At 68.9% G+C, this 109,673-nt stretch carries 119 protein-coding genes and 1 pseudogene (2 of these 120 running past the window's edge); 60 read left to right on the forward strand and 60 right to left on the reverse strand.

What is annotated here, in order from left to right; translation table 11 throughout:
- The 6 genes in view from OHA25_RS36095 to OHA25_RS36120 are tightly spaced (at most 39 nt apart) and all read left to right on the forward strand, a layout consistent with a single transcriptional unit that may run on beyond the window.
- Positions 1-1,320, forward strand: partial view of an NtaA/DmoA family FMN-dependent monooxygenase gene (locus OHA25_RS36095; protein WP_327581389.1) — the 3' portion only. The gene continues 15 nt to the left of window position 1, outside the view; the window shows 1,320 of its 1,335 coding nt (coding positions 16-1,335); its start codon lies off the left edge, out of view; the stop codon is at positions 1,318-1,320.
- Entirely contained in the window at positions 1,317-3,215 is a 1,899-nt protein-coding gene (locus OHA25_RS36100) for an MDR family MFS transporter (protein ID WP_327581390.1), read from the forward strand. Before OHA25_RS36095 ends, OHA25_RS36100 begins: the two co-directional genes overlap by 4 nt.
- The gene (locus OHA25_RS36105) at positions 3,208-3,717 is read left to right on the forward strand and encodes an NADPH-dependent FMN reductase (protein WP_305916910.1); all 510 of its coding nucleotides are present in this window, start codon (positions 3,208-3,210) and stop codon (positions 3,715-3,717) included. The genes OHA25_RS36100 and OHA25_RS36105 overlap by 8 nt, the downstream gene beginning before the upstream one ends.
- Positions 3,714-4,214 carry a flavin reductase family protein gene (locus OHA25_RS36110; protein WP_327581391.1) on the forward strand — a complete coding sequence of 167 codons (501 nt, stop codon included), beginning with the start codon at positions 3,714-3,716 and terminating at the stop codon, positions 4,212-4,214. Before OHA25_RS36105 ends, OHA25_RS36110 begins: the two co-directional genes overlap by 4 nt.
- 20 nt (positions 4,215-4,234) lie before the next feature.
- A complete protein-coding gene (locus OHA25_RS36115; RefSeq protein ID WP_327581392.1) occupies positions 4,235-4,477 on the forward strand; it encodes a hypothetical protein in 243 nt (80 codons plus the stop codon).
- Positions 4,478-4,516: 39 nt separating this feature from the next.
- Positions 4,517-5,701: an FAD-dependent monooxygenase gene (locus OHA25_RS36120; RefSeq protein WP_327581393.1), complete on the forward strand. Its 1,185-nt coding sequence runs from the start codon at positions 4,517-4,519 to the stop codon at positions 5,699-5,701.
- Positions 5,702-6,235: 534 nt separating this feature from the next.
- Here OHA25_RS36120 and OHA25_RS36125 read toward each other — a convergent pair.
- Positions 6,236-6,367 carry a hypothetical protein gene (locus tag OHA25_RS36125; protein WP_327581394.1) on the reverse strand — a complete coding sequence of 44 codons (132 nt, stop codon included), beginning with the start codon at positions 6,365-6,367 and terminating at the stop codon, positions 6,236-6,238.
- A 239-nt stretch (positions 6,368-6,606) separates the two neighbouring features.
- Here OHA25_RS36125 and OHA25_RS36130 point away from each other — a divergent pair, with 239 nt between their 5' ends.
- Together OHA25_RS36130 and OHA25_RS36135 are read left to right on the forward strand one after the other, a co-directional pair.
- Entirely contained in the window at positions 6,607-6,840 is a 234-nt protein-coding gene (locus tag OHA25_RS36130; protein ID WP_327581395.1) for a CBS domain-containing protein, read from the forward strand.
- A 271-nt stretch (positions 6,841-7,111) separates the two neighbouring features.
- Complete coding sequence (locus OHA25_RS36135; protein ID WP_327581396.1) at positions 7,112-7,618, forward strand: hypothetical protein; 507 nt, start codon at positions 7,112-7,114, stop codon at positions 7,616-7,618.
- Between the two features lie 256 nt (positions 7,619-7,874).
- Here the strand turns inward: OHA25_RS36135 and OHA25_RS36140 are convergent, their stop codons facing one another.
- From OHA25_RS36140 to OHA25_RS36160, 5 genes and pseudogenes are all read right to left on the reverse strand, one after another.
- Positions 7,875-8,189, reverse strand: a complete 315-nt coding sequence (locus OHA25_RS36140; RefSeq protein ID WP_327581397.1) for a helix-turn-helix domain-containing protein — start codon at positions 8,187-8,189, stop codon at positions 7,875-7,877.
- 55 nt (positions 8,190-8,244) lie between these two features.
- A complete protein-coding gene (locus tag OHA25_RS36145; protein WP_327581398.1) occupies positions 8,245-8,676 on the reverse strand; it encodes an Hsp20/alpha crystallin family protein in 432 nt (143 codons plus the stop codon).
- Between the two features lie 338 nt (positions 8,677-9,014).
- Entirely contained in the window at positions 9,015-9,155 is a 141-nt protein-coding gene (locus tag OHA25_RS36150) for a hypothetical protein (RefSeq protein WP_327581399.1), read from the reverse strand.
- Between the two features lie 284 nt (positions 9,156-9,439).
- Entirely contained in the window at positions 9,440-9,658 is a 219-nt protein-coding gene (locus OHA25_RS36155; RefSeq protein ID WP_327591229.1) for an acyl-CoA dehydrogenase family protein, read from the reverse strand.
- Positions 9,659-9,711: 53 nt separating this feature from the next.
- A pseudogene (locus OHA25_RS36160) lies at positions 9,712-9,876 on the reverse strand (acyl-CoA dehydrogenase family protein); the annotation flags it as partial.
- A gap of 884 nt (positions 9,877-10,760) precedes the next feature.
- Here OHA25_RS36160 and OHA25_RS36165 point away from each other — a divergent pair.
- A complete protein-coding gene (locus tag OHA25_RS36165) occupies positions 10,761-11,192 on the forward strand; it encodes an Hsp20/alpha crystallin family protein (RefSeq protein WP_327581400.1) in 432 nt (143 codons plus the stop codon).
- 201 nt (positions 11,193-11,393) lie between these two features.
- Positions 11,394-11,780, forward strand: a complete 387-nt coding sequence (locus OHA25_RS36170) for a MerR family transcriptional regulator (protein WP_327581401.1) — start codon at positions 11,394-11,396, stop codon at positions 11,778-11,780.
- 239 nt (positions 11,781-12,019) lie between these two features.
- Here the strand turns inward: OHA25_RS36170 and grpE are convergent, their stop codons facing one another.
- From grpE to OHA25_RS36190, 4 genes are all read right to left on the reverse strand, one after another.
- A complete protein-coding gene (grpE, locus tag OHA25_RS36175) occupies positions 12,020-12,637 on the reverse strand; it encodes a nucleotide exchange factor GrpE (RefSeq protein ID WP_327581402.1) in 618 nt (205 codons plus the stop codon).
- Complete coding sequence (dnaK, locus tag OHA25_RS36180; RefSeq protein ID WP_327581403.1) at positions 12,634-14,517, reverse strand: molecular chaperone DnaK; 1,884 nt, start codon at positions 14,515-14,517, stop codon at positions 12,634-12,636. The genes grpE and dnaK overlap by 4 nt, the downstream gene beginning before the upstream one ends.
- A gap of 57 nt (positions 14,518-14,574) precedes the next feature.
- Entirely contained in the window at positions 14,575-15,090 is a 516-nt protein-coding gene (locus tag OHA25_RS36185) for a J domain-containing protein (RefSeq protein WP_327581404.1), read from the reverse strand.
- A gap of 264 nt (positions 15,091-15,354) precedes the next feature.
- A complete protein-coding gene (locus tag OHA25_RS36190) occupies positions 15,355-15,711 on the reverse strand; it encodes an SPW repeat protein (protein ID WP_327581405.1) in 357 nt (118 codons plus the stop codon).
- A gap of 363 nt (positions 15,712-16,074) precedes the next feature.
- Here OHA25_RS36190 and OHA25_RS36195 point away from each other — a divergent pair, with 363 nt between their 5' ends.
- The 3 genes from OHA25_RS36195 to OHA25_RS36205 all read left to right on the forward strand — a co-directional run bounded on the left by OHA25_RS36195 (position 16,075) and on the right by OHA25_RS36205 (position 17,369).
- Complete coding sequence (locus OHA25_RS36195; protein ID WP_327581406.1) at positions 16,075-16,494, forward strand: cation:proton antiporter regulatory subunit; 420 nt, start codon at positions 16,075-16,077, stop codon at positions 16,492-16,494.
- Between the two features lie 75 nt (positions 16,495-16,569).
- Positions 16,570-17,130 (forward strand): cation:proton antiporter domain-containing protein, encoded by a 561-nt coding sequence (locus OHA25_RS36200; RefSeq protein ID WP_327581407.1) that lies wholly within the window; start codon positions 16,570-16,572, stop codon positions 17,128-17,130.
- Positions 17,076-17,369, forward strand: a complete 294-nt coding sequence (locus OHA25_RS36205; RefSeq protein ID WP_327581408.1) for a hypothetical protein — start codon at positions 17,076-17,078, stop codon at positions 17,367-17,369. The genes OHA25_RS36200 and OHA25_RS36205 overlap by 55 nt, the downstream gene beginning before the upstream one ends.
- Before the next feature lie 268 nt (positions 17,370-17,637).
- Here the strand turns inward: OHA25_RS36205 and OHA25_RS36210 are convergent, their stop codons facing one another.
- From OHA25_RS36210 to fbp, 4 genes are all read right to left on the reverse strand, one after another.
- A complete protein-coding gene (locus OHA25_RS36210; protein WP_327581409.1) occupies positions 17,638-19,062 on the reverse strand; it encodes a lipase maturation factor family protein in 1,425 nt (474 codons plus the stop codon).
- Positions 19,063-19,064: 2 nt separating this feature from the next.
- Positions 19,065-20,525, reverse strand: coding sequence for a phytoene desaturase family protein (locus tag OHA25_RS36215; RefSeq protein ID WP_327581410.1), 1,461 nt, complete (start codon positions 20,523-20,525; stop codon positions 19,065-19,067).
- Complete coding sequence (locus OHA25_RS36220) at positions 20,522-20,668, reverse strand: hypothetical protein (RefSeq protein ID WP_327581411.1); 147 nt, start codon at positions 20,666-20,668, stop codon at positions 20,522-20,524. Before OHA25_RS36220 ends, OHA25_RS36215 begins: the two co-directional genes overlap by 4 nt.
- A 156-nt stretch (positions 20,669-20,824) precedes the next feature.
- Positions 20,825-21,976, reverse strand: coding sequence for a fructose-1,6-bisphosphate aldolase/phosphatase (fbp, locus tag OHA25_RS36225; protein WP_327581412.1), 1,152 nt, complete (start codon positions 21,974-21,976; stop codon positions 20,825-20,827).
- Between the two features lie 449 nt (positions 21,977-22,425).
- Between fbp and OHA25_RS36230 the strand changes: the two genes are divergently transcribed.
- Positions 22,426-22,584, forward strand: a complete 159-nt coding sequence (locus OHA25_RS36230) for a hypothetical protein (protein WP_327581413.1) — start codon at positions 22,426-22,428, stop codon at positions 22,582-22,584.
- A 555-nt stretch (positions 22,585-23,139) separates the two neighbouring features.
- Entirely contained in the window at positions 23,140-23,562 is a 423-nt protein-coding gene (locus OHA25_RS36235) for a PASTA domain-containing protein (protein WP_327581414.1), read from the forward strand.
- 193 nt (positions 23,563-23,755) lie between these two features.
- On the opposite strand, the gene OHA25_RS36240 is transcribed toward OHA25_RS36235, so the two are convergent.
- From OHA25_RS36240 to OHA25_RS36250, 3 genes are all read right to left on the reverse strand, one after another.
- Complete coding sequence (locus tag OHA25_RS36240) at positions 23,756-24,157, reverse strand: hypothetical protein (RefSeq protein ID WP_327581415.1); 402 nt, start codon at positions 24,155-24,157, stop codon at positions 23,756-23,758.
- Positions 24,157-24,750 (reverse strand): LGFP repeat-containing protein, encoded by a 594-nt coding sequence (locus OHA25_RS36245; protein WP_327581416.1) that lies wholly within the window; start codon positions 24,748-24,750, stop codon positions 24,157-24,159. Before OHA25_RS36245 ends, OHA25_RS36240 begins: the two co-directional genes overlap by 1 nt.
- A gap of 321 nt (positions 24,751-25,071) precedes the next feature.
- Entirely contained in the window at positions 25,072-25,422 is a 351-nt protein-coding gene (locus tag OHA25_RS36250; protein WP_327581417.1) for a hypothetical protein, read from the reverse strand.
- Positions 25,423-25,497: 75 nt separating this feature from the next.
- Between OHA25_RS36250 and OHA25_RS36255 the strand changes: the two genes are divergently transcribed.
- A complete protein-coding gene (locus tag OHA25_RS36255; protein ID WP_327581418.1) occupies positions 25,498-26,163 on the forward strand; it encodes a TetR/AcrR family transcriptional regulator in 666 nt (221 codons plus the stop codon).
- Positions 26,164-26,354: 191 nt separating this feature from the next.
- Here OHA25_RS36255 and OHA25_RS36260 read toward each other — a convergent pair whose 3' ends face one another.
- Complete coding sequence (locus OHA25_RS36260; RefSeq protein ID WP_327581419.1) at positions 26,355-28,187, reverse strand: rhamnogalacturonan lyase; 1,833 nt, start codon at positions 28,185-28,187, stop codon at positions 26,355-26,357.
- 310 nt (positions 28,188-28,497) lie between these two features.
- Here OHA25_RS36260 and OHA25_RS36265 point away from each other — a divergent pair, with 310 nt between their 5' ends.
- On the forward strand, positions 28,498-29,382 hold the full coding sequence (locus OHA25_RS36265; protein ID WP_327581420.1) for a TIGR03619 family F420-dependent LLM class oxidoreductase: 885 nt from the start codon (positions 28,498-28,500) through the stop codon (positions 29,380-29,382).
- A gap of 108 nt (positions 29,383-29,490) precedes the next feature.
- On the forward strand, positions 29,491-31,044 hold the full coding sequence (locus OHA25_RS36270; RefSeq protein ID WP_327581421.1) for an AMP-binding protein: 1,554 nt from the start codon (positions 29,491-29,493) through the stop codon (positions 31,042-31,044).
- A 41-nt stretch (positions 31,045-31,085) separates the two neighbouring features.
- Here OHA25_RS36270 and OHA25_RS36275 read toward each other — a convergent pair whose 3' ends face one another.
- From OHA25_RS36275 to OHA25_RS36290, 4 genes are all read right to left on the reverse strand, one after another.
- Entirely contained in the window at positions 31,086-31,859 is a 774-nt protein-coding gene (locus OHA25_RS36275) for a TIGR03943 family putative permease subunit (RefSeq protein ID WP_327581422.1), read from the reverse strand.
- Positions 31,856-32,509, reverse strand: a complete 654-nt coding sequence (locus OHA25_RS36280; protein WP_327581423.1) for a TIGR03943 family putative permease subunit — start codon at positions 32,507-32,509, stop codon at positions 31,856-31,858. The genes OHA25_RS36275 and OHA25_RS36280 overlap by 4 nt, the downstream gene beginning before the upstream one ends.
- Positions 32,506-33,495, reverse strand: coding sequence for a permease (locus tag OHA25_RS36285; protein ID WP_327581424.1), 990 nt, complete (start codon positions 33,493-33,495; stop codon positions 32,506-32,508). Before OHA25_RS36285 ends, OHA25_RS36280 begins: the two co-directional genes overlap by 4 nt.
- Positions 33,496-33,562: 67 nt before the next feature.
- A complete protein-coding gene (locus tag OHA25_RS36290) occupies positions 33,563-34,384 on the reverse strand; it encodes an SDR family oxidoreductase (RefSeq protein ID WP_327581425.1) in 822 nt (273 codons plus the stop codon).
- 365 nt (positions 34,385-34,749) lie between these two features.
- Here OHA25_RS36290 and OHA25_RS36295 point away from each other — a divergent pair, with 365 nt between their 5' ends.
- Positions 34,750-35,646, forward strand: coding sequence for an RNA polymerase sigma-70 factor (locus tag OHA25_RS36295; protein ID WP_327591088.1), 897 nt, complete (start codon positions 34,750-34,752; stop codon positions 35,644-35,646).
- Positions 35,647-35,935: 289 nt separating this feature from the next.
- The gene (locus OHA25_RS36300) at positions 35,936-36,202 is read left to right on the forward strand and encodes a hypothetical protein (protein ID WP_327581426.1); all 267 of its coding nucleotides are present in this window, start codon (positions 35,936-35,938) and stop codon (positions 36,200-36,202) included.
- 17 nt (positions 36,203-36,219) lie between these two features.
- On the opposite strand, the gene OHA25_RS36305 is transcribed toward OHA25_RS36300, so the two are convergent.
- From OHA25_RS36305 to OHA25_RS36325, 5 genes are all read right to left on the reverse strand, one after another.
- Positions 36,220-37,206 (reverse strand): NAD(P)-dependent alcohol dehydrogenase, encoded by a 987-nt coding sequence (locus OHA25_RS36305; protein ID WP_327581427.1) that lies wholly within the window; start codon positions 37,204-37,206, stop codon positions 36,220-36,222.
- A gap of 318 nt (positions 37,207-37,524) precedes the next feature.
- Positions 37,525-38,193: a response regulator transcription factor gene (locus OHA25_RS36310; protein ID WP_327581428.1), complete on the reverse strand. Its 669-nt coding sequence runs from the start codon at positions 38,191-38,193 to the stop codon at positions 37,525-37,527.
- Positions 38,172-38,510: a sensor histidine kinase gene (locus OHA25_RS36315; protein ID WP_327581429.1), complete on the reverse strand. Its 339-nt coding sequence runs from the start codon at positions 38,508-38,510 to the stop codon at positions 38,172-38,174. The genes OHA25_RS36310 and OHA25_RS36315 overlap by 22 nt, the downstream gene beginning before the upstream one ends.
- A gap of 15 nt (positions 38,511-38,525) precedes the next feature.
- Positions 38,526-39,611 (reverse strand): transposase, encoded by a 1,086-nt coding sequence (locus tag OHA25_RS36320; protein WP_327581430.1) that lies wholly within the window; start codon positions 39,609-39,611, stop codon positions 38,526-38,528.
- Between the two features lie 86 nt (positions 39,612-39,697).
- Complete coding sequence (locus tag OHA25_RS36325; RefSeq protein WP_327581431.1) at positions 39,698-40,372, reverse strand: TetR/AcrR family transcriptional regulator C-terminal domain-containing protein; 675 nt, start codon at positions 40,370-40,372, stop codon at positions 39,698-39,700.
- 225 nt (positions 40,373-40,597) lie between these two features.
- Between OHA25_RS36325 and OHA25_RS36330 the strand changes: the two genes are divergently transcribed.
- From OHA25_RS36330 to OHA25_RS36340, 3 genes are all read left to right on the forward strand, one after another.
- Complete coding sequence (locus OHA25_RS36330) at positions 40,598-41,179, forward strand: NAD(P)-dependent alcohol dehydrogenase (RefSeq protein WP_327581432.1); 582 nt, start codon at positions 40,598-40,600, stop codon at positions 41,177-41,179.
- A 97-nt stretch (positions 41,180-41,276) separates the two neighbouring features.
- The gene (locus OHA25_RS36335; RefSeq protein WP_327581433.1) at positions 41,277-41,765 is read left to right on the forward strand and encodes a DUF6326 family protein; all 489 of its coding nucleotides are present in this window, start codon (positions 41,277-41,279) and stop codon (positions 41,763-41,765) included.
- Between the two features lie 440 nt (positions 41,766-42,205).
- The gene (locus tag OHA25_RS36340) at positions 42,206-43,045 is read left to right on the forward strand and encodes an IS5 family transposase (RefSeq protein ID WP_327581434.1); all 840 of its coding nucleotides are present in this window, start codon (positions 42,206-42,208) and stop codon (positions 43,043-43,045) included.
- A 110-nt stretch (positions 43,046-43,155) separates the two neighbouring features.
- Here OHA25_RS36340 and OHA25_RS36345 read toward each other — a convergent pair whose 3' ends face one another.
- Positions 43,156-43,836, reverse strand: coding sequence for an SDR family NAD(P)-dependent oxidoreductase (locus tag OHA25_RS36345; protein WP_327581435.1), 681 nt, complete (start codon positions 43,834-43,836; stop codon positions 43,156-43,158).
- Positions 43,837-43,916: 80 nt separating this feature from the next.
- Positions 43,917-44,633, reverse strand: a complete 717-nt coding sequence (locus OHA25_RS36350) for a DsbA family oxidoreductase (RefSeq protein WP_327581436.1) — start codon at positions 44,631-44,633, stop codon at positions 43,917-43,919.
- A 105-nt stretch (positions 44,634-44,738) separates the two neighbouring features.
- Between OHA25_RS36350 and OHA25_RS36355 the strand changes: the two genes are divergently transcribed.
- Positions 44,739-45,140: a winged helix-turn-helix transcriptional regulator gene (locus tag OHA25_RS36355; RefSeq protein WP_327581437.1), complete on the forward strand. Its 402-nt coding sequence runs from the start codon at positions 44,739-44,741 to the stop codon at positions 45,138-45,140.
- A gap of 314 nt (positions 45,141-45,454) precedes the next feature.
- On the opposite strand, the gene OHA25_RS61555 is transcribed toward OHA25_RS36355, so the two are convergent.
- Together OHA25_RS61555 and OHA25_RS36360 are read right to left on the reverse strand one after the other, a co-directional pair.
- Positions 45,455-45,832, reverse strand: coding sequence for a DUF4158 domain-containing protein (locus OHA25_RS61555; protein WP_442941933.1), 378 nt, complete (start codon positions 45,830-45,832; stop codon positions 45,455-45,457).
- Positions 45,833-46,163: 331 nt separating this feature from the next.
- A complete protein-coding gene (locus OHA25_RS36360) occupies positions 46,164-47,111 on the reverse strand; it encodes a quinone oxidoreductase family protein (protein WP_327581438.1) in 948 nt (315 codons plus the stop codon).
- A 92-nt stretch (positions 47,112-47,203) separates the two neighbouring features.
- On the opposite strand from OHA25_RS36360, the gene OHA25_RS36365 reads away from it, so the two are divergent.
- From OHA25_RS36365 to OHA25_RS36415, 11 genes are all read left to right on the forward strand, one after another.
- Positions 47,204-47,683, forward strand: coding sequence for a MarR family winged helix-turn-helix transcriptional regulator (locus OHA25_RS36365; protein WP_327581439.1), 480 nt, complete (start codon positions 47,204-47,206; stop codon positions 47,681-47,683).
- A gap of 641 nt (positions 47,684-48,324) precedes the next feature.
- Positions 48,325-51,072 carry a helix-turn-helix transcriptional regulator gene (locus OHA25_RS36370; protein ID WP_327581440.1) on the forward strand — a complete coding sequence of 916 codons (2,748 nt, stop codon included), beginning with the start codon at positions 48,325-48,327 and terminating at the stop codon, positions 51,070-51,072.
- Between the two features lie 538 nt (positions 51,073-51,610).
- Positions 51,611-51,979, forward strand: coding sequence for a YciI family protein (locus OHA25_RS36375; protein WP_327581441.1), 369 nt, complete (start codon positions 51,611-51,613; stop codon positions 51,977-51,979).
- Positions 51,980-52,161: 182 nt separating this feature from the next.
- Positions 52,162-53,022: an alpha/beta fold hydrolase gene (locus OHA25_RS36380; RefSeq protein ID WP_327581442.1), complete on the forward strand. Its 861-nt coding sequence runs from the start codon at positions 52,162-52,164 to the stop codon at positions 53,020-53,022.
- A 188-nt stretch (positions 53,023-53,210) separates the two neighbouring features.
- Positions 53,211-53,921, forward strand: a complete 711-nt coding sequence (locus OHA25_RS36385) for an alpha/beta hydrolase (RefSeq protein WP_327581443.1) — start codon at positions 53,211-53,213, stop codon at positions 53,919-53,921.
- A gap of 318 nt (positions 53,922-54,239) precedes the next feature.
- Entirely contained in the window at positions 54,240-54,752 is a 513-nt protein-coding gene (locus OHA25_RS36390) for a (2Fe-2S)-binding protein (RefSeq protein WP_327581444.1), read from the forward strand.
- Between the two features lie 11 nt (positions 54,753-54,763).
- Complete coding sequence (locus OHA25_RS36395) at positions 54,764-55,744, forward strand: FAD binding domain-containing protein (protein WP_327581445.1); 981 nt, start codon at positions 54,764-54,766, stop codon at positions 55,742-55,744.
- Positions 55,741-57,936 (forward strand): xanthine dehydrogenase family protein molybdopterin-binding subunit, encoded by a 2,196-nt coding sequence (locus OHA25_RS36400; RefSeq protein WP_327581446.1) that lies wholly within the window; start codon positions 55,741-55,743, stop codon positions 57,934-57,936. The genes OHA25_RS36395 and OHA25_RS36400 overlap by 4 nt, the downstream gene beginning before the upstream one ends.
- Before the next feature lie 402 nt (positions 57,937-58,338).
- Positions 58,339-58,674 carry a hypothetical protein gene (locus tag OHA25_RS36405; RefSeq protein WP_327581447.1) on the forward strand — a complete coding sequence of 112 codons (336 nt, stop codon included), beginning with the start codon at positions 58,339-58,341 and terminating at the stop codon, positions 58,672-58,674.
- Between the two features lie 221 nt (positions 58,675-58,895).
- Positions 58,896-59,075, forward strand: a complete 180-nt coding sequence (locus tag OHA25_RS36410; protein WP_327581448.1) for a hypothetical protein — start codon at positions 58,896-58,898, stop codon at positions 59,073-59,075.
- Positions 59,076-59,398: 323 nt separating this feature from the next.
- Entirely contained in the window at positions 59,399-60,409 is a 1,011-nt protein-coding gene (locus tag OHA25_RS36415; protein ID WP_327581449.1) for an ABC transporter substrate-binding protein, read from the forward strand.
- Here the strand turns inward: OHA25_RS36415 and OHA25_RS36420 are convergent.
- The 4 genes from OHA25_RS36420 to OHA25_RS36435 all read right to left on the reverse strand — a co-directional run bounded on the left by OHA25_RS36420 (position 60,406) and on the right by OHA25_RS36435 (position 64,616).
- Positions 60,406-61,206: a substrate-binding periplasmic protein gene (locus OHA25_RS36420; protein ID WP_327581450.1), complete on the reverse strand. Its 801-nt coding sequence runs from the start codon at positions 61,204-61,206 to the stop codon at positions 60,406-60,408. The two genes, OHA25_RS36415 and OHA25_RS36420, sit on opposite strands and share 4 nt — an antisense overlap.
- Entirely contained in the window at positions 61,203-62,531 is a 1,329-nt protein-coding gene (locus OHA25_RS36425; protein WP_327581451.1) for a hypothetical protein, read from the reverse strand. The genes OHA25_RS36420 and OHA25_RS36425 overlap by 4 nt, the downstream gene beginning before the upstream one ends.
- A gap of 145 nt (positions 62,532-62,676) precedes the next feature.
- Positions 62,677-63,333 (reverse strand): maleylpyruvate isomerase N-terminal domain-containing protein, encoded by a 657-nt coding sequence (locus OHA25_RS36430; RefSeq protein ID WP_327581452.1) that lies wholly within the window; start codon positions 63,331-63,333, stop codon positions 62,677-62,679.
- Between the two features lie 137 nt (positions 63,334-63,470).
- Positions 63,471-64,616 (reverse strand): serine hydrolase domain-containing protein, encoded by a 1,146-nt coding sequence (locus OHA25_RS36435; RefSeq protein ID WP_327581453.1) that lies wholly within the window; start codon positions 64,614-64,616, stop codon positions 63,471-63,473.
- Between the two features lie 140 nt (positions 64,617-64,756).
- Between OHA25_RS36435 and OHA25_RS36440 the strand changes: the two genes are divergently transcribed.
- On the forward strand, positions 64,757-67,933 hold the full coding sequence (locus OHA25_RS36440) for a BTAD domain-containing putative transcriptional regulator (RefSeq protein WP_327581454.1): 3,177 nt from the start codon (positions 64,757-64,759) through the stop codon (positions 67,931-67,933).
- Between the two features lie 107 nt (positions 67,934-68,040).
- On the opposite strand, the gene OHA25_RS36445 is transcribed toward OHA25_RS36440, so the two are convergent.
- Both OHA25_RS36445 and tnpA read right to left on the reverse strand, forming a co-directional pair.
- Positions 68,041-68,577 (reverse strand): hypothetical protein, encoded by a 537-nt coding sequence (locus OHA25_RS36445; protein WP_327581455.1) that lies wholly within the window; start codon positions 68,575-68,577, stop codon positions 68,041-68,043.
- Between the two features lie 168 nt (positions 68,578-68,745).
- On the reverse strand, positions 68,746-69,177 hold the full coding sequence (gene tnpA, locus OHA25_RS36450; protein ID WP_327581456.1) for an IS200/IS605 family transposase: 432 nt from the start codon (positions 69,175-69,177) through the stop codon (positions 68,746-68,748).
- A gap of 24 nt (positions 69,178-69,201) precedes the next feature.
- Between tnpA and OHA25_RS36455 the strand changes: the two genes are divergently transcribed.
- Positions 69,202-70,518, forward strand: a complete 1,317-nt coding sequence (locus OHA25_RS36455; protein WP_327581457.1) for an RNA-guided endonuclease InsQ/TnpB family protein — start codon at positions 69,202-69,204, stop codon at positions 70,516-70,518.
- A 220-nt stretch (positions 70,519-70,738) separates the two neighbouring features.
- On the opposite strand, the gene OHA25_RS36460 is transcribed toward OHA25_RS36455, so the two are convergent.
- Entirely contained in the window at positions 70,739-72,841 is a 2,103-nt protein-coding gene (locus OHA25_RS36460; protein ID WP_327581458.1) for an AfsR/SARP family transcriptional regulator, read from the reverse strand.
- Here OHA25_RS36460 and OHA25_RS36465 point away from each other — a divergent pair.
- Positions 72,807-73,706 (forward strand): alpha/beta fold hydrolase, encoded by a 900-nt coding sequence (locus OHA25_RS36465; RefSeq protein ID WP_327581459.1) that lies wholly within the window; start codon positions 72,807-72,809, stop codon positions 73,704-73,706. The genes OHA25_RS36460 and OHA25_RS36465 overlap by 35 nt on opposite strands.
- Positions 73,707-73,765: 59 nt before the next feature.
- On the opposite strand, the gene OHA25_RS36470 is transcribed toward OHA25_RS36465, so the two are convergent.
- On the reverse strand, positions 73,766-74,170 hold the full coding sequence (locus tag OHA25_RS36470; RefSeq protein WP_327581460.1) for a hypothetical protein: 405 nt from the start codon (positions 74,168-74,170) through the stop codon (positions 73,766-73,768).
- 36 nt (positions 74,171-74,206) lie between these two features.
- On the opposite strand from OHA25_RS36470, the gene OHA25_RS36475 reads away from it, so the two are divergent.
- The 6 genes from OHA25_RS36475 to OHA25_RS36500 all read left to right on the forward strand — a co-directional run bounded on the left by OHA25_RS36475 (position 74,207) and on the right by OHA25_RS36500 (position 79,198).
- Positions 74,207-74,911 carry a hypothetical protein gene (locus tag OHA25_RS36475; RefSeq protein ID WP_327581461.1) on the forward strand — a complete coding sequence of 235 codons (705 nt, stop codon included), beginning with the start codon at positions 74,207-74,209 and terminating at the stop codon, positions 74,909-74,911.
- On the forward strand, positions 74,908-75,483 hold the full coding sequence (locus OHA25_RS36480; protein WP_327581462.1) for a helix-turn-helix domain-containing protein: 576 nt from the start codon (positions 74,908-74,910) through the stop codon (positions 75,481-75,483). Before OHA25_RS36475 ends, OHA25_RS36480 begins: the two co-directional genes overlap by 4 nt.
- 184 nt (positions 75,484-75,667) lie before the next feature.
- The gene (locus OHA25_RS36485) at positions 75,668-76,225 is read left to right on the forward strand and encodes a dihydrofolate reductase family protein (RefSeq protein WP_327581463.1); all 558 of its coding nucleotides are present in this window, start codon (positions 75,668-75,670) and stop codon (positions 76,223-76,225) included.
- Between the two features lie 91 nt (positions 76,226-76,316).
- Positions 76,317-77,507 carry a DUF1266 domain-containing protein gene (locus OHA25_RS36490; protein WP_327581464.1) on the forward strand — a complete coding sequence of 397 codons (1,191 nt, stop codon included), beginning with the start codon at positions 76,317-76,319 and terminating at the stop codon, positions 77,505-77,507.
- Positions 77,508-77,555: 48 nt separating this feature from the next.
- A complete protein-coding gene (locus OHA25_RS36495; protein WP_327581465.1) occupies positions 77,556-78,353 on the forward strand; it encodes a TetR/AcrR family transcriptional regulator in 798 nt (265 codons plus the stop codon).
- A 101-nt stretch (positions 78,354-78,454) separates the two neighbouring features.
- Entirely contained in the window at positions 78,455-79,198 is a 744-nt protein-coding gene (locus tag OHA25_RS36500; RefSeq protein WP_327581466.1) for a trypsin-like serine protease, read from the forward strand.
- A 24-nt stretch (positions 79,199-79,222) separates the two neighbouring features.
- On the opposite strand, the gene OHA25_RS36505 is transcribed toward OHA25_RS36500, so the two are convergent.
- The gene (locus OHA25_RS36505; RefSeq protein WP_327581467.1) at positions 79,223-79,894 is read right to left on the reverse strand and encodes a GntR family transcriptional regulator; all 672 of its coding nucleotides are present in this window, start codon (positions 79,892-79,894) and stop codon (positions 79,223-79,225) included.
- A gap of 102 nt (positions 79,895-79,996) precedes the next feature.
- Here OHA25_RS36505 and OHA25_RS36510 point away from each other — a divergent pair, with 102 nt between their 5' ends.
- Complete coding sequence (locus tag OHA25_RS36510; RefSeq protein WP_327581468.1) at positions 79,997-80,428, forward strand: VOC family protein; 432 nt, start codon at positions 79,997-79,999, stop codon at positions 80,426-80,428.
- 27 nt (positions 80,429-80,455) lie between these two features.
- Here OHA25_RS36510 and OHA25_RS36515 read toward each other — a convergent pair whose 3' ends face one another.
- The 6 genes from OHA25_RS36515 to OHA25_RS36540 all read right to left on the reverse strand — a co-directional run bounded on the left by OHA25_RS36515 (position 80,456) and on the right by OHA25_RS36540 (position 84,974).
- Positions 80,456-81,208, reverse strand: coding sequence for an ABC transporter permease (locus OHA25_RS36515; RefSeq protein WP_327581469.1), 753 nt, complete (start codon positions 81,206-81,208; stop codon positions 80,456-80,458).
- A gap of 647 nt (positions 81,209-81,855) precedes the next feature.
- Entirely contained in the window at positions 81,856-82,266 is a 411-nt protein-coding gene (locus OHA25_RS36520) for a VOC family protein (RefSeq protein WP_305916853.1), read from the reverse strand.
- A 5-nt stretch (positions 82,267-82,271) separates the two neighbouring features.
- A complete protein-coding gene (locus OHA25_RS36525) occupies positions 82,272-82,721 on the reverse strand; it encodes a helix-turn-helix transcriptional regulator (RefSeq protein WP_305916852.1) in 450 nt (149 codons plus the stop codon).
- A 261-nt stretch (positions 82,722-82,982) separates the two neighbouring features.
- Complete coding sequence (locus tag OHA25_RS36530; RefSeq protein ID WP_327581470.1) at positions 82,983-83,492, reverse strand: hypothetical protein; 510 nt, start codon at positions 83,490-83,492, stop codon at positions 82,983-82,985.
- Positions 83,493-83,649: 157 nt separating this feature from the next.
- The gene (locus OHA25_RS36535; RefSeq protein ID WP_327581471.1) at positions 83,650-84,105 is read right to left on the reverse strand and encodes a VOC family protein; all 456 of its coding nucleotides are present in this window, start codon (positions 84,103-84,105) and stop codon (positions 83,650-83,652) included.
- Positions 84,102-84,974, reverse strand: coding sequence for a sigma-70 family RNA polymerase sigma factor (locus OHA25_RS36540; RefSeq protein ID WP_327581472.1), 873 nt, complete (start codon positions 84,972-84,974; stop codon positions 84,102-84,104). Before OHA25_RS36540 ends, OHA25_RS36535 begins: the two co-directional genes overlap by 4 nt.
- A 127-nt stretch (positions 84,975-85,101) precedes the next feature.
- Here OHA25_RS36540 and OHA25_RS36545 point away from each other — a divergent pair, with 127 nt between their 5' ends.
- Positions 85,102-85,515: a VOC family protein gene (locus OHA25_RS36545; protein ID WP_327581473.1), complete on the forward strand. Its 414-nt coding sequence runs from the start codon at positions 85,102-85,104 to the stop codon at positions 85,513-85,515.
- A 408-nt stretch (positions 85,516-85,923) separates the two neighbouring features.
- On the opposite strand, the gene OHA25_RS36550 is transcribed toward OHA25_RS36545, so the two are convergent.
- The 3 genes from OHA25_RS36550 to OHA25_RS36560 all read right to left on the reverse strand — a co-directional run bounded on the left by OHA25_RS36550 (position 85,924) and on the right by OHA25_RS36560 (position 87,954).
- Positions 85,924-86,646, reverse strand: coding sequence for a VOC family protein (locus OHA25_RS36550; RefSeq protein ID WP_327581474.1), 723 nt, complete (start codon positions 86,644-86,646; stop codon positions 85,924-85,926).
- A 126-nt stretch (positions 86,647-86,772) separates the two neighbouring features.
- The gene (locus OHA25_RS36555; RefSeq protein ID WP_327581475.1) at positions 86,773-87,246 is read right to left on the reverse strand and encodes an SRPBCC family protein; all 474 of its coding nucleotides are present in this window, start codon (positions 87,244-87,246) and stop codon (positions 86,773-86,775) included.
- A gap of 174 nt (positions 87,247-87,420) precedes the next feature.
- On the reverse strand, positions 87,421-87,954 hold the full coding sequence (locus OHA25_RS36560; RefSeq protein WP_327581476.1) for an RICIN domain-containing protein: 534 nt from the start codon (positions 87,952-87,954) through the stop codon (positions 87,421-87,423).
- Between the two features lie 457 nt (positions 87,955-88,411).
- On the opposite strand from OHA25_RS36560, the gene OHA25_RS36565 reads away from it, so the two are divergent.
- Together OHA25_RS36565 and OHA25_RS36570 are read left to right on the forward strand one after the other, a co-directional pair.
- Positions 88,412-89,107, forward strand: coding sequence for a polysaccharide lyase family 8 super-sandwich domain-containing protein (locus OHA25_RS36565; RefSeq protein WP_327581477.1), 696 nt, complete (start codon positions 88,412-88,414; stop codon positions 89,105-89,107).
- Positions 89,104-89,406 (forward strand): polysaccharide lyase beta-sandwich domain-containing protein, encoded by a 303-nt coding sequence (locus tag OHA25_RS36570; protein WP_327581478.1) that lies wholly within the window; start codon positions 89,104-89,106, stop codon positions 89,404-89,406. Before OHA25_RS36565 ends, OHA25_RS36570 begins: the two co-directional genes overlap by 4 nt.
- Positions 89,407-89,481: 75 nt before the next feature.
- Here OHA25_RS36570 and OHA25_RS36575 read toward each other — a convergent pair whose 3' ends face one another.
- The gene (locus tag OHA25_RS36575) at positions 89,482-90,333 is read right to left on the reverse strand and encodes an SDR family NAD(P)-dependent oxidoreductase (protein WP_327581479.1); all 852 of its coding nucleotides are present in this window, start codon (positions 90,331-90,333) and stop codon (positions 89,482-89,484) included.
- Between the two features lie 236 nt (positions 90,334-90,569).
- On the opposite strand from OHA25_RS36575, the gene OHA25_RS36580 reads away from it, so the two are divergent.
- On the forward strand, positions 90,570-91,502 hold the full coding sequence (locus OHA25_RS36580; RefSeq protein WP_327581480.1) for an RNA polymerase sigma-70 factor: 933 nt from the start codon (positions 90,570-90,572) through the stop codon (positions 91,500-91,502).
- Between the two features lie 313 nt (positions 91,503-91,815).
- Positions 91,816-93,039 (forward strand): cytochrome P450, encoded by a 1,224-nt coding sequence (locus tag OHA25_RS36585; protein WP_327581481.1) that lies wholly within the window; start codon positions 91,816-91,818, stop codon positions 93,037-93,039.
- Between the two features lie 273 nt (positions 93,040-93,312).
- On the opposite strand, the gene OHA25_RS36590 is transcribed toward OHA25_RS36585, so the two are convergent.
- A complete protein-coding gene (locus OHA25_RS36590) occupies positions 93,313-93,891 on the reverse strand; it encodes a TetR/AcrR family transcriptional regulator (RefSeq protein ID WP_327581482.1) in 579 nt (192 codons plus the stop codon).
- A 238-nt stretch (positions 93,892-94,129) separates the two neighbouring features.
- Here OHA25_RS36590 and OHA25_RS36595 point away from each other — a divergent pair, with 238 nt between their 5' ends.
- The 3 genes from OHA25_RS36595 (at position 94,130) to OHA25_RS36605 (ending at position 97,059) form a co-directional block, all read left to right on the forward strand.
- On the forward strand, positions 94,130-94,636 hold the full coding sequence (locus tag OHA25_RS36595) for a Dabb family protein (protein ID WP_327581483.1): 507 nt from the start codon (positions 94,130-94,132) through the stop codon (positions 94,634-94,636).
- A gap of 310 nt (positions 94,637-94,946) precedes the next feature.
- Positions 94,947-96,128, forward strand: a complete 1,182-nt coding sequence (locus tag OHA25_RS36600; RefSeq protein WP_327581484.1) for an epoxide hydrolase family protein — start codon at positions 94,947-94,949, stop codon at positions 96,126-96,128.
- Between the two features lie 373 nt (positions 96,129-96,501).
- Positions 96,502-97,059: an ATP-binding protein gene (locus OHA25_RS36605; protein ID WP_327581485.1), complete on the forward strand. Its 558-nt coding sequence runs from the start codon at positions 96,502-96,504 to the stop codon at positions 97,057-97,059.
- Between the two features lie 145 nt (positions 97,060-97,204).
- Here OHA25_RS36605 and OHA25_RS36610 read toward each other — a convergent pair whose 3' ends face one another.
- Complete coding sequence (locus OHA25_RS36610) at positions 97,205-98,635, reverse strand: serine hydrolase domain-containing protein (RefSeq protein WP_327581486.1); 1,431 nt, start codon at positions 98,633-98,635, stop codon at positions 97,205-97,207.
- Between the two features lie 226 nt (positions 98,636-98,861).
- Between OHA25_RS36610 and OHA25_RS36615 the strand changes: the two genes are divergently transcribed.
- The 3 genes from OHA25_RS36615 to OHA25_RS36625 all read left to right on the forward strand — a co-directional run bounded on the left by OHA25_RS36615 (position 98,862) and on the right by OHA25_RS36625 (position 100,597).
- Positions 98,862-99,653 (forward strand): arginase family protein, encoded by a 792-nt coding sequence (locus tag OHA25_RS36615; protein ID WP_327581487.1) that lies wholly within the window; start codon positions 98,862-98,864, stop codon positions 99,651-99,653.
- 252 nt (positions 99,654-99,905) lie between these two features.
- Complete coding sequence (locus OHA25_RS36620; RefSeq protein WP_327581488.1) at positions 99,906-100,319, forward strand: SgcJ/EcaC family oxidoreductase; 414 nt, start codon at positions 99,906-99,908, stop codon at positions 100,317-100,319.
- Positions 100,320-100,426: 107 nt separating this feature from the next.
- Positions 100,427-100,597, forward strand: a complete 171-nt coding sequence (locus tag OHA25_RS36625) for a hypothetical protein (RefSeq protein WP_327581489.1) — start codon at positions 100,427-100,429, stop codon at positions 100,595-100,597.
- 18 nt (positions 100,598-100,615) lie between these two features.
- On the opposite strand, the gene OHA25_RS36630 is transcribed toward OHA25_RS36625, so the two are convergent.
- A complete protein-coding gene (locus tag OHA25_RS36630) occupies positions 100,616-101,002 on the reverse strand; it encodes a winged helix-turn-helix transcriptional regulator (RefSeq protein WP_327581490.1) in 387 nt (128 codons plus the stop codon).
- 93 nt (positions 101,003-101,095) lie between these two features.
- On the opposite strand from OHA25_RS36630, the gene OHA25_RS36635 reads away from it, so the two are divergent.
- Positions 101,096-101,956: an enoyl-CoA hydratase/isomerase family protein gene (locus OHA25_RS36635; RefSeq protein WP_327581491.1), complete on the forward strand. Its 861-nt coding sequence runs from the start codon at positions 101,096-101,098 to the stop codon at positions 101,954-101,956.
- Between the two features lie 176 nt (positions 101,957-102,132).
- On the opposite strand, the gene OHA25_RS36640 is transcribed toward OHA25_RS36635, so the two are convergent.
- Positions 102,133-102,867 (reverse strand): TetR/AcrR family transcriptional regulator, encoded by a 735-nt coding sequence (locus OHA25_RS36640; protein WP_327581492.1) that lies wholly within the window; start codon positions 102,865-102,867, stop codon positions 102,133-102,135.
- A gap of 210 nt (positions 102,868-103,077) precedes the next feature.
- Between OHA25_RS36640 and OHA25_RS36645 the strand changes: the two genes are divergently transcribed.
- A complete protein-coding gene (locus tag OHA25_RS36645; RefSeq protein ID WP_327581493.1) occupies positions 103,078-103,308 on the forward strand; it encodes a hypothetical protein in 231 nt (76 codons plus the stop codon).
- 103 nt (positions 103,309-103,411) lie between these two features.
- Here OHA25_RS36645 and OHA25_RS36650 read toward each other — a convergent pair whose 3' ends face one another.
- Positions 103,412-104,020, reverse strand: coding sequence for a TetR/AcrR family transcriptional regulator (locus OHA25_RS36650; RefSeq protein WP_327581494.1), 609 nt, complete (start codon positions 104,018-104,020; stop codon positions 103,412-103,414).
- A gap of 94 nt (positions 104,021-104,114) precedes the next feature.
- Between OHA25_RS36650 and OHA25_RS36655 the strand changes: the two genes are divergently transcribed.
- Both OHA25_RS36655 and OHA25_RS36660 read left to right on the forward strand, forming a co-directional pair.
- The gene (locus OHA25_RS36655; protein WP_327591089.1) at positions 104,115-104,864 is read left to right on the forward strand and encodes an SDR family oxidoreductase; all 750 of its coding nucleotides are present in this window, start codon (positions 104,115-104,117) and stop codon (positions 104,862-104,864) included.
- A 262-nt stretch (positions 104,865-105,126) separates the two neighbouring features.
- Positions 105,127-105,648, forward strand: coding sequence for an NADPH-dependent F420 reductase (locus OHA25_RS36660; RefSeq protein WP_327581495.1), 522 nt, complete (start codon positions 105,127-105,129; stop codon positions 105,646-105,648).
- Between the two features lie 216 nt (positions 105,649-105,864).
- Here the strand turns inward: OHA25_RS36660 and OHA25_RS36665 are convergent, their stop codons facing one another.
- The 5 genes from OHA25_RS36665 to OHA25_RS36685 form a co-directional block, all read right to left on the reverse strand.
- Positions 105,865-106,524, reverse strand: coding sequence for a response regulator transcription factor (locus OHA25_RS36665; protein WP_327581496.1), 660 nt, complete (start codon positions 106,522-106,524; stop codon positions 105,865-105,867).
- Positions 106,521-107,675, reverse strand: coding sequence for a sensor histidine kinase (locus OHA25_RS36670; RefSeq protein WP_327581497.1), 1,155 nt, complete (start codon positions 107,673-107,675; stop codon positions 106,521-106,523). The genes OHA25_RS36665 and OHA25_RS36670 overlap by 4 nt, the downstream gene beginning before the upstream one ends.
- Positions 107,672-108,517: a CPBP family intramembrane glutamic endopeptidase gene (locus OHA25_RS36675; protein ID WP_327581498.1), complete on the reverse strand. Its 846-nt coding sequence runs from the start codon at positions 108,515-108,517 to the stop codon at positions 107,672-107,674. Before OHA25_RS36675 ends, OHA25_RS36670 begins: the two co-directional genes overlap by 4 nt.
- Before the next feature lie 138 nt (positions 108,518-108,655).
- Positions 108,656-108,832: a hypothetical protein gene (locus OHA25_RS36680; RefSeq protein WP_327581499.1), complete on the reverse strand. Its 177-nt coding sequence runs from the start codon at positions 108,830-108,832 to the stop codon at positions 108,656-108,658.
- A 313-nt stretch (positions 108,833-109,145) separates the two neighbouring features.
- On the reverse strand, positions 109,146-109,673 hold the 3' portion of the coding sequence (locus OHA25_RS36685; RefSeq protein ID WP_327581500.1) for a MerR family transcriptional regulator. 249 nt of this gene lie beyond the right edge of the window; the window shows 528 of its 777 coding nt (coding positions 250-777); the start codon falls outside the window, past its right edge; the stop codon is at positions 109,146-109,148.

Consider the following 109,673-nt stretch of genomic DNA (forward strand, 5'->3'; position numbering starts at 1 on the left):
ATCGCCTTCGACCTGTCCTTCACCCACACCGAGGGCCGCTGGGCGTCCGCGGGTTCATGGGTGGGGCGCGACTTCCCTGACGTACGCATGTTCATGGAATTGGCGCAAACCGCCGAGCGTGCCGGCGTCGACATGCTGTTCTTCGGGGACGGCAGTGGCATCCCGGACACCTGGCGCGGCTCGATCGAGCCGGCCGTGGAATGGGGAATCCAGTGGCCGAGACACGACATGGCCCCGGTCATCGCGGCCATGTCCACGGTCACCTCGTCGATCGGCTTCGGCCTCACCTACTCCTCGACGTTCATGCACCCCTTCTACGTGGCGCGCCTGCTGAACTCGCTCGACCACGTGACGGGTGGCCGCATGGCGTTCAATGTGGTCACCTCCACCCGCAGCGCCGATGCCGCCAACTATGGCTACGACGAGCTTCTCGAGCATGACGTGCGCTACGCACGCATGGAGGAGTTCGTCGACGTCTGCCAGGCGTTGTGGGATTCGGTCGCGCCGGGCGCCATCGTCCGCGACCGGGACTCCGGCCGGTATGCCGATCCCGCGAAGGTCTCACCGATCCATCACCGTGGCCGGTTCTTCACCGTCAAGGGACCGCTGCCCGCCGTACCAAGCCCGCAGATTCGCCCGGTGCTGGTGCAGGCGGGAAACTCGCCCCGCGGTATCGCGGCATCGGCCCGGTTCGCCGACGTGGTCTTCGGTTTCGGCGCGAACCTCACCGGCCAGCTGCGGCACCGGCGGATGCTCGACGAGGCGCTGGTCGCCGAAGGGCGCAAGCCGGAAAGCGTCGGCATTCTCTGGGCGACACAGGTGATCGTCGGGCGAACGGAGGACGAGGCCCGCACCCGGCGCGCGGAAGTGCTGGACTTCTGGGACGAGGAGGCGGTCGGCGCGTACCTCTCCCACAACATGGGATATGACCTGTCCACGCTTCCGTCGAAATTCCTGCTCGGTGACCTCCGCGACCAGCTCCACGCCGCGCAGGCCAGCCAGGCGGGGCTCGTGTCCCGGCTGGTGGGGGAGTACGGGGACGGCTACCGCATGGGCCGGGCAGAGTTCTTCGAGCACGGCTGGAAGAGCGCCACCGGTATCGACCACACGATCACCGGAAGCCCGGGCGCGGTCGCCGACGCGCTGCAGGAGAACTTCGCCGCGACCGGCTCCCGCGGCGGTTACATGCTGTCCAGCCCGCTGGGCATGCCTTCGGGGCTCAACGACGTCGCCGAGCTGCTCGTCCCGGAGCTCCGTCGCCGTGGCGCACTCGCCCCCCGGTACGCCGGCCGCACGCTCCGCGAGAACCTCGCCCCATGACCCGGTCCGCCCGCTCGGAACCCATCGAGCCCACCATCCGGCAGGCGGTGCCGGCCCAGGCTCCGATGCGCCGCCACTGGCCGGCCCTCGCCGCCCTCTGCGCCGGATTCTTCCTGCTGCTCGTGGACAGCACGATCATCTCGGTGGCGCTGCCGGCGCTCATGAAGGATCTCGGGGCCGGTGAGCAGGCCGGAATCTGGGTCAACAGCGCCTACCTCTTCGCCTATGCCATCCCGCTCCTGGTCGCAGGCCGGCTCGGCGACCGGTTCGGGGCGCGCGGCATCTACCTTCTCGGGCTGGGGCTCTTCACAGCCGCCTCGCTGTTGTGCGCGCTTTCCCCGACCACCGGGATCCTCATCCTGTGGCGCGTCCTGCAAGGGCTGGGAGCAGCGCTCATGACGCCGCAAAGCATGACGATCATACGAAGGATCTTCACCTTTCCGGCACTCGCGACGGCGCTGGGGATCTGGGCGTCGGTCGGGGGAACCGCCGCGGTCAGCGGGCCGCTCCTGGGCGGCGTCCTGGTGGGGACGTGGGGCTGGCAGTCGATATTCCTGGTCAACGTGCCCATCGGGATCGCGGCCTGGATTGCGGCCTGGCGCTGGGTTCCGCGTTCCACCCGCCTGCCCGTCTCGATACCGCTCGCGTCCGTGCTGATCAGCGGCGCCGGGGCCTTCGCCATCGTCGCGGGAATCCACGAGGGTGCGGCCTCGCCGGGCGGCGTCGTGCTGGGGCTCATGCCGGCGTGGCTCCTTCTGTGCGTCGGCGCGGTGCTCGTCGGTGGCGTGGTGTACGCCCAGCGTGGCAGGCCGGACATCGCGTTGCTGCCGGTCGTGCTCTTCCGCGACCGCCGATTCGTGATGGCCGCGGCCGGCAGCGCCGCGGCGTCCTTCACCGTCGGCGCGGCCATGATCCCCGTCATGATCTACCTCCAGGAAGACCGGGGACTCGATCCCATCGAGGCGGCCCTCACACTCGTCCCGATGGGCGTCGTCGCGGCGATCGCCGCACCGTTCGCCGGCCGCTCGGTGAACGCGCGGGGAAGCCGTTTCACCGCGATCGTCGGCTCGGTCTCCCTGACCGTTTCGATGGCGGCCTCCGCCGTGCTCGTGCTGGCGGAATCGAACCAATGGACGCTCTCCGGTGCTTTCGTGCTCTACGGTTTTGCCAACTCCTTCATCTGGGCACCGCTCTCGGTCGCCGCGCTGACGGGGATACCGGACAGGCTCATGGGTGCTGCCGCGGGTGCCTACAACGCGGTGAAACAGGCAGGTGGGGTCCTCGGAAGTGCCGCGACCGCCGCGCTGCTCGCCGCCGCCTCCGAAGGCACGGCCCTTGCGGTGCTCGCCGTATCCGCGGCGCTGTGCGTCATGGCGGCCGTGATGCTCGGACCTGCGGTGGGCTCATCAGATCCCGGCCATCCGGGGAGAAAGGGCCATGATGTGCTGGAATCGAACTCCGGCAGCTTCCTTGGCTACGCCACCGGCCCTGTCGTCCACGGCGAGGGGAGGGGGAAGAAACTGGGCTTCCCCACGGCGAACATCGACGTCGACCCGGCCACCAGACTTCCAGGGGACGGGGTATACGCGGGACGGTTGACGATCCTCCAGCGTGCCGACCCGGATGACGCCAGGCCTTCGCCCGAGTCGCTTGCGGCGCTCGTCTCGATCGGGCCGAACGCCACGTTCAACGCCACGACGCGGACGATCGAGGCGTACATCCTCGACTTCTATGAGGACATCTACGGGTGCCGGGCCGAAATCTCAGTCGAATGGTTCATCCGTCCCCAGATCACCTTCGAGACCGTCGACGACCTCATCGCCCAGATGAACCAGGACGAGGTGCGTGGGCGGGAGTACTTCCAGTGCAAGAGAGACGAGGTGACCGATGAGTGACGACCGGATCGTGGCCCTGATCGGCAATCCGAAGCCGGCTTCCCGTACGAGGGACGCGGCGGAGAGGCTGGCACGGGGGCTAGGCGAGGAGATAAGTGTCATCGAACTCTCGCAGTTCGGTGCGGCCCTGCTGGACTGGACGAACGCCGAGGTGCAGGCGGCGGTCGACACGGTGGCCAAGGCCGACCTGCTCATCGTGGCCTCCCCCACGTTCAAGGCGACGTACACGGGCCTGCTCAAGCTCTTCCTCGAGCGGTTCCCCGGCCAGAACGGGCTGGCCGGCGTCGTCGGGGTTCCTGTGATGCTCGGTGCGGCGCCCATGCACGCGATGGCACCGGAGACGCACCTCAAACCGCTCCTCGTCGAGCTGGGTGCGAGCTGCCCGGCTCCGTCCCTCTATCTGATCGACAGCACCTACGGGACCGACGGTTCCCTGGAATCCTGGTTGAAGTCGTGGCGAGCGGTCGTCCTTCGTGGCGTCGGCGGGAGGGAGCGGTCATGATCAGACCCTACGTCGGCGATGTCCAGGCTCTCCGCAAGGTGTTCTCGGGATTCCCCTCCGGCGTCGCGGCGCTCGCAGCAATCGTCGACGGCGACCCGGCCGTTCTCGTGGTCTCGTCGTTCAGCGTGGGAGTGTCCCAGGATCCCCCACTTGTGCTCTGTGCGGTCCAGCGATCTTCGACGACCTGGCCTCTGCTCGCGAAGGCCACGGCCATTGGCGTATCCGTGCTCGGCGAGGGCCATACGGAGAAGGCCCGCCAGCTCGCGTCCCGGGAGAAGGACACCCGGCTCGATGGAATCGACACCCTGGTCTCCTGTTCCGGGTCGGTCTTCCTGCACGGCGCGGCGATCTGGCTGGAATGCTCGATCGACGCCGCGCACGACGCCGGCGATCACGAGATCATCGTCCTGCGCGTGCTGGGATTCCGGGACGATTTCCCACACCGGCCCCTGGTCTGGCATCGCTCGGCGTTCATGACACTGACGTCCAGCGCCTGAACGGTCAGGCCTCAGTGGTCATGAGCGACGACAAGCCCGAGTTCGGTGCCGCCGTGCTGATCAACGACAGCGTCGGTACCTTCGGGCCGCGCGCTTGCGGCGGGCGGGGCCGGCATTCCTGCGCGACACCGGTCTCCGCCCGCCGGTTTGAAGCAGCGTTCCTCTCGGCTGGACTTGCCGCCACCGCCGTCCTGGGAGCCTTCCGTATCCATCGGATGCAGGCATGGCGTTATCGGCGCTACCACACCTGTCTGCTACCTTAGGTAATGGATTGATTGCAATGCGTGTCATGGGGAGCTGGTGTGAAGGTTGACTGCGTCGGCGGCGGCCCCGCCAGCCTGTATTTCGCGGTCCTGATGAAACGAGCGGACCCGTCCCACGACATCACCGTCTACGAGCGATACCCGGAAGGCTCCACGTACGGCTGGGGAGTGACCTACTGGGACGATCTCTACAACAATCTCCACTCCGCCGACCCCGAGTCCGCCCGTGCCATCGGCGACGACTCGGTCCGCTGGGACACCTGGGTGGCGCGCGTGCACGGCTACCGCCCGCCGTGCCTGGTGGAGAGCCGGGACGTGGGCTTCGGGATCAGCCGGAGTCGGCTGCTCGCCATCCTCACCGGCCGCGCCCGCTCCCTCGGCGTCCGCATCGAGTACGAACGAGAGGTCACCAGCGAGGAGGAACTGACCGGCGCCGACCTGATGGTCGCCGGCGACGGCATCAACAGCGCGCTGCGCCAGCGCCACGCCGGCCACTTCGGCACGGACGTCACGGTCGGCCGCAACCTCTACCTCTGGCTCGGCACCACCAAGGTGTTCGACTCCTTCACCTTCGCCTTCGTCGAAACCCCGCACGGCTGGATCTGGTGTTACGGCTACCGATACAGCAATGAGCGCAGCACCTGCATCCTCGAGTGCTCACCCGAGACCTGGGCGGGGCTCGGGTTCGACCAGGCGAACGAGGCCGACAGCCTGGCCCTCCTGGAAAAGCTCTTCGCCGACATCCTGGACGGCCACCCGCTGATCGGCCAGGACAACGCCGGCGAGAGCGCCCGCTGGCTGAACTTCCGTACGCTGACCAACGAGAGGTGGCACCACGGCAACCTCGTCCTGATCGGGGACGCCGCGCACACCACCCACTACTCCGTCGGCGCGGGCACCGCACTCGCGTTCGGGGACGCCGCCTTCCTCGTCTACGCGCTGCATGCCAAGCCGCAACTCGAGCCCGCACTCGAGTTCTACGAGCGGGAGCGCCAGGCCGAGATCCGGCCCATGCAGAAAGCGGCCCGCCACAGCGCCCGCTGGTACGAGAGCCTCCCACGCTACGCCAACCTCCCATCGGAACAACTGCTCGCCCTGCTCGCCCAGCGGCACTCGGCGCTACTCCCGTACGTGCCGCCCCGGCTGTACTGCCGGTTCGACCAGGCGCTCAACCACGCCGCGTGGCTCTGGTCGAAGATCGCATCCCGTGGAACGCCCGGATGAGCCGATCACGCGGATCTGGGCAGCGACTGGCGGCCGCGGTGGTACGACGGATTGGCGATGACGCCCTCCTGAGCCGGGCGCCGTGCCTCCCTGCACTGCGGCGCGTCGCACGTCGCGGTCACGTACGCCCCATCGCGGTTCTGCTCAACCACGCAGGGCCGGGCACGACACCAGCTGCAGGCGGGCGCCTGCTCGACCTGGAGCGGCAGTAGGAAATCGACGAGCGGAGGTCAGCGATACGAGCCGTGCGCCTGGGGGCGGCCGGTGGTGTGCCGGGCCTGTGGCGGGCCCGGCCATCAGCATGTGCGGCAGTCAGACGATGACGCGGCCGCTGCCACCGTCCCCATCGGCGTCCATGACCTGCAGGGCGTAGTCGGGGTCGGCGCCGAAGTGCTCGCTGATCGCGTCAGCGACCTACCGGGACGATCTCGTCAGCGATCTCGGTAACGGCGGCGTTCATGCCGGTCTCCCTACTGCTTTGGACAAGAGGCCCCGTGACCGTGGCGGACCGCGAGGCCGATTGCGGTTCCGCTATCAGCGTGCGCGGGTGGCGAGCATCGAGTCACACATCGAATCCCAGGTGTGCCTGGTGTGCTCGATGGCCGCGGCCGCCATGACGCGTCCCCATCCCTGCGTGTGCAGGACCTTGATCAGGGCCTCATACACGTCGCCGGCGGCTGTTGTCGCCTGACAGTCTTTACTGTCTGGGGGAGAGCGTGGGCGCAGCTTAGCGTTCTGGAGGGTTGGGATACCTGCTCTAGGTCGCAAAATCGACGGCGGGTGTGCCGTCGTGTCTGCGGGCGGGGAAGGGGCGAACGGGAGGCATCCAGGGCGTCGCCGCACGCCGGCCAGCTGGGCGCTGCGCCGGCCTCTCGTTGACCAGTGCTGTGGCGAAGGAAGCCGCTATGACGCGCCGCGTTCTGGACGTGATGAGCAGGGATGTCGTGATGGTGAGCGTTGATTCCTCACTGGTGGCCGCGGCTCGGCAGATGCTCGAGTACGACCTCGGGGACATGTTCGTCATGGAGGACGGGCGGTTGTTCGGGGTGCTGACCGACCGGGACATCCGGTACGGGCGATCGCGCGCGGCCTGTCGCCTGTGCTGGTCTGGGCGGGTGACATTTGCAGGAGGAAGCTGATGACGGTCTCTCCGGACGATGGGGAGTGGTACGTCGTGGAGCTGATGTGCCTGCATGCGGTGCGCCGGCTGCCGGTGCTCGACCATGCGGCTCCACCGAACACATGAGGTCCCAGCAGCATTCGCGCGCGGCGAGCCGGCCGCGTCGGTCCGCGAGCCCGTGCGGGCGACACGCGCGGGTCTGGCCTGTACCGGCTGAGCCTTCGCCAAGCGCGGCGGCGGTTGGTCGCTTGAGCGGCCATGCCGTACCAGACGAAAGAAGGGGATGGCCGATGAAGTTCGCCAACAGAGTCAAGAAGATCGTGAAGTCCAAGCCGTTCTGCGCCGCGGCAGGCGCCGGCGGCTACGCCGTCGACCGGCTGCTCAGGATGGGAACCCGCGACGTTACGCGCACCGCTCGCGCCCTGCCGGGCAGGACGGCCGAGACGATCACTCACGAGCTGCCCGCCAAGGCCCGCGGCTATGCCGACACCGCCGCAGCGAGGGCGGCCAAGGTCTACGACGACCTCGCCATCCGGGGGCGTCAGATCGTCAGCAGCGCCAGCGGCCGTGCCGCGCACGAGTTCGAGGACGTCTCCCAGGCGGCAAAGCCCAGGGCTGGCCGCGCCAACGTCCGTGGCCGCAGGCCGGAACCGGTCGTGACCCCGTCGCGGGCCGGCGCTCGGGTGCGCAGGAAGCAGGAATCGGTGGTGCAGCCGTCTCCTGCCGGAGCCCAGAAGCAGGGCGCCGCACAGGCTGGCACATCGCGTGCACGAGGCAAGTCGACACGCAGGGCCTGATCATCGAGCCTTCCGCCAGCCGGCTGGCCCGCCGCTGAGTGCGTCGTGCCGGACGGTCAGGGTCGGCAGCCGGGTCCGTGCAGCACCGGCGGCAGCCCGACCGGACGTCTCCACTCGGGTCGCCCCGACGGCTGATCGGTCGTGGCCCGCTGCCGCTGTGGGACGAGGTGGCGGGGGCTTGATCGTTTGGTGCTCCAGCCGCCGACTGGAGCGGACGCGGCATTACAGACCTAGTGTCCGCTCGGTTCAATCGCCGTCACTCCAGCTCGCGGATCCGCTCCTGGGCTGCCTTCAGTTCCTGGCGCAGCTCCTCGAGCTCGCGCTCGAGCTCGAGGATGCGGCGGATGGCGATGAGTGTCATACCCTCGTCGGCCATCCGGGTGACGTGATGGACGATCATGATGTCGCGGCGGGAGTAGCGCCGCTGGCCGCCGCTGGAACGGCTCGGCCTGATGACGTCGTGCTGGTCGAGCCGCCGCAAATAGGCTTGCTGGACCTGCAGCATCTCCGCCACCTGCCCGAGCGAGTAGACAGGCGCGTGTTCGTCGTCGAAAGGCAGGTCGGGCATCATGAACTCCTCATCGTACGAGGGAGGGCGGAGTGCCCGCCCTCCCTCGTAGCGCAGGTCAGGCCCTGATGGCCTTGGTCTCGCCTCGCTGGATCTCCACCTTGCGCGGCTTGGCCCGCTCGAGTACCGGGATGCGGACGGTGAGCACACCGTTGGCGTAGCCGGCGTCGATCTTGTCGCTGTCCAGGTGCTCGGAGAGGTAGACGCGCCGGGTGAAGGAGCCCATGGGCCGCTCGCGTACGAACAGCCGCTCGTTCTCCTCGATCTCCTCCTCGCGGCGTGCGGTGACGCTGAGGACGCCGCGGTCGACCGTGACCTCGATGGAGTCCGGGTCGATGCCGGGAAGGTCGAAGCGCAGGACCACGTCGTCGTCGCGGCGCAGCCCGTCCATGGGCATGACGGCGCCTTCGGTGCCGAAGGTTTGGCGAGCCAGGCGGTCGAACTGGCGCTCGAATTCCTGGAAGAACGGGTCAATCGAGGTCAAGAGCATTTCGGGACCTCCTTGCTGCACTCTCGCTTACAACTAACCTCCAACTTCATTTATAGGCTAACTCCGATTCTGAATGCAAGGCAACCGATCCGGGGCCGAGCTGGCCAGCGGCGACGAAGATCATCAGTGTGATCATGGGCGAGCCGATGAAGAAGCTCGACCCCCGAGCCGTGGTACGGCGGGAGTAGCCGACGGTGGAGATGCGCAGCTTGACGCCCAGCTCCTGGCGGGCCAGAGCGGCGTAGGTGGCGACCTGGGCGACGGAGTGAGCACGCCGTGCAGGCGGCCGTGCGGGGTGAGCGTCTCGCCACTTTTGCGCCGAGGTTCCGCACGGCCGATCAGGACGGCTGGACAGGCGTGTCGTTCCAGGGCTCCCGCCACACGGGCTCGGCCTGCTCCCAGATGGGGCGCAGTGGACGCGTGTCGACCTCGCCGTCGGGCCTGCCCGGCGCCGCGTTCTCCAGCCGCGTGATCGCCACGATGCGTCCGTCGCGGCTGATCGCAGCGGCCGCTTGGACCCCTGGCAGGAACGATCCTGGCGGCGATCCCGGCACAGGCGTTGGGGACAGCATCGCCACCACTTGCGCACGTGACCCGGCGCCGGGAACAGGCTGTGATGGCTCAGGTGGGGTCTCGCGCGTAGCGGCGGTGTTCGGAGCGGGCGCGTACATGCCGCCACCTCCTCCTCACTGTCACCTCAGGCCTTTGGCGCTCCACGCACAGGTCGCCGCACCATACGGCTGTTTTCGATTGTAGAAAGCAGTTATCCAAAATCCAATTGGATCTCCAGGCGGTCTGTCATCACAACGAGGGGCAGGCGACATGCGGACGCACAGGCCTGACTTTTGAGGGTGTTGATCTCCCGAGTGCCCTCGTAGGAGTGGATCGCCTCGGCGTCGGCGACGAACCTGGCGATGTCGTAGTCCAGGATGATGCCGTTGCCGGCAAGCAGTTCGCGGGCCCAGCCGACGACCTGGCGCATCTGTGTGGTGAGTACGCCTTGGCCAGCGCGGAGTGCTCGTCGTGGAAGATGTCGGCGTCCTGCAGCTGGGCCAGGCGGACGACCATGCCGAGACGGGCGGGGGCGTTGCCGAGCATCTTGACCAGCAGATCCTGCACGAGCTGGAACTTGCCGATGGGCCGGACGAACTGCTTGCGCTCCTTGGCGTAGCGCAGCGCGATCTCGTACGCGGCGATCATGATGCCGACTGCCTGCCGGGCGACGCCGCTGCGGGTCCTGCGCAGGATCTTGGCGGGCAGGGTCTCAGCGTGCACGGGATGTCAGCACGAAGGGCGACAGCGCCAAGGCGAGGAGCGGCAGAACGGCTAGGAAAACCTTTGCGTACGATGGATCGCATTCTGTTCACCTTCTAACACTAAGAGTTACGATGAGGGGTATCTCCGCACTCTGGTGGCGAAAACCCGAATCACCCCCAAGCCGGCATCGCTTCAGCCAACGTTGCGTCGATAGAGCGTTGAACGAACCATGGGGGGACGATCATGGATGAGGTCGGCGACCCGCCCGCCCCGTTCGGCGTCGAGGGGTGGCTTGTGCAGGTCCTTCGGCTGGCGGGCACGCGATGTTCCGCCATGGTCAGCACGCCAATCCCTTCTGCGGGGCTGGTTCCCGGCACCGATCCAACGGGCTCTCCCGGCGGCGCATCTGTCTGAATCGGCCCGTTACCGCCGCCGGGAGAGCCGAGAGTCAATCCCGTAGGGATATCGACGCGACCTGGCGGCGCTACAAGCGGGTCGCGGATCGTCCACCGGTGCCCCCTGGCATGAGGCGTACAGGCAGGTCAGCAGGCTATCGGGCGGGCATGAAGGCCGCGCCCAGTACCGCCACCATGATTGGCGAGTCATGCGGCCACCACTGGCGGCCGGAAAGCGGGCTGGCCATGAGATCACCTCCCGCACGTGGCTTAAGGCGTCCCGTGTCTTTTTCGAGCCAACCGCTGATCCTCGCAGATCAACGCTCCCTACATCCTCAAACCAACAACTGGGATTTGAGGTTTCCTCCATCTGGAGATATATGTAGAGGGAGGAGGACCGTTATCACGACATGACCCGCAGGGGTGGTGACGATGCAGACGACCCTGGACACGCTGTTTGAGGACTTCGAGCGGCAGTTCGACCGGCTGCGTGGCATCACCAGTCTGGCCGGAACCGCCAGGATGCTCATGGACGGCGTCCGCCGCTCCGACGAGGTGCTGCTGTGCTTCGACCTGCCCGGCGTCGACCCCGACACCATCGAGGTCACTGTCGACCGCGGGGTGCTGACGGTCTCGGCCCACCGCGAGGAGACCTACGGACAGGACGAGCGGCTCTTCGTCCAGGAACGGCCGATGGGCACCTTCACCCGCCACGTCTACCTGAGCGAGCACCTGGACGCCGACCACATCGAAGCCGCCTGCCACAACGGCGTGCTGACGGTGCGGATCCCGGTGCTGGAGACCGCCAGGCCCCGCAGGATCGAAATCGCCACGGGCGGCGACGCCAAGGCGATCAACACTTGATCGCCGCGTGAGCGCAACATCAGCGCGGCGCTCTGACGCGCCGGAGGGAGGGACGGCCCCCGGGCGGCGGACGCTGCCAGGCGTGACCGCGAGCTAGCCTCCTGTCTCCCCACCGCGAACGGACACGCCCGAGGCGGCTCCTGACGCACCCTCGCATTGCCCGGGGGCCGCCCGCCCGGCGCGAATGAGGAGGTGGTGTGCATGGCCGCGGCGGACTATCCAGCTAGGCGATCATCCGGCGATACCGATCGCCGAGCCCGGCTGTCACTCGATGACGAGCACGCACCCCTGTATTCCATCGGGCAGGTCACCACGATGCTCGAGGTTCAGCACGCATTCTTGCGCCGGTTGGAGGAATATCAGCTGGTACGGCCGCAGCGCTCGGCAGGCGGTCAGCGTCGCTACTCCCGACGCGACATCGAGCACCTGCAGCAGGTGGTGGGCTTGATCGAGGAGGGCATGAGCCTGGTCGCCGTCCGCCGTATCCTGTACCTCCAACGCCAGCTGACCAGCGCGCGCCGGCAACGGGACCACCTCCGGCGCGACGCCCCCCGCGAGAAACACGACACACACGAACACGGCTGGTAGCAAGGCGATGCAGATCATGGGGGAGCACGGCCGGCGTGGCACGCAGGCCCCCGGACAACCGTTGTGATCGGCGCATCAGGAGACGAAGCCGGCACCGATCGCTGGTCCATGACGCTGGCCGAACGACGCCAACTGGGCCGTAACAGCCCGAAGCCGGGCAGGACGGTTCCCATCATCAGCGCCGACGCGTTCCCGAGTCCTCCCAGTGCAAGCTCACCACAATCCGTCCCAGCATCTCGTCAGCCTCTAGCCGGCAGGGGCGGCCCGGTGACCGTGACCCGGGCTGGGCGCAGCAGGCGATCGCCGACCCGATAGCCGCGGAGCAGGATTTCGCTGCAGGTCGCGCGGCCGGTCTGAGCTGAGGGCACGTAGCTCACCGCCTCGTGGCGCGTGGGGTCGAAGGCCTCGCCCGGCACGCCGAAGGCTTCCAGGCCGAGCGCCGCGAGTTCCGCTTCCAGTGTCTCGGCGACCAGCTGGAAGCCGCCGTAGACGTCGCCGAGCTCGCGGGCCCGGGTGATGGCGTCGAGAACGGGCAGCAGGCTGTGCAGCGTATGCGCCACCCCGATGTCGAACATGGCCGACTGGTCGCGTTGGACTCGCTTGCGGTAGTTGTCGTACTCCGCTTTGAGCCGCCGCAGGTCGGCGGTGCGTTCGGCGAGGTCGGCCTGCGATCGCGCCGTCCGTGACCGTGGCCGTCCCGCGGCCCGGCCAGTCGCGGCCCGTGGCGGCGACGTCAGCGCGTCGCGAGCCGGCGATGGCGTGCCAGCGGGGTCGGTTCTGTCGCCTGCGGTCTGGGCGGGCAGCGGAAGGCCGGCGGGCGGCCTCCCTTCCCGCACGGGATCGGCCTGGCGGCTCATCCGTGGCCCTCCTGGCGTTTGTCCTCATCGACGATCTCCGCGTCCACGACCTCCTCTTCGCCGGCCCGCTGCTGGTCACCGGGGCCTGCGTCGGCGCCCGTGCCCGTGCTCCCGCCAGGGGTGGTGCCCTGCGTCTGCGCGTAGATCGCCTGACCGATCTTCTGGGCGGAGGCCGACGCCTTGTCCGCGGCCTGCCTGATGGCGTTGACATCGTCGCCCTTCAGCTTGTCCTTCAGGTCGGCAAGAGCGGCCTCCACCTCAGACTTGACGTCTGCGGGCACCTTGTCTGGATTGTCGCGCAGCAGCCGTTCGGTGGAGTAGACGAGCGCCTCGGCGTTGTTGCGGATCTCGGCCGCCTCGCGCCTGCGACGGTCCTCCTCGGCGTGCTGCTCCGCCTCGCGCACCATCCGGTCGATGTCATCCTTCGGCAGCGCCGAACCACCGGTGATCACGATCGACTGCTCCCGGCCCGTGCCGAGATCCTTCGCCGAGACGTTCATGATGCCGTTGGCGTCGATGTCGAAGGCGACCTCGATCTGCGGGACCCCGCGCGGCGCGGGCGGCAGACCGGTCAGCTCGAACATGCCCAGCCTCTTGTTGTACGCGGCGATCTCACGTTCACCCTGGTAGACCTGGATGGCCACGGATGGCTGGTTGTCGTCGGCCGTCGTGAACACCTCCGATCGCTTGGTCGGAATGGTGGTGTTGCGCTCGATGAGCCGGGTCATGATGCCGCCCTTGGTCTCGATGCCCAGCGACAGCGGGGTGACGTCCAGCAGCAGGACGTCCTTGACCTCGCCCTTGAGCACCCCGGCCTGCAGCGCGGCGCCCACGGCGACCACTTCATCCGGGTTGACGCCCTTGTGCGGCTCCTTGCCGCCGGTCAGCTCCCGTACCAGGTCGACCACGGCCGGCATGCGGGTCGCGCCGCCAACGAGGATCACGTGGTCGATGTCGGACACCTGAAGCTTGGCATCCCTCACCGCCTGGTGGAACGGGCTCTTGCAGCGGTCCAACAGGTCGTGGGTGAGCTGCTGGAACTGCACGCGGGTCAGCTTCTCGTCCATGTGCAGCGGGCCCTGGTCGGAGGCGGTGATGTAGGGCAGGCTGATCGAGGTCTCACTGGTCGACGACAGCTCGATCTTGGCCCGCTCGGAGGCTTCCCGCAGCCGCTGCACCGCCATCTTGTCCTTGGACAGGTCCACCCCGTGGGCGTTCTTGAACTGGGTGACCAGATGATCGACGATCCGCTGGTCCCAGTCGTCGCCGCCCAGGTGGGTATCGCCGGCGGTGGCGTTGACCTCGACCACGCCCTCGCCGATGGACAGCAGCGACACGTCGAACGTGCCGCCGCCCAGGTCGAAGACCAGGATGGTCTGGTCGTTCTCCTTGTCCAGGCCGTAGGCCAGCGCGGCGGCGGTCGGCTCGTTGATGATCCGCAGCACCTTCAGGCCGGCGATCTCGCCCGCTTCCTTGGTGGCGGTGCGCTGTGCGTCGTCGAAGTACGCCGGCACGGTGACGACGGCCTCCGTGACGCTCTCGCCGAGGTAGGCCTCGGCGTCACGCTTCAGCTTCTGCAGCACCCGGGCGGAGATCTCCTGCGCGGTGTAGCGCTTGCCGTCGATGCTCCCCGTTTCGGGGAAGCGCCACGAGGCGTCGCCCATGTGGCGTTTCACCGAGCGTGCGGTGCGCTCAACGTTGGTCACCGCCTGGCGTTTGGCGATCTCGCCGACCAGCACCTCACCGCTCTTGGCGAATGCCACCACCGAAGGCGTCGTCCGCGATCCCTCGGTGTTGGTGATGACGGTGGGCTCGCCGGCTTCCAGAACGCAGACGACCGAGTTCGTGGTGCCGAGGTCGATACCGACGGGTCGGGTCATCGACAGCCTCCTTCCTCACGCCCTCCTCGTCATGGCACGCGCACCGTCCTCGGGGTTTCACAGCCACCACAGGCGGGCGGCGGGCCAGCCGAGGAAAGGCGTGTCACGCGAATCCCTGCGGGCCGGGTGAAGCCGGGGCGGGCCCACCCGCAGCAGCACATGTTCCAACGGCGCGACGACAGAAGAAAGGTCGGTGATCATGTCAGCCACGTCCGCCACGTGGCCGGAAGCACGCCGGCGGACGGCTCTCGCGGACACCTCGATGCCGGGATCCGGCGTATGCGTGACCCTGACGGCAACGGGCCGCCCGCCGAGCGGAGCGTCGTGTCCGCTCTTGGCGTCATAGGCGGCGCGCCGGGCAGGGTCGCGCAGCACGGCATAGGCGTCGATCACCTCGGCGAACCGTTCCCGTGCCGCGGGCTCGGCGGGGTGGGTATCCGGATGCAGCAGGCGCATCAGTCGGCGGTAGGCTGACGTGATCTGCGCCGCGGACGCCGTTCTTTCCACCCCAAGCGCCGCGTAGTGGTCCCGCCAAGGCTGCTTGCCGTCGTGCCAGACGGGCACCGTGCTCACCTCCTGCGCACAGACGATCGCCGGCTGGATGCGCTGCGACCTGCAGGTATGAAACGGAAACTCGCTATGGATGCTACCGCATCACCTGCAAGAACGCCCGATTTGTACAGGTGGGACGCGGCTAGGGCGCAGCACAGGATGCTGCACTGTGAGGGACCCTCTTGATCCGCGCATTCCCATGTGGAGGGAGGGTCCGGTGTCCGGTCGAACGCCGATTCTGGGCGGGCGGCGGGAGCTGGCCCGACGCCCGCCCGGCGATTGCTTTCAGGCGTGCGCGGATCTCCGGCCTCGAGCCTGGGGAACGGCGACCCAGAGCCCTGCCGCGATGGCCAGGACACCGGCCATCCACGCGGTCCAGGCCGCGCCCGCCTGATCGGCGAAGCCGAACGCCCAGGGAGCGATGAAGAGCAGGACACCGAGTACGACGTGCGTCCATTCGCTCATGACGGCGCTCGGAACCGCGAGCGACCACAGTGCGCCGACGGCCAGCAGGGCACCCAGAACCACCAGCGCCCACGTGCCGCCTGCGGTGTCGGGCGTGTACCAGAGCGGGGTCAGCGCTGTCACGACGCCCACGACGAATGCCAGCCAGTCCTGCCAGCGGACCCATTTCTTGTCCATGAGGCCTCCTTCTCGGCTGCTCGCCCGTCTTGTCTCCTTTGTTCCCGTGGCGACAGCCCGGCTAGTAACTGATTGGCACTCCACGCAGAGAGTGCTCATCACCATTTAACAACTTGACCAGTCTTCGGCAAATCCTGCCCGCTTGTGAGCCTTCAACGATCCCCGCCTGCCTTTACCTTCGACCCGCTCTACGGCAAGAGGGGCGGTCCTCACCCGGCTCGGCCGCGCCCTCGGAGGGGAACGATGGTGCCGCCGGTGATGGCGCAGGGGTGAGGCGTGCGCGTGGGGGCGAGCGGGCCGCGCGATCGGAATGCGGCGTTGCCGTGGGTACGGCACAGGTGGGAATGCCGGTAGATAGGGCTGATGGTGGAGATCGAGCAGACCGCGTTGCCCGGCATCGGGCTGCGGCATGAGTCCACCACGCGATCGGGGCGGCGCATCGGGATCGTCTCGCACCGGACCGGCAGCCGCGATCTGGTGATCTACGATCGCGACGATCCTGATCGCGCCGGTGGGACCGTCATACTCGACGATGAGGAGGCCGACGCCCTGGCCGAGCTGCTCGGTGCGCCGCTGGTGGTGCAGCGGCTGAATGATCTGCACCGCGAGGTCGAAGGACTGGTCAGCGAGAAGCTGCCGATCGCGGATGACTCGCCGTACGCCGGTCGGCCGATGGACGATGCGCGGGTGCGCACCCGTACCGGCGCCTCGATCGTGGCCGTCGTCCGCGGCGGGCAGGTGTACGCCAGCCCCGCACCGGACTTCGTTCCTGGCCGCCGGTGACCCTAGTGGTCGTGGTGGGCAGCGCGGAGGGTGTCAACGCCGTCGCCGACATCCTGGCCCGAGGGTAGGCCGCAGGTGCACCACACGGCTCTGCTGTTCCTGGAATTCGGTGCGATCATCCTCGCTCTGGGTCTGCTCGCCGCGCTGGCGTTGCGGGTGGGCATCTCGCCGATCCCGCTGGGCTGGGGTCCGGTCGCGGCGGTGGCGATGGCCGGCCTCACCTACGCCACCTCCTCCGGCATCACCGCCAAGGTCCTCTCGGACCTTGGCTGGATTGGCAACCGGGAGACGCCGGTGGCGCTGTCGCTGCTGGTGTTCGAGGACCTGACGATGGCGGTCTATCTGCCGCTGACGGTCCTGCTGGCCGGGCTGAGCCTCGTCGCAGGCATGGTGGCGGTGGCTGTCGCGTTGGCGAGCGTCAGTGTGGTGCTGTTGGTGGCGCTGCGCTATGGCCACGTCATCGAGGCGTTCGTACGCAGCCCCAATCCCGAGGTTCTGCTTTTGAAAGTGGTCGGACTGGCGTTGTTGGTGGCCGGGGTGGCCCAGCACGTGCAGGTGTCGGCGGCGGTAAGATCGGTGCGGTGGCCGGGCTGGCGGTGCTGCTTGCGCTGGTCAGCACGCTCACCAAGCTGGTGACCGGCTATTACGCCGCGCGCCGGGCCGGAATCGCCCCAGCAGGAAGGGCTCGGGCCGGCATCGCGCTCATCCCGCGCGGTGAGTTCAACATCGTGATCGCGGGGCTCGCGGTGGCCGCTGGCACCCATCCCGACCTCGGGCCTCTGGCGGCCACCTATGTGCTGATCCTGGCCGCGTTCGGGCCGCTGGCCGCCCGCCTGATACAACCGCTGGTCACCGCGATCGCCGAACGCGCCTGAACACCATTGCGATCAACACTTGTGGTCAACATTTGTCACCGGCCTCCTCGTGAGGCTGGTCTTCGCTCCCGCAGCCGGCAGGAGGCCGGAACACCAGCTTCAGTGCCCGGCCCGACATTATGTGGCGCCGCCACTGCCTCGCCAGTTGAACGCGCCGTAGAAGCAGCGGCCGCCCCTTGGCCATCGCCATCATGATCCCCTGGCCCTTGAGCTCTGACCTGCGACCGCGTCCGCTGATGTCTGCGCAGGAGTCCAGCGTGCGGGTTTGTCATGAGGGCTTCAGGCTGACGGGCGGCAGGTATTCCTCGATCAGGTTCCGTTTCCACCACGCGCCTGTCGCTCGCCGCTCCCGCCAGGTGGTGAAACGATAGCGGTAGAGGCGGGCCCGGACGAAGGTGGGCGGGCTGTCGGGAAAGGGGTTCCCGGCGAGCAAACGCAGCGTGGCCGGGTCGTTTTGGAGCAGCTTGACCACGAGCGGCAGAAGCCACGGTTGGGCGTAGAGCGGTGACAGGGCGGCGAACCACATGAGCCAGTCGAGCCGAAGGTGGTATGGGGCGACCTGGGGTGGACAGCGAGCGGGATCGCCGGGTTTGCCCTTGAAGGGATACTCCTTCCACTGTGCGTCGGATGTGATGTCAGGCTCGTCGGTGCCCTCGATCACGATCTCATCGCGGGTCTTGTTGATGGTGCCGAAGGCGCCGTAGGTGCCGACCAGGTGAAAGGCGTTGAAGCTGGCGTTCATCAGCTGGTGGCGGGACAGCAGGTTGCGCACCGGCCAATAGCTGAGCACCACGACCAGCGTCGTGACCGCCACCACCAGCGCGTCGTGCCACAGAGGCGCGACCAGGACAGGACGCGCCGGGGCGGGTGACGCGAACAGCACCGACCAGTCCACCACGGATGCCGCCAGCACGACGGTCAGCCAGTTCAGCCAGGAGAAGTTCCCCGAGATGATCAACCAGAGCTGTGTGGCGATCATGAAGGCCGCGGCCACGCTCGCATAAGGCTGAGGCGCGAACAACCCGAACGGGGCGACAAGCTGGGCGACGTGGTTGCCGGCGACTTCAATGCGATGCAGCGGCCTGGGCAGGTGGTGGAAGTACCAGCTCAACGGGCCGGGCATCGGCTGGGTTTCGTGGTGGTAGTACAGGCAGGTCAGGTCGCGCCAGCATGGGTCTCCCCGCACCTTGATCAGACCGGCGCCGAATTCCAGCCGGAACAGCAGCCAGCGCAGCAGCACCAGCACCAGAACGGGAGGGGCGGTGTGCGCGTTGCCGAGGAAGATCGCGTAAAAACCCGCTTCGCACAGCAATGACTCCCAGCCGAAGGAGTACCACACCTGTCCCACGTTGACGATCGACAGGTACAAAGCCCACAGCACCGTCCACCACACCATCGAGGCCCACAGCGGCACCAGATCGGCGAGCCCGGCCAGGACCGCGGCCGACAGCGCCACCCCGCTCCAGGCCACGGCGGCGAAGAACCGGTCGCTGTAATACAGGTGGAAGATGCTCGGCGCGGCCCGGAAGGGCACCTGGCGCAGGTGCGCCGGCACCGGTGTCAGGCCGTTCTCACCGATGAGGGCGCGGAACTGGTTGGCCGCGGACAGGAAGGCGATCAGATAGATGGCGGCCAGCCCGCGCTGGAAGATCAGCCGGCCGAGCAAGTAGTCGGGTGCTCCGAACCATTCCACACCTACTCTCCCTTCACCGTCCTTTCCGCCGGTGTCATCCCGAACATGCGGCGCGCCGCCAGCTGTGCCGCGTGGTATCCGCACATGCCGTGCACCCCCGGCCCGGGAGGGGTGGCCGAGGAGCACAGGTAGATGTCCGGGTTCGGGGTGGCGTAGGGAACCCGGGCCGCCGTCGGCCGAAACAGCAGGCGCAGGCGGTCGCAGGCGCCACCGGCGATGTCGCCTCCGGCGTTGTTGGGGTTACGCGCCTGGATCTGCGCGGGGCCGGCGATGCTGCGGACGAGGATGAGATCGCGGAAGCCGGGGGCGAATCGCTCGATCTGCCGCTCGATCGCCGCGGTCAGGTCGCCGCGCCACCCGTGGGGGACGTGGCCGTAGACCCACAGCACCTGTCCGCCATCGGGCGCGCGGGAGGAGTCGAACAGGCTGGGTTGGGCGACGATGAGGAAGGGGGTAGCAGGCGCCTCGCCTCGGTAGGCGGCGCGCAGAGCCGTGTCGATCTCGGCGAAGGAAGGGCCGAGATGGACGGTGCCGGCCAGGGTGCAGGCTGGTGCGGTCCACGGGACCGGCGCCGACAAGGCGTAATCGACCTTGAAGACGCCGGGGCCGTGGCGGTAGCGGCGCAGGCGCTGGACGTACCGGTGCGGGAGCCTTCCCTCCGCCAGATCCGCCAGCCGCTCCGGCATCACATCCAGCAGGTACACCCGCGCGGGCGGCAGGTCATCCAGGCTGGAGACCGGGTGCCCGGTGTGGATCTGCCCGCCGAGATGCCGCAGGTAGGCGGCAAGCGCCTCCGACAGAGCCTGAGAGCCGCCGCGAGGGAACGGCCAGCCCACCTCGTGGGCGGCCAGGGCGAACAGGACGGCGATCCCGCCGGTGACAGGCGAGCCCAGCGGCGCGACGCCATGCGCCGCGAGCCCGGCCAGCAGGCCGCGGGCGCGCTCCCCGCGAAACAGGCGGGCCAGCAGCGCGGCCGGGGCCACGGCCCGCGCGCCGAACCGGGCCAGCAGCGCGGGATGGCGGGGCCGGATGGCGAGCGGAGCACGCAGCACGTCGGGGGCCAGGCCGTCCCATCGCCCGAGGAAAGGCGCGATCAGGCGGCGATAGCGCCGGCCGTCCCCGTGCAGCGAGGCCGCGGTCTCCTCAGCAGAGCGGGCGAGCACCACGGCCGACCCGCCGGGGAACGGATGGGCCAGCGGGAGGGGCGGCTGCACCCAATCAAGTCCGTATTGTCCCAACGGCATCGCCCTGAACGCCGGCGAGCCCGCGCCGAGCGGGTGCACGGCCGAACACACATCGTGCCGGAAACCGGGCAGCGTCAACTCCTGCGTGCTTGCTCCACCGCCCACCGTCGCGGCACCCTCATACACTCGTACCTCCACACCGGCCCGCGCGAGCGTGACCGCTGCCGTCAGCCCGTTCGGCCCGGCGCCGACCACCACCGCATCGACTTCGTCGATCACATGTACTGCCCCTCTCCTGCTTGATCCCTGTTCGATTCGCCGCCTGCCGTGGCGCTGCTCACAACGGGCCCCGGGAACAGCCGCCGCTGGAAGCGGCCGAAACCGACGTGGTCGATCACCTCCTGGATCGGCACGATCGTCACGCTGCGGCGGGCCTCCCCTCGTATCGCTCGTCAGCCATGCGCTTCCCCGGCAGTCATTCCGTTATCGACGGTCAGTGGGCTGATGCGGCGGCCGGCATGCTGGAATCGGGCTTTCCGCCCCCCGAAGCCGTCGTATTCCGTAGTGCCGGGTTCATGTCAGCCGATCCATGCAGCGGTGGTGCCGGGTTCGGCGTCCTGGGTGGTCATGACCTCGGTGGTCATGGAGGTCCAGCGGTCGGCGTGCCGCTTGGTGAGCTCAGCCATGGTGGTGTACTCCAGCTCCTCCAGCGGCAGCCGGTGCGGCTCGAACGGGCCGTGCCGGCGCAGGTAGTCCATGATCTCGCCGGCCTGGGCGCGCGCCTGGTCGAAGGCCGGATCGACGAATATGTCGCGCGGCCCGATCAGTTTCCCGTCGTGGATCTGGAAGCCCAGTGCCACCACGCGCGGCGGTCCGTCGAAGCGGGACGGGGTCGCGTGGTCGGTCGAGACCGGCAGGAACGGCGCGTGGTGCGAGCCGCGCATGCAGCCGGCCACGGTGTACGGGAAGGCGAACGGCTCGAGGGCCTCCCCGACGGCGGGCAGACCGGACTGGCAACGGACGATCATGACGGGGTCGTCCTTGCCGACGTACTTGCCGGCGATGAGGGACAGCCTCTGCGTGCTGGTCGCGGCCGCGGTCTCGTCCAGGGTCTTGGAGCGGACGCTGTGGATGACGTAGCGGGAGGGGGCGCCGATGTACATGAGCATGTCGTACAGCTCGGCCGGGCAGTCGAAGGTGATGTGCTTCTCCTGGTGCAGGTCGTAGACCTCGAAGGCGAAGCCGGCGTGCATCTTGGTGTCGATGACCAGACCGGCCGTGTTGAACGGGTCAGCGAAGATCTTGTACAGCGGCAGGTTCCATGCGCCCGGCTCGGTCTTGTCGGCCAGGAAGCAGAGGACGGGTTCGGATGGCCGTTCCTGGAACTCCAGTTCGGCGTAGCCGGGGCCCATGCCCCGCAGGTTGCCGGAGAAGGCGTCCGACAGCAGGTCCTGGCCCGCGCCGTACAGGCCGAGTTCCTTGGCGATGTACGTGGTGGCCTGGAAGGTGTCCCAGGCGAACGAATGGATGAGCGCCGAATCGGGGCCGTAGGTGTGGGTCATGATGAGCGAGACGTCGTCGCCGCAGCTGGCGACGTGCCCGTCGATGAGCAGCCCGGATTCGACGGCCCGGCCGACCTCGCGGCGGGCCTCGGCCATCATGTCCGGGTGGACGGCTCCGTGGCCGACGAATCCCCCGGTGTCGGCCTTGATGATGCTCAAGGTCGTCATGGCGATCCCTCCTTCACCTCACGCTTTCGATTTGTGCCGGCTGTCCGGATCCGGGCGGATGCGATAGATCCTGAAGGCCCCGAACACCGGGCCTGCGCGGCGTGGTAGCGCATAGCACATGAACCCCAGGCCCCGGTGTGGCGAAGAAGCACACGTGGATGCAAGGGCACCACCGCCGTCGTTGACACGCCGTAACCTGCTCCCCAGCTCGGGGCAGACAGTACAGATCTCGGCAGCCCCTCTGGCGTATGTGGCAAACCATGGCAGCGACCGCCAGTGCGCCTCTCCTTGTCTAGATCCGTGGGCCGTGACGCACCAGAACGGCCCGTACCCGCATCAACAGGACTTTTGGCAATGAAACGCTAAAAATTGAGGCAATAGCACGGACCGCAGATCGGCAAAATATTATGTTTTGCATTAGAGGCAGAGAATTACTTGTGGAGGCTGTCGTGAGCAGGCTGGTCATTTGGGCTGCATCGCTCCACGACCGGCCGACGCGCGCTCAGGTAGATGAAATGCTTGCTGCACTGCGGCTCATGCGTCGTGATCAGGAAGTCAGAAACCTGATCGATGAGTTGCTGGACTACCGGTTGCAACTGCCGGACTGATCGTAGGTCATGACCGATGGCGCGGTCCGATTGGCGGCCGCGGACTCGTCGGCATCAGCCCTCGATCCCAGGGGACGGGTCAGAGGCAAGATGCGCTAACCGGCGATCGTCGATGAGCGTGAATGGCCGGGCGGGGTGTGCGTGACGACGCTTGAGCCCGCGCCAGGGACGGCCTCCTCTCCGAGGGCCGCCCCCGGTGTCCCTTTCCTCGGGCCAGGTGCCGAGGAACCCGGCAAGTGCTCTGGGGTTCTGCCCCGCCGCACCTTTTAGCTGATTTGTCCCCGAATCTCCGAAGATCGACACCTGCTCGTGGGGAAGCGCCGGCGACTGGACCTCTTGCAAGTAGGCACAACGCGAAGAAGCTTCGCCCTTCAGGAGGATGGCCTGCCCGTGCAAGGCAGCGGCTTCTCAGAAAGACGTAGGCCCGGAGTATGCCTGCTCGCCCACGCGGCAGGGCGCTGAGGTGCCAACAGAACGTCACCGGACGCCAACCCTACGCGACCATCCGGCGTCTCACACAGTAGGCCACATCACTCCAGACCCGAGGACTCCACGATGCGCTCCCCCGATTCGACCCTGGCCATCTCCGCCGTCGTCGCCGCCGCGTGCCTCACCGCTTGCAGCAGCGGGACTTCGCCGACCGCGCCCATCGAGACAGTCACCGCGACCGTTCAAGCCACGCCAACAGCCAGCAGCAGTCCTGAGGAGACCGACCAGCCCGCGCAAGAAGAGTCCCCGAGCGAGGCCGCGGCAGAGAAGAAGGAACTGCCGGACGTGGTCGGCATGAACCTCCAAGAAGGCCAGGACACGCTGCAGGCGGCAGGCTTCTACGTGCTGAACGACAAGGACGCCACCGGGCAGAACCGGCTGCAGGTGCTCGACCGCAACTGGGTCGTCACCAAGCAGTCGCCAGCGGCGGGGCGGAAGGTGAGCACGGACACGCTGATCACCCTGTACGCCAAGAAGATCGGCGAATAGAACAGACCCCGCTCGCCTGGCTGGAACAAGGAGCCATTGACCTCAAGAAGATCGACACCTGCAGCTGGGAAGCGCCGGCGACTGAGGTCTAAGAGCTGTTTCTTGGATCAGGTACGAAGCTAGGTGGCCAAAGCTACGACCGCGACCGTTCCCAGGAAGATATAGGCGCGCCTCCACCAGCTCGTAGAGCGGTTCAGGGCTGTGCCAGGCACGTCGCGCCGGCGATTCCCACGGAGAGTTCCTTGCCGGATCTGCCCTGCACGCTGATGGAGTTGGTGTCGCCGGAGTAGGCCACCTCGGCTGCTGCGTCGCAGATCTTCTTGGCGGTGTTTGACTCCTCGTCGCCGAGGGTGGTCTCGATCGAGACCAGCGTGCACTGGCCCTGCATGGTGACCGAGCGGATGTCGGGCTGCTGCGCGTGCTGCTTGACCTTGTCGGCGGTGTCGCCGCAGGAGTCCTGGGCGGGTGCCGCCGTTGCGCTCTGGCCGTCCCCGGGTGGTGGGCTCGGCGAGGACGGGCCGGCTCCGGCCTGGCCGCAGCCAGAGGAGATGAGCAGAGCGATGGCCAGCAGGACGGTCCTGGAGATCCTTGCCATCAGGCGGTCACCGAGAGGGTCCAGCCCTGCTTGCAGCTGGAGCTGAAGGTTCCGTCGTCGCAGCCTTCGACGATGAAGCGGTAGCCGCTGGTGGTCATCACGCGGACCCGCATCCGGCCGCTGGTGCCTCCGCCGATGTCTCGCTGGGTTCCGGCTCTGTCCGCGGCGCTGGTCCAGCGGACGAGGAAGCGGTCGTAGGAGCGGGGGGCGGTCGTGCGCCAGTCGACGTAGGCGTATCCGCCGATCGACCAGGCCGACACCACCATCTTGGGCCCTTGCCGGGGTGACCAGACCATCTGCCCGCGCAGGAAGTTCTGCCGGCGTCCGGCCCAGACGCCGTCCAGGTAGACGTCCACCTCGGAGGTGTGCGGGCAGCCCAGCGCGCTGTTCTCGCCGCCGAGTTCGCTCCACCGCGCGCCGATCAGGCCATGGGGCTGGATGCGGCAGGCGCTGGTGATGGCCGCCGTGGTGGTGTCGGCATGGGCGGGGACACCGGCGCCCAGCGTCGCGGCCAGCGCGAGCGGGGTGCTGACCGATAGTGCGCGGCATAAGGCCATTGCTGTGGAGGTACGGCTGCTGCCAACACTTGCCATGATGCGATCGTCTCGATTCTGGTGGTGTGGTGAGGTCTCTTCAGGGCGCGCCGAGCGCGCGGCACCCCCGTGATCGAGCGCAGGAACGCACTGTCAGGGGCTCCGCGGTGAAGGGCTCAGTGCTGCCGGCATCCCGGCGAGGGCCCGGGGAGGGGCGGATGGGAGTGGGATCGGCTGGCCGGCTGGCTTGCGTCTGCCGTTGCTTGATCTGCCGATCGATGTCAGGGCGACGATGTCAACGATGGGCGGGGCACGTGATGAGCCGGTGGGGACGCTGTCGAGTCCACGCGAGAGGCCGCGATCCGCGTGACCTGGTTCTGATCAGGTGGTACTGGGCCCCAGTAGGCTGGCAGGCGTTGGCGAGCCGCTGCCGAGTGGTTCCTTCAGCTCAACGAAGATCGTGTGTGTGTCGGTGTCGCCGATGTTCTCGCCGGAATGCTCCTGAGCGCCGACCCATCGCACCTGCCCGGCTTGGAGTTCGACATCTACCTGCCGGGCGCCGGCCGCGACCCTTCTCTTGAAGGAACTCAGCGTGTACATGACGCTGTCGGGATGCCGATGGGGTGTGGTCTTGTCGCCCGGCTTGTCCTTGTACTCCAGGACACGGATGCGCTCGTTCTCGAAGATCAGTTTATAGAGGTCGGGATTGGTTGTGGTGGGATCGTGGTCCATGAGCGCATCACCCGGTCTGCTTCGTCAGAGCACTGACGCCGATATGGGACTCAAGTCCCATGGGACGAAGATACCATGATGGGCATGTCAGTACCATATGAGTTGGGTGGCCGTCATCAGCAGAAGGCTCGCACGCGTCAAGCGCTCATCTCGGCCACGCGCGAGCTGCTGAAGCAAGGCGCCATCCCCACCGTGGAGCAGGCCGCAGCCGCAGCAGGGATCTCCCGGACGACGGCATACCGGTACTTCCCCAATCAGCGCACGCTGCTGCTTGCCGCACATCCCGAGACCCAGCAGCAGTCACTGCTGCCCGAGCATGCGCCCAGCGATCCGCAGGCCCGGCTCGACCTGGTCATGGAGGCTTTCACCCGGATAACTGTCGAGTGGGAACCACAACTGCGCACGTCGCTGCGCCTGTCGCTGGAACCCGTCCCCGACACCGACCGGCCGGTTCTCCGCGGAGGGCGAGCCATCGGCTGGATCGAGGACGCCTTGGCGCCGCTACGCGAGACCAACCCCGAGATCGACGTGCATCGGCTCGCCATGGCGATCCGATCCGCCAGCGGCATCGAAGCGCTGATATGGCTCACCGACATCGCCGGCCTCTCCCGTGAGGAGGCGGTGGAAACCATGCGCTGGTCGGCCCGCGCCCTACTGCGAGCGGCGCTCGCCGGCGCGGCACCCGCACAGTCGCTGCCATGCTCATCCGGCTCCGATGCTGATCCAAGAAACAGCTCATAGGGGTGGCGTGGCGACCCTCGGCCTTCGGGTTAATCGGCATCGACGGGGCGCTCTGCTGTTGACGGTCTATGCCCATCTCATGGCGACGTCTGCAGCGGATGCGGCGGGCCGTCGATGCGGCGCTGCGACGGCCCGCCATCTCGCCGGACGGCCCACAGGCGGCCCAGGAGATCATTTCGGGTTTGGTGAGCTCACCTCACGTAAATGTTTGGCCTGGGTGGTGTGGGCATGCGGTCGCCGATGAAGAAGCTCGTGTGCGGCGGCTGGTTGTAGGCGGTGTTCTGCCAGGCGATGGAGACCCGGTAGAGGGGGTCGTGCATCAGGGTGTAGATGCGGCGGTCGGTCGGCGTGGGCGTGGCGTAGACGCGCAGCGCGCGGTTGTCGCTGGTGGGCCAGACGACCTCCTCGCGCCAGTCGCCGAACAGGTCTCCCGACAGCGACGGCGTGGCCTTGGTGCCGTTGTTGGAGTGCACGCCCGACGCGGTCAGCAGGCGGGTGTCGGCGCTGGTGCCGTACTTGTCGATCCTGGTCTGGTCGAGCAGTTCCCGGACGGGGTCGCCGTCCCACCAGGCGAGGAAGTTGATGGAGGAGGGCTTGCGGCCGGCGGTATTGCCGGTGACGCTGCGCAGGTTCGCGTCCGCGGCCGACCAGAACTCGCTCGCGACCCTGACGGTCGAGATGTCGCCCGCCACGCCGCGGCCGTTGTCGCTGCCGGTCGGGGTGGACCACAGGATCTGGCCGTTGCGCGGGTCGATGTAGAGGGAGCCGGGCTGAGAGGTGGACTCGCTGACCTTGAAGTACTCCAGCCCGGCCCGGGCCGGGTCGAAGTCGCCCAGATGCTGGGCGTCGCCGTGGCCGGTACGCGTGGTCCACATGCCGGTGCCGTTGTCGTTCACGGCCATGGCCCCGTACACGATCTCGTCGCGGCCGTCGGCGTCGATGTCGCCGACGGACAGGCTGTGGCTGCCCTGGCCGGCCCACTGCGAGCCGGCGGAGTTGCTGTCGAAGGTCCACCGCTTGGTCAGCGTGCCGTTGCGGAAGTCCCAGGCGGCGATCACCGAGCGGGTGTAGTAGCCGCGGGCCATGATCAGCGATGGGCGCTCGCCGTCCAGGTACGCCGTGCCGGCCAGGAAGCGGTCCACCCGGTTGCCGTAGTTGTCGCCCCAGGAGGAGACCGTGCCGCGCGGCGGGTCGTAGCCGACCGTGGACATCGCGGCGCCGGTCAGGCCGTTGAACATGGTCAGGTACTCAGGGCCGGCCAGGATATAGCCGCTGGAGTTGCGGTGATCGGCGCTCGAACTGCCGATGACCGTGCCGGCGCCGTCCCTGGTGCCGTCGGCGGTCTTCATCGCGACCTCCGCCCGGCCGTCGCCGTCGTAGTCGTACACCTGGAACTGGGTGTAGTGCGCGCCGGCGCGGATGTTGCGGCCCAGGTCGATGCGCCACAGGCGGGTGCCGTTGAGCCGGTAGGCGTCGACGTACACGTTGCCGGTGTAGCCGGACTGGGAGTTGTCCTTGGCGTTGGAGGGGTCCCATTTCAGGACGAACTCATACTCCCCGTCGCCGTCGAGGTCGCCCACACTGGCGTCGTTGGCGCTGTAGGTGTACGCGACCCCGTCCGGCGTCGTGCCGCCCGAGGGCGGCTGGATCGGCACGTCGAGGTAGGAGCCGCCGGTGAAGCGGAGCGAGGCGGGTGAGGCGGCCTGCTCGACGCCGCCGACCACCGCCCGGACCGTGTACGAGGCCTCGGCCGCGGCGCCGTTGTCGAGGTAGTTGGTGGACGTGGTGAGTCCGGTGGCGACCCTGGTGGAGCCGCGGTACAGGTTGAACGAGACGCCGTCGGGGTCGGTGCCGAGCAGCCGCCAGGAGACGAGGTTGCCTGAGCCCGACCGCACGCTGATCAGCCCGCGGTCGAGGTCCTCCATCTGCTTGGTGGGCGGGGCCGCATGAGCGGGGGCTGCGGTCGTGGCGGTCGCCGCTGCGAGGGCGAGCACGACGGCCGCGCCGGCCTTTCTTAAGCGCATCGCGTGATCCTCTCCTAGGTGGTAAGCGCTTTCCCGGCGGGCAAAAAGAAAGTTTCATGGGGTCGGATGGACGGGTGTTAGCGTTAACGTCGCTGCCCCGACGCCTCGGAGGCGGGGTTGACCTGCGGGGACGGTCATGTGGCCTCCTCATCGGCGACGGGGTTTCGGGCAGCCGGGGCTCGGCGTATTAAAGCCCTCCTCACTCCCGGGCCGCAAGCGTCTGTGAAGACGAGGCGGGAGGGTTGCCTTGACGCCGGTGGCAGGGTTCTAGCGTGGTCGGGACCTGACTGCCGGACCGCCGGAGGCGCGCATGAGGATGACGTTCGGGACGACCTACAACACGGCCCACTTCGGCGCCGACCCCGAGGGGATCGTGGAGTTCGCCCGGCATGCCGAGGAGTGCGGCTTCGAGTCGCTGTACCTGCCCGAGCACGTGGTCCTGTATGCGGGTGCCAAGGTCGGGCCCTTCGTGCTCCCGCCCTCGCTGCCGTACGTGGATCCGCTCGACTGCCTGAGCTTCGTCGCCGCGGCCACCCGGCGGATCCTGCTCGGGACGGCGGTGCTGCTGCTGCCGTACCACCATCCGGTGACCCTCGCCAAGCGCCTGGCCACCGTCGACGTTCTGTCCAAGGGGCGGATGCGGCTGCTGACCGTGGGGCTGGGCGCCCTGCCGGGGGAGGCCCGGGCGGTGGGGGTGGATTTCGCCACGCGGGGGCGGCGCGCCGACGAGGCGATCGACGTGCTGCGGCTGCTGTGGGGCGGCGGCGAGGACGGCGTGGGCTTCGCGGGGGAGTTCTTCGCCTTCGACGACCTGTGCAGCTTCCCCAAGCCGCACGGGGTCGCCCGGTTGCCGATCCATGTCGGCGGATCGAGCCGGGCGGCGGCGCGCCGTGCCGGGAGCCGCGGCGACGGCTACTTTCCCGGCGGGGCGCTGGACGCCAGGGAACGGGCCGCGCAGTGGGAGCTCGCCCGGTCGGCCGCCGTCGAGGCCGGGCGGGATCCGCAGGCGCTGGAGTACACGCGGTGGGGGGCGATCGACATGACCGAGGAGGATGTCGAGAGGCTGGCGGGGCAGGGCGTGACCCGGATCGTGGTGAGTCCTGCCGCCGCGGAGCCGCAGGCGCGACGTGATGAGCTGTCGGCGTTCGCCGAACGATTCGGCCTACGCGCCGCCGCCGCGGCCGTCACCGGGTGATGAGCGGGCAGAGCGCGGCCACGTCCGGGCGGCGGGTGCCCGGGAGGGGTTCCAGGGCGGCGCGGGCGGGTACACGTACGGCCTGCGTGAGAAGGGCCGGGTGCGCCGATGATCGGAAGGCTGGCGGAGCTGGGCGGCTTCGGGATCGAGGCCGTGGTCACGCTCACCCGCAACGGGCTCTTGGCGCCGGTGCCGCCTGCCGCGCTGGCGCGCATGGTGGAGGCGTACCGGCACTTCCACGTGAGCCCCGCCGCGGGCGTGGCCATGGCGGCGGCGCGCTGGCCGGAGCGGCGGGCTGTCGTGGATGAGGCGGGGTCGCTCACGTTCGCCGAGCTGAACGAGCGGGCGGCGGCGCTGGCCTCCGGCCTGCGCGGGCGGCATGGCGTGGGTCCTGGGCGGACGGTGGCGGTCATGTGGCCCAACGATCGCGGCTTCGTGACCGCGGTCGCCGCAGTGTCGCGGCTGGGCGCGGACCTGCTGCTGCTCAACACCGGGCTGGCCGGGCCGCGGCTGCGGGAGGTGCTGCGGCGCGAAGGCGCGCACGCGCTCATCGCGGCGCCGGACCTGCCGCCGGTGGACTTCGCCGGCCCCCGCATCACCGACCTCGACGAGCTCACCCGCGAGGGCGGCCTGAGCGGCGCCGGCCCGCACGAGCCGCCGCGCCGGGCCGGGCGGCTGGTGCTGCTCACCTCCGGCACCACCGGCACGCCCAAGGGCGCGCCGCGCTCGTTGTCGCCGGCCGGGCTGGCCGAGCCGTTCATCTCCATGCTCGCCACCGTGCCGCTGCGCAGCGGTGAGCCCCTGCTCATCGCGCCGCCGCTGTTCCACGGTCTCGGCCTGCTCTGGTACGGGGCCGCGCTGGTGTTCGGCTGCCCGGTCGTCCTGCTGCGCCGCTTCGACGCCGGGGCCGTGCTCGACGCACTCGCCGCCGAGCGGGCCGGTGCGCTGGTGGCCGTGCCGATCATGCTGAAGCGGCTACTGGCCTGCGCGCCCCGCCCGCTGCCGGACCTGCGGGTGGTGCTCTGCGGTGGTTCGGCGCTCCCGCCTGCCCTGGGCACCGCCTTCATGGACGCCTATGGTGAGGTGCTCTACAACCTGTACGGCTCGACCGAGGCCGGCTGGGCCTCCCTGGCCACACCGGCCGACCTGCGTGCCGCCCCCGGCACCGTTGGCCGGCCGCCACGCGGCGCCACGGTCCGCGTCGCGGGCCCGGACGGCGCCGAGCAGCCACCGGGCGAGGTGGGCCGAGTGCTCGTGGCCGGCGGCCTGACGTTCACCGGCGCCGCGGACGGTCTGCTGATCACCGGCGACCTGGGGCACCGCGACGACAGCGGGCTGCTGTTCATCGACGGCCGCGACGACGACATGATCGTCTCCGGCGGTGAGAACGTCTTCCCGCAGGAGGTCGAGAACCTCCTGGCCCGCCGGCCCGGCGTCGCGGATGTGGCCGTGCTCGGCGTGCCGGACGAGGAGTACGGCCAGCGCCTGGCGGCGTTCGTGGTCCCGGAGGAGGGAACGGCGCTGTCGGCCGAGGAGCTCAGGCAGGCGGTCAAGGCGGAACTGGCCGGGTTCAAGGTGCCACGCGACATCACGTTCGTGGACTCCGTGCCGCGCAACCAGACCGGCAAGGTGGACCGCCTCAAACTCGTCCCTCGCGCCTGACGCAAGAAATCTACAATGTAAAGGCGCTCGTCTGGGTGTCGTTACTCATACGGTGCGTCCGGGGCGTCGACCGGCTCCACCTGGGTGGCGGCCAGTGCAGGCACGGCCGTCCGGGCGGCGGGGATCCAGGCCCCCGTGACGCGTACCCAGGTGTCGGCCGCGGGTGCGGGCGCGCCTTTGACGGTGACCTTCATCGTCTGGGCGTCGGCGGCGCAGCAGGCGATGCGCAGGCGGGCGAGGTGCCATCCGCCGGCCGATGGCACGGCGAAGCCGGTCAGCCGCACGTTCTTGCCCTTCAGTGAGGCAGGCGCGGACCAGGCGCGGCCGGCGAACTCGCTGATGGTCACGTCGTTGACCCGGCCGGTTTTCAGCGGTGGCAGTTTCGCGTCCACGACGGACGGCGGGGGAGGGGCGGGGGCGTGCTCGGCCCGCTGGACGGCGTACGAGCCGAGCGCGGGTGGTGCGATCAGGAAGATCACGGCCACGGGGAGGGCCAGCAGCCATGCCACCCGGATCTGTTCGCGGTGTTCCGCGTGGGCCGCCGGCGAGCTGGAGATCACAGGCTCGCGGCCGAGCAGCCGTGCCAGGTGCAGCTCTTCCTCGAGCACGGCCGGGGCGATCGCCGTCCGGCGTCGGCGCCGCCGTTCCGCGGCCGGGACCGCCACGCCGAGGACGGCGAGCACGGCGCCGGCGACGATCAACAGTGGCCGGAAGCCCGGCTTGACGTAGTTGGCGAAGTCGGCCGAGAAGACGGAGATCCACAGCAGTGCCCCGCCGAGCAGGAGCAGGAGCGAACTCTGGGAGGAGCGGTTCACGTGGGCTCCTCGTACGGTTCGGCGGGTGGTTCGATCCTGACGACTTCGGTCGCGGCGATGGCAGGCGGCACGTAGTCGGAGGGAATCCCGTCTTTCCACGGCACCCACGTGCCGGTGACGCGTACCCAGGAGTCCTCGGGCGGGGCGGGCGCGCCATTGACGGTCACTTCCAGGGCGAGCGCGTCGGCGGCGCAGCAGTTGATCCGCATCCTGGTCAGGTGCCAGCCGTGTCCGGATGTCACGACGAAGCCGGTCAGCCGGACCCGCCGGCCGGCCAGGGAGGTGCCGTGGGCGCGGCCGATGAACTCGCCGAGTGTCAGGTCGGCGGCCGGCGGCCCGGCGTAGGCGGTCGCGGGTGGGGGAGCGCCGGTGTGGCGGCGGGCCGCGTACGAGCCGAGCGGGGGCGGGGCGACCAGCACGATCGCGAAGACCGGCGCCGCGAGCAGCCATGCCACCCGGGGGGAGTGGCTGCCGGGCCGCCGCCGGAAGGCGGTCGCCAGACCGAGTGCGACCAGCACCGCGCCGGTCGCGACGAGCGCGGGCCGGAAGCCGGTTCTGACGTAGTTGGCGTACATCGCCGAGAACGCCGACACGCTCAGCAGGGTCGCACCGAGCACCACGAGCAGCCACCCCTGGGCCTGGCGGCTCACAGCAGTGCCCAGCCCGTGACGAAGCTGACGATGATCGCCAGGGCGAGCGTGAGCGGCAGGAACCGCCAGGCGAAGGCCCGGCCGAAGGTGCCGGCGTGCAGCGCGATCAGCTTCAGGTCCACGATCGGCCCGACCACCAGGAACGCCAGCTTCGCCGTCGGTGAGAACGTCGTGAGCGAGGCCGCCACGAACGCGTCGGCCTCGGAGCAGATCGACAGCAGCACCGCCAGGAACGCCAGCACCAGCACGGACACCACGGGTACTCCGCCGAGCGCGGTGAGCCATTCGCGGGGGATCACCACGTTCAGCGTCGCCGCGGCGAGGGCGCCGATGACCAGGTATCCGCCGGCGTGCAGCAGGTCGTGGCACATGGCGTCGAGGAAGGCGCCCCACCGGCCCTGTCCTGGTTCGGCGTGGCGGCGCGGGACGGGCAGCCAGGCGGCGCGACCGAGCCGCGCCCAGATCCAGCCCGCCAGCACGGCCACCGCCAGCGAGGCGGCGAAGCGGGCCACGACCATCGACGGGTCGCCGGGGAAGGCGACGGCGGTGGCCACGAGCACCACGGGGTTGATCGCGGGGGAGGCCAGCAGGAACGCCAGCGCCGCCGGCGCCGCCACACCCCGCGCCATGAGCCCGGAGGCCACCGGCACCGACGCGCATTCGCAGCCCGGCAGCACCGCCCCGGCGATGCCCGCCACCGGCACCGCCGCGTAGGGGCGGCGCGGCAGTGCCCGTGTCCAGAACGACGCGGGCACGAACGCCGTGATCGCCGCCGACAGCGCCACCCCGAACACCAGGAACGGGATCGCCTGCACGCAGACCGCCACGAACACCGTCGCCCACGTTTGCAGCGCCGGGTCGCTCAGGTGTGGCGCGAGCAGGAACCTGCCGGCCACCAACAGTCCCACCAGCACGAGAAACGCCCAGGGGAGCCCGAAGGCCGGGCTGGAGCGTTCGCGGGCCGGCCGGTCGGTTGCCGCGATCATCTGATGGTCGCCCTCCGTGGCCGGTTTTCGGAGGGTTCAGTATGGCATGCGGGGGTGACAACCGTTTTCAGCGTGTGAAGTGTCGGGCGTGCTCCCGTACCCACTGCTCGAACGTGCGCGGCTCCCGGCCGGTGATCTCCCGCACCGTCGGCACGACCGTGTAGGCCTCCGGGGGCGGGTCGCCCTGCCAGGAGGCCAGGAGCTCGATCAGCTCCTCGTCGAGGCCGGCGCGCCGCCACCGCTCGCGCGCCTGCTGCTCGGTCAGCTCGTCGAAGTGGAGCTCGCTGCCGAGCACCTTGCCGATCGTGGCCAGCCGCTGCCGGGCCGTGTACGGCTGCGGCCCGGTCAGTGTGTACGCCTTGCCGCCATGCCCGCCCCGGGCGAGCACCGCGGCGGCCACCGCGCCTACGTCGGCCTCGTGGATCACCGCCATGGGGACGTCGCCGAACGGCTCGGACACCCGTCCTTCTGCGCGGATGTCCGGCGCCCAGCCGAGTGTGTTGCTCATGAAGTCCACCGGCTGCAGGCGCGTCCATTCGACGTCGCCGCGTTCGAACGCCTCCTCCACGGGGCCGGGCCGCCCGTTCCAGAGCAGTGTCACGCGCCGCACCCCGGCCTCGGCGGTCATCGTGGCCAGCTGAGGGCCGGTGCGCAGCGTGGCGTAGTCGTCGCCGCCCACGGTCAGCAGGTGCACGCCGGTGACGCCGCGCAGCGCGGGCCGTACGCTGTCGGGGTCTGTCAGATCGCCTTCGGCCACCTCGACCTGGCCGGGGAGGCTAGCTCTGGCAGGGTGGCGGGTCAGGGCCCGCACCCGGTGGCCCAGGCGGAGCAACTCTTCGACGACATGCCGACCGGCCTTGCCGGTCGCTCCGGTCACGAGGAACGTCATGCCGCCGACGCTAGGGCAGGCTGCCGCCCGCCGCCTCGGCCTTTGGCCGGAGGCTCCGGGCGGACTTCCGTCCTAGGCCCCGCCTCAGGCGGTGCAGCTCGTCCGCTTATAAATCTACATTGTAAAGGCGATTCCATGGTGAGCACCTCTCGTAATAGCCCCCCAAAAACCCCGACTAGAGCAGCTACGAATGCCCGATGCCGATGGCTCGGCCTGACTGCGGAGGGAGTGCACTACGCTCTTTGCCGGTTTGGTGTCACAACAGGGCAGGGTCCGGCGTCTTGTGGGTGACACAGTCGAGAGCCGGCAGACAGGAGCCACCCATGGCCAGCGTTGCGGACAGCGCCGGAGGTCGCGGCGGGGACATGAGCGAGGAAGGCAGCTCGGACCCCGCTACTGACGCGTTCGTCGCCTACCGCAGCCTGCTGTTCACCGTCGCCTACGAGATGCTGGGCTCGGCCGCCGACGCCGAGGATGTCCTGCAGGAGACCTGGCTGCGGTGGGCGGACGTCGACTTGGACATGGTGCGGGATCAGCGGGCGTACCTGGTCAAGATCGCCACTCGGCAGGCGTTGACGCGGCTGCGTACGCTGGGCCGGCGCAAGGAGTCCTACGTCGGCCCTTGGCTGCCGGAGCCGTTGCTGACCGCGCCGGATGTGGCCGAGGATGTTGAGTTGGCCGAGAGCGTCTCGATGGCGATGCTGCTGGTGTTGGAGACGCTCACGCCGGCTGAGCGGGCGGTGTTCGTGCTGCGCGAGGTGTTCGATCTGGGTTATGACGAGATCGCGGAAGCGGTCGGCAAGAGCGCGTCCGCGGTCCGGCAGATCGCTCATCGGGCGCGGGCTCACGTGGCGGCGCGTCGGCCGCGTGGTGTGGTTTCCTCGGCCGAGACGCGTGGTGCGTTGGAGGCGTTCCAGCGGGCGGTCGAGACGGGTGATCTGCAGAGTCTGCTGGAGATCCTCGCCCCCGATGTCGTTCTTCTGAGTGATGGTGGTGGGGTCAAGCAGGCGGTGCCGCGGCCGATTGTGGGGGCCGGCAAGGTGGGTCGCTTGTGGGCGGCCGGCCTGGGAAAGGTCGGTGCCGCGATGTCGCTTGAGCTGGTGCAGGTCAACGGCGGTCCGGCGTTGCTCGTCCGGCTCAATGGGGAGATCGATGGTGTCTTGGCTGTGCGGGTCGAGGACGGTTTGGTCACTGGGCTCTACTATGTGCGTAATCCTGAGAAGCTGTCGCGTGTGGAGCGGGAGATTGCTGTGAGTCGCTGACTCCGGGATGTGATCGGGTTCCGCTGGCAGCTCGGGCGATGACGTTCGCTGCCCGATCCGTCGTCGTACCAGGACTGGGCTTGCTGTGGCCCGCTTGCTGGAATAAGGCGGGCCTGTCAGGCTTCGCGTATCAGCGTGGGGATGGACGATGGTTTCCTGCCTGGTGGCCCCTGCCGGCCATACGCGGATCGAGATCTCGGCCCTGGCCTGAGCCCGTCCATGCTCGGGAAGCCCGGGTGCGGTGCGGAGGCGGGTGTGAGGTCGCCGGTAGGGGGATGTCGATACCGGTGTGGACGGCGCGCCGATCGGTACGTGGCCGAGCGGGCGGTACGGCTCGTTGTTGGCCTTTCTGGTGACCTATCGGCATCCGCGGCCGTCGCGTGAGGCGCTTATGGAGACGTTCTGGCCTGGAGCCTCTCCTGAGGCGGAGCGCACCAACCTTCAGGTGGCGATTCACGGCGTACGGGGTGCCGTTAACCAACGTGACACCAGGATCTTGTTCGTGCAGACGGTTCCCGCGCTGATGGGCCTGGCCCTGGTTCTGCTGACCCGCTGAAGCCTTCCGGACCTCGGTCAGTTGCCGTTGTGCTCCATGGTGATCAGGACGCTGCCCTGCCTGCGGCCGGAATCGACGCGCCGGTGCGCGTCGGCGGCCTCTGCCAGCGGGTAGCGCCCGTCGATGGCCGCCCTCATCTGCCCTGCTTCGGTGATTTGAGTGAGGAAGCGCAGGTCTTCGGCCTTGTCGGTGGTGGGACGCAGGCCGGTGAAGGCGATGACCGCCCGCTTGTCACCGAACTTCCGCGTCCAGAACGACTGCAGGAGGATCCCCGGGGAGGGGACGGTCGACAGGTAGACGCCGCCACTGTTCAGCACGCGCCTGCTCCGCGAGAACGAGCTCTTGCCGGCGGCGTCGAAGACCACGTCATAGGTGCGGCCGACGCGAGTGAAGTCCTCTTTGGTGTAGTCGATGATTTCGTCGGCGCCCAGCGATTTCACCAGCTCCAGCTTGGCGGTGCTGCACACTCCGGTGACCCGCGCCCCGAAGTGCTTGGCAAGTCGCACCGCCGCCGCACCCACGCTGCCGGCGGCGCCGTTGATGAGGATCTCCTGCCCCTCGCGCAGATGTGCGTTGTCCCGGAGGAACGGCAGGGCGGTCAGTACGCCGTCCAGGACGGCGACGGCCTGAGCGTGGTCCAGGCCGGTCGGCATGACGGCCAGTGCTCCATCTTCGGGCAGGCGCACATACTCGGCGTGGGCGCCCAGTGCCGGACCGGTGTCCCCGAAGACTTGATCGCCCACGCTGAAGCGGGTTACGTCCTTGCCGACTGCCACGATCTCGCCGGCGAATTCGCCGCCTAGCGTCTTGGTCTTCGGCTTGATGGGACCGGTGAACATCCGCGCTAAGAACGGGCTACCTACGCGGAAGATGGCGTCCGTCGCGGTCACCAGGGCGGCGTGAATTCTCACCAGCACGTCCTTGTCGCCGGGGGCGGGGGTTTGGACCTCTTCGATGCCCAGAACGTCGGGGGCGCCGTACTTGTAGTAAGTCACTGCTCTCATGGGGTGTCCCTTCTTGAGTGGGGGTGCGGTGGGCGCCGGATCGCTCCATGTAAAGAACCTTTAACACGGTCTAACGTAAAGCACAGCAGACATCGTGTCAACTATTCTTAACATCAGTCGCCGGCCGGAAGGCGTCTCCGCAGGTCAAGAGGCATCCGGCGGATCGCCATGCCGCTAGGGACGAGATTGCCCACTTCAACAAGATCCCTTCGCCTCTCTCCTGGTCGAGAGAGGCGATCCATGTCAGGTCCTCAGCTCGATCAGTGCCCGGGAGGCGAGACGGCGGGCATCCGGGTCAGGCGCCGCCGGGGGTGAGGTTCAGCCGGTCAGGCCGGCGTCGTGGGCGAGCAGGGCGATCTGGGTGCGGTTGTTGAGGTCGAGTTTGTCGAGAATGCGCGAGATGTGGGCCTTCACGGTCGCGATGCTCATGAACAACTCGCCGCTGATCTCAGCGTTGGACCTGCCCCGGCCCACGGCGACGGCCGCCTCCCGCTCCCGTTCGCTGAGCAGGCTCAGCACGCGTACGGCGTGCTGCCGCCGGGCGGCGGCGCCGGTGTCGGCGACGTGGGCGATCAACTGGCGGGTCACCGTCGGCGACAAGATGGGCTCCCCGGCCGACACCCGTACGATCGCGCGCAGGATCTCGGCGGGCGGCGTGTGCTTGAGCAGGAAGCCGCTGGCCCCGGCGCGCAGGGCGCGCAGCACGTACTCGTCGGCGTCGAAGGTCGTCAGCACGACGACCTCGGGCGGGTCGGGCCGGGCACGCAGCAGCTCGGTGGCGGCCAGGCCGTCCAGCACGGGCATGCGGATGTCCATCAGGGCGCAGACCTCCACCGCGGCGGGCACCTCGGCTCCGCAGGCCGCCTCGCCCACCACGCTCAGCTCGGGCGAACCGCCGATGATCATCGCCAGGCCGGCCCGTACCAGCGGGTCGTCATCCACGATGAGAACCCGGATCGCGGCGTTCATCTCGGCCACGGCAGCCATGCCCACAGCCGGAACTCACCCGTGGCGGTCGGGCCGTACTCCAGCCGTCCACCGGCCAGGCCGGCCCGCTCGGCCAGGCCGATCAGGCCACTGCCGCCGCCCGGGATCCCGGCGACGGCGGTGGCGCCGGCCGGGTTGCGCACCTCGACCGTCAGCCCTTCCCCTGCCGCCCCGGCGACGGCCACCGACACCTGGCCGTCGCGGCCGTGCTTGCGGGCATTGGTCAGCTCTTCCTGCACGATCCGGTACGCGCCGCGCCCGATCGCCGCGGGCGCGGCCGCCGGTTCCCCCACCCGGCAGTCGAGCAGCACCCGCATGCCCGCGCGCCGTGACTAATCGACCAGGTCGGGAAGATCGGCCAGGGTGGGCTGGGGCTGCTCCGGCCCTTCCTCGGACCGGTCGAGGCCGGCGCGGAGCATGCCGATGACCTCGCGCAGATCCTCCAGCGCCCGGTGCGCGCTGTCGCGGATCACCCCGGCGGCTCGGGCGACCTCCTCGGGCGCGGCGTCGGGACGAAGCTCCAGCGCCCCGGCGTGCAGGCTGAGCAGGGACAGGCGGTGGGCGAGCACATCGTGCATCTCCCGGGCGATCCGGTCGCGTTCGGACTGGCGGACCTGGGCGAGGCGCAGTTCCCGCTCGGATTCGACCCGCCGGGCCCGTTCGCGCAGGGACTGCCGCCGGGCTCGTACGAACATCCCCCAGGCGAGCACCGCGGCGATGCAGGCGAAGCCCAGCAGGACCTGCCACCAGGGCGGCACCGGGACGTCCGGCCGGACCAGCGGCGTCAGGAACGGCACCAGCACGCACCCGGCCACGATCGGGCCGGCCACCGCGACGACCGTGTTCTTGAACCCTTGGTCGACCAGCGCTTTGGTCACGCTGCCCTCGGTGACGACGGCGGCCTGGTCCAGCAGGGCGATCCCGGCCGTGTTCTCGTGGGCTGAGGCCGCGAGCACGACGACCGCGATGACCAGGCCCAGCACGTCTACGGCCAGGCCTCGCTTGCGTCCCGGCACCTTCTTGGCGACGTCCCGGCCGGTCGTGGTGGCGGGGACGCCAGCCGCGACGTGGACGCTTTGGGTGTCCAGTACGACCAGGTTCGGGTCGGCTAATCGGCCCTTCTTCTCGCGCAGGTGCCAGCGCAGCAGGTCATGGATCGTCTTGTCGGTGCCGTCGTCGCGCCATTTGGCGAAGTAGTAGTACGTCGCGCCCTTGGGCGGCAGATCGTGCGGGAGATAGTCCCATTGGACGCCGGTTCGTCCCTGGTAGCGGATCGCGTTGACGATCTCCCGCAGCGCATAGTTGCCTTCGTGGCCGCTGACCGAGGGGTGCGCGGCCTTCCATGCCGTGAGGACCGGTTCGATCAACGCCCACTGAGCGTCGGTTAAGTCGCTCGGGTACGGCTTGCGCTCGGTCACCGCGCCATCCCAGCACAACTGGTCCCGCAGATTGGCGGTAACGCTACAAATCCACACGATCACATAACGACATCACGGATGGAGGCTCACGTAGGCACTCTCAGGGGCTCGAGGGCGACTAGGACGAGGTCGAGGCCGAAGGTGAACTCCTCCGCCGGGTCGTAGCCGGCGGCGGCGAGCACTGCGGCGGACTCGTTGAGGTAGGGGAACTCGTCAGGAGGAAGCTGGGGCAGGAAGACGTCCTCGGCCATGTCCGCGAACTCATCGGCGGTGTCGAATGGCAGGCTGGCTTCCTGCAGGGCGAAACCGTAGACATAGCTGTCGAGCAACCAGTTGGCGTGCGTCGCCATCAAGACCGGGAAGCCAGCCCTGCGCAGGCAGGCGGTGACCGCTTCGCGGTGGCGGAGGTTCGCGGGCCCCGGCGATGTCCGCGACTCCATCAGGCCGATCGCCCACGGGTGGCGTGCGAGAACCTGTCGGGCGGATACCGCCCGACGTCGCATCGCTGACTGCCAGTCGGTCTCTTCAGGCGGGAGCTCGATCTCCTCGAACACGACGTCGATCATGGCGTCCAGCAACTCTTCCTTACTCGCCACGTAGTAGTAGAGCGACATCGCGCCCGCGCCGAGCGCGCGAGCCAGCCGGCGCATGCTCAGCTCGCCGACCCCCTCGCGGTCGGCGAGCCGGACCGCCTCGACCACCACCCGTTTCTTGCTCAGCCCCGCATCTGACGCGACCTGGCGTCGTTCCCTCGCAGACAACGGGTCTCCTCGCTCCCTCGAACGGCTTGACAATCGTTCAGCGCACGGTCATGGTACAGCGTACTACTCGTAGTACAGCGTACGACGTACGATGTACGAATCAGCGAGAGTCGTAGCTCGGACGCGAGGAGGCTTCTGTGGGAATCGAACAGCGATCGAATGCCGGAGCACACCTGGTGACGGGGGCGAGTCCGGCCGGGGCGACGACGATGCGGGCCGCCCTCAGTGCTCGAGTCGTCCGAGGTCGGGCTACCGCTGCCCGGTCGAGGCGATGTGCTCGTCCAGGTGGGCGCGGCCTCGGTACATCCTGGCGCCTACTTCGTCATGACCGGTGAGCCGTACGTGGTGCGCTTGGCGTTCAGGCTTCGCCGGCCGCGCCACGGCATCCCTGGCAGGGACCTCGCTGGCGTGGCGGCAGCGGTCGGGAAGGATGTCACCGCTCTCCGCCCCGGCGACGAGGTGTTCGGCCAGAGCACCGCTGGAACGCTCGCGGAGTCCGCCTGCGTCCCGGCGGACAACCTCTTGTCCGTGCCCGCCAACCTGTCGGCCGTGGACGCGCCAGCGGTGCCCACCTCGGCCATGGCGGCGCTGCAGGCATTGCGCAAGATCGCGAACGTTCGACCGGGCCAGACGGTGCTGGTCACGGGCACGTCGGGCGGCGTGGGCTCCTTCGCCGTACAGATCGCCAAGGCGTTTGGCGCCGACGTTGCGGGTGTGTGCAGCACCCGCAACGTCGGCGAAGCAGCCGACGCCCTCCGCTACGTCGCGGCCGGCCACACCCGAGGGAAGGTCGTCGTCACCGTCTGACGACCGGACCGACGAGAACGACCCAACCCCGTGCGTATGTACGCCCCAACCTGCCGCCACTCCGGCGGACGGACCGCTCCTCTCGAAAGAAGAACCGATGACCATCCGGACGAAAACCCCGAACCTGCTCGACAACCCGCCGGTCCCCGTGCAGGCCAAGCTCGCCGCCGCATGGACCAGCTTCATGTTCCTCTACATCTACGTCGACTACTTCCACCTTTACAAGCCTGGCACCGTCGACAACATCCTGGCTGGCGTCGTCTTTGAGTTCGACATCAGCCCGACGTTGTTGACCGTTATGCTCGCGTCCGTGGCGATCCCGGCCCTGATGGTGATGCTCTCCATGATGCTGCCCGCCCGGGTGAACCGCGCAACGAACCTCGTCGTTGCATCGCTCTACATCCCCTACTCGGTGTTCAACGCGGTAGGGGAGTCCTGGGACTGGGCCCCCTTCTACGGCCTCTCCATCGGAATCGAGGTGCTGCTCCTGGCCTTCATCCTGCGCTCCGCCTGGACATGGCCTCGAACCCCCGCCGTCCCAGCCGGTCCCGCGACGACCGACCTTCGACAGGACCTTCGACAGTAGGTGTCCGTGTAAAGCCCTACGGCGTGAAGCCCGCCGCCGCGGACACCGGGCCGACCGTGACCAGCTCAGTTGCGGTATACGCAGAGAACCTGCTCACGAGCGGTCCAGTGTCCGCGCCAGCCGCGCCCGTAGGCCGAACGGCGGCTGACCGACCAGCAGACCTCATCCAACCAACCGCAACGACGAAAGGGGCATTAGCTCGCTTAACGCACTCTTAGTGGGCGTTTAGGTATGGCCGGTTAGCATATGCCCGCTCTGCGGTCGCAGACTTTTGAGCTCTTCGCCCTAAAGGAGTAGATTTGAGTAGTCCTCATCGCCGATGAGAGCACTCGCTTGATTATCAAATGACGCTCAAATTCCGTCTAGTCTAGAAACGTGGCAGAAACTCCCTACCAGTCGAAGACCACTACCGATCACATGTTTCTGGTAAAAGTTCCGCCATGAGCAACCGGAAGCCGTACCCCAGTGACATATCCGACGCCCGCTGGGCCTTAATCGAACCCACCTTAACCGCCTGGCGGCAAGCCCGACTCGACCGCCGGCCCACCGGTCAACCAGCCTCAGTCGAACTACGGGACGTCTTCAACGCGATCCTATATGTCAACCGCACGGGAATCGCCTGGAAATACCTACCGCACGACTTCCCCTCGTACAACACCGTCTACGCCTACTACGCAGCCTGGCGCGACGAAGGAATTTTCGCACAACTCAACTACGAGCTGACCGGCCTGGCCCGCGTCAAGGAAGGCCGCACGGCCGAACCGACCGCGTGCATCATGGACACCCAGAGCGTGAAGACCTCCACCAACGTGCCCCTCACCAGCCAAGGAACCGACGCCGCAAAGAAAATCGTCGGCCGCAAGCGAGGCATCGTCACCGACACGCTCGGCCTCATCCTCGCCGTGGCCGTCGCCGCCGCAGGCCTGTCCGACAACCTGATCGGCAAAGGACTTCTCGACCAAACCAAAAGCGCCTACCCGACGATATCCAAAACCTGGGTCGACACCGGCTTCAAGAACGCCGCAATCGAACACGGCGCCAGATTAGGCATCGACGTCGAAGTCGTCTCCAGAAAATCCGAGACCCGTGGATTCCACGTCGTCAAACGCCGCTGGATCGTCGAACGCAGCCTGGGCTGGCTCATGCTGTACCGCCGTTTAACCCGCGATTATGAAACCCTGCCCGCCAGTTCCCAAGCCATGATCCATATCGCTTCAATCAACAACCTGACCAAGCGCATAACGGACGAGAATACTCCAACCTGGCGAGGCACCTACTAGAACATAAGCCGCAAACTACTCAAATCAAACGCCTTCTTAGAACCCACATTCTTTGTTCTCCTGCCGGCCTGCGGGCGAATGCCCCCCGGGAGCGGGGGCGGGCCGGCCGGTCAGGCGTTGAAGACGGCCTCGGAGCGGTCGCGGTTTTCGTGCAGGTCCCAGTACAGGGGGGCGATCTGCTCGGGCGTGGCCGTCGGGCTGCCGTCCGGGCCGCCCCCGCCGATCCAGACGTTGATCGCCACGTGGGCGGCGTGCACGCCGCTGCCGGCCAGTTCCTTGTTCAGGTTGATCACCCAGTTGCGCAGAGCTGCTTGGGCCGGGTTGGCGTTGCCGAACATCGGCACCGGGTCCACGGAACCGCCGCCGGTGGTGAACAGCAGGGTCCCGGCGTCCGCCTCGCGCATCGCGGGCAGCACCGCCTGGGCCGCCGTGATGGCGCCGTAGAAGGCGTACTCGATCATCGGCTGCAGATTGTCCACCGTGACCTCCGAGGGAGCGGCCAGGGTGAGGCCGGGCACCGGGGAATGCGGGGCCGGGGAGTACTCCAGTACGTCGATGCCGCCGAAGCGGGCCTTGGCCGCGTCCAGGGCATCGGTCAGTGAGGCGCGGTCGAGGATGTCGGCGGGGAACGCGGCGGCCGTGATGCCTTCCTGGCCGAGCTGGCCGGCCAGCGTTTCCAGCTTCTCCTTGGTGCGGGCGATCAGGGCGACGTCGAAGCCGCGGCTGCCGAAGGTGCGGGCGATGGCCAGGCCCATGCCGGGGCCGGCGCCGACGATGGCGAGAGTGGGCACAGTGAGATCTCTTTCGTGTTGTGACCGCCGGGGACATGCGGAGATCGGATGCCCGGCAGGCGTGTGGTCAGGTGTGTCGATCAGGCGTGGTCGGCGGGAACCGTGCAGCCGTCCGGGCCGCAGATCGTCGCGTCGTTGTCGGCGACGAGCACGGTCGGGTGGGTCTCGTCCCAGACCTGGCGCATGATGCTGAGCAGGGTGTCGGTGTCCTGCGCTCCGGGAAGGGCGTATCGGCCGTCGACCACGATGTACGGCGTGCCGGTGGCCCCCAGACGCTGCGCCGACTCCATGTCGTCCTGGACCTGCTGCCCGAAGCGGCCCTCGGTGAGCACGCGCCGGGTCTTCTCGCGCTCCAGGCCGATCTCGTCGGCCAGGCCGAGCAGGTCGTCGAGGTCGAAGACGGGCCGCGCCTGGCCGAAGTAGGCCCGGAAGATCGCGTTCCACGCGACGCGGTTCTTGCCCTCCGCCGAGGCGTGGGCGAGGAACTCGTGGGCGAGCCGGGTGTTGCCGACCTGATTGTCCAGCACCCGGTAGGGGCTCAGGCCCTCCTGCTCGGCCATCGCCTCGATCTGGCGGGTCGACGCCTCCAGGCGGGCGCCGGCCAGGCCGTACCTGCGCAGCAGGGCCTCGCGGACGCTGATCGTGCTGCCGGCGGGGAAACCGTCGCTCAGCGGGAACGAGCGGTGGATCACTTCCACCTCCTCACCGTGCTCGAACCGCTCCACGGCGCGGTCCAGGCGGTGGCTGCCCAGGCCGCACCAGGGGCAGGCGATCTCGGACCATATCTCGACTCTCACAGCTCACCTCCAATTCCTACTTTTTGTGCGTAGCGCCATGATGGACCAGTATGGAAGGCCGTACAAAAGGCACATCGATGTGCGTGCCGGAAGGGAATGTGCGCCATGGACGTCGCAGCCCGGTCAGGTGCCGCAGCAGACCGAGGACCGTGCGCCGGCATCCCCGCCGAGCAGATGGACTTCATCCGCCAGGTACTGGACCGCGTCGGGGACAAGTGGAGCCTGCTGGTGATCGCCGCACTTGAGGCCGGCCCGCTGCGCTACACCGACCTGCAGCACGACGTCCCCGGCATCTCTCAGCGGATGCTCACCCTCACCGTGCGCCAGCTCCAGCAGGACGGCCTGGTGACCCGGACCGCCTACGCGGAGGTGCCGCCGCGTGTGGAGTACGCTCTCACCCCCCTGGGCCGCAGCCTCCACCAGATCGTCACGTCCCTGATCACCTGGGTCGCCGACCACCACGGCCAGATCCGCGAACACCGGGACCACACCGCCACCAGGCCCTGATGCCCGACCCGTTTCGGGCACGCGACGGCGGCTTGAGCGAGACAACCGCAAGACGTTCAACACGCAGATTTGACGGGGAACGACAGGGACTCCCTGATCGTGTTCGCGGGTGCCCTCACTGTGATACCGCTCCTTTGCCCCCGGCCTGCGCGACCGCGCCGGCCGGGTCAGCGTGCTGATGCCCGGCAGTAGCACGTCGTTCTGGCGCAGTCAGCGCACCGCGTACTGGAACAATGCGGTCGGGCCGTCGCCGGTGTTCCACGCGTGCGCCCGTACCTTGCCCGCCAGCTCGGCCTCGGCCGAGGCGAAGTCCTTCAGCCCGAACGCCTTGGCGATCTCCCAGTTGTGTTCCAGCCGCGTCTTGTCCCGCTCGTGTAGCGCTTCACGCAGGACGGATCCTCGATCCCCACCTGGGCGGCGACGACGTCCAGGACCTCGTTCGGCACCTCCAGCGGATCAGCCAGAAAACGTCCGAGGTAGCGCACGGTCACGAGCTGGAGAGCGAAGCCGCATCTGATATGTCGGCCGCGATGTCCCCTATGAGGGCCATGTCCTCGTTGTCGAGAAAAAGATCTTCTCCATCTCGGCCCGGGAGGGCGGACCGGCATAACGGCCATACTTCGCCGCTTCTGAGTCGCTCGAGAAGTCGACAGGCATGCACGCAACGTATGATCCAACAGACACAGCGTCATCAGGGCGACATGACCGTTACCAATCGATACCTACTGTTACACAATGTAGATCAAAGTTGCGCTGTGAGACCGAACGGAATCCAGCGTTAACCACGTCCGGAAGGTGGACGTGGTCGGCGCCGATGCGGCTGTGGGATGCCTCGATGAGTTGTTCGATCTTGGGTGTGAACTCATCGATCATCTTCCTTCTCCGGGCCGGGGCGGTGGGGTCCGCCCGGCCCGGCGTAGTGCGACGTAGCGCCGGACCGTGTGGTGGTCGCAGCCGGCGAGGTCGCCGGCCTTGCGGTAGTTGTCGGCCTTGCGGTGGTTGTCGGTCAGATCCGGACTGGCGTCATCCGATCCGGATGATGCTCTTGCCGCGGGTCGCTCCGCCGGCGAGGTCGGCGATGGCGGTCTCGACGTCGGCCAGTTCGTATTCGGCGGTGATGTCGATGTCGACCTTGCCGTTCCCGACCAGTTCCAGCGCGTGGCGTGCACTGTCGGCGAGCCGCTCGGGATGGGTCTGGCTGAGCAGGTTGCTGTTGTAGGTCAGCATCGACGTGCCCTGCATGAGCAGATCGTTGGCCGAGACCGAGACCGGCTCGAAGGTGGCGATGTTGCCGTAGACCACGATCCGGCCGTGTGGTGCCAGGCGTTCCAGGTTGGCCAGCCGGGTCTGGCCGCCGATGGGATCGAGGATCACATCGAAGTGCTCCCCGTCCAGTGCGTGGGGGAACTCCTCGCGGCTGAGCACCTGGTCATAACCGCGTTGCCGCGCGTAGTCGACCTGCCCCGCATGTCCCACGACGCCCACGACTCGCCCCGCGCCGACAGCCCGGGCGAACTGCCCCGCGAGTGTGCCGACTCCGCCGGCTGCCGCGTGGATCAGGACGCTCTGGCCCGGTTGGACTCCCGCGACGGTGTTGATCAGGTCGTAGGCGGTGGAGGTGACCCAGCCGAACGCGGCGGCGGTCTGCGAGTCCATGGTGGGTGCCGCGATCGCCAGCACCGAGGAGACGACGACGACTTCCGCGAAGCCGCCTGAACTGGTCAGCGCGATGACGTGCTCACCGACGCGTGCCGGATCGACACCCTCGCCGACCGCGATGATCTGCCCGGATGCTTCGAAGCCGGGCACGAAGGGGCGAGGAGCCGGGAATTGGCCGTCGCGGATCAGCACATCCCCCCACTGAACGCCCGCGTAGGCGACACGGATCGCCACCTCCCCGTGCCCCGCGGTGGGCTCGGCGATCTCGGTCACGTGGAGCTGGTCGTCGGCGGCGAGCACGACAGCCTTCATAGTTCACAACCTTCGTCGTTGACTCAGTATCCTGATACTCAGACGCTAGCGAGTCTCAGGATACTGAGTCAAGTGAGGAAGCTGTGACAGCCATGGCCGACGTGACCGCCGAGGAATATCTGTGCACCAGGATCCGCCGCGCCGAACAGGCCCTGATGGCCCATCACGAAGCCGCCCTGCGTACCTATGGGCTGACCATGACCCAGTACACGGTGCTGCTGACCCTCTCCCGCGATGACGGCATGTCCGGCGCTCAACTGGCCCGCGCCTGCGGCGTCACCCAGCAGAGCATGGCCACGGTCCTCACCGGCATGCAGGCCAAGGGCCTCATCGACCGGAAGCCGTCGCCCGTGCACGCCAAAGTCATGATCGCCACCCTCACCGACGCCGGTCGGCACCACCTCAACGGGGCCTACCAAGAAGTCAACGCGCTCGAGAAAGCCTTCATCGACACGTTCACCCCAGCCGAGCACAGGCAGTTCTGCGACCTCCTCGATCGAGCCACCGAAACTCTGATCGAACAGACCCCCCGCCCCGCTAAGTCACCATCCCCTCGCCCCCCATCGACCTGAGCCGAGCCGGGGAGAACCGCTGTCCGCCCACGTGTTACATCCCGTGTCCGCAGCTGGGGAAGGTCTTCTGTCCGCGAACATGCCACGGAGCCACTCGCCTCAAGGCCAAGGCCGTGTCGTGAAGGGGGCAGGCCAAGGACGGGAGAAAAGGACAGTGGGCTGCGGACCTGATACGGCCGACGACACGGATGAGACGTCGCGGCCGTGGCTGACAGGGCTGGTGGCGGGGAGCATGGTCGCCCCGGGCGAAGGGGACATCGTGGTCACCGATGATCGCCTGGTCGAGGGGTTGGACGCCGGCGGGAACCCGGTGTACCCGGGTCTGCCGCCGCGCGGGCGAGGCGATCCGCCTGCGATAGGTCCTCGCCGCGTTCAGCCGTCCCCAGGGCGAGGTGCCGCCGGCACTCGACAGGGTCCCGCTCATGAATCACTCGACACCCCTTCCGAGCTGCGGGAAACTCCTCGCGATGACGCAACGAACCGATGCGCCTCCCATCTGGGACGAGCGCACGCAGCTGACCATCGTCCTGGACTACGCCCGTGAGACGGCGCCTCACCCGCATCATCTACAACACCCTCCAACCCGACAAAACCATCCAGCCGACCGCACGCGCGGCAGCGGCTTGACATAGGAGCAACGCATGTCACTGGTGGGCAGGGAGGTCGAGCAAGCGCGGATTCAACGCCTGCTGACAAATGCGCCCGACGAACGCAGCGGCGCGCTGGCGCTGCGGGGCGCAGCGGGCATCGGGAAATCGGTCCTTCTCGACCACGCTGTGTCGATCGCCGAAGTCGAGGGCAGCATGCACGTGGTCCGCGGAGCAGGGGTCGAGTCCGACTCCGAGCTGGCGTACGGCGGCCTGCACCAACTCTTGTTTCCTCACTTGGATCGGTTGGACGCCCTCCCCGCTCCCCAGGCCAGGGCACTGCGTTGCGCCTTCGGCCTGTCAGAGGGAGACGAAGCCAACCGGTTCCTGATCTCCGCCGGAACCCTGTCGTTGCTCGCCGATCTGGCCGAGAATGCCCCGCTGCTGTGCGTGGTCGATGACCTGCAATGGTTCGACCAGGGTTCCGTGGAGGCGCTGTTGTTCGCGGCCCGCCGCTTCGTGGCCGATCCGATCGCGGTGCTGTTTGCGGTGCGCGAGACGTCGGTGCCGTTCGACATCGCAGGCGTCGAGGTCGTGGATCTGTCCGGCCTCGCCGCGCCCGATGCCGCCCGACTGCTCGACGACCACGCACCGGAACTCATCGAACCGGTGCGGACCCGGGTCCTCGCAGAGTCCGGCGGCAATCCCCTGGCGATCATCGAACTCGGGTCGTCGCGGCTCGCGGCAAACGATGTCGACGAGTCCGACCCGGCCGAGCAGGTCGGCCCGCTGCCGGTGACCCGCCGCGTGCAGGAGGCATTCCGCCACCAGATCGTGGGGCTTCCCGGCCCCACCCAACGCGCGCTTCTGGTGGCGGCGGCCGACATGGCGGCGCCTCTGACGACGCTCCTGCACGTGATCGAATCCCTCGGTGGCGCCGCTGGCGACCTGGCTCCCGCCGAACGGGACCGGCTGGTCTGGATCGACAGCCGGATCACGTTCCGCCACCCCTTGGTACGGGCAGCCGCCTACCAGGACGCGCCGCTGCACCGGCGGATCGAGGTACATCGCGCGTACGCCGAGGCGCTGCGCGCGGACGCCGATGCCGACCGTCGGGCCTGGCACCTCGCTGCTGCCACCACCGCCCCCGACGAGGCTGTGGCCGCCGAACTGGAAGGCGCGGCGGAGCGGGCCTGGCACCGAGGCGGGGCGATGGCGATGTCCGCTGCCTACGACCGCGCCGGTCGACTCAGTGCCGACCGGGAGCTGAAGGCCCGGCGTATCGCTCGGGCCAGCCAGGCCGCGTTCGATGCCGGCAAGGCCGACCGCGCCGCCCGGCTGGCGGCCGAAGCGCTCTCGCTCACCACCGACCCCGGCATCCGGGCCGCGGCCATCTATACCCGTGGCGCCGTGGAGTACGAACGCACCTCGCCGCGGGCCGATGCGGAGCTGACGATCGAAGCCGCCGCGTTGGTGTGCGACACCGATCCGGAGCGCGCCGCGCTCACACTCTACGAGGCTGCGCACGCCTCCCGGCACGGAGCGGCGCACGACCTCCTGCAGCGTGCGGCGGATCTGATGCACGAGTTCACCCCGCCGGAGCACTGGGCACCCGTTGTCGCCGCCCTTCTCGGGTGGGCGGAGCTCTTCGCCGGACGCCCGGAGCTGGCCGTCGGCCCGATGCGCGATCTCCACACCGCCACACGCGGCGGCGGGAACGACCTGATTCATCGCATCACGGCCGGGCTCGGCGGGCTCATGATCGCGGACGACGACAGCGTCATCGCCGGGACCGAGGACATGCTGGCCGAAGTGCGGGCCAAGGGGGCGTTGGGGTGGGTCCCGTACACCCTGAACGTGCTCGCGGTGGCGCGGCTGTTCCGCGGCGAGTTCGCGGACGCCCGCGCGTGTGTGGCGGAAGGCGCATCCGTGAGCGACGAACTCGGGAACACGACCGAGAGCCTGGCACACTGGTCGGTGGAAGTGTGGTTACACGCCGTGTCGGGTGACGAGGCACGCTGTCGAGCTCTCGCCGAGGAGGTGCTCCCGCGAGCCCGAGCCCGGCACCGGGTCAATGCCGAGATCGCGGCCTGGGGTCTCGGCATGCTCGACCTTTCCGCCCGGCGGTTCGGGGAAGCACTCGACCGGCTCGAGCGAGTGTCCCGGGGACCTGCACGCCGCGACCTCCTGGTCCGGGCGGTGCCGGATCTGGTGGAAGCAGCCGTGCGCAGCGGCATGCCGGATCGCGCCCATGGACCACTGGCAGCGTTCCGCCACTGGGCTGAGTACGTCGATCGCCCGGTCGCCACCGGGCTCGTACGACGCTGCCGGGCCTTGCTGGCCGACGACGGCGACGCCGATGCGCTGTACGCCGATGCGCTGCGGCTCCACGAGCGGCACGGCGGCCCCTATGAGCGCGCCCGTACCCAGCTGGTCTACGGCGAGTGGCTGCGCCGCCGGCGCCGCCGTACCGAGGCCCGCGCCCATCTCGCGGCGGCGGTCTCCGCGTTCGAGCGCCTCGGCGCGGGGCTCTGGGCCGAGCGTGCGCGCGGCGAGCTGGCCGCCTTCGGCGAGCGGGGCGATGAGCCTCAGCGCAGCGGCCCGCTCACCCTGTTGACCCCGCAGGAACTGCAGGTCGTGCGGCTGGCCGCCACCGGTCACACGAACAAGGAGATCGCCGCACAGCTATTCCTCAGCCCACGGACCGTCGGCCACCACCTCTACAAGGCGTATCCGAAACTCGGCGTCACCGGTCGCGCCGAGCTGACTGACCTCGTCCAGCCCGCTGTTGGCGAGCCCTGATCGACCGGATGCGCATGTCGGGGAGCGTGGATGCAGTGGGTCAGACATGGCCCCATGGGGCCCAGCTCCTGTGGGCACCCGTTGATGGCCGTCATCCGCTGGAGGTTGTCGGCGAAGATCCCGAGTCCGACCCAGGTCCGTGCGCCTGCGTGATGGCGCAGGCGGGTGCGGCGCAGTCCGAACCCCCGTGTGAGGTGGCTGCTGCGGGCCTCGATGCCCCGCGCGCCAGCTGCGCAGGGGGGCGGAAGCATCGACTCTGCTCGTGTTGTCGGCGGGTCTTGCTCAGCGTGCCCCCGCGTTGCGGGCCCATGTGTCTGACGCCGAGGCCGGAAACACTTACCCCGGGGACTTCGTCAGGGGCACGTAGCTAGTGGCCGACGCCAGTCATCGGTTTCCCGGACACCGGTAACGATGACCGATGCGTCGCTGGGGAGCCCCCGCCTAGCGTTTCCAGCGTTCGGACAGCGGTCGTCGGCCGCAACGCTCGAATTCGTCAGAAACAACCATCGAGAGCAACGCCCACGACGAGGAGACGACAATGACGAAGTACTTTCTGAGCCTCCCCCACGACTCCGCCGAGGAGCCGACGATGGAGGGCATGGACCCCGCGGAGCTGCTGGAGATAATGGCCGCGGTCGATGCGTTCAACACCTCCCTTCGGGAGGCGGGCGCGTTCGTGTCCGCTGGAGGCCTGCACCCGCCGTCGAACGCGACCACGGTGGACTACTCCGGTGATAGCCCCGTACTCACACCAGGCCCCTTCGTCGAGGCCGAGGAGTACCTCGGCGGCTTCTGGATCATCGAGGCCGAAAACGACGACGTCGCGATCGAATGGACCAAGCAGGTCTCGCGGGCGCTGCGAAGCAGGATCGAGGTACGTGCCCTCCAGGAGGAACCCGCTGCCTGACGGTCTGGCCATCCGCCCGATGCCGCCCAAGCCCGGGCACGACTGCGGTACACCCTCCAGACCCACCACACCAGCGGGGCGGGGGTCGTCTTCGGCTCACGCGCATGGCTCATCACCGCTCACCGCACCGACAGCGGCCAACCCACCAGCACCCGACCCGCCACGACCAAGAGGAACGCACCATGACCAAGCAAACAGTCACCATCGACGGGATAGACCTGTGCTACGAGGCGTTCGGCGACCCGGCCGATGCCACCGTGTTGTTGATCGCCGGCGGAGCACAGTCGATGATCTGGTGGGAAGAGGAGTTCTGTACCCGGCTCGCCGAGGCGGGTCGCCACGTCGTGCGTTACGACCACCGCGACACCGGCCAGTCGACCAGCTCACCGCCCGGGCGACCGTCGTACACCGGCCACGATATGGCCACCGACCCGCTGCGAATCCTGGACACCCTGGGAGTGAGCCGCGCACACCTGGTCGGGCTGTCGATGGGAGGCGCCATCGCCCAGCGCATCGCCCTCGAACACCCCGAACGGGTGATCACCTTGTGCCTGGCCTCAACCAGCCCTGCCGTCCCGGCCGAGCACGATCGTAAGCTCCCACCGCCGAGTCCACAGGTGATGGCCACGTTCACTGACCCCGGACCCGAGCCCGACTGGACCGACCGGGACGCAGTGGTGACCTATCGGGTCGAGGCTGAACGGCCGTACGCGGGAAGCCTCGGGTTCGACGAGCCGCTCACCCGACAGCTCGCCGCCCAGGAGGTCGATCGAACCCGGGACATGGCCGCCTCGATGACCAACTACCTCGTCCTCGACGACGACACCCCGACCGGCTCCCGGCTCGACCAGATCACCGCCCCCACCCTGGTCCTGCACGGCACCACCGACCCGATGTTCCCCCTCGAGCATGGCCAAGCCCTCGCCGCCGAGATCCCCGGAGCGCAGCTGGTCCCCCTTCCCGGTGCCGGGCATCAACAACCGCCACGAGAACTCTGGGACCTGGCCATCGCGGCAATCGTCGAGCACACCGAAGAAGGCTGAAGCCCATGTCCCTGATAGCAGGCGACGTGACGAGGTCCGGAGCCCTCCGCCCTGCACTGAACAACCCCTACCTGACCCAGTCCAGCGAGCCACAAGCCGGCGGCGTCGCCGACCTGGCATCGCCACAGGTGATGCATGGCCGGGAATAGCGTCTATCACCCTCACCGCAGCAAGAGAGGCAACGAGCCATGAGTACATTCGCGCTCATCCACGGCGCCGGCGCCGGCGGAGGCTGGTATTGGCACCTCGTAGAAGCCGAACTCCGATCCCTCGGACACACCACTGTCGCCCCCACACTGTGGACCGGCGACGATACGGCGACCTTAGACGACTACGCCGACACCGTCGTCAACACCATCGACACACAGGATGAGCTCTTCGTTGTTGCACATTCGTTCGGCGGGTTCACCGCGCCCCTGGTCGCCGAACGTCTCCCCACCGCCGGACTCATCTACGTCACCGCCATGATCCCCCGGCCCGGCGAACCGCCGGCCGACTGGTGGAGCAACACCGGACACCCGGAGGCTGTTCGAATCCAGGCCGCCAAAGACGGTGGCCTTACCGGCTCCTCCGACCCATACGTTGGTTACTTCCACGACGTGCCCAAGCATCTGGCCGACCAGGTGTCGAGTAGGGAACCGCCCCCGCCCTCCAACTCCGCCTACTACGAGCCCTGGCCCCTCGACACCTATCCGACCACGCCAACGCGATACATCCTCTGCACCGAGGACCGGCTCTTCCCCGCAGCATTCCAGCGCCAACTTGTACGTGAGCGACTCGGAATCACCCCCGACGAGATCGCGAGCGGCCACTGCCCCGCCCTCAGCCACCCCACAGAGCTCGCAGCAATGCTCAACACGTTCACACCAGCCCGCAACGAAGCGTCCGGCATCGGCTGACCATGTTTGCTCGGACCACGAACCCGGCGAGCGTGCTGCATCACACCCAGGGGACAGGTGCACTCACGCGGGCCGCACCTGCACGGTCACCGCCGTTACCGACGGAGTACCAAGCCGCAAACGCGGAGCAGATCCCTGACCGAGCACGGCCGTCCAATGCCGTGAACGCCTCGACCGAGCGAACAGCATCCGGGGCGCCGGCCTATGCCAAGAAGGAAGACCCACATGTCCACTGACGACACATGCCACCTTGATGGGCCGTTGTCTCGACACAACGTTCATGGCGGCGACCGGGACCGTGACAGCGGGTGTTCTTGCGTGCGGGTCGGCGAGCCCGGCAGACTCGGCTGCACCCGCGCAGGGCCCGCCAGCAGAGTCGCGCTGAAGGTCAACGGCGTACTCGAGAGCATCGAGGTCGACCATCGCACCTCGCTGCTGGACCTGCTGCGTGAGCGGCTCGACCTCACCGGCACCAAGAAGGGGTGTGACGCGGGCGCCTGTGGTGCCTGCACGGTGCTGGTCAACGGCGACCGCGTCAACGCCTGCCTCACCCTGGCGGTTCGACTGCAGGACGCCGAGATCACGACCGTGGAGGGCTTGGCCACGGCCGACGATGATCTCCATCCGCTGCAGCAGGCGTTCATCGACCACGACGCCTTCCAGTGCGGGTTCTGTACGCCTGGGCAGATCATGTCCGGCATCGGCTGCATCGAGGAAGGGCACACCGGCTCCGCCGAGGAGATCCGCGAGTGGATGAGCGGCAACATCTGCCGCTGCGGCTGCTATGTGAATATCGTGCGCGCGGTCGAGCAGACCGCCCACGCGAGATGAGGCCGGGCCCCATGTATCCCTTCTCCTTCACCAAAGTCTCCGACACCCAAGGCGCACTCGCGGCCGGCCGGCGCGGCGGCCGGTACATCGCCGGCGGCACCACCCTGGTCGACCTGATGCGCGAAACCGTCGAACGCCCCGAGACGCTGGTCGACATCAGCGCGCTGCCGCTGCGCGAGGTCACCGTCACCGAGCGCGGGGGCCTGCGCATCGGCGCGCTGGTGCGGATGGCCGAGGCCGCCGCCCACCCCAAGGTGCGCGCCCTCTACCCGGTCATCTCCCAGGCACTGGAACTGAGCGCGTCCGCCCAGTTGCGCAACATGGCCACCATCGGCGGCAACATCATGCAGCGCACCCGGTGCACGTACTTCCGCGACGTGACCGCGGCGTGCAACAAGCGAGAGCCTGGCTCCGGGTGCGCCGCGTTGCAAGGCTTCAACCGCACCCACGCGATCCTGGGCACCTCCGACCAGTGCGTGGCCACGCACCCCTCCGACGTCGCCGTGGCCTTCGCGGCGCTGGAGGCCAGAGTGCACCTGCTAGGCCCGGACGGGGCACGCAGCGTCGCCTTCGCGGACTTTCTGCTGCGGCCGGGCAGCACCCCGAACCGTGAACAGGCCCTCCGGCAGGGCGAGTTGATCACTTCGGTGGAGATCCCTGCCCATCCGCGTCCGCTGAAGTCGGGCTATCTCAAGGTCCGCGACCGGCAGTCCTATGAGTTCGCGCTCACCTCCGCGGCCGTCGCCCTGCACCTCCGCGGCGGCGTGATCCACGAGGCGAAGGTCGCCGCCGGAGGTGTGGGCACCGTGCCGTGGAGGCTGCCCGAAGTAGAGCGGCACCTCATCGGCGAACGCCCCTCGCCGGCGCTGTGGACACAGGCCGCGCAACAAGCTGCGCACGAAGCCCGCCCCCTGGAGCACAACCGCTTCAAGATCGAGCTCCTCCAACGCACCGTCGAACGCCAGCTGCGCATCGTAGGAGGGACCCCGTGAGTCCGCAACCGCAGGAAGCCGTCGGGGCGCCGCTCTCCCGGGTGGACGGCCGTCTGAAGGTCACCGGCAAGGCGCTGTACGCCGCCGACCACGCCGCCGACGCAGCCGTGCACGCGGTCGTCGTCGACAGCAGCATCGGCCGGGGCCGCGTGACCGGCATCGACACCCGTGCGGCGCTGGCCCAGCCCGGCGTGCTGAAGGTGATCAGCCACCTCGACGCTCCGACGCTGCCCTACCAGCGCAACGCGCTCCCGCTCAACCCGCCGGGCGAGCGGCTGCATGTCTTCCAAGACGACACGGTGCGCTTCCGCGGGCAGCCGGTCGCCGTCGTGGTCGCCACCACACTGGAGGCCGCCCAGCACGCCGCCGGCCTGGTGACGGTGACCTACGACGCCCAGCAGCCCTCGACCGACATGACCGACGCGCCGGCCGGCGAGCCCGAGACCTACGCACGCGGCGACGCGGACAAAGCGCTGGACTGCGCCGCCGTACACATGGAGATGACCTACCGGACCGCCCGCAACCACCACAACCCGATGGAGCCGCACGCCACCATCGCCCGCTGGGACGGAGACAAGCTGACCGTCTGGGACAAGACCCAGTGGGTGTTCGGCACGCAGACAGAACTCGCCACGGTGTTCGGCATGGCGGTGGAGTCGGTGCGCGTCATCTCGCCGTTCGTCGGCGGCGGGTTCGGCAGCGCGCTGCGGACCTGGCCGCACGTCATCATCGCGGCCCTGGCCGCTCGCGAGACCAGGCGCCCGGTCAAACTCGCCCTGACACGCAGGCAGTTGTACTTCGGGACGGGCTTCAGGCCCGCCTACGAGTACTCGGTGCGCCTGGGCAGCGACCGACGCGGGCGTCTGCGCGCGATGGTTCACGACGTGCGCGGCGAAACGTCGAGCTACGAGACGTTCATGGAGTCCGTCCTCACCCCCGGGCAGATGCTGTACAACATGCCCAACGTCCGCCAGGCACACCGGACGGTGCCACTGGACGTGAACACCCCGCTGTACATGCGCGGCCCCGGATACACCACCGCCTCCTACGTCATCGAGTCGGCGATGGACGAACTGGCCCACGAACTGGGCATCGACCCGATCGAGTTGCGGCTGCGCAACGAACCCGACGCCGACGAGTCCAGCGGGCTGCCGTTCTCCACCCGCAAGCTGCGCGAATGCTACGCCGTCGGCGCCCGTGAGTTCGGCTGGAACCGGCGCGACCCCGAGCCGCGCGCCACCCGCGACGGCGACTGGCTGATCGGCACCGGCATGGCCGCCGGCCTCTACAACACCGCCCGCAACGACGCCCAGGCCTCGGTCAGGCTGAACGCCGACGGCACCGCCCTGGTCCAGTCCGCGGCCAGCGACATGGGCCCGGGCACCTACACCTCCCAGACCCAACTGGCCGCCGACGCCCTCGGCCTGACCATGCGCAGCGTGACCTTCCGCCTCGGCGACTCCCTCATGCCACCGGCCCCGGCGCACGGCGGCTCCTGGACCATGGCCAGCGTCGGATCGGCCGTCCAGGACGGCTGCGACAAGCTGCGTCGGCAGGCCATCGAACTCGCCGTCGCCGATGAGAAATCGCCGCTGCACGGCGTCGACCCCGCCACCATAGTGGTCCACGCAGGCCGGCTGCAGGTCAATGACAACCCCGCACGCGGCGAGACCTACCAGCAACTCCTGACCCGCAACAAACGCACCCATCTCCAAACACTCGGATCCTTCACCCGGCCCACCGGGCCGCAACGCTTCTCCCTGTACGCCTACAGCGCGACGTTCGCTGAAGTCGCTGTCGACGCCCGACTGGGTCTGGTGCGGGTGCGGCGGATGCTCGGCGTCTACGACGCGGGCCGCATCATCAACCCCAAACTCGCCGACAGCCAAGCCCAGGGCGGCATGGTCGGCGGTATCGGCCAGGCCCTGCTGGAGCACACGGTCACCGACCACCGCGACGGCCGCATCGTCAACGCCAACCTCGCCGACTACCTCGTCCCTGTCAACGCCGACATCCCCAGCCTGCGGGCGATCTACCTCGACGGCGACGACCGCAAGGCCGATCCCATCGGCGTCAAAGGCCTGGGAGAGCTCGTGCAGATCGGCGTGGCGCCCGCCATCGCCAACGCGGTCTTCCACGCCACCGGCCGCCGCGTCCGCGAACTGCCCATTACCGCCGAGGCCCTGCTCTGAGCACAAGGGCGCCGTCTGACGTTCAGGGGGCGGGCCGAGCGGCCCGCCGCCGGACACCAGGGGGCCACCGTCGTCCATGTCAGCGGCAGCGCACCCCTGCCGCCAGGCAAGGGCAAGGTCGCCGTCCAGTACCTCGACCACGTTCGCGGCCACGATCCGGCCCTGACCCCGGTGCAGCGCGATCCCGGCCGAATGGAGCCAGCCGACCTGACCGTGGTCCTTCCCCTGCGCGGCGAAGGAGCCCCGCGGCCCAGCACCACGGCCGCGTCGAGACCGCCGGTCACCGCCTCGCGCGCTCCCGGAACCTGACGCGCCGCCCGCAACGTCGCAGGCAGCCGGCGGCATGACGACCTTGCACCGGCTCCTGTCGCGCCGCGACATCCCGCTACGGGAGAAGACCCTGTGGCGGATGCTCACTGCCCGCTCACGGGCCGGGCCCGGCTCGGCTACGACCGTGCCCGCGTGCTGCTCGACAAGTACGCCGGACTCGACCTCCACCAGCTCGGGCGCAGCGCCGCCACCCATCTCGGCGAGGCCGAGGTCCCACTCCAGCTCATCATGGGCAAGACCCGGCACAAGAACCCGCGCACCACCATGTGCTCCGTCAAACTCGGCGCCGAGGCCATCGCGGCCGTCACCACCCACTCGCGTCGCCCCGCCGTGCCCACTGACCAGCTCTTTTCCTGGAGAGAAGGGGCACTGTCCCTTCTTTCTCCCGTACTTGGTCTGCCCCCGTGAAGGGCTTCGGGCCTGTGACGATGCCGCCGCCATGAGCCTCCGTGGTGGGCCGGGCGCGCCCCGGGCTCCCGTTGACCACGGACCTCCTCCACCATGATCGGGGAAACCGGCCATGCCGCCGGGCAGCCGGGACCGGTGCAGGGCGAACGGTTCAGCGAGGACTACCACGGCACCCACGCCAAACCCGCCCGGCCCCGGGCGGTTCCGTCTCCATTTCCGAGATGGCGAAGCAACGTGATCGATGGGCGCTCCTCGCCGTACCTCCGCTGGACCCGATCTCGCCCAGCTCCAGCGACGACATCGACTTCTTCGGCGTCATCAACGTCGACGTCGAGGCGGAACCAGCCAGCCTCGTACCAGCGGATGGTGGCCGCTGCGGTCCGCGTAAGAGCCAGGGCTGATGCCCGGAGTTCGTCCGCGCCGACCGCCAGGCGCACCCCTCCCAGCGCTGCGCCGGCTCGGTCGGCCGGCGGCTGCGGCCGGGCGGTCGATGTCGTTCGGCATGTCCATCCATGAAGCTGCCCCTTCGCTCTCTGCGCGCGGTCGGTCGCTCGCGTGGGACGGGACGGTGGACAGCGGACGCGGGCGGCGCGCGTGCCTGCTCACGCCGCAGGAGTTTTACGGAGGTCTTCCACGCGGAGATCGGTTGCGTGACGCTCGTGACCGAGTGTCGAATGGGATCGGCACATGAGGCGGGACGTCGGGCGAACCCCGGGGAGAGGCCATGAGGCCGTTGGCCATCGCATTGGTAGCGATCCTGATGGCCGCGGGCTGTTCGACGCCGAGACGAGACAAGATCACGGTGGCGTGCGGCGCGAGCGAGCGATGGTGCGCGATGATGGTCAAGAGATTCTCCGATGCCACCGGTGTGGAGGCCGACTTCGTCCGGCTGTCGAGTGGAGAGGCGCTGGAGCGGATCAAGGCGGCCAGGGCGCGGCAGGAGTTCGACGTCTGGCATGGCGGTCCTGCCGACTCCTATGTGGCCGCCAAGAGTCTGGGGCTGCTCGAGCCGTACAAATCCGAAAAATCAGGTGAAATCCGGAAGGAGTGGGCTGATCGGGAGAACGCCTGGAGCGGGATCTACGCCGGCGTGCTGGCCTTCTGCAACAACACCAAGGAGCTGGCCAAGCGAGGCATGCAGCCGATCCGCTCCTGGCGGGAGCTGCTGGATGAGCGGCTGCGCGGCAGCGTCGCCCTGGCCCATCCCGCCACCTCCGGAACCGCCTACACCACGCTGTGGACGCACGTGCAGCTCGGCGGCGGCGATCACGACGCGGCGCTCGGCTACCTGCGCAGCCTCCACCCGAACGTGCTGCGATACACCTCTTCCGGCAGCGCAGCCGCCCTGCAGGCGGCCAAGCAGGAGGCCGCGGTCGGCGTCGTGTTCTCCCACGACTGCGTCACCGCCCAGGAGCAGGGCTATCCGAACCTGCAGGTGACCTTCCCGCAGGAGGGCACCGGCTACGAGCTCGGTGGCCTGGCCGTGCTGGCCGGGGCCCACAACCCCCACAGCGCACGCACGTACGTCGACTGGGCGCTGAGCGGGGCGTCCCAGCAGCTGGGGCCGCTGGTGCAGTTCTACGCCCTGCCCACCAACACCAAGGTGCCGGCGCATTCCAAGGCGGCCGACCCGGCGGCGGTCAAGCTGGTCTCCTACGATGTGGAGGTCGCCGGGCGGGCCAAGCAGGCGCTCGTCGACCGGTTCAGCGCGGAGATCGCCCGGCCGCCCGCCTAGGAGCAGCCCTCGAACTGCGGGACCGAGACCACCGACAGGTCGATGCCTGACTTGCCGAACCACTTGTCCAGCAGCATGTGCGCCGTGCCGTCCTGGTACATCTGGGTGATGGCGCGGTTGAGCTCCTCACAGCCGTCGACGTCGCCCTTGCGCACGCCGATCGACGTGCGTTGCTCGTTGAAAGCCGCGCCCACCAGGTGCAGGTCGACGCCCGGCTTGGTGAGCAGCCCCGCCAGGATCTGGCTGTTGGTGGAGATGGCGTCGATCCTGCCATCCTTGATCATCTCTAGGCAGACGTTGTAGTCGGGTGCCGCGACGGCGATCGCCTCGACCCGGCGCTCGTCGATGATCCGCTGGGCGATGTTCGTGCCCCGCACCCAGCAGATCTTGCGGCCCTTCAGGTCGCGGACGTCGCGGATGACGCCCCTGTCGGCCGGCCGTACCGCGATGTCCTGGAAGTCGACGTGGTACGGCCCGGCGAAGTCGATCACCTTCTTTCGCTCCGGGGTGACCGACATGTGGGCGAAGACCAGGTCGGCACGCCCGTCGGTGAGCACGGTGAGCTGGTCGCCGGCCTTGATCTCCCGCCAGTGGATCTGCTTGCCCAGCCGGGACAGCAGATCTTTGGCCACGTCGATGTTGAAGCCGTCGTAGGCGCCGTTCTGTCCTGTGAAACTGATCAGCGGAACGTCGGAGCGGATCGCGACGACCACCTCGTCGGTGTCCACGAGGGAATCCGGCCGCGCGGTGCCGCAGGCGGTGAGCAGCACAATCAGGCAGATCAGCAGTTTTCTCACCGGTACTCCCTGAGTCGCGGCCAGACGCCGGCCAGAATGAGCAGGGCGCCGGCGGCCAGCCCGCCGGGAATCGACCGCCACAGCGTGTCCAGGGCGCCGTCGCCGCTGTCGATGGCGCGCTCGAAGTCGGACTCGTGCCGCCGCACCAGCTCCTCCAGCACCGTGTCGTAGCTTTCGTAGGCCTCGGTGAGCTCGCCGTCCCAGAACTTGATCGCCGCCTCGGCCGGCATCGTCCGCATCCGCGCGTCGGCCTGCTGGAACCTCTGGTAGGCGGCGAAGAGCCGTTGGCGGTCCTGGCCCGTCAGACTGCCGAGCAGGCCCTGGACGTTCGCCTGCAGCTTGCTCTGGTAGTCCGGCAGGCTGGTGGACTCGACGGCTGCGATCGTCCGGGACTTGTCCAGGAAAGTGTGTTCGTAGGTGTCCTTGCGGAAGCGGTCGAGCAGGTAGCGGCTCTGGTCTCCGTGCATGCTCGTGCTGATCGCCCGTGCTCTGGTCAGGGTGAGCACCGCGTCGAAACCGCGGCGCTTGGCCTCCTCCAGCGCCTGGCCCTGCCGGGTGAGCAGGGCGGCGCCGGTCACCAGGCCGGCCGCGGTGAGCACGGTGGCGACCACCAGAGCCGGCGCGAAGACCCGGCGGAACCTGCGGGTCAGGTAGGCCTGCAGGCCCAGCAGGCAGGCCAGCGCGAGCAGCCCGGTGACGATGACGGCGGAGCGGGCCAGCGAGGTGGCCGAGCGCTCGGCGTCGTGCGCGCGCCTGACGATCGTCCCGGTTTCCAGGGTCAGGTTGTAGGCCTGGGGGAGTAGTTCGCGGTGCATGAGGTCGGTGGCCTTCTGATAGGCCTCGACCACATGGTCGGGCGGCTGTCCCGCGGTGTGCCCGGATTGCATGTCCAGCAGCCGGGCCTGGGTGGCCAGCCGTTCGTAGCGGCCCAGCCCCTCGATCAGCGACTCGACCGTGCGTTGCTCGGAGGGGTCGTCCAGGGCGAGCCGGTAGGCCTTGAGCAGATTCTCGGAGATCTCCAGCCGCCGCTGGTCATAGCTGGTCAGGTCGGCCTGCTGCTGCGGGCCGTACTCTCTGCCCAGCAGCAGGGTCTCGGCCACCAGGGCGTCCATCTCCGACATCTGCCGATACAGGCCCGTGGTGGCGAGCACCTGCGGCCCGGCGTCATGCCCGATGGTGCGCAGGCCGGAGCCCGTACTCGCCGCGCCGGCCAGGATCGCGGCCAGCAGCAGTGCCAGCGTGAGCAGGGACAGCCCGGCCAGCGTACGCACCCGCCCGGAGACCGACTCCGAACGCCGGACCGGAGGCCTCGCCGTCACCGTCATGGCCCGCTCCGGCGGGAGACGCCGGGATCGTTGGTGCGCACCGCGCGCCTCCCGAGATCGGCTCGTCCTGGGAAATCGAGCATGGCTGCGGGCGCGGCAGGTCCGCAAGAGGGGCCAGGCCCGAAGATCCCGTCCGGGCAGACGATCACCCGAGGACGAGCGGGAGTTTCGCGGCCAGCTCGCCCAGTGCGGCCTTCTCCGCGTCGCTCGGGGCACGCCGTCCGGTGCCGACCAGCAGCGCGTCCTGGTCGGAGAACGCCGCGGGGAACGCGGCCCCGGCGATCTTCTCCAGCATCTCGCGGGACCGGGCGAGCCCCTCCGCGGGCGGTCCCGACACCTCCGGCAGGTGCGCGACCAGGTCGAGGTGGTGCAGCGTCCACTCCAGGACGTACGCCGCGAGATAGTCGCCCGCGGTGAGGACCTCATCGCGGGTGGCGACCCGCAGGCCCGGGTCGGCGAGTTCGGCGGCGCGGCCGGCGGCGGAGCCGACGTCGTCGAGGTGGAACTTGAGCAGCCGAGGCTCCTCATACGCGGCGGCCAGCCGGACGATCAGCGCGTCGAGCGGGTCGTCCCCGGTCGGCGGCGTTTCGGCGACCTCCCAGTAGGTCACCGCGTCGCGGGTCGGTTCCGTTGCGGCGGGGGTCACCAGGGTGATCAGGACGTCCTGAGCGTCGATGACCAGATGGCACACCAGGTCCCGCACGAGCCAGCCGGCACAGCCGGACGGCTGCGCGAAGTCCTCGTCGGGGAGTTCGGCGACCGCCGTGCGCAACGCCGTCCACGAGCGTGAGAAGAGATGCACACCGGCACGGTAGTGCGGTGCCGCACGGGCGGACAAGCGCAGGGGGACGGTCCGGCTCGCGTGCCAGGCCGCCGCCGGCGTCCACCGGCTCGCGCCGGCCCCTGGCGGACGTCGCGAGCCGGTGGCGGGCAGTGTGCTTATGCACCGATGGAAATGCCGAACTCCGCGTGGATGAGCTTGACCATGAGGTCCCAGGTCTTCCATTCGGTGTTGGTGTGGACGGCGATGGTGTGCCGGTCGTCGGGGGTGCCGACCGCGAAGAACCAGGATCCCCAGAGGCTGCCGCCGACGCCGCGCAGCGTCCGGCCGCCCGTCGCCTGCTTGTCGAACTCGAACAGGCCCAGGCCGTAGCGGGCGTGCGGCATCCAGTAACCACCCTCGGTGGAGACCGTGGTCCACATCTGCCGGTGCTGGGCGGGCGGCAGCAGGCTGCCGCCGGCCATCGCGTCGACGAAGCGGATCATGTCGCCGGTGGTGGAGACGACATTGCCGGCCGACCAGGCCAGGGAGGAGTTGAACTCGGTGACATCCAGGGGCGGGAGGCCGGGCTCCTCGATCAGTGATTCCCAGTTCTCCGAGGTGACCGTCGCCGGGTCGGCGCCGTCCTTGAAGAACAGGTTGGAGTACGCCCGCGGGTGCGGATCGGGGTATCCGGTGTCCTGGGCGGGGCGCACACGGGTGTGGGTCAGTCCGAGCGGCTGGATGACCCTGCGCTCGACCTCTTCGGCGTAGCTGCTGCCGGTGACCTCCTCGATGATCGCCCCGGCGAGGTGGAAGCCGCCGTTGGCGTACTCGAAGCGTTCGCCGGGCTCACCGACCGGCGGCTGGGACACCGCCACCCTCAGCAGCTCCTCGGTGGTGAAGGTGTCGAAGCGATGCTGGAGGAATCCGGAGCGGGTGGCGTAGCGGTGGGACACCTCCGGCGCCAGGCCGGTCGCGAACAGCCCGCTGGTGTTGCTGAGCAGGTGCCTGATGGTGATCTTGTTGCCGTCGTAGCCGTTGACGTTCACCACACCCGGCAGCCACGTGTTCACCGGGTCGTCGAGGCTCAGCCGGCCCTCGGCCTCCAGGGTCAGGATCACGGCGGCGGTGAAGGCCTTGCCGCTGCTGCCGGTGTGCACGTATTCCCCCGGCCGGCGCCGGGCGCCGGTCTTGAGGTCGGCCACGCCGGCGGTGCCGAACCAGGTCCGGTCCTCGTCTTGGACCTCGGCGACGATGCCGGGGATGCCGACCTCGGCCACCGCCCAGTCGAGCACCTGCTGCACTTTCTCGTGCGCTGCCATTGCACTGCCTTTCGGACGTTTCTTCCGTACGCCCTCCACGGTGTCGACCGGCGCTTACACGCCTCTTAGAACGCTCTTTTAGCCGGCACTGCGCCACTTTCACGAGCACGCGCGCCTCTGCGTCCTCATAGCCTTTGTGCATGCGGATTGAGCTGCTGGGACCGGTCCGGGCCTATGCCAACGATGGTGCGCCGATCGATGTCGGCGGTGTCATGGTTCGCGCGCTGCTGGCCCGGCTGGCACTGGCCGAGGGTGAGACGGTGTCGGTCGATGCACTCGTCGACGGCCTGTGGAGGGAGCATCCGCGCGGGGGCACCGTCAATGCGCTGCATGGGCTGGTGCACCGGCTGCGCAAGGCTCTGGGCGGGGCCGGGGTCGTGGAGAGGGCGGCCGGCGGGTATCGCCTGCACGTACGCGCCGAGGACGTCGACGCGGTCCGGTTCGAGGAGAAGGCCAAGCGGGGCGGTCGCGAACTGGCCGCGGGCGCCGCGCAGCGAGCGGCCTCGCTGCTGGACGAGGCGCTGGCGCTGTGGCGGGGAGACGCGCTGGCCGACGTGCGCGATGCCCCCTTCGCCGGTACGGCCGGCACGCGGCTGGAGGAGCTGCGCGTCGCGGCCATCGAAGACCGGTTCGAGGCGGAGCTGCGACTGGGCCGCCACGACGAGATCCTCGCCGATATGGCGGCGGTGGCCGCCAGCCACCCGTTGCGCGAACGGCTGGCCGGATTACGCATGCGAGCCTTGCACGCGGCAGGCCGCCAGTCCGATGCGCTGGCCGTGTTCGAACAGGTCCGCGGCACGCTCGCCGAGGAATTGGGCGTCGACCCGTCCGAGGAGCTACGCCAGACGCACCTGGCCGTGGTGCGGGGCGAGCTGACGATCCCCGAGGCGGAACAGGCTCGGCCGGAGGCGGCGCCGGGCCGTCTGCCGGCCCTGCTGACCAGCTTCGTCGGCCGGGAGGAGGAGCTGAGACTGCTGGCGGGGTTGCTGGAGACCTCCCGGCTGGTCACCGTCGTGGGGCCCGGAGGAGTGGGCAAGACCCGGCTGACCGTGGAGGTGGCGAGCCGGCATCGGGCCCATCAGCGTGGCCGGGTCTGGCTCGTCCCCCTGGCCGGGGTGAACACCGCCGACGGGCTGCCCGAGGCGGTGCTGGGCGCGCTCAGCGTCGCCGATGCCCAGCCGTCTGGCACGCCGCTGGATCGAGTGGTCAGTCTGCTCGCCGGTGGTGAAGGCGTGCTGGTGCTGGACAACTGCGAACAGATCTGCGGACCCGTCGCGGAGTTCGCCGGGCAGCTGCTGGAGCGCCAGCCGTACGTGACCATCCTGGCCACGAGCCGGGAACCGCTGGACGTCATGGGTGAGACGCTGTGCCGTCTGGGCCCGCTCGACCTGCCCCCGGCCCACGCGGATTCCGCTCAGGCCGGCGAATCGGACGCGGTGCGGCTGTTCCTCGATCGCGCGGCAGCCGTACAGCCCGGCCTCGTCCTCGACGCGCCGACCGCGACCTCGGTCGTGGACATCGTGCGCCGGCTGGACGGGCTGCCGCTGGCGCTGGAGCTGGCTGCAGCGCGGTTGCGGACCATGAGCGCCGACCAGCTCGCCCGGCGACTGGATGACCGTTTCCGGCTGCTCAGCACCGGCAACCGGGCCGCCCAGCCGCGGCAGCAGACCCTCCATGCGGTCATCGAATGGAGCTGGGACCTCCTCACCGATCAAGAACGGACGCTGGCCCGCCGAATGTCGATCTTTCCGGCGAGAACCGGGATCGCCGCGATCGAGGCGGTCTGTTCGGATGAGACGCTCCCCGCCGGCGAGGTCATCTATCTCCTGGACTCCCTGGTCGACAAGTCCATCGTGGAGCGGGCCGGCCACGCGTACCGGATGCTGGAAACCATCCGAGCCCATGCGGCGGACAAGCTTCGCCTCGCGGGGGAAGCTGAAGCCGTCCTGCGCAGGCTCGCGCGGCACTTCGCCGACCTGGCCGAGGAACACGAGCCGCTGCTGCGCTCGGACAAGCAGGCGGAGTCGCTGCGGCTGTTCCAGGCCGAGTACGACAATCTGATGTTCGCCCTGCAAACGGCCATCGACGGCGGCGACGCCGAGACCGCGGCCCGGATTCTCGGGCCGCTGTACTGGTACTGGGTCATGCTCCGCTACGACGCTCGGGCCGATGCCTACGTCGCCAAGGTCGCCGAGTTCGGCGACGCGCTGCCCGCGCAAGCCCGGGCCGCGTTCACCGCGATCCACCTGGTAGCCGGCGAGGGCGCGCCGACCAAAGAGCCCGACCGGCTGCGCGCGCTCATCGACGACTGCGCGCACACGGGCGCGCTGCGGCGTTATCCGATGCTGCTGACGACAGCGCTGATGATGGCGCTGACACTCGGGTTGGACGAGCTGGTCGACCAGGAGATCGCCCGGGTGCGCAGCGGCTCGGACCGCTGGGCGATCGCCTGCACCTTCATGATCGAAGCCATGCGGTATCGCGAACGGGGCGACCGGGAAAGCTCCGCGACCGCGATGGCAGCGGCGCTGCACGCGTTCAAGGAGGCGGGCGATCGGTGGTGGACGGCGAAGACGCTGTACGGCCTGGCGCAGATCCACGCCATCGCCGGTGACCACGACCAGGCGATCGCCGCCTACGAGCACAGCCTCGCGATCGCCACCGACCTCGGCTCGCAGGACGAGGTCTCAACCCGGCTCGGACTCGCCACCGAACGCATGCGCGCCGGCGACCTGACCGGCGCCCAGCACGACATCGAAACCGCCGAACGAGCGGCATGGGAGCGCGGTCACCGTGTGCTGGAGATCGAGGTCCTGGGCAGCCTGGCCGAGCTGTACCGCCGCTCCGGCGCGATCGAACGGGCCGACCAAGAACTCGACCGGATGGAGACCCTCGCCCGCCGGCTGCGCCTTACGGCGGAGACGATGGAGAACCTCCTGGTGCCCGCCAGGATGGCGAACCTCCTCACCGCCGGGGACGCCGCACCCGCGCGCGAGCTGCTGCCCCGTGCCATGCAGGCGGCGCAGGCGCACATGAACACCCCGGCGGCCGCGCAGCTCCTGGCTCGGCTGCTGTTCCTGGAGGACGATCCGGCCGGCGCGGCCACCGCGCTCGGCCTGAGCCAGGCCATCCGCGGCACCTTCGACCACGGCGACACCGAACTGTGCTCCCTTGCGGAGACGCTCTCGCAACGGCTCGGCCGTACCGACTACGACACCGCCTACCAACGGGGCGCCGACATGACACCCCACGAGGCCACCGACCGGCTGACAAAACTCGCGCTCACGGAGGTGGCCTGCCCGCCGGCCCGGCGTTAGTCGAACGTGTCGCCGTGCAGGGCGGCCAGTTTCCGCTGCGCCGGGGCCAAACGGCGGCATTGGCGCGCGGCTTGATGATCATCACTGGAGGTCGCCCCGGGTGACCGCTATCCACCCGGAGTCACGGTCGCGCCGGGCAGTGACTCCTTCTGAGCTTCCCGCGAGCCGACGACGGCGTTGAGCCCGCCGTTGACAGGCTGCGCGACCGCGTCGCCGGAGACGAAAGGCTTCGACGTCTCCCCCTCGACCCTGATCAGCATCCTGGTAGGGGTGCAGAACAAGCTGACCTTGCTCTCGCTGGAACTGCCCACCGCCGGCTCCATCGGCCCGGAAAACCCTACTTCCCGCCCCGGGTGCCCCTCGGACGTGGTCAGATCGACGTACATGCTCCAGCCGGAGTCGGACAGCCCGCACCGGCCGGAGGAGTGAATCCACGCGATCAGGTCGTGAGAGCCGACCCTGATCTGCGCCAGTGCACGCTCCGCCTCGCCGGGCAGTCTCCGGTGGCCGGTCAGGCCGTTCAGCTGGACCAACGGCCACTGGGCCGGGTTCTTCAGCAGCGGGTTCGCAGGCGGCGCGGAGCACGCGCCGAGGGCCGGTAACAGCAGGAACGCGACCACGGTCCGCGCCAGACGATCGATCACTGTGATTCCCTGTTCGTGACGACTCAGACGATCTTGAGTCTACCGAGGTGCGGGCCAGTGCTCCCGCCATTAGGTGGGGGTGAACGCCCTTGCGGGAAGGCCTCCAAGGGCCTGAGTGTGTCCTGATCCGCACTCTGGGAACGCGGTGTGCCGCGTCTGGTCTTGATCTCATTTCTGGGGCCGGTCCTGGGACTGGAGGTAGGTGTGGACGGTGGCCAGGTCCGCGTCGCCGGTCGAGCCTGCGTAGTAGGAGCGGGACCAGAAGTGGCCGCTCCATAGGTGTGTGCGGACGTGGGTGTTGTATTCCTGGCGGAGGTAGCGGGCTGAGACGCCTTTGAGGGAGTTGACGAGGGAGGACAGGGCGACCTTGGGCGGGTAGCGGACCAGGAGGTGGACGTGGTCGTGTGCGCCGTTGAAGTCGGTCAGTTCGCAGTCGAATTTCTCGCACACCTCTATCATGATCTGTTCGCAGCGTTCCAGCATGGGGCTGGTGAGTGCGTCCCGCCGATATTTCGTGACAAACACCAAATGCGCGGACAGATCGTGGACGCAGTGACGCCCGGTTCTGATGTCGGGGTTCGGTTCCCATCGCGGTGACATACACCAAACGATAGAATGAGCCGCGTGGAGCAGGAGAAACGCAACCGCGCTCATGTCACCCGCCTGGAGTTGGACCAGCGGCAGAGCGCCGTCTTGGACGGCCAGGCGCACAACGCGCGCACACTGTGGAACCTGCTGCACGAGTTCTTCACCTTCCGGCAGGGCCGCTTCGCCTCCCTCGCCCAGTGCGACGAGGCCATCCGGGCCGCCCGCAAAGAGATCGACTGGCTCAACGACCTGCCCGCCCAAGCGGCGCAAGCCGTGCTGAAGACCTACCGGCAGGCGTGGGCCAACTACTTCAACCCCGACCACCCGGCCGAACGCCCCACGTTCAAGAGCCGGTTCCGCTCCCGGATGGCCGTGGACGTCCCCCAGGCGCGGGACCTGAACATCACCCGGATCAACCGCCGGTGGGGCGCGGTCACCATCCCCAAACTCGGCCGGGTCCGCTTCCGATGGACCAAAGACCTGCCGGTCGTCACGAAGGGCGGCCCGCACGGGAAGATCACCGGAGCGCGGCTGGTGAAGGAGACCACCGGGTGGCACATCGTGTTTCGTATCCAGACCGAGCAGCCGGTGCCGGCCCCGCATCCGGGGCCGCACACCGCGATCGACCGGGGCATCGCCGTACCGCTCGCCCTGGCAGGCGGAGAGAAGATCTTCCACCGTAAAGAATGGCTGACCGGCGGGGAGCAGGAGCGGCTGCTCCATCTGGAGCGCAAGGCCGCCCGCCAGAAACGAGCCGCGAAACCAGGACAGCGCACCAGCAACCGGCTGAAGACAACCTATGACCAGATCGCCCGCCTGCGCGCGAAAGCCAAACGCCGGGCCATCGACTGGCAGCACCAGACCACAGCGAAGCTCACCGACCGGTTCGGCGTCATCGTGCTGGAAGACCTCAAGGTCAAGAACATGATGGCGAGCGCCTCCGGCACCCTCCAACAGCCGGGCACGAACGTCGCCCAAAAACGCGGCCTGAACCGGGCCATCGCCACCGAGGCGTGGGGCCGCACCGCCGAGTTCCTCACCTACAAGGCCACCACCAAGGGCGGCCAGGTCGTCTACATCCCGGCACTGGGCACCAGCCAGGAATGCCACGCCTGCCACACGATCAACGAAGGCTCGCGCCAGAGTCAGCCCCGGTTCGTGTGCAGGAATCCAGCATGCGGGTGGATCGGCAACGCCGACGTCAACGCCGCCCGCACCCAGTTGCATCGGTACAACTCAGCCGCCGGACGGGCGGTCACCAGACGTGGAGGCCCTGCACCACTGGGGCCGCTGAAGCGTCAAGCACCTCACGGCGGGACTACCCGCACCACCCCCCACCGGGTGGCCGCGTAGCGGCCATGAGAATCCTCCCCAATCAAAGGGAGGAGCACGTCAAGCATCTCACCTGACGCACACACACACCACGCTCCGCGAGATGTCGGCCGGCGACATGGGCTGATCTCCGACGTCAGCGGCGCCCGGAACGGCCGTGCCCGCCCACGGCAGTGGCCACGGTGAGTGACACCTGCCAGCCTCAGCAGCATCTCATGGCCGTCCTGCCGCGGTACGGCGGCTAGGCAGAGGTGTCGCGGAGCGCATCGGCGAGGGCGGCGAGGTGGTCGGAGACCGGGCCCAGGGTGAGCAGGCCGCTGCCCGCGCCCGCCAGCTCCCCGGCCGCCGGGGCCAGCGCGGTGCGGGCGCGGCGCATCGCCTCCCGGTCGCCGAGGGCCACCGCAGCCCGCGCCACCAGGCACCACATCGCCTCCATCAGCAGGTCTTCCGGCGGTTCCGGCAGGGCCGCCAGCGCCGCCGCGGCCTCGTCGCGGCGGTCGGCGGCCAGCAGCAGGGGGCGGACCCACGGCTCGTACGGTCCCCAGTCCGCCTCGCCGGTCCCGGGCGGCAGGCCGCGGCGCACGCGCGCGCAGAGCGACGCCAGCGGCAGCAACCCGCGCTGCAGTCCCGGCATGCCGGCGCCGTCCAGCCGCGCGGCCGCCCGGCGGTAGGCCGCCTCCACCTCCTCAACCGCCGGCGCCGGCCCGGTCACGTCGAGGCGAAGTGCCCGGTACCAGGCGGTGAACACGCTCACCAGCGGCAGCTCATGCCGTTCGGCCAGCCGTTCCGCGGCGGCGGCGTGCTCGTCGGCGACCGCGAAGTCGGCCCGCGCGCACCGTGCCTGCAAGCGGATGAGATGCCCGAGCACCTCGAAGGTGACCAGCCCGTGCCGGGCCGACAACGCCACCAGCTCCGCGCCGACCTCGTCCCGGCGACCGGCCAGCCCCGCACGCGAGAAGGTCTGCATGAACACGCCGTTGAGCGCGAAGGCCAGCAACGCGGGATCGTCCAGCCGGCGCGCGATCTCCTCCGCCTGCCGGGCCGCCGCACCCCCACGCGCGGCATGCGTGCCGCGCGACTCCAGCGCGATCGTGGCCAGCAGCCGTGCCCGTACCGCGTCCGGCGCGCCCGGCGGGAGCGCGGCCAGGGCGCGTTCGGCCGCCGCCACGACCTGCGCCGCCTGCTCCGCGTCATCCGCACGGGTCCAGATCGCCGGCACGTCGTAGGATCCGATCACCCGCGCCGTCAGCTCCGCCTCGCCCAGCTCCTCGGCCGCCGCGATCGCCGCCACCCGGTGCCGGCGCGCCGCCTCCAGGCCCGCGCCGCCGGTCACGGCCAGATCGCGCATCAACGTCACCGTCGACTCCAGCCGCGCCCTGGCGCCCGCCGGCACACTGCGGTCGTAGGCGGCCGCCGCCTGCGCCCACACCGAGCCCGCCGTACCCGACAGCGGGTCAAGATGCGGGGCATGACGCAAGATGTCGGCCTCCAGCCGGCGCAGCCGCGGCCCCGGATCCACCCCCAGCTGCTCAGCCAGCAGGCCGCGCGCCCGGCGCAGCACCGCCAGCGCGTCGCCTTGGCGGCCGGTACGGTACAGCGCCAGGGCCAGCAGCCGCCAGCCGTCCTCCCGCCAGGGGTTCTCGGCCACGTGTGCGTCCAGGTCCGGCACCGCCTCGCCGGCCAGCCCCAGAGCCAGCAGCGCCTCGGCCCGCCGCTCGATCGCGTGCAGGCGCAGCTCGGCCAGGCGCGAACGCTCCGCCCGTGCCCAGTCCTGGCCGGCGAACTCGGCGTAGGAAGGCCCGCGCCACCAGCCCAGAGCCTCCTCCAGCCGCTCGAGAGCCGGCCGCGGCGGCAGCGCCGCGGCGGCGGTGACCGCCTGCTCGAACCGCCAGGCGTCCACCGCGTCGGGGGCGGCGCGCAGCGCGTACCCCGGACCTTCGGTCACCAGCAGCCGCGGCGCGGCGCGCGGCGGCCGCTCCGGCTCCAGCGCGCGGCGCAGCGCCGCCACGAACGTGCGCAGCGCCGCCACCGCACCCGGCGGCGGCTCGTCCTGCCACAGGTCCCCGGCCAGGCGCGTCACCGGTACGACGCGGCGGCGGGCGACGATCAGTCGGGCCAGCACCGCGCGGTGCCGCGGCCCTTTGACGTCGACCACGCCACCGGCCTCGTCCCAGGCCGTCACCGGCCCCAGCACCCCGAACCGCACCGTTCGACCACCCTCCTCAGCCAGCCACGGTAGCGCGCTGATCGGATGCTCATTCGCGCCCGGCACGCTGAACGGGTCACCTTCGGCAAAGGAGCCCACCATCATGACGACCAGCAGCGACACCAGCAGCGACACCATCGCCGGCTTCGACTACCGGCGCGTCCCCGTCGCCGAAGGCGTGTCACTCAACGTGGCCGTCGCGGGTGAGGGCAGCCCCCTCGTGCTGCTGCACGGCTTCCCCCAGACGCACCTGATGTGGCGGCACGTCGCCGCCGACCTGGCCGCCGACCACACCGTCATCTGTCCCGACCTGCGCGGGTACGGCGCCAGCGACAAACCCGCCGAGACCCTCGCCGCCACTTACGCCAAGCGCACCATGGCCGCCGACGTCGTGGCGCTGGCCCATGCGCTGGGTCATGAGCGGTTCGCGCTGGCCGGGCACGACCGGGGCGCCCTGGTCGCCTTCCGCGCCGGGCTCGACCATCCGGCGGCGATCACCCACCTGGCCTGCCTGGACGTGCTGCCGACCCTGGACATGTGGCAGGTGATGCGCGGCGCGGGCGCGGCCGTCGGCTTTCACCTGTACCTGATGGCCCAGCCTCCCGGCCTGCCCGAGGAGATGATCGCCGCCAGCGCGGACACGTTCTTCGGCCACTTCCTCGACCTGTGGGCCGGCGACCCGCGGGCGATCCCGGACGGCGTGCGCGCCGCGTACCTGCGGGCCTGCCGCCAGGCGATCCCCTCGATCGTCGCCGACTACCGTGCCTCCGCCGGGATCGACGCCGAACACGACCGGGCCGACCGGGAGGCGGGCCACCGGCTGCGGATGCCGGTCACCGTGCTGCAGCAGGACTGGGGGACGGCGCTCGGCTACGACGCGGCGGCGCTGTGGCGTGCCTGGGCGCCCGACCTGCGGCACGAGACCGTCACCTGCGGACACTTCATGGCGGAGGAGGCGCCCGCCGACGTCGTCAAGGCGCTGCGTGCCCTGCTCACCCGCTGACGGGCGCGAGGAGAGCCGCTCGTGCGACGCCGGCCGGGACGTACGCGGCCGCCGGTCGGTTAGACGACGGGGCGGGCGTCAGCGAGGCCACGCAGTCCAGCCGCTGCATCTCCCGCCGGTTGCGGCGCACGGTGTCGGCCGCCCAGTCGAGGATGACCGCACCCAGACCGGCCGCCCGGCGGCGGACCGCCATGGTGCACGTAGCCGGCCGAACCGGCCGCATCCGCCCACAGGGGGTCGGACCAGTCCAGGGTGAGCGTGCCGACGGCCGTGTCGCCGGCGCGGACCAGCCACGTCTCTCCCCGTGTGATCGCCTCGTCGATCCAGGAGGGCTCGAAACGGTCCGGCCACTGGGTGACGTCGCGCCGCCTGAGCCAGTCCGCCGCCTCGTTCAGCACGCTCAGGACCTCTGCCGTGTGGGCCGGTGAGGCGCGGTGGAAGGAGAGGTTCGCGGGTGTCGGCATGCGTCGATCCTACCGCTCGTTTGATAAGATGAACGAATGGTTCACCAAAATAGTGCACTGCAGGATGCCCTCTACCTCGACGACACCTACCTCGCTGAGATCACCACCACCGTGATCGCAGCGGGGCGGGACGAGGCCGGTGGCGCGTGGATCGCGGTGCGCGACAATCTTTTCCACCCCCAAGGCGGCGGACAGCCCGCCGACCGCGGCTGGGTGGGGGAGCGGGAGGTCGTTCCCGTCCGCCATGCCCCCACCGGCCTGGTGGTGCTCACCGGGGGCGAGCCTGGACCGGTCGACGGCGACGTCGTCCACACCCGCGTCGACGCGGGTGTGCGCCTGCTGCACGCGGCTCTGCACACCGCCGGCCACCTCGTCGAAGCGGCGAGCAGGGCCGAGGGCTGGACCCTGGCCGGCAGCAACCACTTCCCCGGCCAGGCCCGCATCGAGCTCACCCCGTCCGAGACGGGCACGCGCCTGGCCGATGCCGAGGACCGGGACAAGGCCGCCGACCGGCTGCGCGCGTTCGTGGCCGCGGCCGTGGCCGACGACCTGCCGGTCGTCGCCGAGCACGACGCCGCCGGCCGCCGGATCGTCCGGCTCGGCGATCTGCACGCCGCCCCCTGCGGCGGCACGCACGTCCGCAGTCTCGCCGACCTGGCGCAGGTGACGATCTCCGCCGTCAAACTCAAAAAGGGCCGCGTACGCGTCTCCTACACCGCCTCCCACAGGCCGGCGCGGTGAGCACCGCCGACCGGGACCGCCGTCCCGCCAGCAGCGCGGCCGCCGCGGCCGGCGCCCAGATCCAGCGCCGCCGCCGGCAGCGCGGCATGAGCCAGGCCGAGCTGGCCCGCCGCACCGGCCTGAGCAAGGCGACGCTGTCGCAGCTGGAGGCCGGTATGGGCAACCCCACCCTCGACACCCTGGACGCCATCGCCGTCGCGCTGGCCGTCCCGCTCACCGACCTGCTGACCCGGGCGAACGACCCGGGCGTCGTGCACCTACCGGCGACCGCCGCCGCCGGCGACGGTCCCACGCGTGAACTGCTGCGCCGCATCAGCGGCGGCCACAGCCTGGAGATCTGGCGGCTGCGCCTGCCGCCGGACACCGCCGTCGACGGCGTGCCCCACGCGCCCGGCACGACCGAGCATCTCCTGCTCGCCTCCGGCCGCCTCGTCGCCGGCCCCGCCGACGATCTGCGCCGGCTGGAGCCCGGAGACATGCTGGCCTTCGCCGGAGACGCCCCGCACCACTACCGCACCGGCGAGGTGCCCGCCGACGTCACCGTCGTCATCGCGTCCCCCGCCGCGGGCTGACCGTCCCGGCCGCGTCATGCCCGCGCGAGGTGATGTCCAGGCGGCAAGGGCGGTGTAGAGACCCGGCGGCCCGCCGAACACGGCCCCGGCCAGCGCCTTAACCTCATCGGAAGAAGACCGTAAGGTCCTGACGGCAGCGTTGAGTCAGCACCGCACCACAAGCGACGTCGAAGGAAGACATCTCATGCGCACGTTCAAGCTTCAGGTCCAGACCTCCATCGACGGCTACATGGCCGGTCCGGACGGCGAGATGGACTGGATGACGTTCCCGTGGACCGACGACATCAACGCCTACATCGACGCGATGACCGAACCGGTCGACTGCATCGTACTGGGCCGCCATCTCGCCGAGGGTTTCATCCCGGCTTGGGCGTCCGGCCCGGCGGGCGAGACTCAGGAGACGATCGACTGGATGAACAACACGCCCAAGGTCGTGATCTCCAACAGCCTCACCGAGTCGCCCTGGGAGAACGCCACCGTCGCCGGCGGGGACCTCACCGAGATCGTCACCAAGCTCAAATCGCAGCCGGGTGGGGACATCATCACTTACGGAGGCGGCACTCTCGTGCGAGAGCTGATCGCCAAGGAACTGATCGACGAACTCCACCTGTTCGTCAACCCGACCGCGCTCGGCGCCGGAATGCCGGTGTTCCCCGAGGCGCGCCGGCGGCTGCGCCTGGTCACCGCGCGGCCGTTCGCGTGCGGGATCACCGCGCTGCACTACGAGCCGGAGCGCTCCTGATCGGGTTCTCGACGGTCAGGAGCCGGCGGCGATGGCCTGGCCGACGGCGGGACGACTGCGGCGGATGTCCGTTTCGCTAAGGTTTGTCGGCATGGGTATGCCGAAGAGGAACGTGGCAGGTCAGGGGCCGGCATGGGTGCCGCCCACCGATGTCGAGCGGGCGCTGGCCGAGGCCAAGTCCCAGGGCGACTGGGATGCGTACGTGCGCGTCCTGCTGGGGGCCGACACGTTCTCCTACAAACCGAAGGAGCAGGTCGACAGCCGCAAACTGGTCGTGGACTGGAAGACGGAGCAGGGACCCGAGGGCAAGCAGTGCCTGGTCGTGTACACCCGGGGGGAGTTGCCCGGGAGGCGCCCCGACCTCGTCGCCTGCCCGGTCTCGTTGCCCTTCCCGCCCGAGGAGTGGTGGGGGTCGGAGGTGCAGGGGATGCTGGTCAATCCCGGCAGCCCGTCAGGGACGTACTTTCCCGACGCCAAACGCAGCCGCCGGCACTGGAAGTCGCTGAAGAAGAGCGTCCAGGACAAGGGCCACGACGCCGACCAGATGCTCACCAAATACACCGGGCCGCTGCACGGGCCCCTCGCGCACGGGCTGGCCTGCGGCGGGCACCTGGCCGTGCACAACGGGGTGATCTGGAACGAGATCGGCGACGTCTACAGCAGCTATGCCGATGACGTGGAAACCCTGCGCGAGTCGTGGGGCGTCACGGATCGGCACGGCTGGCAGACGCAGGTGACGGCGCTGCTGGAGGGGCGCAACAGCCCGGCCGAACCGGAGTTCGCGCTGCAGGTGCGCAACGATCTCGCCCGCCAGTACCCGGGCTCGCACCGGGACCTGGCCACATGGCAGCGGGCGACGGCCGGCATGCTCACCCAGCGGGGCGTGAGCCGGCCCGGCATCGACGTGGTGATGCAGCTGATCGGGACGATCGTGCGGTACGAGGAGCGCTTCCGCGCCGACGGCCTCCTGGCGCCCGACGCCTTCGTGACCTCGGCCCTCGGTTACGACTTCGGGCGGGCGGTGAACTTCGCGCGGTGGGGGCTGAGCGCCCGGTTCGCCGAGCCGTACGAGACGGAGCACGTGGTGATCCAGGCCGGCGAGCTGGCCCGGCGGGTGTATCGGACGTGGGAGGAGTATTCGGCGGGTTACATCCTGGGGCGGGTGTTGCGTTTCGATGAGGAGGCGTTCGGCCACATGTACGACTCCGCGCTCGTCCCGCACCGGATACTCGCTCAGGATCCCGGCAGCCCGTGGCGCAACATCCCCTTCACGGCCAACTGAAATCTTCATAGAGGTAACGTCCAACACGGTGTCGGTAGCATGCTCCGTATGGAAGACCTGGTGGCGGCCGCCCTGGCGGCGGCCCGCGAGCGGGGCCAGGACGTGGCGGAGGTGCCCATCGGCGCGATCGCCGCGGCGGCCGGCATCTCGCGCAGCACGCTGCTGCGCAGGCTGGGCGGCACGCGAGCGGCACTGCACGAGGCCGTGCGGCAGGCGGGCATCGACCCCGGCGGGCGGCGCCCCGTACGCGAACGGGCCATCGGCGCCGCCGCCGCGCTCATCGCCGAGCGCGGGCTCGGCTCGGTCACCCTCGACGCGGTCGCCGCCGCAGCCGGTTGCTCGCTGCCGAGCCTGCACGCGATCTTCGAGGGCCGCGACGGCCTGCTGGCCGCCGTCTTCGACCGCTACGGCCCGGTGCCCGACCTGGAGGCGCTGGCCGCCGATCCCCCCGAGAACATCGCCAAGCTGGTCCGCGAGATCTACAGCACGATGATCGTCGCGTTCGGGCAGGAGCCCCGGGTGCTGCCCGCCGTGTTCGCCGACATGTTCGGCCGCCCCGACGGCCCGGCGAGCCGGATGCTGCAGGCGACCCTTCCCCGGCTGGCGGTCACCCTGCGCACCCTGCTGATGGATCAGGTGCAGGCGGGCCGGCTGCGGCCGCTGCCGTTCCCGCTCCTCGTGCAGCTCATGCTCGGCCCGATGGTGGCGCACCTGCTGCTGCGCCCCACTCTGGAGGCCGCGATGGGGGCGGAGACGCCCTCGGTGGAGGAGACGTGCGCGGTGTTCACCGACGCGTTCCTGCGCGCCGCCGCCCTTCCGGTCGCATCCGCCCGCCGAGAATCGTGAGACCGCTTCGGTAGATCTTTTGTCCGATTTGTCACAGTACGGCCACAAACGCATACACTTCTCGAATGCGTTTCGTCCCTTTTGTCGTGATTGTTGCCGCGGTGACCATCGGTGTCGCCACGCCTGCGTCGGCCATCACCAACGGCACGGCTGACGGAGACTCCCACCCCGAGGTGGGAGCCCTCATCGGCGACAAGGCCAATCCCGACGGAACGTGGTCCTACTGCACGGGCACCCTCATCTCGCCGACCGTCTTCCTCACCGCCGCGCACTGCGGTGAACGCAAGCAGAAGACCGCCCGCGTCTCCTTCGCCAGCCGCTACGAACCCGGGGCCAAGCTCTACAGCGGCCGCTACATCCCGGACCCGCGCTACAAGGACAAGTCCGACCTCCACGACATGGCCGTGGTCGTCTTCGATGCGCCCATCGCGGGCATCAAGCCCGCCCAGCTGCCGGCCGCCGGCCTGCTCGACAAGCTCAAAGCCGACAAGCGCCTGAAGACGACGCGCTTCACCCCGGTCGGGTACGGCTCCGTGGACCCCACCAAGACCAAGAAGGGCAACGGACGGCGTTTCCACTACACGGACACGCGCAACCAGACGTCCATCTCCTTCGAAGGCCTCTCCCACAGGTGGCTCGACCTGTCGCTGAGCGCCAAGACCGACGGCAGCACGTGCTTCGGCGACTCGGGCGGCCCCAACTTCCTGGGCGGCCCGACCTCGCACCTCCTCATCGCCACGTCGATCAGCGGGGCCGACGACGCCTGCAAGGGGACCAACTACGACTACCGCCTGGACACCGCCACCGCCCGGTCGTTCCTCGGCAAGTACGTCACGCTTCCCTAATCCCCAGCGAGGCCTCCCGCTTCGTCATGGACGCTGCCCCTCCTTCGTGATGAGCACGTCCAGAGCGTGGCGGCGGTGCTCGGCGAACAGCTCCAGGGCCGCCTCGGTGTCGCGGGCCTGCAGCGCGGCGACGAGCAGGCGATGCTCGTCGGGGATATGGGCCAGGTAGCCGTCGGAGCTGAGGCCGATCCGGGTCAGCAGGAACAGGTGGATCTGGGAGCGCAGCGCCCGCCAGGCCTCGTCCAGGCGCTGATGGTGGGCGGCGGCGTAGACGGCGTCATGGAAGGCGATGTCGCAGCGCACCATCGCGTGCGCGTCCTCGGCGCGCTTCATCAGCTCGACCGTCTTGCCGATCTCGGCGAGGTCCTCGTCGGAGGCGTGGGCGACCACGCGCTGGACGGCCAGGTGCTCCAGGGCGCCGCGCAAGCTGTCCAATTCGGCGATGTCCTGCGGGGCCAATGTGATCACCGTGGCGCCGCGATGCCATGCGCTGCGAACCAGGCCCTCGCGTTCCAGCCGGAGCAGTGCCTCGCGCACCGGGCCGCGGCTGACGTCCAGCGCCTGCGACAGCTCCACCTCGCGCAGCTGGGCGCCCGGGGCGTAGACGCCGCTGAAGATGGCCTCGCGGATACGGTCGGCGACCTCATCGGCCAGTCCTCGCCGGCGGGCGGGAGCCACTGTGCCCGGTTCACTCATGATCTCCACCTCCATCCTTGTCTTGATGTTAACAAGCTTCGATCGTTGAGGTAATGTCAACATTACGACATCCCGATGCTCCAGAAAGGCAGCCCACCCGTCATGAGCGTCCTGGACTCCCCGATTCCGCGCTTCCACCTGGCCATGCCGGTCGACGACCTGACGGCCGCGCGCCGCTTCTACGGCGAGGTGCTCGGCCTGCAGAACGGCCGCAGCGCCGACACCTGGATCGACTGGAACATGTACGGACACCAGGTCGTCACGCACCTGGCGCCGGCCCGGACGCAGCAAATCCACAATCCGGTCGACGGCCATGACGTTCCGGTGCCCCACTTCGGCCTGATCCTCACGATCGAGGAGTTCCACAAGCTCGCCGAGCGGCTGCGTACATCGGGCGTCCCGTTCGTCATCGAGCCCTACGTGCGCTTCGCCGGCCAGGCGGGGGAGCAGTGGACGATGTTCCTGCTCGACCCGGCGGGCAACGCCCTGGAGTTCAAGGCGTTCGCCGACGACTCCCAGGTTTTCGCCACCTGACGGCGGCGATGGCCCGCATCGCCGCCGTCAGGTGGGCCGGCGGGCCAGGCGCCCGCGGGCGGCCAACTCCACCGTCACCAGAATCGCCGTGGCCTCGGCCGCCAGCAGCGCCACCAGAACCACGAGCTGGACGATCCCCGCCTCGATCGGGCTCGCCCCGCCGATCAGCATGCCCACGAACGCCCCGGGCAAGGTGACCAGCCCCACCGTCCTGGTCTGATCCAGGGCCGGCACCAGCGCTTGAGCGGCCGCGGGACGGCAGATCTCCAGCGCGGCCTCGCGAGGCGAGAACCCCAGAGCCAGAGCCGCCTCCACCTCCCCTTTACGCTGGACCAGCTCGTCCATCGCCCGCCTGCCGGCCAGGGTCGTGGCCGTCAAGCAGCCGCCCAGCAGGATTCCGGCGATGGGGATGACGACGATCCCCTGCGTGGAGATCGCCCCGGTCACCAGCAGGATGGCCAGCACCGGCACGGTCCCGGCCGCGATCGGCACACCCGCCCACCACAGCCGCCTGCCGCCCGCGATGCGCTTGCCCGCGGTGAACGTGGCGACGCCGTACATCAGCAGAATGAACGCCGCGACCGCCAGGGAAGAAGCGACGACCCAGGCGATCACCGCCGACACCGCGCCGAGTTGCAGCGCCGCCCTGAGACACGCGGTCACCACGGCGTTGCCATGGCCCAGTCGCCCGGCCCAGGCCACCAGAGCGCCGAGCGCGACCAGCAGGACCAGCACGACCGGCAACCACGGTGTGAGGGAGATCAATGATGAGCTGCGCACGGCAAACAGTCTCCCGCTTCGGTGACGGATCCGGGCCGCTCGTACGCGCACGGGACATCAAGCAGTGCAGCTCTTGTCAAAGCCGTCGGCACTCGCCGGCGGCGGACTCGGCGACGGTCTTCGAGCGCAACGGAGAGTTCGACGTGCTCACCACGCTGCGCCACTCGGCCCGTGGAGCGGCCTCGGCGATGCCCAGGCGCGGGGCGGCGACGTAGCAGTGTCAGCGCACCGGACAGCACAAGCCCTCCGGTGCTCCCGGCCACCTCGATCAGTGGTCCGCCCACGGTCAGGCCAAGGGGAGCGGCCACCATAGAGCCGGTCGTCCAGAGCGTGACGACCCGCGGCTGCTCGTCGGGCGTGAGCCCCGATTGCAAGGCCGATGATCGCGATCAGCACATGACGCTGTGGAAGATTCCGCAACTGACGCCTCGGGCACGCTGCCGTGAATGGACAGCGTCTGCACGGGCACGGCCACGATGATCATACCCGTACCGGCGTTGCCTAGGAGGTCACCTAGGAGGAGACCAGCCGGCCGCCGGTCGCGCAGCACCTCGCGGTAGGACCGGTTGGCCTCGCGGGGCGCTTCGGTGGGCATGGGTCTGGTCTCCTGCTGGGAGTCGGCTCGAACGTCCGGTCAGCCGGACGGCTCAGCGCCGCTCCTGGATGCGGATCATGTTGCCCGCGGGATCACGGAAAGCGCAGTCGCGAACCCCGTACGGCTGCTCGGTCGGCTCCTGGATGACCTCGGCGCCGCTGGCCTGCACCCGCTCGAAGGTGCCGTCGAGGTCGGCGGTGGCCAGGACGATGCCGGCGTAGGTGCCCTTGGCCATCATCTCGATGATGGTGCGGCGCTCGTCATCGGTGACGCCGGGATCGGCGGCCGGCGGCTCCAGGACGATGGACGTGCCGGGCTGGCCGGCGGGGCCGACCGTGATCCAGCGCATCCCCTCGTATCCCACGTCGCTGCGGACCTCGAAGCCGAGGGTGTCACGGTAGAAGGCCAGGGAGACCTCCGGGTGGTCGTGCGGGAGGAAGCTCGAGTGAATGGTGATGTCCATGCTCGTCACGCTAGGTGCGGCTCGCTCGTCGGCGCTTCTCGATTCCTGACCGGTCTGGTCACCTGTTTCGCCACGCACGACGGTATCCCCGCCGTCGCGCGCGCCGCCTCGCGCCGATAGACGCTGGGCGGCACACCGACCAACTCGGTGAAGCGCGTGCTGAACGTGCCCAGCGACGAGCAGCCGACCGCGAAACAGACCTCGGTGACACTGAGGTCGCCACGCCGCAGCAGCGCCATCGCACGCTCGATGCGCCGCGTCATCAGATAGGAGTACGGCGACTCGCCGTAGGCGAGCCGGAATTGGCGGCTGAGGTGCCCGGCCGACATGTTCACGCCCCGGGCGAGCGCCTCCACGTCCAGCGGCTGCGCGTATTCCCGGTCGATCCGGTCGCGGACGCGGCGCAGCAGCGCGAGGTCGCGCAGGCGCTGCGTCGCGGCGGAACTGCTGGTCACATCAGAATCGTACGCCGCGCCGGAGTCGCCTACCGCCCCCGGCGTCCCACTCCACTTACGTCCTCGACCTGTTCAGGCCCTGTACGGGGGTGTCGGGCGCGATGCAGCGACGCAGCCGTCGCGGTGCGGGCGGCGGCGTCCAGGGCCGACACGCTCGCCCTGCCCAACGTGTTGATCGGGCCGAGGCAGCTTCTTGATGGCGAAGGCTGCTGCGATGGCGCGTCCGCCTTGGTCAGCGGCCTCCGGCGGCGGGGTGCCACCCTAGTAGGCGCCTTTCCCCGGCGTGAACCGGCCGTCGGCATCCGGTACGTACGCAAGGAGCACGACCTCCGGATCATCCCCGTCGAGGCGCGGATGCGGCCCGATCATGACCACGGTCCCGTCCGCAACATCCTTCCAGGACTCCACGACCTCCTCCGCCTCGTCGTACCCGTAAGCGTCCTGCAGCTCAGGATCACCGAGCGTGAGCGTCGCCATCAGCAGTTCGCCCCTGGCACGCAGGATCGCCAGCGCCTGCTCCAGCAGCCTGGCATCGCCGGCCACCCCGCGAAGCGGGAACTGCGGGCGGAGAAAGACCTCGAGCCGGTCGTTCGGCCGTAGGTCTTGTCCCAGGATGGCGTCGAACTGATCGACACTCTGGATGAGAAACCACTCCTTGTGCCCGGCCCTGTGCGTGGGGCTGTAGCAGACGAGCAGTTCCGGCCGACGCGCGAGCTCGTCGGCGACAGCAGCACGCAGGCGAGGATCGGCGGTGGAGTACGGCACGCCCATGCCCCAGTATCCCTCGGATCCGCGGCCATCTCGGCTTCGTCCGCGCATGGGCGTGGACCACGACGCGGCCGGCGTACGCCCGGCGGCCGCGGCGATCCGCAAGGCGGTGCAGGCCGGACAACCCCGCCGATCTGATCAACGTCGCGCTGGAGCGCGTTCAGGGTGCCTGCCGCGACGGGAGTGCCTGGACCACCTGCCGCGGCTGGGTGAATCGCAGCATGTTGCCGGAGGGATCGAGGAAGGCACAGTCGCGGACGCCGTCGGGCTGGTTGATCGGTTCTTGCATCACCTCAGCGCCCGCAGCCTCGATGTGCGCGAAGGTGGCATCGCAGTTGCCGGTCACGAAGACAAGCCTGCCCAGCAGGCCCTTGGCCATCAGGTCGGCGATCGCCCGCCAGTCGGCCGGCGAGACACCCGGGTCCGCGCCGGGGGAGGTGAGGACGATCTGCACCTCCGGCTGCGACGGCGGGCCGACACTCACCCGTCGCATCCCCTCGGATCCGGCGTCGTCGCGTACCTCAAAGCCGAGCACGTCACGGTAGAAGCCGAGCGCCTCGTCAACGTCGTGGACAGCGAGAGCGCAGGACGAGAGCTTGAGATCCGCGAGGGTCAACGCCGCTCCTTGTCGCCGGCGGGAAGAAAGACGATGTCGAGGTCGCGGAGCCGGTCCGGGTCGGTGTCGATGGTGATGCGAGTGATCTTCTCGTCGTTGACGGCGAACGTGAAGACGGCCATCGGCCGGCCGCGGTGCGACCAGACGGCCGCCGGAACGCCGTCGACCAGAGCGAGCCGGGCGGCCTGAGCCCGTCCGGCGAAGAAAGCCGCCACCGCGTGGCCGCCCCGGACCTCGCCGACCACGATGTCCGGATCGAGCAGTTCCAGCAGCGCGGCGAAATCCCCGCCCCGGGAGGCGGCCAGGAAGGCCTCGACGATGTCCCGCTTCGCCGATCGCGCGGCGTCGGATGCGCCGGCCGCTCCTTGCAGCCGGCGCCGGGCGCGGCTGGCGAGCTGCCGGGCCGCCGCCGGGGAGCGGTCGATGATGGTGCCGATCTCGCCGAACGACACGGCGAAGACGTCGTGCAGGACGAACGCAAGCCGCTCGGCGGGAGTCAGCGTGTCCAGCACCACCATCAGCGCGACCCCGACCGAATCGGCCAGCAGCGCCTCGTCCTCGGGGCCGGCCTGGCCGGCGGGGTGGATGCTCGCGTGCGGCGCGGCCGGCTCGGGCGGCAGCGCCCCGGCCGAGTCCTCACGCCGGTTGCGGCGTGCCTCGAGCATGTTCAGGCAGACCCGGGCCACGACCGTGGTCAGCCACCCGCCAGGGTTCTCCACCTGGCCGGTGTCGGCGCGGCTGACCCGCAGCCACGCCTCCTGCACCGCATCCTCCGCCTCGCCGGGTGAGCCGAGCATCCGGTAGGCCACCGCGTGCAAGCGGTCCTGGTGCTCGGCGAACCGCTCGCTCAGCCAGTCCTGCTTGGCCATCTGTCACATTCCTCCGTTTCGCCGGTCATATCGATTGACCGGCGAACCCATGCCGATGTGACATTCGGGCCCGGCCCGGACGTCACATCTGCCGGTTCAGCCACCTCAAGTACAAAGGAGACAAGGCGTGAAAGCGCACGTGAGCTCGATCCTCCTCGGCGTCCGGGACATGGACCGGGCCAAGCAGTTCTACACCGAAGGGCTCGGCTGGAAGGTCAAGCACGACTACGGCGTCTCGGTGTTCTTCGCATCGGACGCAGGCTCGCTCGTCGGCTTCTACGGCCGCGAAGGCCTGGCCGACCAGGTGGGCACGAGCCCGGAAGGCAGCGGCTTCAGCGGGCTGGTCCTGACCTACGTCGTCCGCAGTGAGGCGCGGGTCGACGAGATCATCGCCGAGGCCGGGAAGGCCGGCGCCACGATCCTCAAGCCCGCCGGGGCCCTGCCGTGGGGCGGGTACGGCGGCTCCTTCGCCGACCCCGACGGCTACATCTGGAGTCTCGCCTACAGCGCCCAGGGAACCGACCAACCCTACGCGGAGTAGCCGCCGAGGACCCTCTGGCGCGTGTGGGTGACACGGCCATCGCCCGGCACGCCCGCCGGACTCCTCTGCACGGATGGTCCCTCAGCATGACCGGCGACGTGACCGGCACCGAGGACTAGGTTCGGCGTCGACGCGGGATCGTGTCGACGCCGAATCGTTTGACGAGGCCTTTGCGCCGCTCCCAGCCCGTGGTGGGGGAACGCCGCGACCGCGCTCGTCCGTGACCGCGCGATGCTTGATCACTGTTGCCGCACCCATCCCGGGCACGGCGATTGCCTCGGCGAGGAAGGGGGGTAGCGTGAGTCACGAACCGCGGCGCGGGGGCCGACCTGGGACGGCCGGCGGCTCGCCGGCATTACACCGGGCCACGGGGTGGATCGGAGGCGCGCCACCTCTGGTCCGGTCACGCTATCGGGGAGTCAACACACAGAACTCATTGCCATCGGGATCGGCCATCACGACCCAGCTGACCTCGCCCTGGCCGATGTCGATCCGAGTCGCTCCGAGGGAGATGAGACGGTCGACCTCCGCTTGCTGATCACCGTCGACGGGTGGAGCGAGGTCGAAGTGCAGCCGGTTCTTCCCGGTCTTCGGCGCCACTGGCGGACCGCCCCAGGTGATCTTCGGACCGCCGTGCGGCGAGCGGATCGCGGTCTCTTGGTCCTGGTCCCAGACCAACGGCCAGCCCAGCGCTTCGCTCCAGAAGTAGCCGACTTCCTGCGAACCGTCGCTCGCAAGCGCTCCGATGAATCCGCAGTCGGCGAGGAATTTGTTGTCCGGCTCGATGACGCAGAACTCATTGCCTTCTGGGTCGGCGAGCACCACATGACGCTCTTCCGGGAGTTGCCCCACGTCGATGTGCCGCGCACCGAGTCCGAGCGCCCTCTCCACGGTCTGCTGCTGGTCTTCGAGGGACGTGCTCGTCAGATCGAAGTGCATCTGATTCGGGCCGGTCTTCTTCTCCTCGGTCGGAAGAAATCCGATCCGGAACCCGGTGTCATCGCTCGGCAGGAGCGCGATGCCGTCTCGAGAGTCGCCGGTCATCTCCCAGCCCAGGACTCCGGCCCAGAAGCGCGCGAGACCGAGCGGGTCGTTCGCATCGAAGCAGAGCGCGACGAGTTGAGAAGTCATCCCGCATCTCCAATCTGCCTACTCACAGGCCCAGACAGGGCACGTCGTCCTGGCGCATGACGGACGCAACGCTAGCCCGCTCGAGGACTGCGACGCCAACGCTTTATGGGCCCGTCCTGCGCGACCTCAAGTGGCGGTCTCGGTCGTCTCCCTGATGTGCGCGTTACGCAGCGGGATCAGCTTGATCATGTAACGCCGCAGGACGAGATGCTCGGCGAGGGTGCCCAATAAGCCAGCGGGCGCGGCGAAGTCGACGATGTCTTTCATCAGGGTGGCCTCGACACCGCTGTCACCGACGTGTGTCGATTCGAAGGTATGCGCGTGGCGCCAATACCGAAATGGGCCGCTCACTTGTTCGTCGACGAAGTACGAGGGCCGGATGTAGGCGCTGATCGTCGAGGTCAGGTGCCAGGTGAAGCCGAAGTGTCGCGCGCGCCACGTGACTTGATCACCTAGGGAGAGCTGTCCGGAAGTGATCCCTGCGACTGCTTGCTCGCGCGAGCCACGCATGGAGGAGGTGTGCAGCTCGACAGATAAGGACGCGTCGAAGACAACCGGCGGTGGCGCGAGAACCAAGGTGGCCACCTCAAAACGGGACATATGCGGATGTTAGTCATCGTGTGAAAGGCGTCACCGCGCGGGTGCGGCGCTCTGTTGATCGCCGCCTCCTCTCCGGCGGATGATCACGTCGATACTGGCCAGAGACGGCAGACCGCCGCCGGGCGGCCCGGCGGCGGTCTGCGGCGCACTTTGGTGTGCCTGTTCGAGGAGGCGCTATCCGCCGTAGAAGTTCCAACGCTGGTTGGCGCGCCCGTCGCAGCGGAATTGAGCGGCCTGTCCGCCGATCGCGATGCTGGCGTTCGAGATTCCCAGGCAGAGACCACTCTTGCGGTTCACCAACGCGAACGATTCTCCCGGGTATGGGCGGGGGTCCATGAGCCAGTCCTGGTTCCAGTCGCCGGCTGGTTTTGCCTGAATAGCGTTCGCGCCGGCATCGCCGCTGGCGCGGTTGATGCCGAGGTTCTTGTGTGAGCCGAGGTTTTCGAAGCTGGTGTACTTGCCGTCCAGGACGGGTTTCCATCGCTGGAATTTGGATCGGGTGTACCGCCATTGGACGACGCGTGCCGCGTTGGCGGTGCTGTGACGCCTGGGCTGCAGGTATCGTCCGGAGTTGTAGTTCACGAGGTAGATGCCGGCGGCGTCGTCGAGCTTCGCGGCCAGCAACCGCGCGAGTGCCCGTTCATCGCTCTGCGGCGAGTCTGGCTGCGCGGCCGCTGGGCTGGCGAGGCCGGCGATCAGGGCGCCCATGGTGGACACCGTGGCGATTGAGCGCAATGTTCATGATCGGGCGGCGGACGGTTCCGTGTGCGTCTGCCCAGTCCGTTTACCCGCCAGTGGGCCTCCGCTTGTCATCTGCAGTCTTCTGTCGCGCCGCTGAGAGTTCTATGCCTTTATGCGCACAGCGATTGATCAGATGTGCACGGAATCCATTACCGGTGATCGTGTTGGCGGTGACCTCGCTGCGATGGTTATCTGCCGGTCCGCCGCGGCATGTCGAATCCGACAACAAACTGACACGGAGGCGCGGATTTCGACAGCGAAACGCGAATCCTACAACGATGCGGTGCTTCACATGTTGCTCCTGTCGGTTCTACGTTGGCCGAATGCAGGTCGCCGTGCAGCCAGAGTGCCGGGCCAGCCCAGCCAGGCGCGGCGGCGTCGTCCCAGACCGCGCGGACGGGCGTCCGGGTCGGTAACGACAACCGTGAACGTCCACCGCGTCGGTGACGGCTGGGAAGAGGACACCATCACCTGGGGCACCAAGCCGTCGATCGGATCACGGCTGGCCACGATGCGCGCGACCGCGGCCGGCGGCTGGTTGTCGGTTGACGTGACCGACTGCGTACGTGGCATCGCCGACACGGGCCATGTGGACTTCGCGATCCTGCAGCCTGCGGGGCAGGGGCTGTCGGTGCAGATCGGCAGCCGGGAGCACCGCACGCTCAGGCCCGTCCTGAGATTCACGCTCGCCAAGCCGGTCGAAAGCGTCGAGACGATCGTGGAGAATCGCCACCTGCACGCGTCCGGCACGAATGCGCTCACCGTGGACGGCACCGTCCAGCCGGTCAGCCAGGGCTGGTCGGAGACGTTCCCGGCCGCACGCTGGGCCCACCTGGAAGGCGTCGGCGGTTACGTGTTCCCCGGCGGCGCGGAGCTGCACGCCTCGCGCGCCGAACGCACCGGCAGCTGGCGCGACATCAGCACCGGCACCGTGATCGGTGACCCGACGCCGATCACCCGGCGCTACCTGACCATGTGGTTCGACCACGGGTCCGCTCCGGACCAGGCGACGTACGCCTACGCCCTGTTGCCCGGCGCGACCGCCCAGCAGACCGCGGACCGCGCCGAGGGGCTGGTACGGATCGTGGCCAACAACGAAGAGCTGCAGGCGTCGAGGTGAACGAAGCCGGCGGGACTCTGTTCTTCGGGAACTTCTGGGTGCCGGGCGACGGTGATGGGCTCACCACCGATGCCCCGGCCGCCGTCGTCGTCCGTCGCGCGGACGGCCGGATTCGGGTCGCGGTGTCCGACCCGAAACGGACGGGGAGCACCGTCAAGGTCACCCTCCCATATCCGGCTTCAGCCGTGCTCTCCGCTGACTCGACGGTCACCGTCTCGACCGGGAATCGGCCCGTGGTCATCGTCAAGGCGGCCGGTTCGGCCGGTCGTTCCCATCAGGCAGTGCTGGCGGCCGGCTGACCGGAGCGCGGGGACGATCCGCCTGAGCGCCGGTGACGGCTTCGCTTGCTCCCGGTGAGCTGACTCCGCCCTGGGTCACCGATTTTCTTGATCGAGATTGCCGTGAGCCTCCGCCGAAAGGTCCTGCCAGTCGGCCCAGGTCTTGAGCCGGTCGGCGTAGACCTGCTGGAGCATCGGGTAGAAGCCCTGACCGAAGAGCACCCGCAGGGGCGGGTTGTCGGAGTCGACGATCTTGAGGAGTGCCTGGGCAGCGGCGGCCGGGTCACCGGCGGGCTGCTTTCCCGCGATCCCGGCGATGCGCCGGCGGAGACCGTCGTAGATCGGGTTGGTCTCGGCCATGTGGCCGTTGGCGAGCGGATCGGGGTTCTTGCCGTCCTTGGTGGCGAAGCCGCCGGGCTCGACCACGGTCACCTTGATGCCGAAGTCGGCGACCTCTTGGGCGAGGCTTTCGTTCAGGGCTTCCAGGGCCCACTTGGAGACGTGGTACGCGCCGCCGAGCGGCATGGCGATGAGCCCGGCGGCCGAGGACAGCTGGATGATGTGCCCCGAGCGCTGCTCGCGCAGGTGGGGCAGCGCGGCCTGGATCACCCACACCGCGCCGAAGACGTTGGCCTCCAGCTGGTCGCGCAGTTGCTGCTCGGTCAGCTCCTCGATTGCGCCGATCATGGCGTAGCCGGCGTTGTTCACGATGACGTCGAGCCGGCCGAAGTGCTCCTTGGCCCGCTTGATGCTGTCGAAGACGGCGGCCTTGTCGGTCACGTCCAGCTCGAGCGGGAGCACCGCGTCGCCATGGGCGGCGACCAGCTCATCAAGGCTTCCAGTCGTGCGGGCGGTCGCGGCCACCTTGTCGCCGCGGGACAGGGCGGCCTCGACGAAGTTGCGGCCGAGGCCGCGGGACGAACCGGTGACGAACCAGACCTTGCTCATGACGTCTTTCCTTCTTTCTGCGGTGGCGGATTTTCCACGGTGGACACCACTCGTGGGGCCGCGTGCCGTGCGGATGGTTCGCGCGGCATCCTGCCGGCCATGGAGACACCGGCATCCCAACCCCTGTGACGGCGCGGCTGTGTGACATACGCCACCGGCGGCAGGTGTCACAAAGCGGTGGCGACCGGTGTTTTGTGCGTGTCACACCCTCGAGAACCAACAGGCGGGAGCCAGGCATGAGCGAGCGGACCACGGACCCAGCCGAGCCGCCCGCTCGCGGCGAGGGCATGGACTGCGCCACCGAGTCGTTCGTCGCCTACCGCAACCTGCTGTTCACCGTCGCCTACGAGATGCTCGGCTCGGCCACCGACGCCGAAGACGTCCTGCAGGAAACCTGGCTGCGGTGGATGAAGGTCGACGTGGCGCAGGTGAGCGACCAGCGCGCCTACCTGGTGCGGATCACCACCCGGCAGTCGCTCAACCGGCTGCGCACCATGAAGCGCCGCAAGGAGGCCTACGTCGGCCCCTGGCTGCCCGAGCCGCTGCTCACCACGCCGGACGTGGCCGAGGACGTCGAGCTCGCCGAGAGCGTGTCGATGGCGCTCATGCTCGTCCTCGAGACGCTGTCGCCGACCGAGCGCGCCGTCTTCGTGCTGCGCGAAGCCTTCGATGTCAGTTACAACGAGATCGCGGCCGCCGTCGGCAAGAGCCCCGCGGCCGTCCGCCAGATCGCCCACCGCGCCCGGCACCACGTCGAAGCCCGCCGCCCTCGCGAGGCGGTCTCTCCCGGCGAGGCCCGGGCGGTGTTGGAGTCGTTCCAGCGCGCGCTCCAAACCAAGGACCTGCAGGGCCTGCTTGACGTGCTCGCCCCCGAGGTCGTGGTCATCAGCGACGGTGGCGGCGTCAAGCAGGCCGCGCCGCGCCCGATCATCGGCGCCGACAAGGTGGCCCGCTTCATCGTCGGCGGCCTCGGCAAGGCCCAGGTCGCGCTCACCGGTGACCCCATCGTGATCAACGGCAACCCGGCCCTCCTCGTCCGCGTGGACGGCGAGATCGACGGCGTCATCGCGATCCGTGTTGAGGACGCCCGCATCACCGGCCTCTACTACGTCGGCAATCCGAAGAAGCTGACCCACCTCGAAGCCGAAACCCCGCTCACCCTGAGATGAACAGACCCTGTCAGGTCCGTCGACCGCACCCGAATGCTGCCCGGCTGGTCCGGCACGCTTGGCCACCGACCTGCGCGCGCCGTGCCGCCACCGTTGCGGCGGGACTGCTGAGGGCGCCCGAATCACCGGCCCCTACTACGTTCGCAACCCCAACGAACTGACCCGCATCGAATCCACGACCCCGCTCACCCTCGGGAGGAAGCCAGACGCGGTGCCTGGTCAGCCGCGGCTGTTCCGCCGTCGGTGTTCACCGCAGAACAAGCCCGAACAGCCCCGCGCAAACTCAACCAGATCTCTTACTAGGGGGTCATTCATGACGAAGAACGTCGCCGGCGAACTCGCCGGCCTGGAACTGCCGGTCGAGCGGGGCTGCCCGTTCGCCCCGCCCGCCGCCTACGAGCGGCTGCGCGAGCAGGCGCCGATCAGCAAGGTGCGCCTGACCAGCGGCGGCGAAGCGTGGTGGGTGTCCGGACATGAGGAGGCCCGCGCCGTCCTCGCCGACGGCCGCTTCTCCTCCGACAAGCGCAAGGACGGCTTCCCGCTCTTCACCCTCGATGCGGCGACCCTGCAGCAGCTCCGCAGCCAGCCGCCGTTGATGCTCGGCATGGACGGCGCGGAACACTCCGCGGCCCGCCGCCCGGTGATCGGCGAGTTCACCGTGAAGCGGCTGGCCGCGCTACGCCCGCGGATCCAGGACATCGTCGACCACTTCATCGACGACATGCTCGCCACCGACCAGCGGCCGGTCGACCTGGTGCAGGCGCTGTCCCTGCCGGTGCCCTCCCTGGTGATCTGCGAACTGCTCGGCGTCCCCTACACCGACCACGACTTCTTCCAAAGCCGCACCACCATGATGGTGCGCCCGACCTCGCTGGAAGACCGCCGGCGAGCCCTCGCCGAACTGCGCGCCTACGTCGACGACCTGCTCACCCGCAAGGAGTCCGAACCCGGCGACGACCTGTTCAGCCGGCAGATCGCCCGGCAACGCCAGCAGGGCGCCCTCGACCACTCGGGCCTGGTGAGCCTGGCGTTCCTGCTGCTGACCGCCGGACACGAGACCACCGCGAACATGATCTCGCTCGGCGTGGTCGGGCTGCTCTCCCATCCGGAGCAACTGGCCTTGGTCAAGGCCGACCCGGGCAGGACGCCCATGGCCGTGGAGGAACTGCTGCGCTACTTCTCCATCGCCGACGGGGTCACCTCCCGGCTGGCCACCGAGGACGTGCAGATCGGCGGGGTGAGCATCAAGGCCGGCGAGGGCGTCATCGTCTCCGGCCTGTCGGCCAACTGGGACCCGGCGGCGTTCAAGGACCCGGCCGACCTGGATGTCGAGCGCGGGGCCCGCCATCACCTCGCCTTCGGCTTCGGCCCGCACCAGTGCCTCGGCCAGAACCTGGCCCGGATGGAACTGCAGATCGTCTTCGACACGCTGTTCCGCCGCATCCCCACCCTGCGGCCCGCCGTACCGGTCGAGGACCTGGCGTTCAAGACCGACGCCGTCATCTACGGCGTTCACGAACTCCCGGTCACCTGGTGAGCAGGACATGATGCGGATCACAGCCGACACCGACCTCTGCGTCGGCTCCGGCCAGTGCGTCCTGACCGAACCGCTCAGCAGCATCTCAAGTCCATCCTCGCCTACTCCAACATGCCGGTGCTGGGCCAGCCCGAGCCGCCACCACATCCCCGCCCCCACGGCCTCCCGCCTTGCTTCCAGCAACGCTGTCCGGTGAGCAGGTCAAGCGACAGGACGATGCGGGCTGGCGTGCGAAGCATCCGGCATTTCCGCTCAAGGACCTGAGCGGCAGAACTACATGCCGCCGCTCTCCGACGCCCCTGCGCCCGGCAGTCTGGCCTGTGCGCCATGGAGAATGAAGCCGGCCACCCGCTCGAGGAAGTCGTCCTCCAGCGGATGGCCGAGCATGAGCCAGTGGAAGTAGAGCGGCCCAGAGATCATCTCCAGCAGGAAGTCCGGGTCGGTGTCGGCGGGTAGCTCGCCGCGTTCGCGGGCGCGCTCGAAGAGAACTCCCGAGACCTTGAATCGGGCCGGCCAGAACCTGTCGAGGAGTTCGTACAGGTCGGCATTCGCGGCAGTGCGCGGCCCGGCTTCGCGCTGCAGCGCGACGACCCAGGGGACGCTGAGGCCGAGCCGGATTTCGTTGAGCAGCTCGATGAGATCCCCGCGCAGGCTGCCGGTGTCGGCGGGCGGGACCAACTGGCCACGGCGCTCTATGAGGGCTGCGGACACCAGGCCGACCTTGTTGCCCCAGCGGCGGTAGATCGTCGTCTTGTTGACACCAGCGCGCTCGGCCACCGCATCGACGCGCAGCGCGGCGTAGCCGACCTCGCTCAACTCCGCGATGGTGGCATCGATGACGGCTTCGCGCACGCGCGCCGTCCGGCCGCCCGGCCGAACTGTGGCGGCGTCGGCGTACAGAGGCTGAACGTCTTGCGGCGGTTCTCCTGGCACACGGCCAGGTTAGAGCGGCGCCACTGCTAGATGCAACTTCTGGGTGCGTTAAGCGGGGAATTAAGGCAACAGATGGTTGTGTTACGAGGATCGTTGATCCTACAGTCCCTCAATGCAACAAGTCATTGCATCAAGGTTCGTTCGGAGGAGAACCGCCATGATCTACCACCAGGTTCGCATCGCCATGAAGCCCGACGCTCCCGAAGACCAGGTCCAGCACGCGCTCGACCTGATGCGCAAGCTCGGCGACATCGACGCCGTCGAGTTCTTCGTGGTCGGCCGTGACTTCGGCGGCGAGTTCCACTACGGCGCCATGTACGCGCTCAAGGACATCGACGCCTACCGCACGTACATGTACGACCCGCTGCACCGCCAGATCGACGCGATCGGTCTGCCGCTCGCGGCCAACATGGTCTCCTGGATCTCACCGACGACCCCGACCCCGAGATCGGCGACAAGATCGCCCAGGTGCACAGCGACCGGTTCACCGACCACCCCGAAATCCTCGATCTGGTCGAGAACCTCGACTCGTACGAGGGCAGCGGCGTCCCCGGCGACGACTCCAAGCCCGTATGAGCCGGTGCCGCCGGGAGACGGCCGCCACCGCCTTAGCCATGCTCCCTCCCTCATCACCTCGATGCCCCGGATGACCTCGTCTTCATGACCACCCAGCCCAGGCGCACGCTGTTGCGAGGTACGCCGAGCCGGAACAGGAAGCCTCGGTAGGCCGCTCGGCACGCCGCGCCCGCGCCGCGTGCCGATTCGCGCACGGCGGGTGCGTGTAAGCAGGCGTAGCGTCCGGAAGAGTGAGGTCGGGGGATGGCCACGGGCCGGCACCGACGAAAGCCCGTCGCTGTCGCTCACCGGACGGGACGCGTGAACGCGGTTGCCGCCGTTGATCCGCGGCTGCGCGAGACCGCGGCTGAAGAGAGGGCGACCAACGCCGGCACACGCACCACACCAAGGAGAACTCCATGCCGAGCAACACACCCATGATCACGGTCAGTGACGCAGAACTGAACGAGCTCCGCGCTCGGTTGACGGCCACGCGATGGCCCCAGCCCTGGCCTGTGAACGGCTGGGAGGCCGGCACCGACACCGCGGAACTCCGCCGCCTCGTCGCGTACTGGGCCTCCGGCTACGACTGGCGCGCCCACGAAGCCGCCATCAACGCCCTCCCGTCACATCTCGCGGACCTCGACGGAACACCGGTGCACTACCTTCGCTTCGACGGCGAGCACCCGGACGCGCTGCCGATCATCCTCACGCACGGCTGGCCCAGCTCCTTCCTCGAACTCATCCCCCTCGCCGACCGGTTGTCCACCCCATCCCGGTACGGAGGAGCAGCCGAGGACGCCTTCACCGTGATCGTTCCCTCTTTGCCCGGATTCGCTTTCTCGCCCCAGCGGCCCACGCTCACGGATGCGCAGCAGACACACGACCTCTGGCACCGGCTGATGCGCGACGAACTCGGCTTCGAGCGGTACGCGGCGCACGGCGGGGACCTGGGCGCCGGCGTCACCTCACGGCTCGCCGAGGCCCACCCCGAGGCGCTGGTCGGCATCCACCTGCTGGCCGTGGCAGCACCGGCCGACTACGACCCGGACGGCCTCACCCCGCAGGAGCGGGCCCACCTCGCCTCCGTGGCGGCCTGGGAGGCACAGGAAGGCGCGTACCAGCACCAGCAGAACACCCGCCCCCTCACCCTGGCCCACGGCCTGGCCGACTCGCCCGCCGGCCTGCTCGCCTGGATCGTCGAGAAGTACCGTGCGTGGAGCGACAGCGGAGGCGACCTGTCCTCGCGCTTCAGCGACGACTTCATCCTCACCCAGGCCTCCCTCTACTGGTTCACCGGCACGATCTCGACGTCCTTCAGGCCCTACTACGAGTACGCCCACGGCCTGACCAGACGTGTGGAGCGGGTGAGGGTGCCCACAGCCGTCGCCCTGTTCCCCGCAGACCTGAGCCGGCCCCCACGGAGCTGGGCCGAGCGCACCTACAACATCACGCGCTACACGCCCATGCCCCGCGGTGGACACTTCGCCGCCCACGAAGAACCCGACCTGTTGGCCCACGACGTCATCGAGTTCTTCCGCACTCTCCGTCCCTCTCCGTCTTCAGCCCCGGTCGTTTCCCAGGAGAGAGAGGCTCCATGACGCCGGCGAGGCAGCCTGGACCGGGCGTCCGATCGCAGCCAGGCCCATCTCCGCCGTGGCGCAACACACGCGTGTCTCACGCCCTGAGACGGCGTGTCGCTGGTCGCCAAGCACGCGACGATGACCCGCTTGCCACCGGAGGCCGCGCCGAGTGCGTCATTCAGGCGGGGATCAACGCACATTGCCGATCGGCTGGGGTGGGCTCCGGAATGCCGGCTCACCGGCAATCCGACCGGCGCGTCCGAGATTTCGGACCGGCACTCAACAGCGATATCGACCGGTGCTCGGAGAGCTATTAGGGATGTCATCGGGGAGTAGCAATAATTCCGGATTACTGGGATGCCGCCTGGAAGCGGCGCGCGAGAGGGTGTTCGTGGGGCGGGAGGAAGAGCTCGCGGTTTTCCATGCGGCGTTGTACGGCGGTGGCTGCAGCGTTCTGTACGTGCACGGTCCCGGCGGCATCGGCAAGTCGGCCTTGCTCCGGCGGTTCGCGCACGAGGCCACGCTGGCCGGGCGGCCGGTGTCCACGGTCGACGGGCGCACGCCGGAGCCGTCGCCGGCGGCGTTCGAGGCCGAGGCCGAACTGGTGCTTCGTGATGCGGACGCGGTGCTGCTCGTCGACAACTTCGACCGCATGCAAGGGTTGGAGGGATGGCTGCGCGACCTGCTCCGCCAGGCGATCGACGACCTGCGTGAGGATCCCCGCTCGGTCAAGTTCCATCGGGCGCTGTCGGTCACGTTCCTGCACGGCACACCCACCCAGGAACTGGCCGCCGAACACCTCGCCCTGCCCTTCACCACCTACCGCCGCCATCTGACGGCCGGCATCAAACGCCTCTGCGCCGACCCATGGCACCAGGAACTGTCGCCGCGACCGGGTGAGCACCTGGCCGTCGGCCCTACCTGGGCGCGTACTGCAGTGAACAAATGAGGCATCGCGATGATCAGGCCGACACTCAAGCCGCGCATGGTGCCGCGATAATCAAGGGTGGTCAAGGCGGTCAGAAGTAGGCACCGAGGATCGGGTGGCGGAGGTGCCGGCGCCGGGCATCACGGGATGCCCCGGTCACCATCACCTAGGCGACGTCGGGCCGGGTCATCAGCGGCGACCGCAGATGCAACTCCAGGCTGGGGCTGGTCAGGGGCACGGTGCTCCACGTCGCCGCCGCTGTCCCCACGCCGGCGTCGAGCACCAGCCGGACCCGGTGCGGGGTGGTGATGACGTAGAGGTCGGCGACGAACGTGTTGCCCTGCCAGGCGCCGGCGGCGACGACCGGGCGGCCGAGCGGCGAGCTTTCCCGCCATTCGCCATGGCCGACGGCGACCTTGAGGGACGACCCGAGTTGCAGGTGCCATCCGCCGTCCACCGGCTCGACGGCCACCGTGGTTCCGTCAGGCAGGGCCGAATCCTCGGCGGAGGCGTCGATCCTCGCCGCACCGGAACGGGAAGGGGCAGCCGAACCCGGCACCGGCGCGAGTGACAGCCGCCGCAGCCGATCAGCGAGGATCTCGTCGTCCCGGGGGCTTCCCGCGTCATCCAGGCCGGGCAGCAGGCTGTCCCAAAGGACGCTCGGCAGGGCGTGTGTCTGCTCGACGGCGGCGGTGAGGACGACCACGAGATCGTGGGACGGGACGACCACGCATTGCTGGCCGAAGGCGCCGTTGCCGTGGTAACCGTGCCGCGACATCCAGAACTGGTAGCCGTACCCGCAAAGAAAGTCGGGGTTAGCCGAACCGTCCTCGAGTTGCCGGGTCTCGATGTGCCGCCTGGTCGCGAGCTCCACCCATGCGCCCGGGATGAGCCTGCGGTCGCCCCAGACGCCTCCGCGCAGCAGCAACTCGCCGAAGGCGGCGACGGCCTCGGTCGTGAGGTGCAGCCCGTGGAATCCGAAGGCGGAACCGCTCGCCACCCGATCCCATTCGGCGTGGTCGATGCCCATCGGCTGGAACAGGCGGTCGTCGAGCAGCTCCGGAAGGCTGCGGCCGGTGACCCGTTCCACCATCCGGGCCAGGACGAACGTGGTCGCATTGTCGTAGGTGTGCCGGGTTCCCTCAGGCTCGGAGAACGGCACGCGCAGGAAGCCCTTCACCAGGTCGTCCGGCTCCAGCTGCCAGGCCTCGGCGAGGCTGTCCGTGCTGTGCCCGGCCGTCATGGACAGCAGGTGGTGCACAGTGATGCGGCGTCCCTGCTCGGAGATGTCGGCCGGAACGTGGTCGGGCAACACGTCCACCACCCGGTCGTCCAGCGAGAGCAGCCCGTCGGCGATCGTGAGCCCCACCGCGACCGAGGTGAACGACTTGGTCAGCGAATAGAGCAGATGCGGGCGCCCGGCGGAGTACGGCGCCCACCAGCCTTCGGCCACGACGTGACCGTGGCGTACGACCATGATGGAGTGGAGCTCGACGGATTGTGCTTCGAGCCGGTCCAGCAACGCGGCGATCGAACGGGACGAGACCCCCGAAGCCGCCGGTGTCGAGCGCGGTAGCAAGGCCAACTGAGAACTCATTCGGGCACCCTAACAAGGCGTACTGCCCGATTTCTCCGGAATTTCCTGCGCGACGAGACGACCGCCGTCAGCCGGGCTGTCGGCCGCCGATTCGTCCGGCACCGAGGCGGTGATAAGAGAGCCTTATGGATAACTTCCTGCCATCGTGCTGATCTGGTGGAAATTTCCTTGATGAACCAGGGGATTGATCTAGACCCTTGATTCTGGCATCTCGTATTGTCGCCGCATGACGACTGTGCTCTGCGTACCCCAATGGCAAGGATCGGCGTCGAGCAAGGCGCCGCAGCTGATGGCCGGCGCTCGCCGCGCCGCCGAGTTCGTTCCGGCCGACGCGGTGGTGACGGTGCCGGTGCTTGAAAAGGGCGGAGACAAGTCCGCCGGGATCCGCGCGTACGACGTGCTCGTGGAGAACCAGCGGCTGACGCAGAAGGCACTGGCCGGCATCGACGACCAGGTGATCACTATTGGCGGTGATTGCGCGGTCGACATCCCGCCGATCGCCGCTGCCCGCACCCGCTATGGGGACGCCTTGACGGTGCTGTGGATCGATGCCCACCCGGACGTCTACAGCCCGCTGACGCTGCCATCGGGCGCCTTCCACGGGATGGTGGTGCGCGCCCTGCTCGGAGACGGACCGACCGGCCTCACCCCGGAGCATCCGCTGGCACCACATCAGGTGATCATCGCTGGAGAGCGAGCGGGTGACGCGTCCGAGCACGAGTACCTCGCGAAAACCGGCCTGCGCAGGTACGGCGTCGACGACCTGGAGCGCGCACTCGACGGTCTGCGTGGCCCCGTGTACGTCCACATCGACCTCGACGTCCTGGAGCCCACCGCCTTTGGCGCAACCTGCTACCCGGAGCCGAACGGCGTGCAGCCGCAGCGACTGATCGACCTCATCTCCCAGGTGGACGACATCATCGGGGCAGCCATCACCGAACACGCGCCATCCAGCGACGACGTCAACCCCGGCGAGGCCGAGGTGATCCGCCTGCTGGGCGCCGCGCTGACGCGCTGACGGTCGACTCATCCTTGGTGCCTCCATCGGCCCTTACCCGCGATGGAGGTGACGTCTTTGGGCTTGCTCGCGGAGGCGGTGTCGTTGCAGCTGCGCGGGCGATGACCGGGCCTCGTCACGTCGCCCGCCCTGTGCGCCGAGCACGCCTCAACATCTCTTGGCCGCAGGCGCGATGAGTTCCGACCCCGCCGCCGGTATGTATGACGAGTTCGCCGGAATACCCCGGGCGAGCCGATCACAAGGGAGAATCTGATGTCGACTACTCGCGCGGAAGACGAGGCCGCAATCCAGGCCGTGCTGGTTGATTCCTACAAGGCGTGGGAGGCCGGCGACGCCGACGGCATGGTGGCCAACTACACCGCGGACGCGACCGCCATCATGACCGGCTCGCTCCGCGACAGCCGTGACGTGATCCGTCAGAACATGGCCCTGGCCTTCGAGGGGCCGCTCAAGGGCAGCTCTACCTACAACAAGCAGCTCAGTATCCGCTTCGTCGGCAGGGACGGCGCGATCGTCGTCAGCGAATCCGCCATCCTGTTCGCCGGCGAGACCGAGGTTCCGGACGACCTGCGTAAGGTGAACGCGACCTGGGTTTTCGAGAAGCGGGACGGCCAGTGGCTGATCGCCGCCTATCACAACAGCCCGGTGCTGGCGCCTGGGCAGTGAGCCGCGGTTGCGCGGTGCGAAGGAAGCCCCGGGACGTTCGATGCCGGGCCGGTCATTGAGCGTTTCGATTACCGATTCCACGCGCCGGCGCAGCCACATCGGTCGCGGTGAGCGAGATCGGCGTCAGGTTCCCGGGTGAGACCGAGACCCTCGCCGAGCGCATGGTGTACGCGACCTGGGTGCTGGAGAAGCGTGAGCTGTTCTTATCCAAAATCCGGGACGCATGCCGTGGCCGGCCACCAGCCTCATCCGCGATGCGCCAGAACTCGTGCGTGTAGCGCGTGCGCGTCGAGTTCTCAGCTGTGGATGTGCCGGTCGTCGTACTCACTTTGATGCCTTTGGATCTCGTCTGCGTTGGCGACCGTCCAGTCGTACAACCGGCCGAACGGCTCCCGCAGCGATTCGCCGAGCGGCGTGAGTGAGTACTCGACGCCGACCGGCGAGGTGGGGAGCACGCGGCGCGCGATCATCCCGCTGCGCTCCAGGCGGCGCAGGGTCTGGGTGAGGACGCGCTGGGTGACACCCTCAAGGCGGCGCTTGATCTCATTGAACCGCCTGGGCTCGTTGAGGACCGCCATCACCATCATTGACCACTTGTCGGCGATCTGGTCCAGGATCGGGCGGCTGGGGCAGTCGGCCCGGTAGACGACGTCCGCTGCGGGGCCGGCTTCGGGAGTGGCCATATCGGTATCCTTCGCGATCCTTGAGATGCCGAAAGTGCGTTATTGACGGACGGTCGCCCGCCACCGCATCGTAAGTATGCATCAAGAACCTAGATGCACACCAGATACCGCTCGGAGATCTCCATGAACGACGCCTACCCGACCCTGCGGGTGAACCGCGAAGCCGGCATCGTCCGCGTCACCCTCGACAACCCACCCGTCAACGTCTTGGACGTCGCCCTGATGGGCGACCTGCGGCACCTGCTGACCGCGCTACGGGACGACGATTCGGTGCGCGTCATCGTGTTCGACAGCGCCAATCCTGAGTTCTTCATCGCCCACGTCGACATGTCGCTGGGTGACACGCCAGAGGCGTTGGACAAGTTGGCGCAGAACCTTCCTGATGGTGTCAACGTTTTCCAGGCTCTGGGGGAACTACTCCGGCACCAGCCCCAGGTGACCATCGTCAAGCTCGCCGGGATGGCGCGCGGGGGCGGGGCGGAGTTCGTCACCTGCGCGGACATGACGTTCGCAGCGATCGGCCGCGCTGGGATCGGCCAGATCGAAGCCCTCATGGGCATCGTGCCCGGCGGAGGGGGCACGCAGTATCTCGCCAGCAGAGTCGGCCGCAATCGCGCGCTGGAGGCGGTGCTGAGTGCCGACCTGTACGACGCCGCGACCGCGGAGCGTTACGGCTGGGTCAACCGGGCCGTCCCCGCCGACGAACTCGACGAGGTCGTTGACCGACTGGCCCGCAACATCGCCGCCTTGCCCAAGGGTGTGATCGCGGCGGCCAAGCACGCCATCCTGCCCGAGGATCTGGCCAAGGGGCTCCTGCGGGAGAACGACGCCTGGACGGGGCAGGTCATGCGCCCTACCGCCGCAGGGCTGATCCGCGACGGACTGGCCCACGGTGCCCAGACCCCCGACGGCGAGCGCGATCTCGAGGGCCTCCTCCGGAGACTGGCCAGTTAGGACCCGGACGAGGGCCAGCACAGAAGACGCACCATTGACACCACGGTGACGAGCCGCTGCCAGGTGCTGGGAGAGCAGGCCGCCCGCCGCAGATGGCACCGAGGTGTACGGATGTGCCGCTTTCCGCGCGACTCTGCCGATGAGCGAGCACTCAGCGGTTTCGTGCCTGCTCTGGCTCAGGGAATCCGGTCGCTGGTTCCTTGACGTCCTGTCGGTCCCCTGCTGGCCTGTGGTACGGGACGAGGAGTGGAGGTCGGTGTGTTCAGGACGTCACGCAGGTCGAGTGGGGCGGGTGGTGGAAGGGGCTCGGCCTGTTCGGCGCGGAAGGCGCTGAGCATGTAGGCAACGAGTCGTCGAGACGCGGCCAGGGCCGCTTCGGTGGATTCGGTGATGATGCCGCCGTTGGCCATGAGCAGTAGGGCGAGGTCGTCCTGTGCGAAGTCGGCGCGCAGCCGCCCGGTCGCCTTGGCGCGTCGCGTCAGCTCGGCGAAGCCCTGTATGGCGCGGTAACGTTCCTGTTCGACGTCGACCGCGTCGGGGAACGCTGCGATGAAGGCCGTGCTGAAGCCACGGTCGGCGGCCTGCATGGAGCACACCTTCTCGATGGCCGTGCAGAACCCGCGCCACGGGTCCGGATCGGCCAGTGCGTCGTCGATGACCGACACGCATGCCTCGAACTGATCGGCGAACACCTCGGTGACCAGCGATTCCTTCGTGGGGAAACGGCGGTAGAGCGTCGCGACTCCCACGTGGGAATGTCGGGCGATCGCGGCCATCGGCACGTCGAGTCCGAGGTCTGCGAACAGTTCGCGGGCGACCTTCACGATGCGGTCGCGGTTCTGTCGCGCGTCGGCGCGCAACCCTACGGCCGCGTCGGGGACGGTCGGCATGCGAGATGTCTCGTCGCTCATGGTTCTCACTTTAGGTCAACCGGACGAGGCTCTCCACTTATGGTGTTACGTTGGCCAGCAAGGGATGCCCGTCGTGATGGAGGTACTGTGCGATACCGGGGGCCGCTTCCGAAGCGAGCGATCGGCCGTTTCAACTCCTGTGTCCTGACGTTGCGCTCCTCTCCTCGATGGGGCCGACTGATCAGCAGACGCCTCACGGTCGTCACCTACGTGGGGCGCCGCTCGGGACGCACTTTCAGCACACCTGTCGCCTTCCGGCGCGCGGCCGGCACCGTCACGATCGGCGTTCAGTTCCCCGACGCCAAGCTGTGGTGGCGCAATTTCTTGGCCGAGGGTGGTCCGATATCGCTGCAGCTGGATGGGATCGACCGCACCGGGCATGCGGTCGCCAGACGTGATGAAGCGGGTCAGGTCACCGTCACCGTCCGGCTGGACGGCTGATAAGCCATACGCGTTGCCGAACAGGTAGAACGTGGGTGAACCGAAATCTTCGGCTTCGCATCCGCGACGCGATGCGCGCCCGGGCGGCGAAGTCGGGTGGTTCTCAGAGGAGCGGCCAGTTGCGTAGGGCGGCGTCGGCCATCCCCTGGAGTTCATCGCGGCCGACGCCACTCGCGGCTTGCACGGCGATGCCGAATGCCAAGGTGGTGACATAGCGGGCCAGGAGCCCCGGATCGGTCTCCGGAGGCAGGTCGCCGTCGTCGATGGCTCGCTGGAACCGCTCCCGGACGCGAGAGCAGCCGTTGTTGCGCCAGGCGATGAGAAGGTCACGGACTCCACCCCCAGAGTCGCTGGCGGCCAGGGCGCCCTGGACGCCCAGGCACCCGTGGGGATGGGCCGGGCGGGTGGTGGTCCGAACCGTGCCGGCCAGGATCGCGGTGGCGACGCCGAGGGCGGTCGGCTCCTCCAGGGCCCGGGCCAGGTATGCGCTCGGGCCTTCGGTGTAGCGCTCCAGGGCCTTGCGGAACAGCTCCTCCTTGTTGCCGAAGGCTGCGTACAAGCTTTTGGCGGAGATGCCCATCGCCTCGGTCAGGTTGGCCAGGCTGGCCCCCTCGTAGCCATGCTCCCAGAAGACCAGCATGGCGCGCTCGAGAGCGTCGTCGACGTCGAACCCCCGCGGTCGGCCGAGGGGACCGCTCTGTTTGATCGCCACCCCCGCAGCCTACCCCTTCTGCAGCGATCGCTGCAGAAGTGCTACCTTTCGACTTCTGCAGCGATCGCTGCAGAAGTCCAAGGAGGTCATTCACATGGGACTACTTGAAGGTAAGACCGCCCTCGTCACCGGCGGCAGCACCGGAATCGGCCTGGCCAGTGCCGTACGGCTGGCGGCCGAGGGCGCACATGTGTTCATCACCGGCCGGCGCAAGACCGAACTCGACGCGGCCGTCGAAGTGATCGGCTCAGCGGCTACCGCGGTGATCGGCGACATCTCCAACCTGACCGACCTGGACCGGCTCTACAAGACGATCCGCAGCCGGGGACGGGGCCTGGACGTACTGTTCGCGAACGCCTCCGTCGCCGCATTCGTGCCGCTTGACCAGGTCACCGAGGAGCACTTCGACACCCTCTTCGGTATCAACGTCCGGGGCACGCTGTTCACCGTTCAAAAGGCGCTGCCCCTGCTCAATGACGGCGCCTCGGTAATCTTGAACGGCTCTACCAACGTGGACGTCGGCGCGGAGGCGTTCGGCGTGTACGCGGCGAGCAAAGCCGCCACCCGATCGTTCGCCCGGACCTGGGCCAACGAACTCAAAAGACGCGGCATCCGGGTCAACACCATCACGCCCGGCCCGACCGACACCCCGGGCCTGTCGGGGCTCGCGCCTGACCCGGAACAGGCCGCCGGCCTCAAGCAGCACCTGGCCACACAGGTGCCGCTGGGCCGGCTCGGGCGCCCGGAGGAAATCGCCGCCGCCGTGACCTTCCTCGCCTCCGGGCAGAGCAGCTTCATCACCGGTTCGAGCCTGTACGTCGACGGCGGCCTGAACCAGATCTGAGTTCCATGGCCGCACATCCGGCGAGATGGTGCCTGGCCGGTTCGCTCAGGCGGACGAGCCCGGCAGCCTCGATCGCCAGCTGGCCGGGCGGACAAAGGTCAGGCCTGCCGCAGCAGCACGAAGGTGATCCAGCGCAGCAGCATTTCCCTGCCGCTGGCACCGGACACGGCGCGGCGTCCTTGCCCGACTCCATACAACATACGAGCGAGGCCACGCCGGCCGACGGCGCAATAGTCTCACCCAGAGATTGAGGTAAGGACCCATGACCGTAATCGGCATCATTGGCGCAGGTGAGGTCGGTAGCCAGATCGCGCGTGCAGCGATCGCGAACGGCTACGACGTCGTCATTGCCAATTCACGAGGACCCGAGACTGTGAAAGACCTCATTGACGAGCTCGGCCCCTCAGCACGTGCCGCAACCGCTGCCGGCGCTGGTGCTGCCGGTGAGTTCGCAGTCGTGGCGGTCCCCCTCAAGGTGGTCAACGACATGCCTGCGGAGGAGCTGGCAGGCAAGATCGTGCTTGACACAGCTCCCCGCATCACCACCGCGGGTAAAGCGGCGGGCACCCCCGGCCGTCTGGCGCTGTCGACCTCGAGCGACTTTCCCGAAGCCGTGGAACTCGTGAGGCGACTGTACGATCAGTTCGGGTTCGACACCGTCGACAACAGCCCGCTCAGCGAGTCGTGGCGCAGCGGTCCCGGTCAACCCGCGTGGATCGCGCACGAACACCAGACCCATGCCGAACTGATTGCCAACCTTGCCAGGGCGCGACGGTCATCTTGAGGTGAGTTTGTCCCTGGAGCTAACCTCCGTCACGACCTGCAGTCCCTGGCGCCCGCGTCCCGCCGCCTGGACCCGGAACAGCTCGATCGGCTCGTCAAGCTGCTCGACGTCGTCTCGGCCCGCTCGTCGGTTACACATGCAGTACCGGGGCCGACGGCCGCGCGCTGATGGTCGAACAGGGCCACGGAGCCCATTAAGGTTCTCGGGAGGTGTGTCTCAGGTCACCAGGCCGTTGCGGTAGGCGTAGACCACCGCCTGGACGCGGTCACGCAGGTCGAGCTTGGTGAGGATGCGCGACACGTACGTCTTGACGGTTTCCTGGCTGATCACCATCGTCGTGGCGATCTCGCTGTTGGACAGGCCGTTGGCGATGAGGCGTAGGACCTCCAGCTCGCGCCGGGTCAGCCTGGTGTCGTCCGGCGTGCCCTCGGCGGGCCGGATCCGCGCCGCGTACCGGCCGACGAGCTGCCGCGTCACCTCGGGTGCCAGCAGCGCGGCGCCTGTCGCGACGGTGCGGATGCCGTGCATCAGCTGCGCCGGTGGGGCGTCCTTGAGCAGGAACCCGCTCGCCCCGGCGCGCAGTGCCTCGTATACGTACTCATCCAGGTTGAACGTCGTCACCACGAGCACCTTGACCGGATGCTCCACCCCGGCGCCGGCCAGCAGGCGGGTCGCTTCGATGCCGTCGAGCACCGGCATCCGCACGTCCATGACCACGATGTCCGGGTTGAGCCGGCGGGCGAGGTCGACCGCGGCGCGGCCGTCCCCGCACTCTCCCACCACCTCCAGGTCGGGCTGCGCATCGATGATCGTCGCGAAGCCAGTGCGGATCAGCGCCTGGTCGTCGCAGATCAGCACCCTGACCGGGGCGGTCACGACTGGCTCCCGGCGGGGATGCGGGCCCGAACGACGAAGCCGCCGCCCGCCTGCCGGTCAGCGCTGAACTCGCCGCCCAGGGCGTCGACCCGCTCGCGGAGCCCGGCCAGGCCCCGCCCGCTCCCGCCGGGAGAGCCGGCCCGCGAGCCGGATCCCTCGGTGCTGACGTCCACGGTGATCTCCTTCTCGCCATAGCGCATGCGGACTACGGTGCGGCTGCCATGGGCGTATTTGAGGGCGTTCGTCAGGGACTCCTGCACGACCCGGTAGGCCACGAACTCGGCGCTTCCGGCCGACTCCGCCGGCCTGCCCTGCTCAGTGAACTCCACCGGCTGCCCGGCCTGACGGGTCTGCTCCACGAGGGTGTGGAGTTCGCCGACGGACGGCGTTCTTGCGTCGGTGTCGTGGTCGGGGTTGAGCAGGTCGAGCAGGTGCCGCAGGTCGGTGATGGCGCGCCGGCCGGTGTCGGTGACGGCGCTCAGCGTCGCGTCGAGGCGATCGGGCGCGGCGGTCAGGTAGCGTGCCGCCTCCGCCTGCACGACCATCGCCGTCACGTGGTGGGTCACGACGTCGTGGAGTTCGCGGGCGATGCGGGTGCGTTCGGCGGCGCGGGTGGCCTCGGCGACGTGGCGGCGGCGTTCGGCCTCGGCGGCCCGGGTGGAGCGCAGCCAGGCCCCGATGCACCACGCGAGGACCAGAGTCAGGTAGAAGACCACGAATCCCTCCGGCCGTTCGGGCGCGCCGAGCAGGTCGAGCGCGACCGCCAGCGGCACGTACGCCGCGGAGAGGAGGAGTACGGCGGCGCGCCGGTGATGTTCCAGATAGGCGCCCGCGCTGATGAGTGCGATGGGCAGGGCGGTGCCCGTGAACGCGTGGTAGCCGCGGATCTGGTCGAGGGCGAAGCCGAGCGACACCAGGGTGAGGCAGACGGCCGGCCACCGCCGGCGCGCGGCGAGGGGGAGGCCCTCCAGGGCGATCACCACGACGGCGAACGCGTCGAGGGGGCGGATCGGCAGGTCGCCGACCTGCGTCCCCTTGCCGTACAGCGCCGGGACGAAGGACACCGCGACCATCAGCAGCGCGAACGGTAAATCCCGGACCGTGACGTCACACCGCCGCCACAGGTCCGGGACCCGCCGGAGTTCGATCACTGAGAGAGCGTAGCGGTCGCGCCGGCCCGGGCGCTCCGCCGCAGCGGAACCAGGTTGCCGCGCCGGCGGGCCAGCCAGATGAACGCGATCGTCAGCAACACGCCGAACACCACCGTGTACAGGCTCCCCTCCGGCCCGAACGCGCCGCCGGTGAGCAGCGCCGGCCCCGATGTCACCCCGTCCAGCAGCCCCTGCGGCGTGCCGTTGCCGGAGACCTCGGTGCCGAAGATGCCGGCCGCGGCGAAGTTCCAGCCGAAGTGCAGGCCGATCGGCAGCCACAGGGTACGGGTGGCGGCGTAGGCGGCGGCCAGCATGCCGCCCGCCGAGATCGCGATGCAGATCGCGCCCCAGAGGCTGGCGTTCGGGTTGGACAGGTGCACCAGGCCGAACAGCACGCCGGTCAGCGTCAGCGCTACCCAGGTGCCGGTGAGTTCCTCGACGATCCGGAACAGGACGCCGCGGAAGAGCAGCTCCTCGGTCACCGCGGCGGCGGCCATGATGCCGAACAGCCCGACCGCGCCCCACACCGAGCCCAGACCCTCGATCCGGTAGCCGCCCAGGAAGGCGATGTTGACGATGACGGCCGCGAACATCCCCACACCGATCAGCACCCCCCGCCCGGTGGCGGCCGCCGCCCCCTTCGCGGCCACCTCCACGGGCGGGCGGCGTTCGGACCATCGCACCACCCTGGCGTACACGAACACCGCGAGCGCGGCCGTCGCCAGGCCGAGGAGCAGGGTGAGGGGCGCGTTCCCCTGTACGGCGCCCACGACCATGCCCCCGGCGAAAGCGACTGCCACGACGGCCACGAGCTGCTTCAACAGCCGCAGGACAACTCCCATGACGACTCCTTTGGGTCCTTGGCGAGATCCCCGCGGCCGGAGCGCCGCGGGTTCGCCGGTAACGCTAGGGATTCGAGGGGTCCGGAGTCGTCACCGTGCGATGGACACCCGCGGGTAGCTCTCACGGGGGACAAGCGGTCAGCTCACGGGCTGACTCCCGCTACGACCAGGGCGGATCCGCCGCCTGGCCCAGGCCTTCGGGCCGATCATGCAGTCCGGTTCGCGGATCTCGTTGGGCACGGGCAGGCGGACGACCTTCACCACTTCGTACATCGGCTCATACACCGGCTGGATCGACTCGCTTGGCTCCGGCATGCGTCCCATATTTCCCAGCCTGGAGTGGGCGGGCCGGGACAACGGGCGAGGTCATCGAGCCGCCGCGCCCACCGCATCGGGATCGGTGCTGGTCCCGTCATCACAGTCGCGGAGCATGCGCAGGACGGTCGCCGCCGAGGGGCGCCATCCGCGACCTGCGCGGCCCCCGCGATCCGGACGCTGCCGAAGACGACGACGAGATCTGAACGTCCGGATCGCGGGGCCGCCCGCGTATTCATCTAACGAGCGGTTCGTTGAACGCTTGGACCGCGCCTTGTGGCTGGCCGTAGTGGCGATCGTGGCTGGATGCCGGTCATTGATTCGGGATGTGGATGCCGGCCGCGCGCAGTTTCGCCTCGACCAGCGCGTTCAACCGGGCGATGGCTGGCGCTTGGTCTTCCCGGTGGTGGTTGATCAGTCCGTATCGGGCGGCGGCGTCGGACTGGTTCTGAGACCCGGTCGGCGTTGCCAGCAGCGCGCGGTCGGCCAACAGCTTGTCGGCCAGCGCGGACGCCAGCTCCTCGATTCGCGGGTCGTCGGGATCCCAGGACATCGCATCGACGCCGCGCTTGGTCAACTCGACGAACTCGGGATCGTCGAGCGAGTGTTCGAGCCGGTTCAGGAAGCTGTCGAAGATCTCCGGAACCAGTGCCCGGGTCAGCACCAGAGCCTCCCGTTGGGTGGCCACGTAGTCGGGGCTGAAGCCAAGATCGGCGAGTCGGTCCAAGAGCGCGCAGGCCCGGTCGGGCAGCAGGGCCCGGTCACCGTGGGCGAGCCGGTGCAGCGTGTCGCGGCGCGCGATCAGGTCCTCGATCCGTTCGGTGAGCCGACGATGGACGTC

Origin of the sequence: Nonomuraea sp. NBC_00507 (assembly GCF_036013525.1) — a bacterium.
Taxonomy (GTDB): Bacteria; Actinomycetota; Actinomycetes; order Streptosporangiales; family Streptosporangiaceae; genus Nonomuraea.

Bases quoted from the DNA above. Each gene is read 5' to 3' on its own strand.
- OHA25_RS36100 (WP_327581390.1), top strand. From the start codon at position 1,317: ATGACCCGGTCCGCCCGCTCGGAACCCATCGAGCCCACCATCCGGCAG.
- OHA25_RS36105 (WP_305916910.1), top strand. From the start codon at position 3,208: ATGAGTGACGACCGGATCGTGGCCCTGATCGGCAATCCGAAGCCGGCT.
- OHA25_RS36110 (WP_327581391.1), top strand. From the start codon at position 3,714: ATGATCAGACCCTACGTCGGCGATGTCCAGGCTCTCCGCAAGGTGTTC.
- OHA25_RS36115 (WP_327581392.1), top strand. From the start codon at position 4,235: ATGAGCGACGACAAGCCCGAGTTCGGTGCCGCCGTGCTGATCAACGAC.
- OHA25_RS36130 (WP_327581395.1), top strand. From the start codon at position 6,607: ATGACGCGCCGCGTTCTGGACGTGATGAGCAGGGATGTCGTGATGGTG.
- OHA25_RS36135 (WP_327581396.1), top strand. From the start codon at position 7,112: ATGAAGTTCGCCAACAGAGTCAAGAAGATCGTGAAGTCCAAGCCGTTC.
- OHA25_RS36140 (WP_327581397.1), bottom strand. From the start codon at position 8,189: ATGATGCCCGACCTGCCTTTCGACGACGAACACGCGCCTGTCTACTCG.
- OHA25_RS36145 (WP_327581398.1), bottom strand. From the start codon at position 8,676: ATGCTCTTGACCTCGATTGACCCGTTCTTCCAGGAATTCGAGCGCCAG.
- OHA25_RS36155 (WP_327591229.1), bottom strand. From the start codon at position 9,658: ATGCGCCAGGTCGTCGGCTGGGCCCGCGAACTGCTTGCCGGCAACGGC.
- OHA25_RS36165 (WP_327581400.1), top strand. From the start codon at position 10,761: ATGCAGACGACCCTGGACACGCTGTTTGAGGACTTCGAGCGGCAGTTC.
- OHA25_RS36170 (WP_327581401.1), top strand. From the start codon at position 11,394: ATGGCCGCGGCGGACTATCCAGCTAGGCGATCATCCGGCGATACCGAT.
- grpE (WP_327581402.1), bottom strand. From the start codon at position 12,637: ATGAGCCGCCAGGCCGATCCCGTGCGGGAAGGGAGGCCGCCCGCCGGC.
- dnaK (WP_327581403.1), bottom strand. From the start codon at position 14,517: ATGACCCGACCCGTCGGTATCGACCTCGGCACCACGAACTCGGTCGTC.
- OHA25_RS36190 (WP_327581405.1), bottom strand. From the start codon at position 15,711: ATGGACAAGAAATGGGTCCGCTGGCAGGACTGGCTGGCATTCGTCGTG.
- OHA25_RS36195 (WP_327581406.1), top strand. From the start codon at position 16,075: ATGGTGGAGATCGAGCAGACCGCGTTGCCCGGCATCGGGCTGCGGCAT.
- fbp (WP_327581412.1), bottom strand. From the start codon at position 21,976: ATGACGACCTTGAGCATCATCAAGGCCGACACCGGGGGATTCGTCGGC.
- OHA25_RS36235 (WP_327581414.1), top strand. From the start codon at position 23,140: ATGCGCTCCCCCGATTCGACCCTGGCCATCTCCGCCGTCGTCGCCGCC.
- OHA25_RS36240 (WP_327581415.1), bottom strand. From the start codon at position 24,157: ATGGCAAGGATCTCCAGGACCGTCCTGCTGGCCATCGCTCTGCTCATC.
- OHA25_RS36245 (WP_327581416.1), bottom strand. From the start codon at position 24,750: ATGGCAAGTGTTGGCAGCAGCCGTACCTCCACAGCAATGGCCTTATGC.
- OHA25_RS36250 (WP_327581417.1), bottom strand. From the start codon at position 25,422: ATGGACCACGATCCCACCACAACCAATCCCGACCTCTATAAACTGATC.
- OHA25_RS36255 (WP_327581418.1), top strand. From the start codon at position 25,498: ATGATGGGCATGTCAGTACCATATGAGTTGGGTGGCCGTCATCAGCAG.
- OHA25_RS36260 (WP_327581419.1), bottom strand. From the start codon at position 28,187: ATGCGCTTAAGAAAGGCCGGCGCGGCCGTCGTGCTCGCCCTCGCAGCG.
- OHA25_RS36265 (WP_327581420.1), top strand. From the start codon at position 28,498: ATGAGGATGACGTTCGGGACGACCTACAACACGGCCCACTTCGGCGCC.
- OHA25_RS36270 (WP_327581421.1), top strand. From the start codon at position 29,491: ATGATCGGAAGGCTGGCGGAGCTGGGCGGCTTCGGGATCGAGGCCGTG.
- OHA25_RS36285 (WP_327581424.1), bottom strand. From the start codon at position 33,495: ATGATCGCGGCAACCGACCGGCCGGCCCGCGAACGCTCCAGCCCGGCC.
- OHA25_RS36290 (WP_327581425.1), bottom strand. From the start codon at position 34,384: ATGACGTTCCTCGTGACCGGAGCGACCGGCAAGGCCGGTCGGCATGTC.
- OHA25_RS36295 (WP_327591088.1), top strand. From the start codon at position 34,750: ATGAGCGAGGAAGGCAGCTCGGACCCCGCTACTGACGCGTTCGTCGCC.
- OHA25_RS36305 (WP_327581427.1), bottom strand. From the start codon at position 37,206: ATGAGAGCAGTGACTTACTACAAGTACGGCGCCCCCGACGTTCTGGGC.
- OHA25_RS36310 (WP_327581428.1), bottom strand. From the start codon at position 38,193: ATGGCTGCCGTGGCCGAGATGAACGCCGCGATCCGGGTTCTCATCGTG.
- OHA25_RS36315 (WP_327581429.1), bottom strand. From the start codon at position 38,510: ATGCGGGTGCTGCTCGACTGCCGGGTGGGGGAACCGGCGGCCGCGCCC.
- OHA25_RS36335 (WP_327581433.1), top strand. From the start codon at position 41,277: ATGACCATCCGGACGAAAACCCCGAACCTGCTCGACAACCCGCCGGTC.
- OHA25_RS36340 (WP_327581434.1), top strand. From the start codon at position 42,206: ATGAGCAACCGGAAGCCGTACCCCAGTGACATATCCGACGCCCGCTGG.
- OHA25_RS36355 (WP_327581437.1), top strand. From the start codon at position 44,739: ATGGACGTCGCAGCCCGGTCAGGTGCCGCAGCAGACCGAGGACCGTGC.
- OHA25_RS61555 (WP_442941933.1), bottom strand. From the start codon at position 45,832: ATGACGCTGTGTCTGTTGGATCATACGTTGCGTGCATGCCTGTCGACT.
- OHA25_RS36360 (WP_327581438.1), bottom strand. From the start codon at position 47,111: ATGAAGGCTGTCGTGCTCGCCGCCGACGACCAGCTCCACGTGACCGAG.
- OHA25_RS36365 (WP_327581439.1), top strand. From the start codon at position 47,204: ATGGCCGACGTGACCGCCGAGGAATATCTGTGCACCAGGATCCGCCGC.
- OHA25_RS36370 (WP_327581440.1), top strand. From the start codon at position 48,325: ATGTCACTGGTGGGCAGGGAGGTCGAGCAAGCGCGGATTCAACGCCTG.
- OHA25_RS36375 (WP_327581441.1), top strand. From the start codon at position 51,611: ATGACGAAGTACTTTCTGAGCCTCCCCCACGACTCCGCCGAGGAGCCG.
- OHA25_RS36380 (WP_327581442.1), top strand. From the start codon at position 52,162: ATGACCAAGCAAACAGTCACCATCGACGGGATAGACCTGTGCTACGAG.
- OHA25_RS36385 (WP_327581443.1), top strand. From the start codon at position 53,211: ATGAGTACATTCGCGCTCATCCACGGCGCCGGCGCCGGCGGAGGCTGG.
- OHA25_RS36395 (WP_327581445.1), top strand. From the start codon at position 54,764: ATGTATCCCTTCTCCTTCACCAAAGTCTCCGACACCCAAGGCGCACTC.
- OHA25_RS36410 (WP_327581448.1), top strand. From the start codon at position 58,896: ATGGCGAAGCAACGTGATCGATGGGCGCTCCTCGCCGTACCTCCGCTG.
- OHA25_RS36415 (WP_327581449.1), top strand. From the start codon at position 59,399: ATGAGGCCGTTGGCCATCGCATTGGTAGCGATCCTGATGGCCGCGGGC.
- OHA25_RS36425 (WP_327581451.1), bottom strand. From the start codon at position 62,531: ATGACGGTGACGGCGAGGCCTCCGGTCCGGCGTTCGGAGTCGGTCTCC.
- OHA25_RS36435 (WP_327581453.1), bottom strand. From the start codon at position 64,616: ATGGCAGCGCACGAGAAAGTGCAGCAGGTGCTCGACTGGGCGGTGGCC.
- OHA25_RS36440 (WP_327581454.1), top strand. From the start codon at position 64,757: ATGCGGATTGAGCTGCTGGGACCGGTCCGGGCCTATGCCAACGATGGT.
- tnpA (WP_327581456.1), bottom strand. From the start codon at position 69,177: ATGTCACCGCGATGGGAACCGAACCCCGACATCAGAACCGGGCGTCAC.
- OHA25_RS36465 (WP_327581459.1), top strand. From the start codon at position 72,807: ATGACGACCAGCAGCGACACCAGCAGCGACACCATCGCCGGCTTCGAC.
- OHA25_RS36460 (WP_327581458.1), bottom strand. From the start codon at position 72,841: ATGGTGTCGCTGCTGGTGTCGCTGCTGGTCGTCATGATGGTGGGCTCC.
- OHA25_RS36470 (WP_327581460.1), bottom strand. From the start codon at position 74,170: ATGCCGACACCCGCGAACCTCTCCTTCCACCGCGCCTCACCGGCCCAC.
- OHA25_RS36475 (WP_327581461.1), top strand. From the start codon at position 74,207: ATGGTTCACCAAAATAGTGCACTGCAGGATGCCCTCTACCTCGACGAC.
- OHA25_RS36485 (WP_327581463.1), top strand. From the start codon at position 75,668: ATGCGCACGTTCAAGCTTCAGGTCCAGACCTCCATCGACGGCTACATG.
- OHA25_RS36490 (WP_327581464.1), top strand. From the start codon at position 76,317: ATGGGTATGCCGAAGAGGAACGTGGCAGGTCAGGGGCCGGCATGGGTG.
- OHA25_RS36495 (WP_327581465.1), top strand. From the start codon at position 77,556: ATGGAAGACCTGGTGGCGGCCGCCCTGGCGGCGGCCCGCGAGCGGGGC.
- OHA25_RS36505 (WP_327581467.1), bottom strand. From the start codon at position 79,894: ATGAGTGAACCGGGCACAGTGGCTCCCGCCCGCCGGCGAGGACTGGCC.
- OHA25_RS36510 (WP_327581468.1), top strand. From the start codon at position 79,997: ATGAGCGTCCTGGACTCCCCGATTCCGCGCTTCCACCTGGCCATGCCG.
- OHA25_RS36520 (WP_305916853.1), bottom strand. From the start codon at position 82,266: ATGGACATCACCATTCACTCGAGCTTCCTCCCGCACGACCACCCGGAG.
- OHA25_RS36530 (WP_327581470.1), bottom strand. From the start codon at position 83,492: ATGGGCGTGCCGTACTCCACCGCCGATCCTCGCCTGCGTGCTGCTGTC.
- OHA25_RS36540 (WP_327581472.1), bottom strand. From the start codon at position 84,974: ATGGCCAAGCAGGACTGGCTGAGCGAGCGGTTCGCCGAGCACCAGGAC.
- OHA25_RS36550 (WP_327581474.1), bottom strand. From the start codon at position 86,646: ATGACTTCTCAACTCGTCGCGCTCTGCTTCGATGCGAACGACCCGCTC.
- OHA25_RS36555 (WP_327581475.1), bottom strand. From the start codon at position 87,246: ATGTCCCGTTTTGAGGTGGCCACCTTGGTTCTCGCGCCACCGCCGGTT.
- OHA25_RS36560 (WP_327581476.1), bottom strand. From the start codon at position 87,954: ATGGGCGCCCTGATCGCCGGCCTCGCCAGCCCAGCGGCCGCGCAGCCA.
- OHA25_RS36575 (WP_327581479.1), bottom strand. From the start codon at position 90,333: ATGAGCAAGGTCTGGTTCGTCACCGGTTCGTCCCGCGGCCTCGGCCGC.
- OHA25_RS36580 (WP_327581480.1), top strand. From the start codon at position 90,570: ATGAGCGAGCGGACCACGGACCCAGCCGAGCCGCCCGCTCGCGGCGAG.
- OHA25_RS36585 (WP_327581481.1), top strand. From the start codon at position 91,816: ATGACGAAGAACGTCGCCGGCGAACTCGCCGGCCTGGAACTGCCGGTC.
- OHA25_RS36595 (WP_327581483.1), top strand. From the start codon at position 94,130: ATGATCTACCACCAGGTTCGCATCGCCATGAAGCCCGACGCTCCCGAA.
- OHA25_RS36600 (WP_327581484.1), top strand. From the start codon at position 94,947: ATGCCGAGCAACACACCCATGATCACGGTCAGTGACGCAGAACTGAAC.
- OHA25_RS36610 (WP_327581486.1), bottom strand. From the start codon at position 98,635: ATGAGTTCTCAGTTGGCCTTGCTACCGCGCTCGACACCGGCGGCTTCG.
- OHA25_RS36615 (WP_327581487.1), top strand. From the start codon at position 98,862: ATGACGACTGTGCTCTGCGTACCCCAATGGCAAGGATCGGCGTCGAGC.
- OHA25_RS36620 (WP_327581488.1), top strand. From the start codon at position 99,906: ATGTCGACTACTCGCGCGGAAGACGAGGCCGCAATCCAGGCCGTGCTG.
- OHA25_RS36630 (WP_327581490.1), bottom strand. From the start codon at position 101,002: ATGGCCACTCCCGAAGCCGGCCCCGCAGCGGACGTCGTCTACCGGGCC.
- OHA25_RS36635 (WP_327581491.1), top strand. From the start codon at position 101,096: ATGCACACCAGATACCGCTCGGAGATCTCCATGAACGACGCCTACCCG.
- OHA25_RS36640 (WP_327581492.1), bottom strand. From the start codon at position 102,867: ATGAGCGACGAGACATCTCGCATGCCGACCGTCCCCGACGCGGCCGTA.
- OHA25_RS36655 (WP_327591089.1), top strand. From the start codon at position 104,115: ATGGGACTACTTGAAGGTAAGACCGCCCTCGTCACCGGCGGCAGCACC.
- OHA25_RS36660 (WP_327581495.1), top strand. From the start codon at position 105,127: ATGACCGTAATCGGCATCATTGGCGCAGGTGAGGTCGGTAGCCAGATC.
- OHA25_RS36675 (WP_327581498.1), bottom strand. From the start codon at position 108,517: ATGGGAGTTGTCCTGCGGCTGTTGAAGCAGCTCGTGGCCGTCGTGGCA.
- OHA25_RS36680 (WP_327581499.1), bottom strand. From the start codon at position 108,832: ATGCCGGAGCCAAGCGAGTCGATCCAGCCGGTGTATGAGCCGATGTAC.